This is a genomic window from Roseitalea porphyridii, from assembly GCF_004331955.1.
In the GTDB taxonomy this organism is placed as follows: domain Bacteria; phylum Pseudomonadota; class Alphaproteobacteria; order Rhizobiales; family Rhizobiaceae; genus Roseitalea; species Roseitalea porphyridii.
Map to the genome: position 1 here is coordinate 2,244,797 of NZ_CP036532.1, position 113,543 is coordinate 2,358,339.

Consider the following 113,543-nt stretch of genomic DNA (forward strand, 5'->3'; position numbering starts at 1 on the left):
GCCGTGCATCCTCGTCTGCTCGATCGACATGGCGACCGGCTATTGTCACGGCTGCGGGCGCACGCGCGACGAGATCGGTGCGTGGACGGTTCTGTCGCCCACCGACCGCCGGGCGATCATGGAGACGCTGCCCGCGAGGCTTGAGACGATCGATAAGAAGCCGCGCCGCGAGACAAGGCGCCAGCGCATCGCGCGGCTCAAGGCGCAGGGCGGAACCTGACCGGCCATGTTCTTCGTCGTTCTGAGCATCATCGCCGCCGCGCTCGTCATCCTGTTCCTCGCCGGCGACACGACGGCGATTGCCGGCATGAGCGGGGACCAGCTCGCCAGCGTCGTATTCCTTGGCCTGATCGGCACGACACTGGCCGCGAGCATTCTCGCCGGCCGGCAGCGGATCGGCAGTCTCCTGCAGCAGATCGCCCTGTGGGTGGCGATCATTCTCGCGCTCGTCGTCGGCTATGAATACCGGTTCGAACTGCAGGAGATGGCGAGCCGCGTCTCCTCCGGCGTCGTGCCCGGCGCGCCGGTCTCGGCGACCGACGACAATGGCCGGCAGACCGTCTCGATCACCCGCAACAGGCGCCATTTCGCGACCCAGGCCGAGGTCAACGGCACGCCGCTGCGCTTCATCATCGACACCGGCGCATCCTCGGTCGTGCTCACGCACGAGGCGGCCGAACGGATCGGCATCGATATGGACGGTCTGACGTTCCGCGTGCCGGTGATGACGGCGAACGGCATGGCGAGCGCCGCGCCTGTACGGCTCGACGAGATGCGCGTCGGCGGCATCGTGCGCGGCGACATTTCGGCCCTGGTCGCCGAGGAAGGCCAGCTCTTCGAGAACCTGCTCGGCATGAACTTCCTCGACACGCTCAGCGGCTTCGAGGTGACCGGCAACCGGCTGATCCTGCGCGAATGACGCTCACCCGACCCAGACGCTGAGCGCAAAGCGCAGCGCGACCACCAGCATGAAGACGCCGAACGCCAGTTCGAGCTGGCGCTTTTCGAGCCGGTGCGCGATGCGCACGCCCAGTGGAGCCACGGACAGCGTCACCGGGATGATGATCGCGACCGCGATCCAGTTGACGTAACCCGTCGAGAGCACCGGAAGCCCACCGGCGCCCCAGCCCGCCCAGATCGCGCCGAGGACGCCCGGAACCGAGATCAGGACGCCGACGCCCGCCGATGTCGCCACCGCCTGGTGGATCGGCCGCCCGTAGAGCGTCATGAACGTGTTGTTGAGCACGCCGCCGCCGATGCCCATCAGCGTCGAAAGGAAGCCGATGACGCTGCCGGCAGTGAAGCGCCCTGCAACCCCCGGCAGATCGGCGCCGATCTGCCAGTCCTTCCGGCCAAAGATCAGCTTGAGCCCGACGAGCACGGCCAGCGCCGCAAAGACGATGCGCAGCCCGGCGCTGGAGATCGACGCGAACACCAGCGCGGCGATCAGCACGCCGGCGGGCACGGCGATCAGGTATGTGCGCAAAAGGTCCATGTCCACCGCGCCGCGCGCCCGGTGCGAGGCGAACGAGCGCAGCGAGGTCGGCACGATCACCGCCAGTGAGGTCCCGACCGACAGGTGCATCCGGACGGCCTCGTCGACGCCCAGAAGGCCGAAGACCTGAAAGAAGACCGGCACGAGGACCGCGCCCCCGCCGATGCCGAAGATGCCGGCCAGAAGTCCGGCGACCGCGCCGGCCGCGGCGAGCGCGACGGCAAGGATGGCGATGTCGGCGATTTCGGGCACGGCGGCATGCTCCGGCGGTCGATGATGCCACCTATTGGGGCCGGTCGGTTGTCTTCCACAAGCCGATATACGGCGCGAACGGTTCGGTGTGACCGTCTTCTAGGCGGCCGCAAGCGCCCCTTCGCCGGCGACCAGCTTGAGCCCCTCGCGAAGCACCGCGCCGGTCGCGCCCGGCCTGACCGCCTGTTCGGACAGGTGCCGCCGCCAGGCCCGCGCGCCGGGCCGGCCATGAAACAGGCCGACCATGTGGCGCGTGAGGTGGCTGGCGCGCCCGCCTTCGGCGACGTGCCGGTCGACATGGTCCGCCATCGTCTCGACCACTTGGGCCAGATCGGGCGATGGAAATCGCTCGCCATGAACGCGCCCGTCGACATCGGCGAGAACGCCCGGCGTCTGGTAGGCGGCGCGGCCCAGCATGACCCCGTCCATCACGTCAAGATGCTCGGCCGCCTGATCGAGGTCGGCAATGCCGCCATTGATGCCGATGAAACGGTCGGGATGGTCCGCCTTGAGCGCGTGCACGAGCGGATAGTCGAGCGGGGGCACGTCGCGGTTCTCCTTCGGGCTCAACCCTTCGAGCCAGGCCTTGCGGGCATGCACCCAGAGCGCGTCCGCGCCCGCATCGATCGCCTGCTCCGCGAGCGCCCACAGCGCTTGGCGCGGCTCCTGATCGTCGACGCCGATCCGGCACTTGACGGTGACCGGAACGGCGCCGGCGGACTTCTTCATCGCCGCGACGCAGCGCGCCACCAGATCGGGCTGCCGCATCAGGCAGGCGCCGAACGTGCCAGACTGGACCCGGTCGGAAGGGCAGCCGACATTGAGGTTGATCTCATCGAAACCGTGATCGGCGCAGATGCGCGTCGCTTCGGCCAGCTTTTCGGGATCGCTGCCGCCAAGCTGCACGGCGAGCGGATGCTCCGCGGGATCGAAGCGCAACAGGCGCGCGCGATTGCCGTGGATCACCGCGTCGGCGACGACCATCTCCGTGTAAAGCAAAGCACGGCGCGAAAGCTGCCGGTGGAACAGCCGGCAATGCCGGTCCGTCCAGTCCATCATCGGCGCGACGGCGAGTATCTTGTCGTTGTCATACACTGGCTTGCGGCGCATCTGGCGTGCCCTGCCCCGGCTGTGGGTGGCCGAGGCAGAACGCGGAACGGAGATTTTCGACCGCATGCGGCGCGAACGCGGCGGCGATCGTTTCGATCTATCTAATGGCGATGGCGTCCACCGTCAAAACGGCGTGCCTCAAACCCCGCCCAGGCAGACATATTTCATCTCCAGATAGTCGTCGGCGCCGTATCGGGAGCCTTCGCGGCCAAGGCCGGACTGCTTGACCCCGCCGAACGGCGCGCCCTCGTTCGAAATGATGCCCGTATTGACGCCGATCATGCCGTATTCGAGCGCCTCGGCGACCCGCCAGACGCACGACAGGTCACGGGCGTAGAAATAGGCGGCCAGACCATAATCGGTCGCGTTGGCCTGCTCGATCACCTCCTCGACGGTCTCGAACCGGAACAGCGGCGCGACCGGCCCGAACGTCTCCTCGCGCGCGAGCTTCATGTCGGCGGTCACGTTGCGCAGCACGGTCGGCTCGTAGAACAGCGCGCCGGCGTTCGAGCGGCTGCCGCCGGCGACCAGTTCGGCGCCCTTCGACAGCGCGTCGGCGACGTGGTCCTCGACCTTGGCGAGCCCGTCCGCATCGATCAGCGGGCCCATGTCGACGCCGTCGACGAACCCGTCGCCGGGCCTGAGCGTGCGCGCCGCTTCGGCGAACTTGTCGGCGAACGCGTCATAGATCCCGTCCTGCACATAGATGCGGTTGGCGCAAACGCAGGTCTGGCCCGCATTGCGGTATTTGGACAGGATCGCCCCCTTGGCCGCCGCGTCGAGATCGGCATCATCGAAGACGATGAACGGGGCGTTGCCGCCCAGTTCCAGGCTGAGCTTGAGGATGTGGTCGGCGCCCTGCCGCATCAGGATGCGGCCAACCTCGGTGGACCCCGTGAAGGACAGCTTGCGCAGCCGGGTGTCGGCGCACATCGCCTTGCCGATCGCCGGCCCGTCCATGCCGACGATCAGGTTGAACAGCCCGGCGGGCAGGCCCGCCCTCTCGCAAAGCCGCGCCAGCGCGATCGCCGAAAGCGGCGTCTGCTCGGCCGGCTTGGCGACGACGGCGCAACCGACGCCCAGCGCCGGCGCCATCTTGCGCGCCAGCATCGCGCTCGGAAAGTTCCACGGGGTGATCATCCCGACCACGCCGATCGGCTGCTTGAGCACGAGCACCCGCTTGTCGCCCTGCTGGCCCGGCAACACGTCGCCCTGAACGCGCCTCGCCTCCTCGGCGAACCATTCCAGATAGGCCGCCCCATAGCGCACCTCGCCCTTGGCCTCGCCGAACGGTTTGCCCATCTCCATCGTCAGGATCGTTCCCAGATCGTCGACATGGGCGAGGATCAGATCGTGCAGCTTGCGCAGCGCCGCCGAACGCTCCTTTGCCGTCCTGGCGGCCCACGCCTTCTGGGCACGATAGGCCGCCCCGATGGCTTCGGCGGTTTCCGCCGCGCCCATGTCGGGCAGCGTGGCGATCTCCTCGCCGTTCGCCGGGTTGGTCACCGCAAAGGTCGCGCCGCCGGGGACCTGCTCGATCCAGCGCCCGTCGACCAGCCCGGCCGCGGGCAGCAGGTCCGGATCGGCGAGCCTCGAAAGCAGTGCGTCGGAAATGGCCATCTTCGTCTCCAGCATATCGGTCCGATGCCGGCGGCCACCGCACGCCCTCTCCTTGGCGGTGGGCGCGGGGCCTGCCAGCGGCGACCGGCATAGCCACGCAGACAGTCGGCGATCAAGCGCGGACATGTGTCGATTGAACCCGCCCGCCCGAGGCGCGGCCTCGCCGCTGCGCGCTGTTGCGCCTTGACCGCCAACCGCATTTCGCCGTAGCACTATCTCCGTCGCGTTGGGAGAATCCGGCTCTGCCGGTGCCGAAGGAGCAACCGCCCCGGTAAACTCTCAGGCCCAGGGACCATCGCGACGCTGAACTCTGGAGAGTGGCCAAGGCTTTCGCCGGCGGCCCGCCGACGGGATAACGATCTCAGGCACAAGGACAGAGGGGGCATCATCGGGCGCGTCCGTGCCCAATCGATGATGCCGGATCGCCGGCACGACCTGGGAAGACGCATGCCGGAGCTTGAACGCACACCCCTTTACGATCTGCATGCAGAACTTGGCGCCAAGTTCGTGCCGTTCGCCGGATACGAGATGCCGGTCCAGTATCGCCTCGGCGTCATGAAGGAACATCTGCACACTCGGACGAAGGCCGGCCTGTTCGATGTCAGCCACATGGGCCAGGTGATCCTGCGCGGCGACGATGCGGCGGCACAGCTCGAAATGCTGGTCCCGGCGAGCATCGTCGGCCTCAAGGAAGGCCGTCAGCGCTATGGCCTTTTCACCAACGAGGCCGGTGGCATCGAGGACGATCTGATGATCGCCCATCGAGGCGACCACCTTTTCCTGGTCGTCAACGCGGCCCGCAAGCAGGCCGACATCGCCCACATGAAGCGCCATCTCGGCTGTTCGGTGGAGCCCGTCGACAACCGCGCGCTGCTCGCGCTGCAAGGCCCGGCCGCCGAAGCGGTGCTCGCGGCGATCGCGCCTGCCGCGGCCGACATGCGCTTCATGGACGTGATCGTCACGGACACCGACCATGGCGAACTGTGGATTTCCCGCTCGGGCTATACCGGCGAGGACGGCTTCGAGATCTCGGTCTCCGAAGACGGTGCCGAGGCCCTCGCCCGCGCGCTTGTCGCCGACGACCGGGTCGAGCCGATCGGCCTTGGCGCCCGCGACAGCCTGCGGCTCGAGGCCGGGCTGTGTCTTTACGGCAACGACATCGATGCGGCGACGAGCCCGGTCGAAGCAGGTCTTGAATGGGCGATCCAGAAGGTCAGGCGCACGGACGGCGAACGCACCGGCGGCTTTCCGGGCGCCGATCGCATCCTCGCCGAACTGGAGAACGGCGCCGACCGCCGGCGTGTCGGGCTGCTGCCCGAGGGCCGCGCACCGATGCGCGAGGGCACGCAGCTGTTCGAGACCGAAGAGGCGGCCGGGCCGGTCGGACACGTCACCTCCGGCGCCTTCGGCCCGTCGGTCGGACGCCCCGTTTCCATGGGCTATGTTCCGACCGGACTGGCACGAACCGGCACGCGCCTGTTCGGCGAGGTGCGCGGCAAACGCCTGCCGGTGACAATCGCCGACATGCCCTTCAGACCATCCACCTACAAGCGTTGAGCACAGGGACACCGAACGATGAAATTCACCGAAGACCATGAGTGGCTGCGCGCCGAAGGCGATCTGTTCGTCGTGGGCGTGACCGAGTACGCGGCCGAGCAGTTGGGCGACGTCGTCTTCGTCGAACTCCCCGAGGAAGGCCGGACGGTCAAGAAGGACGAGGAGATCGTCGTCATCGAGAGCGTCAAGGTCGCCTCCGACATCAAGGCGCCGCTCGACGGCACCATCGTCGCCGTCAACGAGAAGCTCGCCGACGCGCCGGCCTTCGTCAACGAGGACCCGCTGGGCGACGGCTGGTTCTTCAAGCTGCGCGTCGACGACCCGTCCGCCGTCGAGGCCTTCATGGACGAAGACGCCTACAAGGCGATGATCGCCTGACCACAGTCTCAACCACGGGAACCGCACCGATGCCGTTCAGCCCGACCGACTACGAGCCCTATGATTTCGCCAACCGCCGCCATATCGGCCCCTCGCCCGAGGAAATGGCCGAAATGCTTGCCGTCGTCGGCGCGGACAGCTTGGACGCACTGATCGATGAAACGGTGCCCGCCTCGATCCGCCAGGACGACCCGCTCGACTTCGGGCCGGCCCTGTCCGAGCACGAGCTTCTGTGGACGATGCGGCAGATCGCCCGCAAGAACCGGCTCGTCACGTCGATGATCGGCCAAGGCTATCACGGCACGGTCACGCCGCCGGCCATCCAGCGCAACATCCTCGAAAATCCGGCCTGGTACACGGCCTACACGCCCTATCAGCCCGAGATCAGCCAGGGCCGGCTGGAAGCGCTGCTCAATTTCCAGACCATGGTCTCCGATCTGACCGGCCTGCCGGTCGCCAACGCCTCGCTGCTCGATGAGGCAACGGCGGCGGCCGAAGCCATGGCGATGGCGCTGCGCACGGCCAAGTCGAAGGCCAGGCGCTTCTTCGTCGACGAGAACTGCCATCCGCAGAACATCAACGTCATGCGCACAAGGGCCGAACCGCTCGGCATCGAAATCGTCAAGGGCGCGCCCGAAGACCTCGATCCGGGAACCGTGTTCGGCGCGATCTTCCAGTACCCCGGCACCCATGGCGACCTGCGCGATTTCTCGGCGCAGATGACCGCGCTGCACGAGAACGGCGCGATCGGCACGGTCATCGCCGACCCGATGGCGCTTCTGCTGCTGAAGGAACCCGGCGCGATGGGCGCCGACATCGCGGTGGGTTCCACGCAGCGTTTCGGCGTGCCGATGGGTTTCGGTGGGCCGCATGCCGCCTACATCGCCTGCTCGGACGCGCTCAAGCGCGCCCTGCCCGGCCGGCTCGTCGGCGTCTCCATCGACAGCCACGGCAGCAAGGCGTATCGGCTCTCCCTGCAGACGCGCGAGCAGCATATCCGCCGCGAAAAGGCGACCTCGAACGTGTGCACCGCCCAGGCGCTGCTCGCTGTGATGGCGGGCTTCTATGCCGTCTTCCACGGGCCCAAGGGCCTCAAGGCAATCGCGCAGCGCATCCACGGCCGTATGGTTCAGGTCGCCGAAACGCTGCGCGCGGCAGGATTTGACGTCGAGCAGGAACGCTATTTCGACACGATCACCGTCCGTGTGGGCGCCATGCAGCCCGTGCTGATGCAGGCCGCGCTCGACCGGCGCATCAATCTGCGCCGCCTCGGCGATGACAGGATCGGCATCACGCTCGACGAGACCACCCGCGCAGAAACGATCGAGCGGCTGCTGAGCGCGTTCGGGCTTTCGGCCGACGCCGCCGCCGCTAACGACGGGTTTCGCCTGCCCGACGACCTCGCACGCCGGAGCGACTATCTCACCCACCCGATCTTTCATCTGAACCGGGCGGAAACCGAGATGGTGCGCTACATGCGCCGGCTCGCCGACCGCGATCTTGCGCTCGATCGGGCGATGATTCCGCTCGGTTCGTGCACGATGAAGCTCAATTCGGCTGCCGAGATGATGCCGATCACCTGGCCGGAGTTCGCCAACATCCACCCCTATGCGCCGGTCGACCAGACCGAGGGCTATCGCGAATTGATTTCGGATCTGTGCGACAAGCTGTGCGCGATCACCGGCTACGACGCCATGTCGATGCAGCCCAATTCGGGCGCGCAGGGCGAGTATGCCGGCCTGATGACGATCCGCGCCTGGCACAAGGCGCAAGGCCAGGACCACCGCGACATCTGCCTGATCCCGATCTCGGCGCACGGCACCAATCCCGCCTCGGCGCACATGGCGGGCATGGAGGTGGTCGTGGTCGCCTCGTCCGAGAACGGCGACATCGACCTCGACGATTTCCGCGCCAAGGCCGAAGCGGCCGGCGACCGGCTCGCCGCCTGCATGGTCACCTATCCGTCGACCCATGGCGTGTTCGAGGAAACGATCCGCGAGGTCTGCGCCATCACCCACGAACATGGCGGCCAGGTCTATCTGGACGGCGCCAACCTCAATGCCATGGTCGGCCTGTCAAAGCCCGGCGAGATCGGCGCCGATGTCAGCCATCTGAACCTGCACAAGACCTTCTGCATCCCCCATGGCGGCGGCGGTCCGGGGATGGGACCAATCGGCGTGAAGGCCCATCTGGCGCCGCACCTGCCCGGCGATCCGGTCACCGGCGAAGGCGCGGTCAACGCCGCCCCGTTCGGCTCGGCCTCGATCCTGCCGATCTCCTGGGCCTACATCCAGATGATGGGTGGCGACGGGCTGACCCAGGCGACCAAGGTGGCGATCCTGAACGCCAACTACATCGCCAAACGGCTCGAAAGCGCCTATGGCGTGCTCTTCAAGGGGCAGAACGGCCGCATCGCCCACGAATGCATCCTCGACACCCGCCCCTTCCAGAAGAGCGCCCAGGTGAGCGTCGACGACATCGCCAAGCGGCTGATCGACAACGGCTTTCACGCACCCACGATGAGCTGGCCGGTGGCAGGAACGCTGATGGTCGAGCCCACCGAAAGCGAGACCAAGGCCGAGCTGGACCGGTTCTGCGAGGCGATGCTGTCGATCCGCGCCGAGATCGCCGAGATCGAAGACGGCGCAATGGATGCGGCCAACAACCCGCTGAAGAACGCCCCGCACACGACGGCCGACCTGATCGCCGAGTGGGACCGGCCGTACAGCCGCGAACAGGGCTGCTTTCCGCCCGGCGCCTTCCGCGTGGACAAGTACTGGCCGCCGGTCGGACGCATCGACAACGCCTATGGCGACCGCAACCTGGTCTGCACGTGCCCGCCGGTCGAAGAGTACCGGGAGGCGGCCGAATAGCGCCGCCGCCCGGTTTCGTTACATCATCGGCGCGGTGAAGCGGCGCAGCCGCAGCGCGTTGCCCAGAACGAAGATGCTGGAAAAGGCCATCGCGCCGGCCGCGAAGATCGGCGACAGCAGCACGCCGAACGCCGGATAGAGCACGCCTGCGGCCACCGGGATCAGCGCCGTGTTGTAGGCGAACGCCCAGAACAGGTTCTGGCGAATGTTGGCAAGCGTTGCCCGCGACAGCGCGATCGCATTCGGCACACCCTTCAGGCTGCCCGACATCAGCACCACGTCTGCCGCCTCTATGGCGATGTCGGTGCCTGTGCCGATGGCGATGCCGATATCGGCCTCGGCCAGCGCCGGTGCGTCGTTGATGCCGTCGCCAACGAAGGCCAGCATGCCATGTTCGCTCTTCAGGCGCTTGACCGCGTCGACCTTGCCGTCGGGCCGCACCTCGGCGATCACCTCGTCGATGCCGAGCTGGCCGGCGATCGCCTCGGCCGTGCGCTTGTTGTCACCGGTGATCATCGCGACCTTCAGACCCAGATTATGCAGCGCCGCGATCGCCTCGGGTGTGGTTTCCTTGATCGGATCGGCGACCGTCACGATCGCGGCGATCTTGCCGCCGATCGCGGCATAGAGCGGCGTCTTGCCCTCGCCGGCGAGCCGGTGCGCGGTCTGCGAGAACGCTGCCGCATCAAGGCCCAGTTCGGCCATGTAGCGGTCCGCGCCGATCTGAACGGTCTTTCCCTCGACCTCGGCGAACACGCCCGATCCGGTCACTGAGTCGAAACCGGTCGCTTGTGGTACGTCGATCTTCTCGGCCTCGGCCGCCTCGACGATGGCGCGCGCGATCGGGTGTTCGGACTTCGCCTCGACGGCCGCGATCGCGGCCAGCACGCCGGCGCGCTCAAAGCCCTCGGCGGTCTCGAGATCGGTCAGAGCCGGCCGGCCCTCGGTCAAGGTGCCGGTCTTGTCGAGCGCGACGACGCGCGCTTCCTTCAGGCTCTGCAATGCATCGCCCTTGCGGAAGAGGACGCCCATCTCCGCGCCCCGGCCCGTGCCGACCATGATCGAGGTCGGCGTCGCCAGCCCCATCGCGCACGGGCACGCGATGATCAGGACGGCCACCGCATTGACGAGGCCGAAGGTCAGAGCCGGTTCTGGCCCGAACACGAGCCAGACCAGGAACGTCAGCGCCGCGACGACCATCACCGCCGGCACGAACCACATGGTGACCTTGTCGACCAGCGCCTGCACCGGCAGCTTGGACCCCTGCGCCTGTTCGACCATGCGGATGATCTGCGACAGCACCGTGTCGGCGCCCACGGCCGTCGCCCGGAAGGCGAGCGCACCGGTCTGGTTGACCGTGCCGCCGACCAGTTCGGCCCCATCCGACTTGGCCACCGGCACCGGCTCGCCGGTGATCATCGATTCGTCGACATAGCTTTCGCCCTCGGTCACCGTGCCGTCGACCGGCACGCGCTCACCGGGCCGGACCTCGATCACGTCGCCGGGCACCACGTCGCCGATGGCGACGTCCTCGGTGCCGCCGTCGCGCCGTACGCGGGCGGTCTTGGCCTGAAGGCCGACGAGCCGCTTGATGGCCTCGGAGGTGCGTCCGCGCGCCTTGGCTTCCAGGTAGCGACCGAACAGGATCAGCGTGACGATCACCGCCGCCGCCTCGTAATAGACATTGACCGTCCCTTCGGGCAGCACCTGCGGCAAGAAGGTGGCGACGACCGAATAGGCGAACGCCGCCGACGTGCCCACCGCAACCAGCGCGTTCATCTCGGGTGCGCCGCGCAACAGCGCCGGAAAGCCGTGCACGTAGAAGCGCCGGCCCGGGACGGCGAGCACGATCGTGGTCAGCACGAACTGGATCAGCCAGCTCGCCTGCATGCCGATCGTTGTCATGATCAGATCGTGCACGCCGGGCACCAGATGGCTGCCCATCTCCAGCGCGAACACCGGCGCGGTCAGCACTGCCGCCAGGATCGTGTCGCGCTTCAGCCGCGCCGCCTCGTCGCCGCCGCCATGGTCGTGGTCATGGCCGGCCGAACTCGGGGCGTTTGCGGCCCTGGCCTCATAGCCCGCTGACGCGACCGCTTCGGTCAGCGCATCGACGTCGGCCGTGCCCGTCACGGTTGCGCGCTCGGAAGCGAAATTCACATTGGCCTCGCGCACGCCGGGCACCGCGCGCAGCGCCTTTTCGACGCGGCCCACGCAGGACGCGCAGCTCATGCCCTCGATCGCCAGTTCGGTGGTCGCCTCGCGCACGCCATAACCGGCGTTTTCGACGGCCCGCGCCAGATCGGCGCGCTCAACCGGTTCGGCCAGTGCGACCTCGGCGGTATTGGTGGCGAAGTTGACCGACGCGCCGGCGACGCCGGGCACCCCGTTCAACGCCTTCTCGACGCGACCGACGCACGAGGCGCAGTTCATGCCCTCGATCGGCAGCGTCACGGTTTCGCTCGGATGGCTCTTGTGCGGCGCGTTCACGATGCGCTCCTTTCATTGTCCTGAAGCGCAAGATGGGCCTTCCAGTCTCTGGAAGGTCAAGGGGGCGACGCCAACCTACCGCTCTGGTCCGCCTGCAGGGCTGCCGCGACCGCCCTGCCGAACAGCTGCACCGAGGGTGGGCGTTCCTCGTCGGCGCGCACCATCAGCCCGACCGGGCCAGCGGTGAGCGTCGTGTCGACAGGCAGACGGACCAGCCGGCCCGCCTCGAGATCCTGTGCGACCACGCCGGACGAGATGATCCACACCGCATCGGACTGCATCACGAGACTGCGCCCGAACGCGCCCGAGACCGATTCGATCGCCCGGGGCGGCTCGGCCATGCCGTTGGCGATCATCAGCCGGTCGACAAGCGGCCGGATCGCCGCGCTGGTCGGCGGATAGATCACCGGAAAGGCGGCGATCCGCGTTAGGTCCGCGCTGCCGGCCAGCGGATGGCCCGGCCGCACGACGAGCGCCACATGCTCAAGATAGAGCTGCGTGAACGTCAGCGACGCCATCGTCTCGGGCGGTCCGAGCCGGCCCACCACGACATCCAGATCGCCGCGCCGCAGACGGTCGACCAGGAACTCGTGCGGCCCGTCCTGGACGGTCACGGCAACCCCCGGCGCGAGTTCGGCAAAGCTCCGTACCGCCCGCGGCAGCAGCGCCGCCGCGACGCTCGGCAGCGCCCCGATCCGAATGCCGGCCGGCTCGCCTGTCTTCATGCGATCAAGCCGCGCCATGCCCTGCTGGATCGCGTTGAGCCCCATCTGCGCGAAATGCAGAAACACCTCGCCCTCCGCCGTCAGCGCCACCCCGCCCCGGTTGCGCGTCAGAAGCGGCGCGCCGACCATTTGCTCGAGCTCGGCCATCGTGCGCGAGATCGCCGGCTGGGTCAGCGCGAGCGCGTCCGCCGCCTGCTTGAAGCTGCCCAGCCGGACGATTTCGCAGAAGCTCTTCAGATGGCGGAGCTTGATGCGCCTGTGGCCTTCCATATCGTTTCCGATATCCAAACTGCCCGCTTATTCATTTTACATACCGATATTGGGCATGCAACGTCGTTCAGTGGGGAGGAGCGTAATGCGCACACAAGTCTGCATCATCGGTGGCGGCCCGTCGGGTCTGCTCTTGTCACAGCTTCTCCACAAGCGCGGCATCGACTCGGTCATCCTCGAACGTCAGACGCGCGACTATGTGCTCGGGCGCATTCGCGCCGGCGTTCTCGAACAGGGGCTGTTGCGGCTGATGGACGAGGCCGGGGTCGGCGGTCGCATGCGCCGCGAGGGCTTCGAGCATGCGGGCACGCTGATCGCCTATGGCGAGGAGATGTTCCGGATCGACTTCGTCGAGCACACCGGCACGCCGGTCATGGTCTACGGGCAGACCGAGGTGACGCGCGATCTCTACGAGGCGCGCGAAGCCGCCGGCGGCATCATCGAATTCGAGGTCGAGGGGGTCACGATTCATGACGCGGACCGAGACGCGCCTTACGTGACCTGGCGCCAGGGCGGCGCCGAAAAGCGCATTGATTGCGACTTCGTCGCCGGCTGCGACGGCTTTCACGGCGTCAGCCGCCGCTCGATCCCGGAAGATGCCCGTCGCGAATACGAAAAGGTCTACCCGTTCGGCTGGCTCGGCATCCTGTCGGAGACGCCGCCGGTCAATCACGAACTGATCTACGCCAACTCGCCGCGCGGCTTCGCCCTCTGCTCGATGCGCAACGAGAACCTGTCACGCTACTACGTGCAGTGTTCGGCACACGACAAGGTCGAGAATTGGTCGGATGACGAGTTCTGGGCGGAACTGAAGCGCCGCATTCCCGGTCACGTGGCGGAAGGCGTCGTCACGGGCCCCTCGATCGAGAAATCGATCGCGCCGCTGCGCTCGTTCGTCACCGAACCGATGCGCTGGGGCCGGCTGTTCCTGTGCGGCGATGCCGCCCACATCGTGCCACCGACCGGCGCCAAGGGGCTGAACACGGCCGCCTCTGACGTCCATTACCTGTTCAGCGGCCTGACGCAGTTCTACGAGCTGAACGATGCGGAAGGCCTTGATCTTTATTCCGAGCGGGCGCTTGCGCGCATCTGGAAGGCCGAGCGGTTCTCTTGGTGGTTCTCCCAGCTCATGCACCGCTTCGAGGACCAGACCGAGTTTGACCGCAAGATGCAGATCGCCGAAATGGAACTTCTGCGCTCAAGCGAGGCCGCGCAGAAGGCGATGGCCGAGAACTATGTCGGCCTGCCCTACTGAGAGGACGGCCCGCAAGGCCGATGCGCGATGAACGAGCGGCTTGAAAACGGCATGCGGGTGCGCAGGCAGGTGCTCGGCGACGCTCATGTCGACCGTGCCGAGGCCGAAAAGACCGACTTCGACGCGCCCTTTCAGACCCTGATCACGGAGACCGCGTGGGGCAATCTGTGGGCGCGCGACACGATCACCCGGCGCGAACGCTCCATCCTGACGCTGGCGCTGCTTGCCGCCACCGGCAATTTCGACGAGATCCCGATGCATGTGCGCGCCTGCGAACGCACCGGCGCCTCAAGGAGCGACGTGATGGAAGCGTTCATGCACGTGGCGGTCTATGCCGGCGTGCCGCGCGCCAACCATGCCATCAAGCTCGCCAAGGCGACATGGCGCGAGATGGAAGACGAAGGAACCGTGACATGAAGAACACGCCAAGCGCGCACGCCGGCTTCATGGCCCGAGACAGGGCCTGGCATCCGCCGGCCCTGCACGCGCCCTACAAGACCTCGGTCCTGCGCTCGCCGAACGCGCCGCTGCTGTCGCTGCCGACATCGCTCGGAGAAGAGACGGGGCCCGTGTTCGGCCCGGCCATGCTCGGCGAACTCGATCACGACCTCATCCACAATTATGCCGAACCCGGCGAGAGCGCCGTCGGCCCGCGCATCATCGTCCACGGCCGCGTCATCGACGAGACCGGCCGCCCGGTGCCGAACACGCTCGTCGAGGTCTGGCAGGCGAACGCCGGCGGCCGCTACCGCCACAAGAAGGAAGGCTATCTCGCCCCGCTCGATCCCAATTTCGGCGGCTGCGGCCGCGTGCTGACCGACGAGAACGGCGCCTACGAGTTCCGCACGATCCAGCCCGGGCCCTACCCCTGGGCCAATGGCGGCAATGACTGGCGCCCCGCTCACATCCATTTCTCGATCTTCGGGTCGGGTTTCGCGCAAAGGCTGATCACGCAGATGTATTTCGAGGGCGATCCGCTGATCGCGCAATGCCCGATCGTCGGTGCGATCCCCGACCGGGCGGCCGTCGAGACGCTCGTCGCCGAACTGGACATGACCCGCACCGTGCCCATGGATGCCTGCGCCTGGCGGTTCGACATCGTGCTGCGCGGCCGTCGCCAGACCATATTCGAGAACCGGCTGGAGGGCCTCTGAGATGATCCGTCCCACCCACGCCTTCAAGGAAACCCCGTCGCAGACGGCCGGTCCCTACGTGCATATAGGCCTGAACCCCAACGTCACCGGCATTCACGGCGTCTACGAGACCGACCTCGGTCACGACATGAAGACCGGCGCGGTCAGCGGCGAGGAAATCATCGTCACGGGCACCGTCTTCGACGGGCTCGGCGCGCCCGTCCGCGACGTCGTTCTGGAGATCTGGCAGGCCGACGCGGACGGCCTTTTCAACTCGCCCGTCGAGACGCGCGGAAAGGCCGATCCCAATTTCACCGGCTGGGGCCGCGCCGCCGCCGACCTTCAGACCGGCCAGTTCCGCTTCGACACGGTCAAACCGGGGCGCGTGCCCTGGCGCGATGGCCGGCTGCAGGCGCCGCACATTTCGGTGTGGATCGTGGCGCGCGGCATCAACATCGGCCTTCACACGCGCCTTTATTTCGCCGATGAAGCCGAGGCCAATGCGGAAGATCCGATCCTGACCCGCATCGAGCATCAACACCGGCTGCCAACCCTGCTCGCCGAAAGGACCGGCGAAGGCGAATACCGGTTCGATATCCGTCTGCAGGGCGAGGGCGAAACCATCTTCTTTGACATGTGAGTGCCGATGACCGACGCCCAGAACAAACCCTGCATCATCTGCGTCGCCATCACCGGCTCGCTGCCGACCAAGGCGAACAATCCCGCCGTTCCGATCAGCATCGAAGAACAGCTCGAATCGACCCATGAGGCCTTCGAGGCCGGCGCGTCGATCGTTCATGCGCACGTGCGCAACCCCGACCAGACCCCGACATCCGATCCCGACAAGTTCGCCCGGCTCAAGGAGGGGCTCGAAAAGCACTGCCCCGGCATGATCATCCAGTTCTCGACGGGCGGCCGTTCCGGCGCGGGCAAGGCGCGTGGCGGCATGCTGCCGCTTGCGCCCGACATGGCCTCGCTGTCGGTGGGCTCGAACAATTTTCCAACGCGCGTCTACGAGAATCCGCCCGATCTGATCGACTGGCTCGCCGGCGAAATGCGGACCTACGGCGTCAAGCCGGAAGTGGAAGCGTTCGACCTGTCGCACATCTTCCAGGCGGTCGCCATGTGGCGGGACGGGCGCATTCCCGACACGCCCTACATCCAGTTCGTCATGGGCGTGAAGAACGCCATGCCGGTCGACAAGCCGGCCTTCGACTTCTACGTCGAGACGGTCCGTCGGCTGGTCCCCGGGGGCGAATGGTGCGCCGCCGGCATCGGTGCCGGACAGTTGACCGTGAACGAATGGTCGGTGGCGGCCGGCGGCCATGCACGCACCGGGCTCGAGGACAATGTGCGCCTCGACCGTGATACGCTCGCCCCGTCCAATGCCGCGCTCGTCGGCCGCGTCGTCGAGATCTGCGAGCGCAACGAGCGGCCGGTCGCGACTTGGCAGCAGGCACGCCGGATGCTCGGCCTGCGCGAGGTCGCGCAGGCGGCCTGATCAGTCCGCTTCGCCCAACCGTGTCACCGAGCCGAGCATGGCGTGCGCGTCCGCAAGCGCCCGCCCCGTCGCGATCACCATCTGTGGCAGGATCATCCATTCGAGCATCCAGGCACTGCCGGATCGCTCCTGCTCGTGCACCATCGCCTGCTGCAGGCCGCCGATCTGGGCCGCGTTGAAGCGGGCGATCGCTACCAGCTTCTCGGCGAGCACGGGGTTTTGCTTGTGGGCCATGGCAGAACTGGTCCCGCCGCCGGTGAGCGCGATTTCGTCGATCCCCTGCTGCGCCATCAGCGCGACGTCCTGGCCCATCTTGCCGAGCGTGCCCGTCACCAGCGTCAGCCAGTGGGCGTAGCCGAGCAGCGCGCTCCGGTCCGTATGCCAGGGACGGTCCGGCACGCCGAGCCCGAGTTCGGCCGCAAGGCTCTCGGCGACGCGGGGCCCCTTGCCGCCAAGCGCCGGGGGGCCTTGCCCGACCGGCCCGCCGAACTGGAGAATGCCTGCCTCGGCGGCAACCGGATCGAGCCGGTGCAGATGGCGCCTGAGCGGCTCGGACCATCCGGCCAGGCGAGCGCCGACCGTGACCGGCAGGGCCGCCTGCATCCGCGTCCGGCCCATCAAGGGCCGCCGTCCGAACCGCGCCGCGAGCCCGTCGAGCGCCTCGAGGACGGCCGCAAGGCGCGCCCGCAGCACAGGCTCGGCCTCCTTCAGGGCAAGCACCGTCGCCGTATCGACCAGGTCCTGGCTCGTCGCACCGACATGGATGGCGACGGCGGCATCGCCAGCCGCCGCCTTGAGCTGGCGCACGAAGGCCGGGACCTGCACCCCATCCTCGCATAGGCCCGCCCGGATCGCGGCGATATCGGGCTCGAGCGCGGCGATCGCCGCCAACGCTCGTTCGGCCATCGCCGCCTCGACAAGACCATGGTCACGAAGCGCCGCCGTGAGCGCCCGCTCGAACCGGGCGAACCGGTCGAGAAAGGCGATCTCGGAAAACAGCGGCGCCAGCGCCTCGTCGCCGAAAAGCGAACCATGCCAGACAGATGCGTTCGTCGCCTGAATCATCGTTCGAATATTCCCGCCCCGGAGGTTCAGGGCAAGCCCGTCCGTAACGCGCGTGCGGAATTCGTCGACCGAATTCATTGACTGACCGGTCGGTTTATGGTTGTGTCGATCACCATCGCAGGGCTCGTTCGGGCCTGTCAGGGAGGACATCCGCATGGCGCAAGACGCCACGGTGCTGACCGATCTTTCGGACGGCATGCTGCTGGTCACGCTCAACCGGCCCGACAAGCTCAACGCGTTCAACGAGGACATGCATCTCGCCCTGCGCGCCGCCATCCAGCGCGCCCACGACGAGGACGAGATACGGTGCGTGCTGATCACCGGCGCCGGCCGCGCCTTCTGCGCCGGCCAGGATCTCGGCGATCGCGACCCGCGAAAGATGGACGGCCCGCCCGATCTGGGTGAAACGCTCGCCACCTTCTACAACCCGACCCTGCGTCTGATCAGGTCGCTCGAAAAGCCGATCGTCGTCGCCGTCAACGGCGTCGCCGCAGGCGCGGGCGCCAACATCGCGCTCGCCTGCGACATCGTGTTGGCCGCGAGATCGGCCAGGTTCATCCAGGCCTTCTCGAAGATCGGCCTGACGCCCGACGCCGGCGGCAGCTTCATGCTGACACGGCTTCTGGGCGAGGCGCGCGCTAAGGGCCTGGCGCTCACCGGCGAACCGCTCACCGCGGAACAGGCCGCCGACTGGGGCCTGATCTGGAAGGCGGTCGATGACGCGGCGCTGATGGACGAAGCGACCGCCCTCGCCCACCGTTTCGCCAGCGGGCCGACGCGCGGTTTCGGACTGACGAAGCAGTCGATCCAGGCGGCCAGCACCAACGGTTTCGACGCGCAGCTCGACCATGAGCGCGACACGCAGCGCATGGCCGGCCGGACCGCCGACTATGCCGAGGGCGTCTCGGCCTTTCTCGACAAGCGCGCGCCGGTCTTCAGGGGGCAGTGATGACACCGGACCAACTCGCTCAGGCCTGCGCCGACGCCATGTGGCGCGAGGATCAGGCCAGCCAGCATCTGGGCATGACAATCGAGCGCGTCGCGCCGGGCGAAGCGACGCTCGCCATGACCATCGGCCCGCAGATGGTCAACGGGCACAAGACCTGCCACGGCGGCTACATCTTCACGCTGGCCGACAGCGCGTTCGCCTTTGCCTGCAACGCCTACAACCAGCGCTGCGTCGCCCAGCACACGTCGATCACCTTCATTCGCCCTGCCCGCCAGGGCGACCGGCTCACCGCCACGGGCCGCGAGGTCTCGCGCACCGGCAAGTCGGGCATCTACGACATTTCCGTCACCAACCAGGACGGGGCGCTGATCGCCGAGTTCCGCGGCCATTCGCGCGCCATCCCCGGCACCATCCTTGACGACGCCTGAGGAGACCCATGGAAGATCTCTCTCCCCGCCCCGGCGACCTTGAGCCGATCGAGACCGCCTCGCGCGACGAGATCGCGGCGCTGCAGCTCGAACGCATGCGATGGTCGCTGCGCCATGCCTACGAGAACGCGCCCTTCTACCGGCAGCGGTTCGACGAGGCCGGCGTCCATCCGGACGATCTGAAGACGCTCGCCGATCTGGCGAAGTTCCCCTTCACGACGAAGGCGGACCTGCGCGACCATTACCCGTTCGGCATGTTCGCCGTGCCGCGCGAGAAGATCGTTCGCCTGCACGCCTCCTCCGGCACGACGGGCAAGCCGACCGTGGTCGGCTACACCGAAAACGACATCTCCATGTGGGCGGAAATGGTTGCCCGTTCGATCCGGGCATCGGGCGGCCGGCGCGGAGATGCGGTCCATGTCGCCTACGGCTATGGCCTGTTCACCGGCGGGCTGGGCGCCCATTACGGCGCCGAACGGCTCGGCTGCACGGTCATCCCGGTCTCCGGCGGCATGACCGAGCGCCAGGTGATGCTGATCGAGGACTTCAAGCCGCGCGTGATCATGGTCACGCCGTCCTACATGCTCTCGATCCTCGACGAGTTCCGCCGCCAGGGCAAGGACCCGCGCGCCTGCTCGCTGGCCGTCGGCATCTTCGGCGCCGAGCCCTGGACCAACGCTATGCGCGGCGAGATCGAGCAGGCCTTCGACATGCACGCGGTCGACATTTACGGCCTGTCGGAAGTGATGGGCCCGGGCGTCGCCAACGAGTGCGTCGAGACCAAGGACGGCCTGCATATCTGGGAGGACCATTTCTATCCCGAGATCATCGACCCGGAGACCGGTGAGCCGGTGCCGGACGGAGAGATGGGCGAACTGGTCTTCACCACGCTGACCAAGGAAGGCCTGCCGATCGTCCGCTACCGCACGCGCGACCTGACCCGGCTGCTGCCGGGCACGGCGCGCTCGATGCGCCGGATGGACAAGATCACCGGCCGGTCCGACGACATGATCATCCTGCGCGGCGTCAACGTCTTCCCCACCCAGGTCGAGGAGCAGATCCTCAAATGCGCCGGGCTCGCTCCGCATTTCCAGATCGAACTGAACCGGCAGGGCCGCATGGACACGATGACGGTGCATCTGGAAGCGCTCGATCACGCCGCCAGCGAGGACGCCCGCAAGGCGAGCGCCGCCGAGCTCGCCCATCACATCAAGTCCGTGATCGGCGTGACCGCGAAGATCAATGTCGGTGAGCCTGGCTCCGCGCCGCGTTCGGAAGGCAAGGCAAAGCGCGTCGTCGACAACAGGCCCAAGGGCTAGAAGGAGAGGCCCGATGGCCCGCCCCCGCGCCGCCGACTTCGAGGAAAAGCAGGCGCATATCCTCGACAGCGCCGCCGCCGTCTTCGCCGAACTGGGCATGGACAAGGCGTCGATGTCCCAGATCGCGCGCGAGTGCGGCGTCTCCAAGGCCCTGCTCTATCACTATTACCCGTCCAAGGACGCGCTGATCTTCGCCATCATCGACACCCATGTCAGCCATCTCGACGATGCCGTGATCGCCGCCGACGATCCGGACCTGCCGCCCGGCGAACGGCTCGAACGACTGGTGCGGGCCGTGCTGGAGACCTATCGCGGGGCCGACAACGCCCACAAGGTGCAGCTCAACGCGTTCGGCGTCTTGTCCGAGGCGCAGCGCGCGCAACTGCGCGACACCGAAAAGCGGATCGTCGCCCGGTTCTCCAGCGTGCTCAAGGAACTCAACCCGCAACTGGGCGAGCCGGGCACGCACCTGCTGACGCCGGTGACCATGAGCCTGTTCGGCATGCTCAACTGGGTCTACACCTGGTTCAAGGAGGACGGTCCGATCACCCGCGAGGACTATGCGCGCGTGGCGACGAAGATCATTCTCGACGGCGTCGGCGGCGTGAACGGACGCCACTGATCTGGCTTGATCAGCGATCAGCCCTCAGCCGGCAGAGGCCATTGCTTGGCGACCATGGTCAGCACGTCGTACTGCGCGACGACATCGCCATCCTGGTTGGTGACCTGCGCGTCCCAGCGCACCTCGCCATGATCGGCCGTGGCGCGCGGATTGATCTCCTTGGCCGTCAGCCGGACCTTGAGCACATCGCCCGGATAGACCGGCGTCAGAAAGCGCAGATTGTCGACGCCGTAATTGGCGAGCACCGGGCCCGGCGCGGGATCGACGAACAGGCCCGCCGCGAACGATACGATCAGATAGCCATGCGCCACGCGCCCGTCGAAGAACGGGTTGGCCCTGGCGGCGTCCTCGTCCATGTGCGCATAGAAGGTGTCGCCGGTGAATTCGGCAAAATGCTCGATGTCGGCGAGCGTGACCTCGCGCGGTTCGGTCACCACCTGATCGCCGATCTTCAACTCAGCGAGGGACTTGCGGAACGGATGCACGCTCGTGTCGCCCGCATCCGCCCCTTCCATCCAGCGGCCCGTGACCGGCGCCAGAAGGCGCGGCGTGCCCTGCACCGCCGTGCGCTGCATGAAGTGCTTGACGCCGCGTATGCCGCCCAGTTCCTCGCCGCCGCCGGCGCGGCCCGGCCCGCCATGGACGAGGCCCGGCATGGGCGAACCGTGCCCGGTCGATGATCTGGCGCTGTCGCGATTGCCGATCAGGATGCGGCCGTGGAACGGCGCCATGCCGATGACGATCCGCTCGGCGATCTCGGGGTCGTTGGTGAAGACCGACGCGGCGAGCGAGCCCTTGCCCTTCTGCGCGAGCGCGACCGCTTCCTCGGCATCGTCATAGGGCATGACGGTCGCCACCGGCCCGAACGCCTCGACATCATGGACGTGTTGGGCCCCGTGCGGGTTGGCGCAATGCAGCAGAACCGGGTTGAGGAACGCACCAGCCTGCGCATCGCCCGACGACAGCACCGGATTGTCCGGATCGCCGGCGACGATCTCGCCGTCGGCGGCAAGCTCGGCGATCCGCGCGCGCACCTCGTCGCGCTGGTCCTGGCTGGCGAGAGCGCCCATGCGCGTGCCCTCTTCCGCCGGCAGGCCGACGGCGGTCTTGCCGAGCCGCGCCCGCAGCGCCTCGATGACCGCATCGACTTGGCCGCGCGGCACGAAGGCGCGGCGGATCGCGGTGCATTTCTGGCCCGCCTTCGCCGTCATCTCGCGCGCCACTTCCTTGACGAACAGGTCGAATTCGGGCGTATCCGGCCCGGCATCGGCGCCCAGGATGGAACTGTTGAGGCTGTCGGCCTCCATCGAAAAGCGCGTCGAATTGTCGACGATCGCCTTGTGCGTGCGCAGCATCCGGCCGGTGCTCGCCGAACCGGTGAAGGTGACGACATCCTGACCGGTCACATGGTCGAGCATGTCGCCGGCCGAGCCCGCCACCAACTGCAGCGCGCCTTCGGGCAGGATGCCGCTGTCGATGATCCGGCGCACCATCATCTCGGTCAGATAGGCGGTCTGGCTGGCCGGCTTGACGATCGCGGGCATGCCCGCAAGCAGCGTCGGCGCGAGCTTTTCCAGCATGCCCCAGCAGGGGAAATTGAAGGCATTGATGTGGATCGCAATGCCTTCGAGCGGCGTCAGAATGTGCTGGGCCGAAAAGGTCTGGTCCTTCGACAGCGGCTCGACATCGCCGTCGAGCAGCACCCGCGTGTTGGGCAGTTCGCGCCGGCCCTTGGACGCGTAGACGAAAAACGTGCCGATGCCGCCATCGATGTCGATCATCGAATCGGCCTTCGTGGCGCCGGTGCGATAGCTCTCGGCGTAGAACGCTTCGCGCGCCTCGTTGAGCATCAGCGCGATCGACTTGAGCATCAGCGCGCGCTCGTGAAAGCTCATCGCGCGCAGCGCCGGTCCGCCCTTTTCGCGGCCATAGGCGAGCGCGCCGGCGAAATCGAGGCCCGAGGAACCGATCACCGCGACGGGCTCGCCCGTGCCCGCATCGGTCAGCAGCGTGCCGTCGCCCGCACCGGTGACCCATTGCCCCTTCACATAGCTCTCAAGCCGGCGCGTCGTCGCGGTGGCAACGTTCATCGAAACTCTCCCAATGAGTTCTTGTGGTCAGACGTCGTAGGTGACGCTGATCGTGTCCGTTGTCGGCACGGTCTGGCAGCTCAGCGTGAAGCCGTCGCGCACCTCGTGATCCTCGAGCGCGTTGTTGGACAGCATCTCGCCGGCGCCCTCGGTGATCCTGCACATGCAGGTCGAGCACACGCCCGCCTTGCAGGCGTAGGGCACGTTCAGGCCCGCATCGAGCGCCGCGTCGAGCAACGTCGTGCCGTCCTTCGGGATCGCGATGGTCCGGTTGACGCCTTCGAGGAACAGCGTCGCCTTGACGGTGTCGACCGTTTCGCCGGCCGCATGGCCGTTCGCCTTCTTCGGCAACCGGCCGGGCTGCGCGCTCTTGAAAAGCTCGAACTTGATCCGGTCCTCGGCGATACCGCGCGCCTTCAGCCCGTCGGCGATGGTCAGCATCATCGGCTCAGGACCGCAGATGAAGGCGTAGTCGACCGACGATGCATCGATCCAGTGGCTGAACAGCGCATCGAGCTTGTCCGCATCGACACGGCCGGTGAACAGGTCGATCTCCTGCGCATCATTCTCGAGGATATGCAGGACCGTGAAACGGCCCAGATAGAGGTTCTTGAGGTCTTCAAGCTCCTCGCGGAACATGATCGTGTTTACCGCGCGGTTGGCATAGACCAGCGTGAAGCGCGAATGCGGCTCGCGCGCCAGCACCGTCTTGATCAGCGACAGGACCGGCGTGATGCCTGATCCGCCGGCAAAGCCGAGATAATGGCGCTCGGCATCGGCATCGAGCGGCACGAAGAAATTGCCCATCGGCGGCATGGCTTCCATCACGTCGCCGGGCTTGAGATTGTCCTTGGCCCAGGACGAGAACGCCCCACCATCGACGCGCTTGATGCCCACGCGCAGCACGCCGTCATCCTTGCCCGCGCAGATCGAATAGCAGCGCCGCACCTCGGTGCCGTCGAAATCGCGCCGGAACGTCAGATATTGTCCTTGCGTGAAGTCGAACGCCGGGCGGTCTTCTTCGCTGGGCGCCAGCGTGACGACCACGGCGTCGCGCGTGTCGTGGTTCACATCGGTCACGGTCAGGGGATGAAACTGCGCCATCGGTCGGCCCTCAGATGCACTTGAAATAGTCGAACGGTTCCAGACAGTCGTTGCAGCGCCAGGCCGCCTTGCACGGCGTCGAGCCGAACCGGCTGACCTCCGCCGTATTGGCCGAGCCGCAGCGCGGGCATTCCACCTTCGCGTTGCCCTCGCCCAGAAGCCGCGCCACGCGCTTGCCGTCGGCGGCGGTGCCGTCGATCGGCGGCGCGATGCCGTACTGGCGCAGCTTTTCGCGTGCGGCCGGCCCGATCCAGTCGGTCGACCAGGGCGGCGAAAGCTGGTTCTCGAGCCTGAGTTTCTCGACGCCGCGCCTGCGGATCGCCGTCTCGATCTCGAACGCGATCACGGACGTTGCCGGACAGCCCGAATAGGTCGGCGTGATGGTGACGACCAGCGTGTCGTCCTCGAACGCCACATCGCGGACGATGCCCAGATCGACCACCGACACGACCGGGATTTCCGGGTCCGGCACCTCGGCAAGCCAGCCCATCACATCGTCGCGGCTCGGCAGCGTCTCACCAGCTTGCATCGGGATAGGCTCGCGGCAGGAACTGCATGGCGGCGAGGATATGGCCCAGATGCTCGGTGTGCTGGCCCTTGCGCCCGCCCTTGTGAACGAAGTCGCTCTCCGGGATCGCCAGCGTCGCCTCGGCCAGAACCTCGCCGACGAGCGCGTCCCAGCCCGGCTTCATCGCCGCCGGATCGGGCGCGATGCCCGCCTCGGCCAGTTCGTCGTCGACCGCATCGGCCACGAACATCTCGCCCGTATAAGTCCAGTGATGGCCAAGCGCGTCCTGCATCCGCCGGTGGCTTTCGTCGGTGCCGTCACCCAGCCGGATCACCAGATCGGACGAGCGTTCCAGATGATAGGCCGCCTCGCGCTCGGCCTTGCGGGCGATCTCGGCGACGCGCCCCTCGGTCGAGTTTTCCGAAAGCCATTTGAGCATCAGGTGATGCCAGGCATCGAACAGGAACTGGCGCATCAGCGTCTGGCCGAAATCGCCGTTCGGACGCTCGACCAGCAGCACATTGCGGAAATCGAAGGCATCGCGCCTGTAGGCGAGATCATCGGCCGTCCGGCCTTCGCCCTCGATCTCGCCGGCAAGACCGAGCCACATCTGCGTCTGGCCGATCAGGTCGAGCGCGGTGTTGGCGAGCGCGATGTCCTCTTCCAGCACCGGCGCATGGCCGCACCATTCGGACACGCGATGCCCCAGGATCAGCGTGTTGTCGCCCATGCGCAGCGCGAATTCGACAAGCGCGCTCATCACATGTGCCCCACTTCGTCCGGGATGTCGTAGAAGGTCGGGTGCCGGTAGATCTTCGACTTGGACGGCTCGAACATCGGGCCCTTGTCGGACGGCACGCTCGCGGTGATCTGGCTCGACGGCACCACCCAGATGCTCACCCCCTCATTGCGGCGGGTGTAGACGTCGCGGGCGTTCTTGATCGCCATCTCGGCATCGGGCGCGTGCAGCGAGCCGACATGGCGGTGGTTCAGGCCGTGCTGGCCGCGAATGAAGATTTCCCAGAGGGGCCATTGAGAGGACATCGCGATTACTCCGCTGCCATGCGCTGTGCGGCGCGCTTGTTTGCATGGGCGACCAGACCGTCACGGAACCAGGCGCCGTCTTCCCAGGCGGTGCGGCGCGCGGCCATGCGGTCGGCATTGCACGGGCCGTTGCCGGCGAGAACGTCATAGAACTCCTGCCAGTCCGGCTCGGAGAAGTCGTAGCCGCCCTTCTCCTCGTTCCATGTCAGGTTCTCGTCGGGCACGGTCAGGCCCAGATATTCGGCCTGCGGCACCGTCTGGTCGACGAATTTCTGGCGCAGCTCGTCATTGGTGCTGACCTTGATCTTCCAGGCCATGGACTGGGCCGAGTGGACACTGTCCTTGTCGGAGGGGCCGAACATCATCAGCGAAGGATACCAGAAGCGGTCGAGCGCATCCTGGGCCATGCGGCGCTGCTCGGGCGTGCCGGACGCCATCTTCATCATGATCGAGTAGCCCTGGCGCTGATGGAAGCTCTCTTCCTTGCAGATGCGCACCATGGCCCGCGAATAGGGTCCGTAGGAGGTCCGCTGCAGCGCCACCTGGTTCATGATCGCCGCGCCGTCGACCAGCCAGCCGACCGCGCCGATATCGGCCCAGGTCAGCGTCGGATAGTTGAAGATGGAGGAGTATTTCGCCTTGCCGGCGTGAAGCTGCTCGGTCATCTCGTCGCGGCTGATGCCCAGCGTCTCGGCCGCGCAATAAAGGTAGAGGCCGTGGCCGGCCTCGTCCTGCACCTTGGCGAGCAGGATCGCCTTGCGCTCAAGGGTCGGCGCGCGGGTGATCCAGTTGCCCTCGGGCAATTGCCCGACGATCTCCGAGTGCGCGTGCTGGCCGATCTGGCGGATCAGGGTCTTGCGGTAGCCCTCGGGCATCCAGTCCTGAGGTTCGATCTTCTCGCCGCGATCGATCCGGTCCTGAAAGGCCCGCTCCTGCTCGTCCATCTCCTCGCGGGTCTTCATCGTCCCGGTGGACTTCACCATCTGGGCATACATGCGCCATCTCCTCCACTTCGGCTCCACCGGCGTGCACATCCGGTGGAATTAATTAACCGATCGGTCGGTTTATAAACCATTCGCGCCGATTTGCAAAGCCCCCCGCAACTCATCCCTGTGGCTAACTGCCGGGCCGGTATTCGGCGAACCCGATGCCCCGCTCCGCGCAGGCGACGATCGCCGCGCTCGGACGCCAGACGATCGGGTCCTCCGTTTCAAGAGCGCGCAGATCGGCCAGGATCGCATCAACGGCGAGCGTGTCGGCATGGTGCATCAGCCCGCCGCGCCAGCGCGGAAAGCCGTAACCGAACACCGTCACCAGATCGATGTCGGCGGCCGACTGCGCGATCCCCTCGGCCAGAATGTCGGCCGCTTCGTTGATCATCGCCAGCAAAAGGCGCCGCTCGATGTCCTCGCTGGTGAAGTCGCGCCGGGCGACCTTGGCGAAATGGGCTTCCTCGGCGACAAGATCCTCGACCAGCGGGTCTTCCACCTTGCCGCCGCCGCCCGGATAGCGATACCAGCCGACGCCGGTCTTCTTGCCAAGGCGACCTTCATGCACCATGCGGTCGGCGATCGGAATATAGCGCCGGTTCGGATCGCGCGTTTCGGCCTGGCGCTTGCGGTTGGCATAGGCGATGTCGAGCCCGGACAGATCCTGTGCCTCGTAGGGCCCCATCGCATAGCCGAACGCGACCATCGCCTCGTCGATCTGCCACGGGGTCGCCCCGTCCATCAGCAAGGTATCGGCGGCCTCGCGGTAGCGCGCGAGAATCCGGTTGCCAATGAACCCGTCGCAGACGCCCGAGAGCACCGGCACCTTGCGCAGCCTCCTAGCCAGATCGAACCCGGTGGCGAGCGCGGCATGCGAGGTCGCCGCGCCTTGCACGATTTCCAGAAGCTTCATGATGTGGGCGGGTGCGAAGAAGTGCAGGCCCACCAGCCGCGACGGCGACTTCAGCGTCGCGGCGATCTCGTCCAGGTCCAGATAGGAGGTGTTGGTGGCGAGCACCGCGTGGGTCGGCAGCGCCTCTTCCAGCGCGGAAAAGACCACCTTCTTGACCTCCATGCTCTCGAACGCCGCCTCGATGGCGAGATCGGCCGACGCGCCGTCGGCATAGTCGGTCGAAATGGTCAGCGCCGCCTCGATCCGGGCGCGCTTGTCCTCGCCCAGAAGCCCGCGCGCCGCGCTCGCCTCCATGATACTTGCGACGTGGGCGCGGGCGCGCTCGGCCCCGTCCGCGTCGGTCTCGATAACCGTCACCGCGATTCCGGCCAAAAGCAGCGCATAGGCGATGCCCGCGCCCATCGTGCCACCGCCGACGACTATCGCGCTTTCGATGCGTTGTGCTTCGGCGTCGAGCCAGTCGGGCGCCTTGGCGGCCCGTTCGGCAAAGAAGATGTGGCGCAGCGCGCGCGCCTGATCGGTCGTCCGCAGCGCGATGAAGGTCTCACGCTCCTGTCGCAGCGCCCCGGCGAACGGTTCGGAGACCGAAAGGGCCACCAGATCGATCGCCTTTTCCGGCGCGACCTGGCCGCGCATGCGCCTGGCGACGCTGGCGCGCGCCTTGTCGATGGCCATCTCGTCGGGTTCGGGCCCGTCCAGCGAGGACAGTGCGGACCGGGCGGCCAGTTCGGCCGCGTCGAGCGCCAGCGCGTGAGCGACCGGATCGTCGGCGACCGCGTCCACGAGACCCATCTCGTAGGCATCGTCGGCGGTCACCGGCTTGCCGGTCGCGATCATGTCGACCGCCGCGGCAAGCCCGACAAGGCGCGGCAGGCGCTGGGTGCCGCCCGCGCCCGGCACGACGCCCAGCGTCACTTCTGGCAGGCCGATGCGCGTGCCCGGGGCGGCGATGCGGTACCGGCAGGCGAGCATCAGTTCGGCGCCGCCTCCGAGCGCCACGCCATGCGCCGCCGCAATCCACGGTACCGGGCACGCCTCGATCGCATCGAGCACGTCCGGAAGATGCGGCGGCACCGGCTCGCCGTCGAATTCCCTTGCATCGCCCCCGGCCGCGAAGGCCCGCCCCTGCCCCGACACGACGATCCGGTCGAGCCCGGCCTCGGCTTCGGCCCAACGGACCGCCTCGAGCAATCCGCGGCGCACCGCCAGCCCCATCGCATTGACCGGTGGATTGGCGAGTTCGACCAATCCGGCGTTTCCTTCACGCCTGAACGTAACCGTCATTGTTCTTTCCTTGTCGATCCGCGGCCCGGACAGGCCGCCGACTATTGCAGGAACCCGCGCTCCCTGATCACGGCGACCAGTTCGTCATGGGTCTCGGCGAGCGACTTGCCACTGGTGTCGATGTGGGACAAGGCCCGCCCGTAGAGCGTTTCCCGGCTCGTCAGGATCGACTTGAGCTGATCCATCGCCTCCGGATTGCCGGCCATCGGCCGCGTGTCGCCCTGGGCGAGCACGCGTTCCATGTGATCCTCGGGCGTCGCCTTCAGCCAGACCGTGTGGAAATGGTTGAGCAGCATCGCATAGGTCTGCGGATCGGACACGATGCCGCCCGCAACCGCCAGGATCATCGCGTCATGGGTTGCAACGACCCGTTCGAGCGCCTGCGATTCGAGCTTGCGATAGCCCTCCTGGCCGTAGAAGGCGACAAGCTCGTTGATCGGCATTCCGCTCTGCTCCTCGATCTCGCGGTTGAGTTCAACGAACGGCACGCCCAGCGTCGCCCCGGCCATGGCGCCGAGGGTCGACTTGCCAGCCCCGCGCATCCCGATCAGACAGACGCGCTGCGCCCGCATGTCCGCCTCGGTATCGGGGGCGAGCAGGTCAAGAACCTCCTGGCGCGTCTGGTAGCCGGCCCTGCGGAACAGGTTGGTGACGCGCATCGTGTCCGACGACCAGGGATCCTCGGCGCACACGAACCATTCGATCCGGTAGTCGAGCGCGATCGCCACTTTCTGGAGAAGGCCGATGGAGATGTTGCCCTCGCCCGATTCGAGCTGCGCCAGATAGCGCGGCGAGACGCCGGAAATGTCCGACAGCACGCGGCGCGGAATGCCCTTGAGCTCGCGTGCCCTGCGCACCCGCTCACCCACCCGCTTCATCAGGGCGCCGACCATGATCTCGGTCTGGCTTTCGCCGCCGGTCTGCTGGGCCACGCCCTTGAAGTTCGTTATTTCGCTCACTGCGGGCATCACCCGATCGCAATGTGTACAATAGTGCACAACATAACCGAGCCGAACCATTTCGCAATGGCCGCCGGAGCGGGCAGGCGCAAGACGGTTACTCGGCCGCCACCGGCCTGAGATGCGCTTCAACGAGCGCCCGTATGTCCTTGGGCGGCGGCGATTTTCGGAACTGGTCGGCAACGATGAACACGCACACGAAATCGCCCGAGAAGGACGGCTTGCCGCCCTGGCTCGCCTCGACGCGGAACCCGATCGAGGTTTCGCCAAGCCTGGTCGGCCAGACCCGGCAAATCAGCCGGTGGCGCGGCGTCACCGGCGAGCGGAAATCGAGCGCCATGTGCACGAACGGCGTGCCGACGTTCCGGTCGATCTCCATCTGGTACCAGCCATCGCCCAGATGATGCTCCCACCAGGCGTTGATGGCGTCGAGCGCGAACATGGGCAGCCGGCCCGTATAGGCGATCCGCGCCGGATCGCAGTCGCCCCACGTCACCCTGATCTCGTGCTCGAATACCGCACCGGCCATGCCGCAACCCCTCGTTCGTCACTGTTGCGGCGTTCATGCCCTAATAGGTTTCGACATGATAGCGGCCATCTTCGCGCATGGTGTCGCGGACGTTGGTCCATACGAGTCCGGACCCGCGCGCAATGTCCGACAGCGCCTCCTCGACGCCGTGCTCCATCGCCTTGAGCCCGCAGACATAGATGTAGCCGTTCGGGTTCTGCATGAGCGCGGCGACCTCGCCGGCGTTCTCGCGCAGCTTGTCCTGCACATAGTTCTTGGACTGATCGGCGACGCGCGAGAAGGCGAACACCTTCTTCATGAAGGTCTCGGGCACCTTCTTGAGCGGACCGAAATAGGGCAGATCGTCGGCGCTGCGCGCGCCGAAATAGAGCGACAGCGAGCCCTTCAGCGTCGGATAGGCGCGCTGGCGGCGCATGGTGAAGGCACGGAACGGCGCAGAACCGGTTCCGGTGCAGATCATCATCAGATGCGCGTTCGGGTCGGACGGCAAAAGGAAGGTCGAGCCGAACGGCCCGGTCACCCTTACCTTATCGCCGGGTTTGAGATCGCAGACATAGTTCGAGCAGATCCCGTTCGGCTCGCGCTTCACGGTCAGCGACAGATTGTTGTAGTTGGGCCGCTCGCCGTCGCGCGGGCTCGAGACAGAGTAGAGCCGCGGCAGATGCGCCTCGCCCTTGTCGGTCTCGCCCGGCGCGATGATGCCGATCGACTGGCCTTCCAGCACGGGAAAAGGCGTGCCGCCGAAGTCGAGGATGATGTGGCGCACATCGCTGTCGCCGTCCTCGCTGGTCAGCCGGAAATTGCCGGTGACGGTGGCCTCGGCCGGTTTGGCGAGATTATAGAGGTTCACAGAGGGTTTGGCCGCGCTTGCGGGCGCCTTGGCCTTGCCGCCGGCACCCTGGTGCGCCTCGGCGAGCAGCGCGGCGATCGCATCGTCGAACGCCTCGATCGCGGTGTCCGCGCCGTTGCCGTCGGCCGGTATGTCTTCCTGTTCGGGCAGTTCGGACCAGCCGAACTGTTCCTCCAGCGAATAGGGCGTGGTGACCACCCGCCATTCGTCGATCGAGCCTGTCGGGCACACCGGGATGCAGTCCATGCAGAAATTGCACTGGGCGGCGTCGACGACGACATTGTTGTCGTCATGGGTGATCGCGCCGATCGGGCACGTCATCTCGCAGGTATAGCACCGGATGCAGATTTCCGGATCGATCAGGTGCTGCTTGATCGGTGTGTTCATGCCGCCAGTCCATGGCCCTGTTCGATCAGCGCGAGCCTGCCGTAGAGTTCGGCATACAACAGGCACGGGCCGTTGCAGTCCTTGCAGCCAAGGCACCCCTTGATGACTGCTCCGCAGCGCTCGGCGGTCTCGGGCTTCCTGGCACTCCTGCTGATATCCATCGATGCCTCCCGTTCTGAGCGAGAAGGCCGGGGCCGCCAATGGCCCGCCGGCCGATCCCGGTCGATCCGGTCAAGCCATGTGCAGCTTGACGTACTCGAAGTCGCCCGGTTTGTTGTCGATGCCCACCTTGGGCGGCGCGATCCAACTTGCGAACTTGCCCGGCTCGTAGACCGGCACCATCAGCGACTGGATGAAGTCGCCGTCGGCCTTGGTCGGCAGCCAGTTGGGTATGCCCGCATCATATTCGGCGCCCGAGACGAGTTTGCCATCGGGATCGAACAGCTTGTCGGCGAACACCCCGATCTTCCGGTTGAACGCCTCGTGCGGCAGCTTCATCTGGAAATCGATGCCGGCCTTCTCGATGATCTTGTTCCAGCGGCCGACGCCGCCCGACGCATCGCGCGTGTAGTCGTCGCGCAGGCGCATGTTGATCGCCTGCAGCGCCGGCACATCCTTGCGCACGAGCTTGCCGTCCTCGAAGTCCCAGACCTCGTAGGTCTCGCCGTGAAGCTTGTGGTCGTCCTCGAGCCGGTGCTCCATGTACCGGCCCTTGATGCCGGCGTTGAAGGCGTTGGCCGCATTGGTCGACACTTCCTGTCCGAACAGGTCCAGCGAAAGCGTATAGTGCAGGTTCAGCTTCTTCTGGATCGTCGGCAGGTCGATCACGCCGAGCGCCCGGATCGCGTCCGTATCGTAGGGGTCCTCGATGCCGGCCTTGTTCATCGCCTCGCAGGTCGCCTGGATCGTCCGGCCGACGCCGGTCTCGCCGACGAACATGTGGTGGGCTTCCTCGGTCAGCATGAAGCGGCAGGTCCGCGACAGCGGGTCGAAGCCCGACTGCGCCAGCGATTCAAGCTGCATCTTGCCGTCGCGATCGGTGAAGTAGGTGAACATGAAGAAGGAAAGCCAGTCCGGCGTTTCCTCGTTGAAGGCGCCCAGCATGCGCGGCGCTTCCTCCGAGCCCGACGAGCGGCGCAGCAGGTCGTCGGCTTCCTCGCGACCGTCGCGGCCGAAATACTTGTGCAGCAGATAGACCATCGCCCATAAATGACGGCCCTCCTCGACATTGACCTGGAACAGGTTGCGCATGTCGTAGAGCGAGGGCGCGGTCTTGCCCAGGAACCGTTGCTGCTCGACCGAGGCCGGCTCGGTGTCGCCCTGGATGACGATAAGCCGCCGCAGCATGGCGCGGTATTCGCCCGGCACTTCCTGCCAGGCCGCCTCGCCCGCATGTTCGCCGCACGGGATCGTGCGGTCCTCGACCTGCGGCGCCAAAAGCACGCCCCAGCGATATTCGGGCATCTTCACATAGTCGAACTTTGCCCAGCCCTTCGGATCGACCGAGACCGCGGTGCGCAGATAGACCAGCGACTGCTGGAAATTGTCCGGGATCAGATCGTTCCACCAGTTGATGTAGCCCGGATGCCATTTCTCCAGCGCCTTGAGCACGCGCTTGTCGGACGAAAGGCCGACATTGTTGGGGATTTGCGTGTCATAGCTGACATTGATCAGATCGAGCATGTGCCTGTTTCCTCCGGGTTGCGCCTTGGCGCCGATGATCGCGCGTCAGACGCGCTGCATGTTGTATTGCCCGCGCACGCCGGTTCCGTAGCGTTGCAGGGCGCCGTCCTCGCCGACGGCATTGGGCCGCTGGAAGATCCAGTTCTGCCAGGCGGTGAGCCGGCCGAAGATACGCGTTTCCATGGTCTCGGGGCCGGCAAAGCGCAGATTGGCCTCCATGCCGGTCAGCGCGTCGGGCGAGAAGCTGGCGCGTTCCTCAAGGAAGATGCGCACCTCGTCCTCCCAGTCGACATCGTCGAATGCGTAGGTGATCAGGCCCAGTTCGTTGGCGTCGAACGCCTCCAGCGTCTCGCCGATCTGCTCACGCGCCGCCTCGACCCGCTCGGGCTCGCCCAGAAAGCGTGTTTCCAACCGCGTCAGATCGTTCGCCATCGGGAACGGGCCGAAATTGGCCGGCGACAGGGTGATCGCCGCGACAGGCCGGTTGTCGCCCTCGAAATCGCCTTCCATCATGTAGGTCCGGTCGACCGCGAACAGCACCTCGGCCAGCATGCCGGCAAAGCACGAGCCGTTCTCGACGAAGGCGACCAGCGAGCGCGACGTCACGTCGATGCGCTTCATCACCCGCTTCCAGTACTGGACGATCTCGTTGGCGAGCCAGTGATCGGCATTGTCGAAAAGCACCCGCTCCTCGGCCAGGACCTTTTCGGCGTCGCCCTGGCTGCGGAAGACGAGAAGACCGAGCTTCATCTCGTTGAGCCGCAGATGCAGGATCGCATCGTCCAGTTCGCGCGCAAGGCGCAGGAAGTAGCTCTGGTCGCCGAGCGCTGTCAGCGCGTCCGCGTCGGCCGGTGCCTCGCCGTCCGGCCCGTGAATGGTGATCGTCGCCCGGCCCCCGTCGCGCTCGACGGCGACCTCGACCAGCGAATAGGTGACCGAACCGTCCTCGGCGATGGTCCGGGAAAGTGGATTGAGCGCGATGCCCTTTTCGGGGGCGTTCTTGGTCGAGGCGTCGGCGAACTCGCGCGCGCGCTGCTGCACCGTGTCGGCGAACTTCGAGTTCGGCACGACCTCGTCGACCAGGCGCCATTCGGTGGCGCGTCGGCCCTTCACGCCCTCCTCGATCGAGCAGAACACATCGGCCAGATCGCGGCGCACCTTCCGCTTGTCGGTCACGCGCGTCAGCCCGCCCGTGCCCGGCAGGACGGCGAGCAGCGGCACCTCGGGCAGCGCCACCGACGAGGTGGAATCGTCGGTCAGCATGATGTGGTTGCAGGCAAGCGCCAGCTCGTAGCCGCCGCCGGCGCAGGCGCCCTTCACCGCAGCGATGTATTTCTGGCCGGAGTCCGCCTCGGCCGCCTCGAACGTGTTGCGCGTCTCGTTGGTGAACTTGCAGAAGTTGACCTTGTGGGCGTGCTCGGCACCGCCCAGCATGCGGATGTTTGCGCCGGCGCAGAACACATTGTCCTTGCCCGACTGCATGACGACGACCTTCACCTCGGGGTGCTCGAAGCGCATCCGCTGGACGACGTCGGCCAGTTCGATGTCGACGCCAAGATCGTAGGAATTGAGCTTGAGCTGATAGCCGTCGAACAGCCCGCCATCCTCGTCGACATCCATGTAGAGGTTCGCGATGTCGCCGTCATACTCGACCCGCCAGTGACGGTATCGGGACGGATCGGTCCGGAAATCGATGATGTCGGCCACATCAGCCTCCCACATGCGTTATGATGCGTCTTATCGCCAGTTCAGTGGACTGTAAACTCGGAAAATGCATAATAATGCAGATATCTTTCGTCTATACGATCAAAATCTTGCATTATAATGCATTTTCACGGAGCTTCGTGATCCGGCAGCGGCACGCGCCCAGCCGGTCGCCAACCCATGCGACACGTACTCCGCAAAGGTTGGCCGCGCCGCCGCTGGCGGCCTCGTCCAGATGCGCCGCCGCGATCGCGCACAGCCGCAGAGCGGCGCGCGGCTTTTCCATCGCCAGCTTGAGTTCTGCGTTGGCAAGCTGGATCAGCGCCTGCACGAAGCGGTGCTCGGCAGAGTTGGGCGGACACGCCATCCAGACGGCCTCCCAGACCTCGTGCGCCTCCCAGAAATAGCCGTTCTCGAAGAAGGCCATGCCGGCGGTGAATGCCGGCGATGCGGCCAGTTCATCGGCGTCCATGCCTAGCTTGACCGTCGCCCGCACCTCGTCCCAGCGGCCCTCGTCATGCCGCGGCGTTCGTCCGGGCACATAGGCGTAGGGCGGCAGCGGCACCCGCATCAGGCGGCCTCGACCTCGGCCGCCTCGATCCGCTCGAGCCGGGCGGCGAACTCGGCGATCGCGGCGAGCGTCGCGTCCGGCTGGTCCTGATGCGGCGCGTGCCGGCAATCGTCGAGGATCACCGTGTCGACCGGCGAATAGGCGCGGCTTTCCAGCTCCTCGATCTGGGCGAGCGTGCCGTACTGGTCCTGCCGCCCCTGGATGGCGAGCGCCGGAATGCGCAGATAGTCGATCACCTCGGCGACGTTCCAGGCCGCAAAGGCCGGATCGAGCCAGGCATCGTTCCAGCCCCTGAACGTATGGTCGGGATCGCGGTGGTGCCGGGCCATCCGTTCGCGCAGATCGCCCGTCTCGTAGAGGTCCTTCGCCCGCGCGATCTCGGCCAGCCCCATATCCTCGGTGAAGAAATGCGGCGCCATCAGGACGATGCCGCGCACCCGGAAATCCTCGACGCCGCCGGCATAGATGGCGGCGATCGTCGCCCCGTCCGAATGGCCCAGCAGGATGCCGCGCCGGAAGCCGATCGCATCGAGCACCTGCGGCAGGACGTCGACCGCCTCGCGCGTCATGTAGTCGAGCGGACGCGGCAGATCGGCCGGATCGGACTGGCCGTAGCCGGCGCGCGAAGAGGCGAAAACGCCCATGCCCGTCGCCTCGGCGATCTTTTCCGGAAAGTCGCGCCACAGCCCGGCGCTGCCCAGCCCCTCGTGCAGCATCACGATCGTCGGCGCCTCGGTCGGCGCCGGTCCGAAACAGCGATATTCGAGCCGCTTGCCGCCTGCCGTCAGAAAGCCTTCGGCCTGCCAGTGGGCCATCACGCCACCTCCCTGAGCTTGAACCGCTGAATCTTGCCGGTCGCGGTCTTGGGCAGATCGTCGACCATCTCGATCCAGCGCGGATATTTCCACTTGCCGATCTTGTCCTGGACGAAGGTCTTCAGTTCCTCGGGATCGCAGCCGGCCTGCGCCGACTTCAGGACGATGAAGGCCTTGGGCTTTTCCAGCCCGTCCGCGTCACGCTTGGCGACCACGGCGGCTTCCAGCACGGCGGGGTGGGAGACGAGCGCCTGCTCCACCTCGAACGGCGACACCCAGATGCCCGAGACCTTGAACATGTCGTCGGTGCGCCCGCAATAGACGTAGCGCCCCTCGGCGGTCAGCTCGTACTTGTCGCCGGTGCGCGTCCAGTGACCCTCGAAGGTCGACCGCGTCTTGTCGCGCTGGTTCCAGTAGCCGTCCGCGGACGAGGCGCCGCGCACAAGCAGTTCGCCGACCGCGCCGACCCCGACATCGGCGCCATGCTCGTCGACCAGCCGCACCTCGTAGCCCGGCACCGGCACGCCCGACGTGCCGTAGACGACGTCGCCCGGACGATTGGACAGGAAGATGTGCAGCATCTCGGTCGAACCGACCCCGTCCATGATGTCGACACCCCAGATCGCCCGCCACTTGCGCCCGACCTCCTCGGGCAGCGCCTCGCCCGCCGAGATGCAGGTCGAAAGCGGCGCGTCGGGATGGGCGCCCTCGCTCTCCCATTTGTGCACCAGCGCCGCATAAAGCGTCGGCACCCCGCAGAAAACGGTCGGCCTCTGGTCGGCGAGAATCTGCGTGACGCTGTCGGGCGTCGGCCGGCCATTGTAGAGCAGCGTCGTCGCGCCCACGGCCATCGGAAAGGTCATCGCGTTGCCGAGCCCATAGGCAAAGAACATCTTGGCGACCGAATAGACGCTGTCATCCTCGCGCACGCCCAGCACCTGGGCGCCATAGGTGTCGGCCGTCGCCTTCAGGCTCGCATGAACGTGGCGCACGCCTTTGGGCTGGCCGGTCGAGCCGGACGAATAGAGCCAGAAGGCGATCTCGTCGTCGCAGACGGTCACCGGTTCGGACGGTTCGGCGCCTTCCATGAACGCGTCGAACGTGCGCGCGCCCTCGGGCGCGGTGTCGCCGATGACGATCACCTCGCGGATGAACGGGTTGAGCGGCAGCGCCGGGGCGATGGTCTCGTAGAGTTCACTGGCAACGAAAAGCGCCGAAGCGCGGCTGTCATGGAAGATCGCGTCATAGACCGAGGTCGACAGGAGCGTGTTCAGCGGGATCGGCACGATGCCGGCCTTCAGTGCGCCCCAGAAAATGACCGGGAACTCGATCTGGTCGAGCACGAGCATGATGGCGCGTTCCTCGCGCCTGAGCCCGGCGTTCAGACATGCCGAGGCGAAGCGCGCCGAACGGTCGGACAGCTCGCCATAGCTGATCGCGCGCCCAGCGCCGAACGTCTCGCGGAAGGCTGTCTTGTCCGCCCTGCCCTCGGCGATGTGCCGGTCGACGAACCAGACGGCCGCATTGCCCGAACCGTCGTTGGCCGGCTCTGCATTGTCGTTGGCTGACATCGCGCTTCCTCCCTGCCCGATGATGGTCTTCTTTGTGGTCCGGCCCTTGACCTACGGCTTGCCGGTGAACTCGATCGCGCCGTCCGGCAGCAGGTAGAGCACATAGGCCTCGCCCCCGCTGACCGTCGGATGATGCTCGCTCCCCGGCCCGTAGACGTACCAGCCCGGGGGAAACTCATCGAAGCGCGGGCTTCCCTCGATCGGAAACACCGCGCCGATCTCGCCATTGGTGTGCACATGGTGCGGCCCGCGCACGTCCTTCATGCGCACGACGTCGACGCTGAACCGGCCCGCCTCGCCACCCGGCTTGACCGCGCGGCCGAACTTGATGCCGCCGGCCTCACGCGCCATCAGCCAGCCTTCCGCCTCGCCCTTGGCGCACAGATCGGCAAGACGCTTGAAGTCATCGCCATCGGCCGGGAAAACCGCGTTCAGATGGGCGGCCAGCGCATCGTCCAGGGGACGGTCGCCAATCGCGCCCGCGACCTTGCCCACAAGCTGGTTGAAGCTTTGTGCCGACATCAGCGCCTCCCCGAACGCACCGGCCTCGCTGCGCCGAAGATTTGCACAATAATGCACAACACGCAAGCCAATTTTGCACTTTGATGCATCAATGCGGGCATGCGCCAGCGCGCGGCAGAAGCCGCGCCGTCGTCAGCTGATCAGGAACAGCGTGATGGCCGGGAACGCCGCCAGAATGATCACCCGGACGATGTCGGACGCCACGAACCACATCACGGCCCGGTAGGTCGCGGTTATCGGCGTGCCCCGGTCCATCGAATTGATGATGAACAGGTTCATGCCGACAGGCGGCGTGATCAGCCCGACCTCGACGACGATCAGCACCATGATGCCGAACCAGATCGCCACCTGCTCCGGCGTCAGCCCGAAATCGAGGCCCGAGATCACCGGAAAGAAGATCGGGATGGTCAGCAGGATCATCGACAGGCTGTCCATGACGCAGCCGAACACCAGGTACAACGCCAGGATGATGGCGAGCACCAGCCAGGGCGAGAATCCCTGCTCGACGACGAACGCGGAAAGCTCCTGCGGCACCTGGGTCAGCGCGAGAAAACCGTTATAGAAGCCCGCGCCCAGAACGATGAAGAAGATCATCGCCGTCGACCGCCCGGTCGAAAGAAAGCTCGCCATCAGCGTCTTGCGCGTCAGCCCGCCGTTCCACCAGGCGATCAGCCCGGTGCCGAACGCGCCCACGGCCGCGCCCTCGGTCGGCGTGAAGATGCCTGCATAGATGCCGCCGACAACGGCGAGGAAGACCAGCAGCACCGGCCAGACGTTGAAGAGCGCCCGGAACCGCTCGCCATAGGAGACGCGTTCGCGCACCCCTCCGGCCTCGGGATTGAGCCGCACATAGATGGAGATCACCAGCACGTAGCCGAGCGCCGCCATGATGCCCGGAATGACCGCGGCCAGGAAAAGTTTGGCGATGTTCTGCTCGGTCAGGATCGCGTAGATGACAAGCACGATCGAGGGCGGGATCAGGATGCCGAGTGTGCCGCCGGCGGCGAGCGTCGCGGTCGAGAACCCGCCCGCATAGCCGTACTTGCGCAGTTCGGGCAGCGCGACCCGGCCCATCGTGGCGGCGGTGGCGAGCGAGGAACCGCAGATCGCGCCGAAACCGGCGCAGGCGCCGACCGCAGCCATGGCGATGCCGCCGCGCCTGTGGCCGATCCACGCCTCGGCCGCCTTGAAAAGGGCCTGCGACATGCCGCCGAGCGTCGCGAAATAGCCCATCAGCAGGAACATCGGCACGATCGAAAGCGAGTAGCTGGAGAACGTCGTGAACGTCTCGGTCTTCAGCCGCGCCATCGCCATGAAGGTGCTGCCGTTGATCAGCCACAGCCCGACGAATCCGGTCGTGAACATGGCCAGCCCGATCGGCACGCGCATGAAGATCAACGCCAGCAGCGCCGGAAAGGACAGGATCCCGATCTCGAAATTGCTCAATGCTCCGCCCCCATGTCATCGGCAATGAGCTCGCGGCCGGTGAAGGCTTCGGCGGTCCGGATCAGCGCCATGTAAACGGCCACCGCCGCCGCGATCGTGGCGCCGACGAGGCTGAGGGCGTAGGCCCACCAGATCGGGAACTGCAGAAGGAACGTCGTCTGGCCCGACCGGATGCGGCCGTCCATGCCCTCCTTGAGCTGGATCGCGATCACCACGAGGACCAGCGCGAACAGGATCTCGATGATCATGCGCAGCACCTGCTGGGCGCGCATCGGCATCCAGTCGGTGAAGATCGACACCACCGCGTGGCCCGAGGTGATCTGGCAGTAGGGAAGAAACGAGAAGATCGCGAAGGCGATGCCCGCCTCGACGAGTTCGAAGTCGCCGTTGACCGGACCGACGCCCAGATCGAGCAGCCAGTCGGCAAGGCCGGGGAGCGTCGACTGCATCATGTCCGCATGCAGGAAGCCGTTCAGCGCGCGGCCGGCGATCGAAACGCAGACCATCACGATCAGGGCCGACAGGACGATGCCGCCCACCACCGCCATCAGGCGGGAAAGGCCGAAGAAAAAGCGATACATGACCGACTGCCCCCGTGACGGCGAACGTGTGTGCCGCGGCGGTCGTCAGACCGCCGCGGCACGTTGTGCAGACTGTGTCAGTTGCTGCCTTCGTAGGCGTCCATCAGCGAGCGCGCCTGATCGATCAGGGCCTGACCGTCGATGCCCTTCTCGTTCATTTCGGAGACCCAGGCCTCGTAGATCGGCTCGGACCGTTCGCGCCAGACGCTGACCTGGTCTTCACCCACCGTGATGATGTTGTTGCCCAGGTCGACCGCCACCTGACGCGCCGGACCGTCGGCGTCGGCCTGCGTGCCGCCGGCGAAGACCGAGAAGTCGTGACCCGAATTCTCGTCGATCACCGCCTTCAGATCGTCGGGCAGGCTCTCGTAGCGGTCCTTGTTCATGGCCAGCACGAAGGTCACGTTGTAAAGGCCGGTGCCTTCGAACTCGGTGTGGTTCTCGACCAGTTCGGGCACGCGCAACGCCGTGGTGACTTCCCACGGAATGGTCGTGCCGTCGATCACGCCCTTCGACAGCGCTTCGGAAACCGCCGGCACCGGCATGCCGACCGGGGTCGCGCCGAGTTCTTCGAGCAGCGCGTTGACCTGACGGGTCGCGCCGCGGATGCGCATGCCCTGCAGATCGTCGGGCGTGCGGATCTCCTTGTTGGCGTGGAACATGCCCGGACCATGCACCCACGTGCCCAGAATGTGCACGTCGGAGAACTCGGTGTCCTTCATGTGCTCTTCGAACATCTGCCAGTAGGCGCTCGAGGCGGCACGCGCATCGGACACCATGAACGGAAGTTCGAACACCTCGGTCGAGGGGAAGCGGCCCGGCGTGTAGCCGACCACGGTCCACACCACGTCGGCGATGCCATCGATCGCCTGGTCGATCAGTTCTGGCGGCGTGCCGCCAAGCTGCATCGACGGATAGCGCTCGACCTTGATGCGGCCGTCCGATGCCTCTTCGACATTGTCGGCCCAGACATCGAGCACCAGCTTGGGCACGTTGGCCTGTGCCGGCAGGAACTGGTGCAGGCGGAGCGTGACCTCCTGCGCCATGGCCGCCGGCGCCGAAACGGCCAGCGTCGCTGCCGCCATCACGCCGGCCGCAAGTCCCAGTACAGTTCTGCGAGTTGTCATGTGGTTCCTCCCTTTCAGACACTCGAGGCGAACGGTCGCCTAAGGCAATATAGTGCCATTTATGATATATATTGCATCACAGCGCCAGCCCCATTTTTTGCACCCGTGGCCGTCCCGGCTCGCCGCCGGATGACCCCGGCCGCGCTCTCACCCTCCGCGCGGCCGTGCCGGAAACCGGTGCGAAAGCACGGCTCTGGCGCGCCTGCCATCGTTCCCGCTGGCGCGTCCGGAGCGATGGCGCAGCCGACGAAAGCATGATCGCGCGCCGATTGCAATTCATTCACCGACCGGTCGATAAACAAAATATCGCTTTCCGGCGCGGACCGTGCTAGCCCGCTTCCGACCATGGCGGGCGCCAGTCCGGCCGAGGCGCGAGATTTGACGATGCGATCCATACCGCTCACCGATCCGGACATGCGTGCGATGCGCCATGGGGCTGTCATCGACCGTCCATTTGTAACCATCAACGCCGGACTTTGACGCGACCGGCCTGACGATACGGCATATGGGGCATGAAACGCGGGGCCGAGGCAAGTCACATCGGCCGTTTCCCGCCCCGCCACGACCGCAAGGGGAGAGACCACAGACGATGGGAACGATCACCGAAGCCTTCATCTGCGCCTATGTCCGCACGCCGATCGGCCGCTATGGCGGCGCGCTGTCGCAGGTGCGCCCGGACGATCTGGGCGCCGTGCCGATCCGCGCCCTGGTCGAGCGCCACACCGGCGTGGACTGGCAGGCGGTCGACGATGTCATCTATGGCTGCGCCAACCAGGCCGGCGAGGACAACCGCAACGTGGCGCGCATGTCGGCGCTTCTGGCCGGCCTGCCCGAAACGGTGCCCGGAACGACCATGAACCGGCTGTGCGGGTCGGGCATGGACGCGGTGATCGCCGCCGCACGCGCGATCCGCGCCGGCGAAGGCGAACTCTTCATCGCAGGCGGCGTCGAATCGATGTCGCGCGCGCCCTTCGTCATGCCCAAGGCCGAAGCCGCGTTCTCGCGCGCCAATGCCGTCTACGACACCACGATCGGCTGGCGCTTCGTCAACAAGGTGCTCGAAGCGCAGTACGGCATCGATTCGATGCCCGAGACCGGTGAGAACGTTGCCGCCGAATTCGCGGTCAGCCGCGAGGAGCAGGACGCGTTCGCCCTGCGCAGCCAGAAGCGCGCAGCCGCGGCGATCGCCTCGGGCCGCTTCGCAAAGGAAATCGTCCCGGTCACCATCCCACAGCGCAAGGGCGACCCGGTCGTCGTCGACACCGACGAGCACCCGCGCGCGACGACGCTGGAAAAGCTCGCCGGCCTGCCGACGCCCTTCCGTCAGGGTGGATCGGTGACCGCCGGCAACGCCTCGGGCGTCAATGACGGCGCGGCCGCGCTGATCGTTGCTTCCGAAGCGGCGGCGGCCCGGCATGGACTGACCCCGATCGCGCGCGTCCTCGGCGGCGCCGCCGCCGGCGTTCCGCCGCGCATCATGGGCATCGGCCCCGCGCCGGCATCGCGCAAGCTGTGCGGCCGGCTGGGCATGGAGCCGTCCGAGTTCGATGTCGTCGAACTGAACGAGGCGTTCGCCTCCCAGGCGATCGCGGTGCTGCGGGAACTGTCGCTTCCGGTCGACGCGGCGCACGTCAATCCCAATGGCGGGGCGATCGCGCTCGGCCATCCGCTCGGCATGTCGGGTGCGCGCATCGCCGGCACGGCCGCGCTCGAACTCGCCGAACGCAAGGGCAACCGCGCGCTGGCCACCATGTGCATCGGCGTCGGCCAGGGCATCGCGGTCGCGCTCGAGCGGGTCTGACCTGCTTGGCGTGACGTCGGCCGGCCCTCGGTCAGGCCGGCTGCTTCACCAGTTCGGTGATCTCGGCGAACGTGTCGATCCGCGAGATGTCGAAGTCGGGATCGCTCAGGTCGAGCCCGAACACGCTTTCGAGTTCCATCAGCAGATTGACCGCGGACATCGAATCGAGCGCGCCGCTGTCGAACAGCGAATCGTCGTCGCCGAATTCGGCCGGCATGCCGCGCTTGACCAGCATCGCACCGATCGTCTGGCGCAGCGCGCCCAGTTTCGCATCATCCATCACATCACTCCGAATAGACCGACCAGAAAGCGAAGACGCTCCTCGATGGGGACGATCGCCGAGGAATCGTCGACCACCTGCAGCAAGGCGAAGAAGGTGATCACCTGCGCGCGTGGCACAACGTCGTAGCGGAACCAGCCCTGATCGGGGCTGGGCGGACGCTGGAACTGCTGCGACCAGATGATCCCGACCGTCAGGATGCCCGCATACACGCAGTAGGAATAAAAGCCCTGCCAGATACGGAGCGGGTCCTCGACCGCAAGCAGCGGCAGCGCATGGAAGAAGTCGAAGAACACATTGCCGATGAAGGCGGCGCAGAAGGTGGCGAACGCCATGCGCAGGCGCGGGTTCGACCTGAAGTAGCGCCGGAACGCCGGATAGAAGAACAGGTCGACCAGCATCTCCTTGAAATAGAACAGATACCGGCCCCAGAACTCGGCGATCGTTCGCGACGAGAGCGGCCGGACCATACCGCGCGGAATGGCAAATCCCGCAACGCGGATCGCCGCGACGATGGCATGCATCGCCGCGCCCATCAGGATCACCGTCGCCAGAAAGTCGAGCGCCACCGCACCCCAGCGCACGCCGAGATGAGCGCCTTCGCCCGCCGCGGTGGCCGCGATCAGGTCGTCCAGGCGCGGAAAGCCCAGTTGCCCGAAGATCAGGCGGTTGAAGCCCCATTCCCAGATCGCAAACAGGATCGAGGCCCAGACGATCAGCTTGAGCCCTTTCAGCCGTGCAACGGCCAGATCCACGTCAGACTTGGCGCTGAACTTGTTGAAATAGGCCGGTCCCTTGATCGGCGTCGAAAAGCCCGCCCAGAACGGACGCATGAAGCCGATCTTCAGATGGCCCGGTATCGGCGTCTTGCCGCGCATGTCGAGCAGCACGTAGCCCAGAAAGAAGAAGCTCTGCGTCAGGAAGGCGAGCGCCAGCCAGAACGGCAGGAAGGCCGCGTGGTCCTGCGGCACCGCCAGGGTCGCAACGGTCAGGACCGCGCCGAGCGCCGTCATGAACAGGAGCGGCCGGTCGCTGGCGAAACCGAACGCGCGCCGGCTCTGGTTCCACATCATCGCCGCGGCGAAACCGAGGAAGGCGATGCCGAGCGGCACCAGCATCACGTCGCCGGGAAGCCCCACGCCGGTCGCCATGGCGGCGAACCCGGTCTGATCGAAATAGTCGTAGATCGGGCCAAGCTTGAACGGCCGCAGCAGGAAGTACGCCGCCCCGGTCAACGCAACCACCTGCAGCCGGTGTCTCGGCAGCGCCCAGCACAGGACCAGCGACACCGCGATCAGCGCCACATGGCTCGTCCGCAGCACCGGCACCAGCGCCAGACAGCCGATCAGCACCAGATGGATCGCCGCCTGTCCGGGCAGCGTCTGCGCCCAGGCGATGGCGCTTTCGTTCTTGTCGATGCCGAGCCACCACCGGCGCCAGGCGAGCGGATTGGGAAGCGAGGAACCTGCGCCGCCGCGGCCCGGTGTGACGACAGTGCTCATCAGGCGACCGCCCGCTCGTCCGCGCGTTCGTCGAGCATCGCGACAAGCGCCTTGCGGTCGACCTTGCCGTTGCCGCTCAGCGGCATCTCGGCAAGGTTCTCGATGCGCTCGGGAACCATGTAGGCCGGCAGCACCGACCGCAGCTTCGCGCGCACATCTTCGGGATCGAGCCCGGGCACGGCGAAGAAGCCGGCCAGTCCCTTCACCGTGTCACCGTCCATCGGCCACGTTACCGTGCCGACCATGGCCGAGCCGGCGGCCTCGCGCAGGCGCGCATCGATCTCCTCGAGTTCGATCCGGTGGCCCTTGAACTTGATCTGGTTGTCGAGCCGGCCGAGATGGTGGAACACGCCGTCGGCGTCGCGATAGCCCCGGTCCCCGGTCAGGTAGGCGGAGGTTCCGTCAAACGAAACGAACCGCTCGGCGGTCAGTTCGGGCTTGCGGAAATAGCCGTCCGCGCACTGCGTTGCGACGAGCGCGATCTCGCCGGGCGTGCCGTCCGGAACGGGCCGGCGCTTGTCGTCGACGATCAGCGCCTCGACGCCATCGATGGGCGTTCCGATGGCCACGATGCCCCGCTCGGGCGTGATCGGGCCGTTGCCCTGCCAGCGCTGGCGCAGCACGGCCACGGTGATCTCGGTGGGTCCATAGAAATTCTCGATAACCGAATTGGGCGCCGCCATCGCCCAGTCGCGCACCGCCTGCTCGGACAGCGGCTCGCCGCAGAACCAGGTCAGGCGCAGCGACGGCAGGCTGCCCGCCGTGAGGTTGCCCGCCTGACGCATCAGAGTGATGATCGAGGGCACCGAGAGCCAGGTCGTGATCTCGTGGGAGCGGATGAAGCGCGCCGGCGCGACCAGATCGAGCGGCCGCATCATGTGCAGCGCCGCGCCGCCGCTCCAGGCGGTCATCATGTTGTGGATCGAAAGGTCGAAATTGGTCTCGCACGTCTCGGCGGCGCGATCGTCGGGTCCGAGCCTGTACCAAGGTTCGATCGCGTCGAGGTAAAGACCGATCGACCGCGAGTTCACCATCACGCCCTTGGGCATGCCCGTCGTGCCGGACGTGAAGATGATGTAGGCCAGATGCTCCGGCCCGACGGCTGCCGGCTCCGTCATCGGCACGGGCGCGGGCGCGCTTGCGAGCGGGGCGAACCGGCCCGCCGGCCCGTCCGGGACAAGAACGAGATCGGGTGCGGCGCGCCGCAGTTCGGGTGACAGGCGCTTGGCGCCGGTCCCGTCGACGATCAAAGCGTCCAGTTCAAGCTGTTCGAAAAGGGCGATGAGACGCGCCTCGGGCTGGTTGAGGCCGAGCGGAACATAGGTGCCCCCAGCCCAGGCCGTGCCCAGAAACGCCGCGCAGGCCTCGATGCTGCGCGAGCCGAGAACGCCGACGCGACGCCCTTCCCCGAGGGTGGGGCGGAGTTGGCCGGCGACGTGTCGCGCCCGTTCGGCGAGGTCCGCATAGCTCAGCGAGGTCTTGCCTTCGACGAGGGCGATGCGATCGCCGTGCTGTTCGACGCTGCGAGCAAAACGACGGACAAAGTTCCAGCTCATACGCACACTCCCGGTCTTTGAAGGTCGGGCTAGCCGTACGAGCAAGTATGGACAAGTATTACTGTTTGTTAGCTTTAACAGTTACAATTGTCGCGATCGGCCGGTGAGATCGCTGTGACCGCGTTCGTTTGCGGCCCGAAACGAACTATGCAACCGCGCCCGGCCGCGCCATAATCGCGCCATGCGGGGAGGAACGCACAACGGCGCGGTGCGCAACCACGCCATCATCTGGCTTGCCGGCATCATGGTGGTCGCCCTGGCGATCAGCATCGCCGCGCTGCCGCGCCTCGAACGCACCTTCATGCTGCAGGCCGGCGAGCGCAGCGAGGCGACGCTCCGCCTCGCCGTGCAGGGGCTCGAGGGCGCGTTGCGCCGCTACGAGCCGCTGCCCGCGCTGATCGCCGAACGGCCCGTCCTGCGCGATCTTCTGCGCGATCCCGACAATGCCGACCTGCGCACCCGCATCAACGAGGAACTGCGGCAGACGGCCGACGACGTCGCCGCATCGGATGTCTATCTGATGGACCGCAGCGGGCTGACGCTGGTCGCCAGCAACCATCACAAGGAGCTGTCCTTCGTCGGCCGCAGTTTCTACTACCGGCCCTATTTCACCGAAGCGCTGGCCGGCGGCATCGGCCGCTATTTCGCCCTTGGCACCACTTCTGGCGAGCGTGGCTATTTCTTCGCCACCCCGGTGTTCGAGGGGCAGACGGTCCTCGGCGTCGTCGCGGTCAAGTTCACCGTCGACGCCTTCGAGGACGCCTGGCGCGCCGGCGACACCGACATCATCGTCAGCGACGCCAACGACGTGATCTTCATGTCGAACCGCGCCGACTGGCATTTCCGCACCCTGTCACCCCTTTCGGACCGGGCCCTCGAAGAGATCACCACCAACCGGCAGTACCCGCTCGACGAACTGCATCCGCTCGATCTGGAGCGCACGCCGATCGCCGGCCGCATCTCCCACGTCGAGATCGCGACCGACGCGGGCGCCGAGAGCTTCGTCACCAGCGCCACCCCGATCGCCGAGACCGGCTGGAACGTCGCTATCCTGACGCCGACCGCGCCGGCGCGCGCGCAGGCGCTGGCGACACTCGCCGTGCTCGTCCTCGTCATCCTGTTCGCCGGACTGATCGCGGCCGTGTTCATCCAGCGTCGGGCCCGGCTCGTCGAACGGCTCGAAGCGCAGCGCGCCACCCAGGAACTGCTGGAACGGCGCGTTGCCGAGCGCACCGCCGACCTCAACACGGCCAACAGCAAGCTGCGCGGGGAGATCGAGGAACGCAAGGCGACCGAGCAGCGCCTGCGCGCCACCCAGGCCGAACTGGTCCAGGCCGGCAAGCTCGCCGCGCTCGGCCAGATGTCGGCCGCGCTCAGCCACGAGTTCAACCAGCCGCTCGCCGCGGTGAAGACCTATGCCGACAACGCCGCCGCCTTCCTCGATCGCGGCCGCACCGAGGACGCGCGCGACAATGTCGGACGCATCTCGCAGATGGCCGACCGCATGGCCGCCATTTCCCGGCACCTGCGCAATTTCGCCCGCCGCCCGCAGCAGAAGATCGGGCCGATCCCGCTTGTCGCCGTGATCGACGACGCGCTCGGGCTGATGGCCGCGCGACTGAAGGCAGCGCGCGCCGATGTCGCCGTCGACCGGCCGGCCGACGAGATCTGGGTGATGGGCGGCCATGTCCGCCTGCAGCAGGTGATCGTCAACCTGCTCGGCAACGCGCTCGACGCCATGGACCAGTCGGACGACCGGCGCATCGCGCTTGCGATCGAGGAAGAGGAAGGCCGCTGCCGGATCATGGTGCGCGACCACGGGCCGGGCCTCGACGCCGACCTGCACGAGAAGGTGTTCGATCCCTTCTTCACCACCAAGAGCCCGGGCAAGGGGCTGGGGCTGGGCCTTTCGATCTCCTACAACATCATTCGCGATTTCGGCGGCTCGCTGTCGGCGCGCAACCATCGCGAAGGCGGCGCGGTCTTCACCGTCGATCTTGCCCGCACCGCCGCGCCCGATCAGGCCGCGCACACGCTTCAGACGGTGGCCGCCGAATGACCGGCGAAACGGTTCTGTTCGTCGACGACGAGGAGCATCTGCGGCTTGCCGCCGCGCAGTCGCTGCAACTGGCCGACCTGGACGTGACCTGCCTCGATCAGGCCGACAAGGCGCTCGCGCTGGTCGGCCGCAGCTTTCCCGGCGTCCTGGTCACCGACATCCGCATGCCCGGCATGGACGGCATCGACCTGATGCGCCGGTCGCTGGAGATCGACCCGGAATTCCCGGTGATCCTGGTGACCGGCCACGGCGATGTCGAACTCGCCGTCCAGTGCATGCGCGAGGGCGCCTACGATTTCCTCGAAAAGCCCTATGCGCCAAGCCGGCTCGTGGACACGGTCAGGCGGGCGCTCGACAAGCGCCGGCTGACGCTTGAGAACCGCGCGCTGCGCTCGCAGGTCGGCGGCCGCGACGCGATCGAGGCGCGCCTGACCGGCCGCAGCGCACAGATGGTGGCGCTGCGCCACCGCATCCGCGCGATCGCCGAAACCGAGGCGGACGTGCTGATCGTCGGCGCCACCGGCACCGGCAAGGAAGTGGCCGCGCGCGCCCTGCACCGGGCCAGCAGCCGCAGCGAACGTCCTTTCGTGCACATCAATTGCGCCGCGCTGCCCGAGGCGCTGATCGAGAGCGAACTGTTCGGCCACGAGGCCGGCGCCTTCCCCGGCGCGACGCGGGCCCGGTATGGCAAGTTCGAGCACGGGCGCGGCGGCACCGTGTTCCTCGACGAGATCGAATCGATGCCCCAGCCGATGCAGGCGAAGCTGCTGCATGTGGTCCAGGATCGCGCCATCACGCGGCTGGGCTCCAACGATCCGGTCGAGCTCGATGTCCGTTTCATCGCTGCCAGCAAGACCGATCTCGAGGCCGCGGCCGCCGCCGGCCGGTTCCGCAGCGACCTGCTCTACCGGCTGAACGTCGTCACGCTGCGCGTGCCCGACCTCACCGAGCGCCGGGAGGACGTGCCGCGCCTGTTCGTCCAGCTCGTCAACGAAGCGGCCGCCCGCTACAAGCGCCCTGCCCCGGCCATTCCCGGCGCCGTGCTCAACGCGGTCGCCGCGCGCGACTGGCCCGGCAATGTGCGCGAGCTGCGCAACGCGGCGGACCGGTTCGCGCTCGGCCTCGATCTGGACATCGGCGTCAACGGCGTCGGCGCAGGACCCGGTACGGCGCCGGTCAGTCTCGCCGAGCAACTCGCCGAGCACGAGAAGGCCCTGATCGCGGCCAGCCTCACCGCCCACGCCGGCAGCCTCAAGGAGACCTACGAGGCGCTCGGCCTTTCGCGAAAGGCGCTCTACGAGAAGATGCAGAAATACGGCCTGTCGCGCGATGCCTTTACGACGGACGAGGCCGGCGCCTGACGGGGCGGCTGCCCGTGTGTCGATTTCCGCCCACTTTGGCGGGGCGCATGTGTCGTATTCCGCCCATCGGCGCGCGGTTTTCGCACTGGCGCCGGTTTTGCCGCCCGACCGCTGTTGCGTCGCGGTGGCGCCGGGCTCAAAGCGGCGCCCATGTCCGCGTTCCGGACACGGACGGGAGGAGGCCCGTCCGGCAAACGGCCGACGCCGCCATGCGGCGGGCCGCGTATCAACAGGAGGATCTCATGAAACTGTCTCAGATGATGTCGGCTGTCGCCCTCGTCGCGCTCACCGCCACGGCGGCTGGCGCGCAGGATCGCGAAGGCTGGCCGGAGAGCTTCACGGTCGGCACCGCCAGCCAGGGCGGCACCTATTTCGCCTACGGTTCGGGCTGGGCCAACCTGGTCGCCGAGGAACTGGGCCTTTCGGGCGGCGGCGAGGTGACCGGCGGACCGATGCAGAACATGGCGCTCGTACACACGGGCGAAGCCGCATTCGGCATGACCACGATGGGACCGGCCGCCGAATCGATCGCCGGCACGAACCCGATCGCGCCGGGTCTCGAAATGACCAATGCGTGCGCGATGTTCCCGATGTACCAGACGCCGTTCTCGGTGACCGCGCTGTCCTCGTCGGGCATCGGCTCGATCGCCGACATTCCCGCCGGCGCCAAGATCGGCTTCGGCCCGGCAGGCTCGACCTCGGACACCTACTTCCCGCGCATGATGGAAACGCTCGGCGTCGAATTCGAACGGCGCAACGGCGGCTGGTCCGACCTTGGCGGCCAGCTGCAGGACGGCCTGCTCGACGTGATCGCGTTCGCCGCCGGCGTGCCGGTTCCGGCGGTCAGCCAGCTCGAGGTGCAGACCGACATCAACATCATCGAGTTCACCGAGGAAGAGCAGGCGCAGATCATGGAGGCTTTCCCGGTCTCCGAGTTCACGATCGGCGCGGACACCTACACGACGCTCGAAAGCGACGCGCGCTCGGTGTCGATGTGGAACTTCGCGATCGCCAACTGCGAACTGCCCGAAAGCTTTGTCAACGCGGTCGTTGACGTCGTCATGTCGGACAATGAGCGCATGGTGAACATCCACCGCGCCGCCGCCTCGACCGTTCCGGAGAACTGGGACAAGAACAAGGTCATGAAGTGGCATCCCGGTGCCGCCAAATGGTTCATGGAAAATGCCGGCGCCGACATTCCCGCCGACATGATCCACGGCGGCTGACCGGCTTCGGTCAGACCAGTCACGAGTTGCCGCGCCCGGACGCCGGGCGTGGTCTTCGCGCGGGATCGTGGCACACTGGCGCCCTGCGCCGCATGCATGCCGCGACCGGGAGGGGATGATGAGCGAGAAAACCGCACAAACCGACGAGGTGGTCGTTGCCGATGGGGTCGACGAAGAGCCCGTCGAAAGCAACCGCCGCCTCTATGAGGGCCGCACCTATCTCGTGATCAGCTTGTTCGCCACCGTCTACGCGGCTTTCCACATGGCGGCGCTGAACGGCCTTTCGATCTCGGAGATGACCGGCGGCGCGGTCGTCATCCCCTTCCTTCCCACCTTCCCGATGGAGACCTGGAATTTCCGGATCGTCCATATCGCCGGCGCGCTGGCGCTCGGCTTCCTTCTGTTCGGCGGCACGCGCTTTGCTTCCGATCGCAGCGAAACCAACCCGCTGTTCACCTGGGCCGCGCTGGCGCTGATGGTCCCGGCGCTGTTCGCGCTGGGAACGGCCCTGTCGTTCGCCGTCGAGATCGCCGGCGGGGTGATGTGGAACGGCATGGATGCGGGCATCCGTTTCAACGAGACCTGGCTGTTCGGCGCCCCGCTGATGACCGCGACGGTCGGCGGCATCGTCCTGTCCTGGTTCGACCGGCGCGGACGCGGCGCGGTCAACCCGCTCGATCTGGTGCTGGCGGTCTGCGGCGTCGCGGTCGCCGCCTATCTGATCACCATCTATGGCACCCTGATGCGCAACTCGACCGGCACGCCGTTCGCGCCGATCGGCATCTCCATCTCCGCCGTCGCCGGCACGCTGCTGATCATGGAACTGACCCGCCGCGTCGCCGGCATGGCGCTGGTGGTGATCTCTGCGATTTTTCTGCTCTACGTCTTCACCGGCCACTATCTGCCCGGCTTTCTGAATTCGCCGGCCATTTCCTGGCAGCGCTTCTTCTCCCAGGTCTACACCGATGCCGGCATTCTCGGCCCGACCACCGCCGTCTCGTCGACCTACATCATCCTGTTCATCATCTTCGCCGCATTCCTGCAGGCGTCCAAGGTCGGCGACTATTTCGTCAACTTCGCCTTTGCCGCCGCCGGACGGGCGCGCGGCGGACCGGCCAAGGTGGCGATCTTCGCCTCGGGCCTGATGGGCATGATCAATGGCACCAGCGCCGGCAACGTCGTCGCCACCGGATCGCTGACCATCCCGCTTATGAAGAAGGTCGGCTATCACAAGAAGACCGCCGGCGCGATCGAGGCCGCCGCCTCCACCGGCGGGCAGATCATGCCGCCGATCATGGGCGCGGGCGCCTTCATCATGGCCGAGATCACCGGCATTCCCTACACCGAGATCGCCATTGCCGCGATCATCCCGGCGGTGCTCTACTTCATCTCGATCTTCTTCATGGTCGACTTCGAGGCTGCCAAGCTCGGCATGCGCGGCATGCGCGAGGACGAACTGCCCAAATTCGCCGACATGGCCCGCCGCGCCTTCCTGTTCATCCCGATCATCATCCTGATCTACGCGCTGTTCCAGGGCTATTCGGTGATCCGCGCGGGCACGCTGGCGACCGCCGCCGCCGCCGTCGTCAGCTGGCTGACCCCGCATCGGATGGGCCTGCGCTCGATCATCAAGGCCTTCAACATCGCCGGCGTCATGTCGATCCAGATCATCGCGGTGTGCGCCTGCGCCGGCATCATCGTCGGCGTGATCTCGCTGACCGGCGTCGGCGCCCGGTTTTCCAACCTGCTTCTGGGTCTCGCCGAAGCCTCCCAGCTGCTGGCCCTCATCTTCGCGATGTGCATCGCGATCCTGCTCGGCATGGGCATGCCGACGACGGCGGCCTACGCGGTCGCCGCATCGGTGGTTGCGCCCGGTCTCGTCGAACTCGGAATCCAGCCGCTGACGGCGCATTTCTTCGTGTTCTATTTCGCCGTCGTCTCGGCGATCACGCCGCCGGTGGCGCTCGCCTCCTACGCGGCCGCGGGCGTCTCCGGTGCAAACCCGATGGAGACCTCGGTCGCCTCGTTCAAGATCGGCATTGCCGCCTTCGTCGTCCCGTTCATGTTTTTCTACAATTCTGCGCTCCTGATGGATTCGCACACGATCGAGATCATACGCGCGGTCCTGACCGCGATGCTCGGCGTGTTCCTGCTGGCGGCCGGGGTTCAGGGCTGGTTCTTCGGCAAGAAGACGGTCTGGTTCCTGCGCGTCGCGCTGATCGGCACCGCGCTGGTGCTGATCGAGGGTTCGGTGATGACCGACATCATCGGGCTTGCCATGGCCGCGCTGGTCTTCTTCGTCCAGCGCGTCCTCAAGCCGCGCGAGGGGCTCAGCATCGGCGTGCGCGGCGCCGACTGAGCGGTCTCAGGCTACGTCGGGAAACCCGCCCGCCTTCATCACCTGCCCCGGCAGCGAATGGCCGAGCGCTTCCTCGAGCCACCGCGCGGCGCCGATACAGGCCTCGAGATCGAGCCCGGTCTCGATGCCGGCCCGATCGAGCATGTAGACAAGGTCCTCTGTCGCGATGTTGCCGGTCGCCGCCGGTGCGAACGGACAGCCGCCGACCCCGCCAAGGCTTGCATCGAGCGTCGCCGCTCCCGCCTCGATCGCCGCCCACGCATTGGCGATGCCGGTGTTGCGCGTGTTGTGGAAATGACAGCGGATCGGGATCTTCGGAAACCGCGCCCGCACCGCGCCGACCCGCCTCGCCACGTCGCGCGGCGTCGCGACGCCGATCGTGTCGGCGAGCGCGATCTCGCGCGGCGCGATGGCGGCGAGCGCATCGACGATCGAAAGCAGCCGGTCGACCGGTATCTCCCCCTCGAACGGACAGCCGAAGGCGGTGCCGACCGTGACGCCCACCGGCACGGCCCCCCTGGCGCGCGCGGCGATCGTCTCGAGCTGGCCGATCGTCTCGAACGCATCCGCGCCCTGGTTGCGCTGGTTGAAGGTATCGGAGGCCATGACCGCAAAATTGACCTCGTCGACACCGGCCTGAAGCGCCCGCGAGAAGCCGCGATCGTTCAGGGCCAGCCCCACATAGGTCACATCGGCACGCGCGGGCAGGCCGGACATCACCGCCTCGGCGTCCGCCATCTGCGGGACCTTCTTGGGATTGACGAAGCTCGCCACCTCCATCCGCCGCACGCCCGCCGCGATCGCCCGGTCGATCAGCGTCAGCTTGTCCGCGGTCGACAGCAGCGTCTTCTCGTTCTGCAGGCCGTCGCGCGGCGACACTTCGACGATCTCGATGGCGGCCATCATCCTTCTCCGGCTCGGGGTGTGAACCCTGCGTTGTCTTCGACATGCGACCCCAGCCGGGCCCTGTCAACAAGCGTCGCGAAACCACTTGATCGCGCGTTGAGAATACGTATTCTCAATGCAACAGGGAGTGCCCGTCATGCCGATCCGCCATCTGAAGACCGCAAAGCCCGAGACCGAACGCGCCGAGGAGGATTCCAGGGTTCGCGCCATCGTCGAGGAAACGCTCGCCGAGATCGAGGCACGGGGCGACTCGGCGGTGCGGGACCTGTCCGAGAAGTTCGACAATTATGCCCCGCCCGCCTTCAGGCTGACCGAAAGCGAGATCGAGGCCCTCATGGCAAGGGTCTCCGAGCGCGACATGGACGACATCCGCTTCGCCCAGGCACAGGTGCGCAACTTCGCACAGGCCCAGCGCGATTCCATGCTCGACATCGAAGTCGAGACGCTGCCCGGCGTCATCCTCGGCCACAAGAACATCCCGGTCCAGTCGGTCGGCTGCTACGTGCCCGGCGGCAAGTTCCCGATGGTCGCCTCGGCTCACATGTCCGTCGCGACCGCCTCGGTGGCCGGCGTGCCGCGCATCATCGCCGCCACTCCGCCCTTCAAGGGCGAGCCGAACCCGGCCGTCATCGCGGCCATGCATCTGGGCGGCGCGCACGAGATCTACGTGCTCGGCGGCATCCAGGCCGTCGGCGCCATGGCGCTCGGCACCGAGACGATCGAACCGGTGCACATGCTGGTCGGCCCCGGCAACGCCTTCGTCGCCGAGGCCAAGCGGCAGCTGTTCGGGCGCGTCGGCATCGACCTGTTCGCCGGCCCCACCGAAACCATGGTCATCGCCGACGAGACGGGCGCGGACGCCGAACTGTGCGCGACCGATCTGCTCGGCCAGGCCGAGCACGGCTACAATTCGCCCGCCGTCCTCGTCACAAATTCCGAAAAGCTCGCCTGCGACACGCTCGCCGAGATCGACCGGCTGCTGGCGATCCTGCCGACCGCCGAGACGGCATCGAAGAGCTGGGAGGATTATGGCGAGGTGATCGTCTGCGACAGTTATGACGAGATGCTCGCCGTCGCCGACGACATCGCCTCCGAGCACGTGCAGGTGATGACCGATCGCGACGACTGGTTCCTTGAACACATGACCTGCTACGGCGCACTGTTCCTTGGCGCCCGCACCAACGTCGCCAATGGCGACAAGGTGATCGGCACCAACCACACCCTGCCGACGAAGAAGGCGGGCCGCTATACGGGCGGGCTGTGGGTCGGCAAGTTCCTCAAGACCCATTCCTATCAGAAGGTGCTCACCGACGAGGCGGCCACCGAGATCGGCGAATACTGCTCGCGCCTGTGCATGCTGGAGGGCTTTGTCGGCCACGCCGAGCAGGCCAATGTGCGCGTGCGCCGCTATGGCGGCCGCAACGTGCCCTACGGCGCCGCCGCCGAGCCGAAGCTGGCGGCCGAGTGACGCCGATGCCGACCGACCGATCAGACCAGCCCAAGACGGCTCCGGCACGGGTGACCTCCCACGATGTCGCCGCGCGCGCCGGCGTCAGCCAGCCGACGGTCAGCCGCGTGTTCTCGGCCGACCCAAAGGTTTCGCCCGATCTGGCAAGGCGCGTGCGCCGCGCCGCCGCCGAACTGGGCTACCGTCCCAACCGCCTCGCCCGCTCGCTGACGACCGGCCAGTCGCGGACGATCGGGCTGGTGCTCGCCTATCTCGACAACCCCTTCTACGGCGAGGCGATCTCGCACCTGTCCGAGGCGCTCGAGGCGCGCGGCTATCACATCATGATCCGGATCGCCTCAAACCTTGCCGAGGAGGTCGACGGCGTCGTCGACGACATGGTCGACCATCAGGTCGACGGCATCATCCTCGCCTCGGTCTCCATGTCCAATGCGCTGACCGGGCGCCTGCGCGAGGCGAACATTCCCTTCGTCCTGTTCAACCGGGGCCAGGAAGACGCTTCGCTCGCCACCGTCACCTCGGCCAACTTCGACGGCGGCCGGCGCGCCGCGCACTTCCTCGCCGCCGGCGGGCACACGCGCATCGCCCATGTCTCCGGCTGGCAGAAATCGCTCAACGGCCGTGACCGGCAGGCCGGCTTTCTGAACGGTCTTGCCGAGAACGGTCTGGAACCGCTCGACATCATCGACAGCCATTACAGCCGCGACATCGCCGCCGCGGCCACGCGCGAGATGTTCAAGGGCGCGATCCGCCCCGACGCGATCTTTGCCGGCAACGACCACATGGCCTTCGCGGTGATCGAGACGCTGCGTTACGGCCTGGGCCTGAAGGTGCCGGGCGATGTCTCGGTGATCGGCTATGACGACGTCGCCATGGCCGCCTGGCCGAGCTTCGACCTGACCACGCTGCGCCAGCCCGCCCGGCGCATGGCCGAAGCGGCCTCGGCCCTGCTGCTCGACCTGATCGCCGGCCATGAGCCCGCGCGCGCCCGCGTCGAGATCGACAGCGAACTGATCGTGCGCGGCAGCGCGCGCATTCCGCCGGGCTGGAAACGCACGCCCGGAACCGGCTTTTCAAGACCCGGCGCGACGACGCCGGACGCCAGGAGGACGATATGACCCCGCAGGAACTCGACGCCCGCATCGTGCGCTATGGCGATCTGGTGCCGTGCAAGACCGCCTTCATCGACGCGCACACGCCAGGCTCCGACCAGAAGGAGAACTTCACCATCATCGGCGGCGGCGTGTCCGAGAGCCCGGACCAGCACGTGCACATCAAGGACACGCCCGGTTTCAACATCGGCGCGGCGGGCCAGCCGCCCAAGTGCCGCAACTCGCTGCATTCGCATCGAACCGCCGAGGTGTTCTTCGTGCTCAGGGGGCGCTGGCGCTTCTTCTGGGGCCGCTGGGGCACGGCGGGCGAGGTCGTGCTCGAGGAAGGCGACATCTTCAACATCCCGACCGGCATCTTCCGGGGGTTCGAGAACATCGGCACCGACTACGGTATGATCATGGCGATCCTGGGCGGTGACGATGCCGGCGGCGGCGTCATCTGGGCGCCGCAGGTGATCGAGGACGCCCGCGACCACGGCCTGGTGCTGGCCGAGACCGGCAAGCTCTACGACACCAGGAAGGGCCAGAGCCTGCCCGAGGGCGTCTCGCCCATGCCGCTCCTGACCGAAGAGGAACTGACCGCCTTCGCCGAACCGTCGGCCGCCGAAGTCGTGCCAGATTTCGTCGCCCGCTACTGGGACCTGATGGCGGTCGCGGCCGATGCGCCGGCCAGGGTGATCGGCCCCGACGCCCTTCTCACGGACCGGCCGGGCTTCGAAGTTGACTTCATCACGCGCGGCTCGATCGGCGAGGACGCGTACACCACCGACCGGCACGAAGTGCTGATGCCCGTCCGGGGTTACTGGCGTCTCGACGTCGACGGGACGCGCACCGTGCTCAATCCCGGCGACACCTGCGCCGTCCCGCCCGGCGCCAGGCGCAGTCTCGCCCCGGCGATGACCGGCGAGGCGAGCCTCTACCGCGTCCGCAACACCGACGACCCGGCCGGTCCGACCCGCGCCCACTGAGCCCGGACGGGATACGGTTCGGCACCGCGCGGCGCGATGCTCTTGCGCCGCGCGCACCGATGTCCGATGACCGCGCAATGGACACGATCGAGATCCTCGGCCGGCTGATCGCCTTCGACACGGTCAGCGACCGGCCCAACCTGCCGCTGATCACGTGGCTGCGCGACCTGCTCATGGACGCCGGCGCCGAGGTCCATCTGATCGGCGACGAGACGGGCACGAAGGCCAATCTCTATGCCACGATCGGCCCGACCGACCGGCCCGGCGTACTGCTGTCCGGCCACACCGATGTGGTGCCCGTCGAGGGTCAGGCCTGGACGGTGCCGCCCTTCAAGATGACCGAGCGCGACGGCAGGCTGCACGGACGCGGCACCGCCGACATGAAGGGCTTCGTCGCCGCCGCAACGGCCTGCGCACTGAAGGCGGCCAAACGCGACCTGACGACGCCGCTCCACCTTGCTTTTTCGCACGACGAGGAGATCGGCTGCATCGGCGTGCGCTCGCTGATCGCCATGCTCGACGACGCCCCCTTCGTGCCGCGCTTCTGCATCGTCGGCGAGCCGACCGAAATGAAGGTCGGCACCGGCCACAAGGGCAAGACGGCTCTGACCGCCATCTGTACCGGCCGCGAGGCCCATTCGGCGCTCGCCCCGACCGGCGTCAACGCGATCCACCTCGCTGCCGACCTCATTGCCCATCTGCGCGCCATTCAGGCGGACCTCGCCGAACACGGCGCTTCGGACGCCGCCTACGACGTGCCCTACACCACCGTTCATGCCGGCATGATCGAAGGCGGCGTCCAGCTCAACATCGTGCCCAACAGCTGCCGGCTCGACTTCGAGATCCGCAACCTCGCCGAGGACGACCCGGACGCCATGCTTGCCGACATCCGTGACGAGGCCGACCGGATTGCCGGTCGATATCACGACGTTGCGCCCGAAAGCGGAATCAGTATCGAAACCGCGTTCAGCTATCCCGGACTGGCGACGCCCGTCGATGCCGAGGTGATCGCGTTCGTCACGTCGCTGACCGGTGGCAACGAGACGATCAAGCTCGCCTATGGCACCGAGGGCGGCCTGTTCTCGCGCGATCTGGGCATCCAGACGGTGATCTGCGGGCCGGGCTCGATGGCGCAGGGCCACAAGCCGGACGAATACGTCACCGTCGAACAGGTGCGCCGCTGCGACGCCATGCTCGATGCCCTGCTCGACCGGCTGGCGACGGGCCTTTGAGCCAGGCCACCGATCCGGCGGTAATTCGCCCTTGAACCTCGAGGAGCTAGAGGGATTAGCTCAGGCGCAAAAGGAGCGCCGCGATGGGCCACCGTCATCATCATCACCACCATATCGACGCCGACGCCGGCGACCGCCGGGTCGGGTTCGCCATCGCCGTCAATTTTCTGCTGACGGCCGCGCAGATCGTCGGCGGCCTGATCTCGGGCAGCCTGGCGCTGATCGCCGACGCGCTGCACAATCTGTCTGACGCGATGTCGCTGGTGATCGCCTTTGCGGCGCGACGCATCGCCCGGCGCGGCGCCGACGACACGATGACCTTCGGCTATGACCGCATCGAGGTCGTCGCCGCGCTGATCAATTACACGACGCTCATCCTGCTCGGCCTTTACCTTGGCTATGAGGCGATCCTGCGTTTCCTCGATCCCCAGCCGGTCGACGGCTGGCTGGTGGTGATCATCGCCGGCCTGGCGCTGATCGTCGATCTGGCGACGGCCGCCCTGACCTGGGCGCTTTCCAAGCAGTCGGTCAACATTCGCGCCGCCTTCCTGCACAATCTGGCCGATGCGCTCGGTTCGGTCGCCGTGATCGTCGCGGGCACGCTGATCATCTTGTACGACTGGCGGCTGATCGACCCGGCCATCACGCTGCTGATCGCCGGCTACATCCTCTACATGTCGTTCGCCGAGATCGGCGGCGTCATCCGCATCCTGATGCTCGGCACCCCACCCGGCCTCGACCCCGAACAGGTCATGTCCGCCGTCGAGACGGTCCGCGGCGTCGCCGAGGTCCATCACGTCCATCTGTGGCAGATGGGCGAGCACCGCCATTCCTTCGACGCGCACCTGCGTATCGCCGAGGGGCAATGGGACAATGCCGACGCGGTCAAGGCTGAGGTCAAGGCTTTGCTCGCCGACCGGTTCGGCGTGACCCATTCGACGCTGGAGATGGAGTGCGCCCGCCACGGCTGCACCGATGCGCGGCGGCTCGGCCACGAAACCGCACAGGGTTAGGCGTCCGCGCCCTGCCCGTTCGCGACATGCACCGCCGTACCCCATCGGGCGCATGACCGCGCCAGCGCCGGCGGCAGCGCCCGGTCGGAAAAGACCGCATCCACATCGGCCATCGAGGCGATGCACACCGGCGCGGCGCGGTCGAACTTGGACGCATCGGCCACAAGGAACACCGCGCGCGCATTGGCGATGATCGCCCGGCTGACATGCACCTCGCGCAGGTCGAAATCGTAAAGATCGCCCGCCTCGTCGAGCGCCGAGGCGCCGATGATGGCGATGTCCACCTTGAACTGCCCGATCGTCTGGCTCGCCAGATCGCCGACCAGCCCGCCATCGGCGCGCCGCAGCACGCCGCCGGTGACGATGATCTCGCAACCCTCGTTCGGCGCCAGGATGGAGGCGACGTTGATGTTGTTGGTGACCACCGTCAGCGGACCGCGATCGACCAGATGGCGCGCGACCGCCTCGGTCGTCGTTCCGATATTGATGAACAGCGACGCATTGGCCGGCACGTGCCGGGCGACGAGCGCGCCGATCCGGTCCTTGGCGCCCGCGTTCAGCCCGCGCCGCTCCTCGTAGACGATGTTGGCGACGCCCGAGCGCAGCGCCGCCCCGCCATGGACCCGTTCGATGCGTCCGGCGGCGGCCAGTTCGGCCAGATCGCGTCGGATCGTCTGCTCGGTGACCGCAAACCGGCGCGCCAGTTCCTCGACCGTGGCCTGCCCGCTGCCGCGCAGAACCGAAAGAATGTCGTTGCGCCTTAGCCCGGACGCCATGGGCCAGCCTCCTGAATCATCATCGGCACGCATTGCTTCGATCACAATTGCGCCCTAAAATGAAAATAATCGAAAAGAACCGAACATACCAGCGCACACGGCGAAACCCTACCATGAGCACCGGAACCCAGCAGCAACCCGTCGACCTGTTCGTCATCGGCGGCGGCATCAATGGCTGCGGCATCGCCCGCGATGCGGCCGGCCGGGGGCTTTCGGTGGCGCTGGCCGAGATGAACGATCTGGCCTCGGCCACCTCGTCGGCCTCGACCAAGCTTTTCCATGGCGGACTGCGCTATCTTGAATATTTCGAGATCCGGCTGGTGCGCGAGGCGCTGATCGAGCGCGAGACGCTGCTGCGCGCCATGCCGCACATCTCCTGGCCGATGCGCTTCGTTCTGCCCTTCCACCCGGACATGCGTTTCGAGAGCACGACGCCCACCTCGCGGCTTCTGTCCTTCGTCATGCCCTGGATGAAGGGCCGCCGCCCGGCCTGGCTGATCCGGCTTGGCCTGTTCCTTTACGATCATCTGGGCGGCCGGAAGATCCTGCCCGCCACGCGCACGCTCGATCTGCGCGCCGATCCAGCCGGCGCTCCGCTGCAGGACCGCTTCGAGAAGGCGTTCGAATATTCCGACTGCTGGGTCGAGGATGCGCGCCTTGTCGTGCTCAACGCCCGCGACGCCGAGGACCGGGGCGCGCGCATCATGACACGGACCCGTGTCGTCACAGCCGAAAGGTCCGGCGACCTGTGGGCCGTCACGATGCGCCACGAGGCGACCGGCGAGACCGAGACGGTGCACGCGCGCGCGCTCGTCAATGCGGGCGGGCCATGGGTCGAGGACATCATCCGCAACACGGTGCGCCAGAACACGTCCGAGGGCGTGCGGCTGGTGCGCGGCAGCCATATCGTCACGCGCCGCCTGTTCGACCACGACAAATGCTATTTCTTCCAGGGCGAGGACGGGCGGCTCGTCTTCGCCATCCCCTACGAGACCGATTTCACGCTGATCGGCACCACCGACCGCGAGCACGAGGGCGCTCCCGGCGAGGCCGAATGCACCCCCGCCGAGCGCGACTATCTGCTTGCCTTTGCCTCGCATTATTTCAAGCGGCCCGTCACGGCCGACGACATCGTCTGGACCTATTCGGGCGTCCGGCCGCTCTATGATGACGGCGCGTCGTCGGCGACGGCGGCGACGCGCGACTATGTGCTCTCGCTCGACACCGCGCCGGGTGCGCCGCTTCTGAACGTGTTCGGCGGCAAGATCACCACATATCGGCGCCTCGCCGAAAGCGCGCTCGAAAAGCTCGGCGACCGCCTGCCTGACACCGGCCGGCCTTGGACCGCCGGCGCGCCCCTGCCCGGCGGCGACTTTCCCGTCGATGGCTTCGACGACCTCGTCGCGGACCTTGCGCGGGACTTCCCGTTTCTCGACCAGCGCTGGGCGCGGCGGCTGGTTCGCGCCTATGGCACCTGCGCCCGCGCCATGCTCGGCGATGCGCGCCGCATCGACGATCTGGGCGAGGCGTTCGGGGCGACGCTCACCGAACGCGAAGTCTGCTGGCTGATGGACAATGAATATGCCCTCACCGCAGAGGATGTCGTCTGGCGCCGCTCCAAGCTCGGCCTGCGCCTTGGCGCCGACCGGATCGCCGCCCTCGACGCCTTCATGGCCGCGCGCGCGGCCGGCGAGAAGCGCGACGCGGCCGAATAGGTCTCAACTCAGGCAAGGGGACGCGCGAGCCAGGCGGCAAGGGCCGCATTGACCGCGCCCGGCGCTTCGAGCGTGCTGATATGGCCGGCGCCCTCGATCACCGTCAGGTCCGCGTCTGGCAGCAACCGCGCCATCTGTTCATGGATCTTCGGCGGGCACATGCGATCCTCGACGCCGCATAGGACCAGCGCCGGGCCGGCGAAGCCGCGCAACGTCTCGGTCTGGTCGGGCCGGTCACGCAGCGCCTTCGACTGGCGAATGAACACGTCCGTCCCCAGCGCCATTGCCATGTCGAGGAAGAGCGCGTTCAGCCTCGTATCCCCGGCATTGGCCGCAGCCAGGTAATGCGGCTTCATCTCGGCGATGAAGACCGCCTCCAGCCCCTCCGCGCGAACCCGCGCGATCTGATCGTCGCGGATCGCCCGGCGGCGGTCACTGTCGGGGCCGAAGCTCGTATCGAGCAGCGCAAGGCGCATCACGCGGCCGGGCGCGCGGCGCACCATTTCCTGCGCGACGATACCGCCCATGGAAAGGCCGGCCAGGTTGAAGCGCTCGGGCAGCCGGCCGAGCAAGACGTCGGCCAGCGCGCCGATCGTGTCCGCGTCGGAGATGTCGCCGACCACGATGTCATACTCACCTTCAAGCGCGGCCATCTGCGGCGCGAACAGGCGTTCATCGCACATCATGCCCGGCAGCAGGCACAGCGTTTCCCGGTCCATGGCGGTCAGAGGCGGTCCGAGGCGAGCCGCGCACCCGCGGCCAGCGCGCCCAGCTTGGCATAGGCGATCTCGGGGTCGACCGCGCCGAACCCGGCGAACGTGCCGAAGCCGCAATCCGACCCGGCGATGACCCGTTCGGCGCCCACGATCCCCGTGAAGCGCTCGAGGCGTTGCGCCACCAGTTCTGGGTGCTCGACAAAGTTGGTGGTGGTGTCGACGACGCCCGGCACCAGCACCCGGTCGTCGGGGATCTCGGCCTTGCGGTCGCGGAACACGGTCCATTCATGGGCGTGGCGCGGATTGGAGGTTTCAAACAGAAGATATCGGGCCTTCGCCTTCATCAGGACCGGAAAGACCGCCGCCATGTCGATGTCGCACACGTGCGGGCCTTCGTAATTGCCCCAGCAGATGTGCACCCGCACACTGTCCTGCGGCACGTTCTCGAGCGCATGGTTGAGCGCTTCCACATGGCTCTCGGCGATACGGACGAACTCGGCGTCGGAAAGATCGGCGAACAGCATGTGCCGCGACAGCGCCAGGTCGGGGCAGTCGAGTTGCAGATCGAGCCCGGCGGCGACGATCGTCTCGTATTCGGCGCGCATCGCGTCGGCCAGCGCCGCCAGATAGGCCTCGCGCGAGGGGTAGTGCTGGTTCTGCAGAAACAGCGAGATCACGCCCGGCGACGCCGCGTTCATGAAGCCGCGCTCCGCCCCGTGCGCGGCCATGGCCACCTTGAGGTTGGCGATGTCCTTTTCAAGTTCCCCCTGCCCCTTCGACCGCACCTCGCCGGTGCACATGGGACGGGCATACTTCGGCGTGCCGCCTTCCCTGGCGAGCCGTTCGAGGAACGTCGGAAATTGCTTGAGGTCGGCCGGCGCGTTGCGCGGGCTGTCGCCGGAAAAGCCGGTGTAGCGGTCCTTGACGTAGGTGGCATAGGAGATCTTGGACGTCTCGCCGTCCGAGACGATGTCGACACCGGCCTCGACCTGACGGCGCACGGTCTCGTCCACAGCCTCCGTCATCGCCGCATCGAAGGCTGCGGTATCGTAATCCTCACCCCTTTCGCGCGCGAAGATGAAGTCGACGACCTTCTGCGTACGCGGCAGCGAGCCGACATGGGTCGTGGCGATTGTCGTCATCGTGAACTCTCCTGGCTTGGCATTGCGACTTTGCGCCGCTTGGCCGCCGCTCGCCGATTGACAGCGACGAGGCCGGCCCGCATGTGAGGGCCGACGACATGAACACCATGCTGACAACGATCCTCATCGTGCTCGCGGTCGCGTTGGCCGCGCTCGGCTTCTGGCTTTGGACGCCGGACCTTTCGCGCGACCGGCTGGAAGCGCGCTATTTCGCGCCGGACGGCGCCTATATCGATATCGACGGCGTGCGGCTGCACGTGCGCGACACCGGTCCGCGCGGGGCGCCGGCCATCATCATGCTGCACGGGCTCGGTTCGAGCCTTCACACATGGCAGGCCTGGGCCGACGCGCTCGACGACCGCTATCGCGTCATCCGGCTCGACCTGCCCGCGCACGGGCTGACCGGCGCCGACCCGACCGGCGACTACTCGATGGACCGCTGGGTCGCCCTGCTCGACGGGCTGATGGACGCACTCGAGATCGAAACGGCCGCGCTCGTCGGAAACTCGATGGGCGGCCGTCTTGCCTGGATGACGGCGGCCGAGCGACCCGCGCGCGTCTCCGCCCTCGTGCTCGTCTCGCCCGACGGGTTCGAGAGCCCAGGCTTCGAATATGGCAGGTCGCCTGACGTCCCCGCCCTGATGGGGCTGATGCGCTACACCCTGCCCGCCTTCATGCTGCGCTCCAATGTCGAGATCGCCTATGCGGAAAAGGACGCCCTCGCCGACAATGTGTTCCGGCGCTACCACGACATGATGCGCGCGCCGGGCAACCGCGCCGCGCTGATCGACATGATGGGCCAGGTCATGCTTGTCCCGCCCGAGCCGCTTCTGGCGCAGATCGAGGCGCCGACGCTGCTCGTCTGGGGCGAACGGGACCGGATGATCCCGGCCACCAACGCGCAGGACTATCTCGATGGGATCGACGGCGCCGAACTGGTCGCCTTCCCCGCTCTCGGACACGTTCCGCACGAGGAAGCGCCGGCCCGCTCGTTGCCGCCGGTCGCCGATTTCCTCGACCGGCACCTTGCCGAACGCCGCGATCTCGATTCCGGCTGAGGCCATCAGCCCGTCTGCATGACGATCTGCTTCCAGATCGCCGTCTCGTCGTAGAGCACGTAATCCCGCCGGAGACCGCGCGGGCCGTATTCGGCATGGCTGATGCCGAGCACATGCACCTCGGCCCCGGTCGGCCTGCCGAAGGCACCCCAGCCGTCATGCTTGCCGGTCAGCGACCAGCGCACCGCCGCGCGCGGGCTCATCATCGGGTCCTGATTGCCCATGGCGTGCTCGATCCTGAATGTCGCCGAGGGAAACGCGGCGCGCAGACCCATCCAGAACCGGTCGGCCGCCTCGCGTCCGTGCGCGGTCACGGCGCCGGGATGTTCGAGTTGGCAGGCGCGGTCATATTCAGTGCCGATCAGCGCCATCTCGGCGGTCATGATCCGCGTCAGCATGTCGGCGTAGCGCGCACCGAACTCGTCGTCGTTTCCGGTCCCCGTATAGGGGCCGGGGCGATCGGTGGCCGGCGTCAGCGGCTGCACGCATGCATCCGGACCGCCCTCCGCCTCGATCAGGCCGGCCGCATAGGCCTTGGGGTCCCAGCCCATCTGCCGGACGATGGCGCCCTGGTCCCGGATCAGCCATTCATCGTTGATCTGGTTGTCGATGGCGTGGCAGTCGGCAAGGATCCGGTACGTCAGTTTCGTGCCGGTCGCCGGCCCGTAGACGCCGTCGCCGGCGTGCGTCGCCGTCGAAACGATACGGTGCGAGGACAGCATGCCCGTTTCGGGCGTGCCGCACCAGATCACGTCCTCGCCCAGCAACTGCCGGTCCGGGAACTCGGACAGCGTCGCCATGGTCGCGGCGATCACGCCCTGATTGCCGACGACCACCGACGCCGGTGACCGCACGACGATGTCCTCGGCATAGTAGCGATGCAGCGTGTGGATGCCCCGGTCTTCCCAGATCTCCTTGGTGATGCCGAGTATGTAGTCGGGGAAGTCGGAAAACTTCGCGTCGAAACCCTTCATGTGTCCCAATCCTCGGGCAGGCGCGCGGAGCCGCGCACGATCAGCGGCGCAGGAAGAACATGCTGCTCGGCCGTTTCGCCTGGTCTTTCGATCATCTTCAGAAGCGTCGCCACGGTGCGCTCGACCATCAGGTTGGCGCGCTGGCGCACCGTCGTCAGGTCGTAGGCCGGCCACGCCGCCGGCGGTACGTCGTCAAAGCCGATCACCGAGACATCGCCCGGGACCGAAAGGCCCAGTTCGAAGCGCAACACGTCCATCGCGGCGAACGCCATGTGGTCGTTGGCGGCGAACAGCGCATCGGGGTGGTCGGAGCGGTCGAACATGCGCCGCGCGGCATCGCAGGCCTGCTCGTAGTGGAAGTTGCCGACCTGCCGCTCGTAGCCGTTGATGCCGAGCGCGCGCAGGCCTTCGAAGAACCCGCGCTCGCGGTCCCGCTGCGTCGAGGCGCCCTCCCAGCCCGCGATGTGGCCGAAGCGGCGGTGGCCGGCCGCGTGCAGGAACTGCGCGACCTGCCGGCCGCCTTCGAGATTGTCCGAGGTCACCGCCGACACTGCGGCATCGTCCTGCGAGCGGTTGAAGAGCAGGACGGGCACGCCCGCCGCCTGACAGCGCGCGGTCAGTTCCGATGACAGCGCCACCGACGCCATGATGATCCCGTCGACCTGGTAGTCGAGGATCTCGTCGAGCACCTGGTCGATATTGTCCGACGTCTGCGAGGCCATGAAGACGAGGACGTGGTAGCCCTCGGCCTGGAGCGCGTTCGACAGCTTCTCGAGCGCCTCGGGGTAGAAGTAGTTCTCCAGATAGGCGACGACGAGCCCGATCATGCGGCTGCGGCCGGTGATCAGCGAGCGGGCCAGCACGTTCGGCCGGTAGCCGAGCTTTTCGGCCGCTTCCCGCACCTTCTCGGCGGTCTTGGACGACACGCTCGCGCCCGGCGTGAAAACACGGCTGACGGCCGACCGGCTGACCCCGGCGAGCCGCGCCACGTCGCTCGATGTCACCTTCTCATGGCCCATCAGGGTTCTCCGACGGGAAACGGTATCGGCGCCATCGATCGGGCCTTGTTGAACTCGCGCAGCCGCGCGAACACGTCGACACCAAGCTGGCGGTAGGCGTCAAGCAGGTCCACCAGAACCCAGTTCTCGCGGATCAGCCCGTTCTCGATCCGCCAGAAATCGAGACTGCGCATGGTGATGCGCTTGCCCGACGGCGCGATCCCCATCCAGCCGTCATCGGTGACGGTCTGGATCATGTTCGGCCAGCCGGTCACGGCCACATAGTCACCGTCGCCGAAGAAGTGATAGACGATCTCGTCGACATACCGCCCCCGGTCGGGCATGCCGCGCAGGAACGGGATCTGGTGCCAGTTGCGAAAGCCGGCGATGCCGCGCCCGGTGCCGATCCCGGACGGGCCGTACCAGCTCATCTTCGCGTGCCAGAAGCGTTCCATCTCCATCACCTCGGGCCCGCCCTCGCCGGGATGGCGCTTCATCGCATCGAGCATGTCGACCACATGCCGGCAAGAGGCCGCGCTTGTGACGGCATCGTGCGGGCCCGGCACCAGCCCGTCCTGTGTCGCCGGCCCCGGCACGTGCCATTCGCGGCCGAGCGAGGGCGCCATCGGCCAGGCGCGGGCCTGCATCATCACTTCGGGAATGTCCCACAGCGCCTGCATCTCGGTGACACGGCCATCTTCGAAGCGGAAGAACTCGTGAAAGCGCATGGCGACCTGATGGCCGGTGGGCGGGATGTCGAGCCATGGCGCAACGAAGGTGCCCGTATAGTAGCCGCCGCAGCCGACCCAGTCCGCGCCCTGTTCGGTCGCACCGGCCATGACGATGTAGTCGCGCCGCTCGAGGTCCGGCCAGGCCGTGGCAAGCCGCGCGTAGGCCGTCTCGTAAAGGGCTTCGGGTCCTTCCATCTCGCCAAGCGGATGGGCCAGCCGCACCGGCGCATCGGGCGCGAACAGCGCCCCGAGCGCCGATCTCGCTTCGTTCGGCGTGAAATCGTAGAGCGCCGCCCGCAGCGGCGCCAGGGCCGCCTTGTGGGCGGTGTGGCGATCGGTATCGGCCTTCATGCCCCCGCTCCATGGTCGGGCTGCGGCGGGGTCTTCTCGCCGCGGTCAAACGCCTCCCAGCCCTCGCCGCCGAAGACATCGACGCCCAGTTGCGCCAGAACGTGCGGAAAATCGACCATCACCCAGTTGTCGACGATCTTTCCGTCGACGACCTTCCAGAAGTCCATGTAGCGGATCTCCACGCGCTTGCCCGTCGGTTCGAGCCCCATGAAGCGGCCCGAATGCGTCGCCTCCTGCCGGCCGAAGGCGGCGGCCCACTCGCCCATGAACAGCCGCGCCTCGTCGACGCAGACCTTGTCGGAAAACGCCGCCTGGAACGGGCGTTGCCAATTGTCCTGGAACTGCGGCAGACCGGTCTTGGTGCCGCAACCGCAATTGCCCATCCAGCGGAAGCTCTCTGCGAAGAACTCGCCCATGTCGGCGATGCGGTGATCGTTGAGACCGTCGACCATCGCCTCGATGACGCGGCGGGTCTCGCCGGTCTTGGACATGTCCGTATCGCGGCTGAGTGCGGCTTGTTGGGGTCGGGACCCTTTCATCCCTTGACGGCTCCTGCGGTCAGGCCGCTGACGATCTGGCGCTGGAAGATCATCACCAGAAGGAACAGCGGCGCGGTGATCGAGACGGCGGCGGCGATGGCCTCGACCTGGTCGGTCGTGGTCGTCTCGCGGTTGAAATAGCCGGCGATTGCCGGAACCATGGTCTGGTTCTGCGCATCGAGCAGCAGCGATGTCACCAGAAGATCATTGTAGGCCAGAAGGAACGAGAACAGGCCCGTCGTGATCACGCCCGGCCACATGACCGGCATGATCACCCAGCGAAAGGCCTGGAAATGCGTGCAGCCATCGACCCGGGCCGCCTCGTCAAGTTCGTTCGGGATGTTCTGGAAGAACGAGCGCAGCATCCAGATCGTGAACGGCTGGTTGATCGCCACCAGCACCGCGATGACGGCCAGCGGCTGGCCGTAAAGGGTCGGCGCGTTCTCGCCCAGGATCGGCCGCAGAATCTCGGCTGAATTGATGAACACCGGCAGATAACCCGCCACCAGCACCGAATGCGGCAGTGCGCGGAAGATCAGCGCGACGATCAGGATCCAGAAGGCAAGGCTCGAGCCCGACCGCGCAAGGCCATAGCCGGCCAGCGTGCCGACGGTAAGCGAAATCGTCACCACGCCGGCGGTGACGATCAGAGAGTTCTGGAAGTTGCGCCAGAACCCGTTCTCGATCCACACGGCATAGTAGTGCTCCGTCGTCAGACCCAGCACCGGGACGCCGAGCGGACCGGCGATCGGATTGAGCGCACCAAGCACGATCGGCAGGATACCGAAGAAGACGACCAGGAACGCGACCGCGTAGGCGGCCGCGCCGACCAGCCAGCCGATCACGGCCAATCCCTTCGGCGTCAGACGCTCGACCCATTTCGGCAGCCGCGAAAAGGCAAGGCGACCCGCGGCGATCAGAACGATCAGCCCTGTCACGATATCGAGGATCGAAAGCCCGTTGCCGTCCGCGCGCGTCGTCGGACCGAACACCACGTTCAGCGGGTTGGCCGAAAACGCGTCCACCGGCGACTTGAAGCTCATCACCGCGATCCAGACGATCGGAAAGGCGGCGATCACGCACCACAGGGTGAGGAAGGACGCGGATGTGAGCCGCAGCGAGAACGGTTGCTGGAGAGCCTTCGACGTTGCCATCAGTGCGCACTCCCCTTGTGGTCGCGCCAGGTGCGACGCAGCAGCGGGATCAGCAGGACGACGATGCCGATCATCGTCAGCATGGCGCTGGCCGAGGCGCGGCTGATGGCACGATTGCCCGCATCGTCCGGCGTCAGCAGGTCATAGGTCAGCCATTGCAGCGTGATGCGATGGGCCTGCGAGGAAAAGCCGACCACCTCCTCGAAGGCGCGGTAGGCATCCATCAGATGGATCAGCGCCACGAAGATGATCAGCGGCATCAGATGCGGCACGACGACATAGCGCAGCCGTTCGAACCGGCTCGCCCCGTCGATGATCGCGCTTTCCAGCGTGTCCTGGTTCACCGTCTGCAAGCCCGCGTAGAAGATCACGAAGGCGAACGGTGCCACGTGCCAGACGCGATAGAACATCATCAGCAGTTCGATCGCCCAGCCGTTCGCCGCAACCGAGATGTCGGTGGCGAACATGTCTTCCATCAGGGCGGTGATGATGCCGTCGCCATAGAACAGCCATCGGATCGAAAGCGCCCCGATCACCGGCGTGATGATGAACGGCAGCAGCGACACGAAGATGATCTGACCGCGGATCGACCGGGCCGCGTTGTTGACCGCGAGCGCGATCGCAAGACCAAGGCCGATGACGAGCGGCAGCGTGACGAGCGTGAATGTCAGCGTGAAACGCAGCGCCTTCCAGAAGTCGATGGCGAGAATCGAGTTCCAGGCTCCGCTGGCGATGGCCGAGCCCACCTGCTCGAGCTGCAGCACGCGCGCATAGCTCAAAAGGCCCACCCACTCGGTCGTCGTGAGCGGATTGCCGTTATCGTCGAGGACCGGGGTGGTCTTCGTTTCGGTCACGCAGGTCTGCCCCAGAAAGCCGGGCGTGCACGTCTCGACCTCGACCGTCTCGACGACCGGCTGCGTGATCTGGAAGCTCTGAAGGAAGACGCTGGCGAGCGGGAAGGCGATGAACAGCAGCATCATCACCACCGAAGGCCCGACGAACCACGCAAGTGTCCTGAACTTCATCGCCACCTCCCCCGATGGAAGGAACCGGGCTGCTCCGCGAACGGACGGGCCGTCCGCGGAGCGCCGCCCCGGTCCTTATTCGATCAGGCCGGCTTCCTTGGCGGCCGTGATGTAGGCTTCCTCGACTGCGGCAAGCGTCGCCTCGGCGTCCCGCTCACCCGTGAAGAAGGCGGGCAGTTCGTTGCCGAGGGCGGTGTGCATAAGGCCCATCTGGCTGGTCGAGGGGTACGATTGCGGTGCCGGATCGGCGCTGGCCGTGGCGATCGCGCCCTGTGCCAGCCGGTTCGGCTCATAGCCGGAGATCAGCCAGATTGCATCGTCGCTGTTGGCCTGGACCATTTCGGTGTCCAGCCCTTCCATGGCGACGCGGAAGGCCGCCTCGGCTTCTTCGTCGGGAATGTTCCTGGCGATGACGATGCCGTCCCACCACAGCGTCGTCGCCGGGGCTCCGCCTTCCATGGCGAGCGGCGCGGCAGCCGCATTGACCTTGCCGACCACCTGGCTTTCGGCCTCGTCATCCATGGCTGCGCCGCGGCTGGCCCACAGATTGGCCATGGCGATCTTGCCCTGCTGGAACTGCTGCTGGACGTAGGTCGAGTCCGAGACCAGATATTCGGGGTCCATGTACTCGGTCATGCGCTTCATCATGTCGAGCGCCTTCATGCCGGCTTCGGTGTTCACCGTCGGCATCGAGTCGGCGTCCGTGAACTGGCCGCCAAAGCCCAGGAACATGTTGTTGAAGTCCTGCGCCAGGTTCCAGCCCGACATCATCGTCGCGCCCAGCGGATAGTCGACCACATCCGCTTCCTCGATCCTGGCGGCCGCGTCGAGCACCTCGTCCCAGGTCGTCGGCACCTCGATGCCGAGTTCGTCGAAGATGTCCTGGCGATACATCAGGTGCTGCGTGTTCACCATCATCGCGATCGCCATCGTCTGGCCATCGACCTTGATGAGCTGGTTGGGCGCCAGATCCTGGCCGTACTCGGCGACGAGATCGTCGAGCGGGCGGATCGTGCCCTCGTTGAGAAGCGGCGTGACCGTGCCGTTGGAGACCCCGCCGATGTGATAGAGCGAGGGATTGGCGGCGAAGGCTGCCGGTTGCTTGGTGCGGAACTCCTGGTCCAGCTCCGCTTCCACATTGCCGCATTCGGCCATGGCGTCGGTAACGGCCTTCCAGGCCTCGAAACCGGCCGACAGCGACTTGATCGGAACGTCGTTCTCGAACGCGCAATCGGCCTGCGCGCCGGCCGTTGCCAGCAGCGAGACCGCGCCGGCCATCAACAAGGTCTTCAACTTCATGGTCTTCTCCCTTTCTCTGGCGGACGCGTTCATCGCGCTCGCCGAACCAACTGGCGGATCATTGAGCGTCGATGCGCTCACCGGTCTTGGCGTCGAACAAATGGCAGATCTCCGGCGGCACCGAGATGCTGACCGTATCGTCGATTTCGGCGCGATACTCCTTGCCGGCCTTCACCGAGACCATGGACCCGCCCGCGCGCACGGCGATCATCGTCGCATCGCCGAGCAGTTCGATCGTGTAGATTGGTGCCGTGATCTCGCCCTGTCCCTCGCCGACGCGCGCATCCTCGGCACGGAAGCCGAGTGTCGCCGGACCATCGGGTCCCGTGAGACCGGCGATGGAGACGTTGTGGCCGGTGAACGTACCGCCCTCGAGCACGCCTTCCATCAGGTTCATCGCGGGCGAGCCGATGAAGCCGGCAACGAACGTGTTGGCCGGCCGGTCGTAGATCTCGGTCGGCGTTCCCACCTGCTGCACGACGCCCTGCTTCATCACGACGACGCGGTCGGCGAGCGTCATCGCCTCGATCTGGTCGTGCGTGACGTAGATCGTCGTCACCTTCAGTTCGTGGCTGAGGTTCTTGATCTGAGCCCGCGTGGACACGCGCAGCTTCGCGTCGAGGTTCGACAGCGGCTCGTCCATGAGGAACACGTTCGGCTCGCGCACGATGGCGCGGGCGAGCGCCACGCGCTGGCGCTGGCCGCCGGACAGTTCGGCCGGCTTGCGGTGCATGAACGGTTCGAGTTCGACCATCGCCGCGGCGCGCTTGACGCGCTCGTCATGACTTGCCTGATCGACTTTTCGCACCTTCAGCGGAAAGCGGATGTTCTCGTAGACGTTCATGTTCGGATAGAGCCCGTAGCTCTGGAACACCATCGCGATGTCGCGGTCCTTGGGATCGAGATCGTTGACGACCCTGCCATCGATCGAGATCGTGCCCTCGGTGACATCCTCGAGGCCGGCGATCATGCGCATCGTGGTCGTCTTGCCACAGCCCGAGGGACCGAGCAGGACGAGAAACTCCTGGTCGGCGATCGTCAGGTTGAAGTCGTCGACGCCGACGAAACTGCCCCAACGCTTGGACACATTGCGAAGCTGGATCTCAGCCATTCGTACCTCCCCGTACGTGTTGGCCGCGCGCTTGCACACGATTGCAAAAAGCGTAGACTCCGTGCCACGAATTTGGCAAGCGATTTTTGCACACGAGTGCAAGGACAGCTTCGGCCAGAGGAACGCAACCGGCAATGAGCGACTGGCGTACCGACACACGCACCTTCCTGAACGCCTTGATTCGCGTACCGGATCTCGAACTCGAGCCATTCGCGCGCACCGCCATCGCCGACGACACGATCTGGGACATCGCCGCCCCGGTCGGCCGGCTCGAGGGCCGCGAGGCGGTGCTCGACGGTTTCGTCCGCCCCCTGCGACGGGCACTGCGGCGGGTGTACCGGCGCGACGAGATATTCTTCGGCGCCCGCAACCGGCGCGAGGCCGGCGGCGACTGGGTCTGCGCGGTCACCCATTATGTGGGCGTTTTCGACCGCGACCTGTTCGGCGTCCTGCCGGCCGGCCGGATGGCTTTCGCGCGCTCGGGCGAGTTCTACCGGATCGCGAACGGGATGATCGTCGAAGCGAAGATCATTCTCGACCTGATCGACCTGATGCGGCAGGCGGGACGCTTTCCCCTGCCCCGCATGCTCGGCACGGAAATGCTGTTTCCCGGCCCGGCCACCCATGACGGCATCCTGCCGAACGATCCGGCGCGCGGCGAGGCGTCCCTCGACATCGTCGAGGCGATGATCGGCGACCTGCAGGAGTTCGATCCCGAGACCTTCCACTCGGAATCCCAGACCGGCACGCACGGTCACTGGCACGAGGACATGATGTGGTACGGCCCCGGCGGCATCGGCTCGACCTTCGGCTGGGACGGCTTTGTCAGCCATCACCGCGCCGCCTTCCTGCGTGCCTTTCCCGATCGCAGGGGCGGCAACCATTTCTGCCGCATCGGCGATGGAGATTTCGCCGCCTTTTCGGGTTGGCCATCGATGACGATGACCCACAGGGGCGACTATCTGGGCGTGCCGGCCACCAACCGGGCGATGACGCTGAACGTGATGGACTTCTACCGGATCGCCGACGCCAAGATCATCGAGAACTGGGTGCTGCTCGACTATGTGTCCCTGTTCGACCAGATGGGTGTCGACGTGATCGCCCGTTCGGCGGCCATGGAGAGCCATTTCCTCTGAACCCTCGAACGTCTGGGCTTTCTTGCCGCCGTCCGCGCCCGCTATAGGTGCCCCGTCATCACGCCAGCACGGAGCAGCCCATGTTCGTCGCCATGAACCGGTTCAGGATCAACGAGGGTCAGGAAGAGGCGTTCGAGGAGGTCTGGCGCAACCGGCAGTCGCGGCTTGCCGACGTGCCCGGCTTCGAGAGCTTCCACCTGCTCAGGGGCGCCTTTGACGAGGAGAGCCGCACGACCCTCTACGCGTCGCACACGATCTGGCACAGCGAGGCCCATTTTGCCGACTGGACGCGCTCGGAGCATTTCCGCGCCGCTCACAGGAACGCCGGCGACAACCGCGGCATGTATGCGGGCCATCCGGTCTTCGAAGGCTTCACCGCCGTTCTCAGCGAATAGCGCCTACCGGCGGACGACGATCGACGTCGCAGCGCTGCCGTGCGCGACGACCATGTCGAAGAGCGTGCGGGCATGATCGGGGTGCAGCCGTACGCAGCCATGTGAAGCCGGCCGGCCGAGCGCGCCGATCTCGGTGGTCCCGTGGATCGCATAGCCGCCGTGAAAGAAGATCGAATGCGGCATGGGCGCCATGTCGTACTTGCGCGAATACCACATGCGCTCGAGCCGGATGGGCCGGTAGGTTCCGACCGGCGTACGGTAGCCCGATCGCGCCGTCGACACAGCCCAGCGATGCAGCACGCCATCGCCGGACCGCACGGTCATCTGCTGGTCCGAGAGGTCGATCGTCACCGTCAGCGAGGCGGCGGCCGCAATGCCGGCCCCGAGCAGATGCAGGGCGACGAAGGCGATCGCGGCCAGCCGCAGCATCGGCATTGCCGGTTTCATGACGAAGCCTTGCCATCGCCGTCGTCGGATGTCGCCGTTCCGCCGTCGCCGGCCTGCTGACCCGCCGACGCAGGGCCCGGTTCGCTGGGAGCCGCCGCAGCGACTGCCGTGCCGCGTCCGCCGAAACGGTCGACGATCATCAGCGCGATGGCCCCGAGGCCGAGCAGCACGACGATGAAGTTGATCAGCCAGCCCAGGAGCGGAATGAAGTTCAGCATCGCCATGACGACCAGCCCGACGAACAGTGCGAGCAGCTTGCGCGTGTTGTCGGCCGCGTCGAAGCCGAATGCGGAGCCGAGCCGCAACGCCACGCTGTAGGTGCCGAGCAGGTAGGCCAGCATCCAGCTTGCGACGATGAAGAGGATCACGACCGGGATCAGCGGAATGCCGATGATCGTCATGGCGCTCACCGGCACCAGGCCGAACAGCGTCGCCAGCGCCAGAAAGCCCAGCAGGATCGACGGTCCGGGCCGGTCGTGTGCCTTGCCGTAGCCTTCGGCGACCAGACGGGGCGCAAAGGCGATCAGGATCGCGCCGAGCGCGGTCAGGAACGCAAGCGAGACGATGAAACCCCAGAGCATCGCGAAGAAGGATGGCCAGAAGAGCTGACCGGGCTCCTGGAATGCCTCGCGCATCTCGCGCAGACCCTCGTCGGAAGCGAGCTGGATGAAGCGCACGCGTTCGGCCCCGATGACGCCCTCGGGGATGTCGATTTCCTCGGGGGCGGCATAGACCAGTTCGCCGTCGATCCGGGCGCCACCGCCGAAGCCGATATCGCCACCGGTCAGCCGGACATCGCCGGAGACGGGCGCGTTGAGCCGGATGCGGCCGCCCGCCGCCATCAGGCTTCCGGCGACCGGCGCATCGACCTCGATCCGGCCGGCGGTCAGCCGCGCATTGCCGCCCACATCGGCGCCGGGGCGCAGCCGCACCGAAAAGCCGGACGCGGTAACGTCCTCGCCAACCGGGGCCGCCACCGACACGAAACCGCCGACGGCGTAGAGGTCGGCGCCGATCGTCCCGCCTACATCGACGTCGAAACCCGCCGCATGGCCGTCGCCGGCCACATTGCCGTTGAGCGCGGCCGAAAATCCGCTGGCGAACGCGTCGCGGCCTGCCGCTTCATCGACGACCGCATCGGCGCCCGCCGCGAACACGTCGCCGCCGACTGTGACCGTCTCGGCGCGCACCGGCGCGGCCAGAAACAGCGCCAGGAACAGGAAAGTCGCAAAGCCCTTCGTGATGGTCATGGCCAGTCCTCCGTGAAAGGATCCGGCCCAATGCTATCGGCCGACGATGACGGTTCATTGATCCTAATCATCTCCGGTTCGAGCCGATGTCCCGGCACGTGCGAGGATGCGCATCACTTCGGCATCATCGACCTGGTCGAAATCGTCGTAAAAGGCGCCGACCGCATGAAACCGCTCCGGGCTGGCAAGGCAGATCGTTTCGTCGGCCAGTTCGCCGAGCGCTTCGAGCGTCGCCGGCGGCGCGACCGGCAGCGCCAGGATCAGCCGAGCGGGTCGCTGGCCGCGGACCAGTTGCAGGCCCGCCCGCGCCGTCGCGCCGGTTGCCACGCCGTCATCGACGAGGATCACGGTTCGACCGGCGAGCGGCACCGGCGCGTGATCGGCAAAATAGAGCGCGCGCCGCCGCTCGATCTCGGCGAGCTGCGGCTTGGCGAGCTCGCGCAGATCAGCCTCGGTCAGGCCCAGCGCCCCGGCGATTTCCTCGTTGACGGCAAGCTGCATGCCGTCACCGTCAGAAACCGCCGCGACCGCCAGTTCGGGCTGGTGCGGCGCGCCGACCTTGCGGATCAGCAGCACATCGAGCGGCGCGCCCAGCCGATCGGCGATCGGAGCGGCGACCGGCACGCCGCCGCGCGGCAGCGCGATGACGACCGGGTCTTCGACCGGCGGCAGCGCATCGGCCAGCTTTTCGCCGGCATGGGTGCGGTCACGGAAAAGACTCATGGCCAAAGGCTAGCGCATGCGCGCCATCGCGGCCAAGTCAGGCACCGGTCAGAACCACGATCGGTCGAGACCGGGTGCAATCAGCGCAGCGCCGCTTCGATGTTGCCGCCGTCGACCGTCAACACATGGGCCGTCGTCCGTTCGGCCCGTGCGAGCGCGACGAACGCATCCGCCACATGGCCCGCCTCCACTTCCGCCTTCAGCAGATTGCCGGCCATGTAGTCGGCGGCGCTCACCCCGCGCGCGTCGGCGCGGCTGGCGATGAAATCGTCGGTCAGAAGCCCCGAGCGGATACGGTCGGCATTGACACCGTTGACGCGGATGCCCTCCCCGCCGAGTTCGAGCGCCAGTTGCCGGACGAGGAAGAACGTCGCCGCCTTGGGCAGGCCGTAGGCGCCGAACCCCTTGCCCGGATTGACCGCCTGCTTGGAGACGTTGAACAGGAACTGCCCGCCCCGGCCCTGCGCCCGCATCACGCCGGCGGCGGCGCGCGCCAAGGCAAGATGCGAAAAGAAGTTCAACTCGAAACTCTTGCGGACCGTCGCGTCGGGCAGATCGAGCAGCATGCCCTGCATCGCCGCCCCGGCATTGGAGACGACGATGTCGATCCCGCCGAACCGGCCGCAGACGGCGTCCATCACCGTTTGCGCGGCGTCCGGCGCGGTCAGGTCGGCCTCGATGGTGAGCGCCTTGTCGCCGAGCGTCTCCTTTGCCGCTGCGAGCGCGTCGGCTGACAGATCGGCGATGGCGACGCTGGCGCCGAGCGCGGCGAACGCCTTCGCCGTCGCAAGGCCGATGGCGCCTGCCCCGCCCGTGACGAGCACGACGCGGCCGGCGAACTCCTTCGGCTTTGATTTCGCCAGCTTGGCCTGTTCGAGCGACCAGTGCTCCATGTCGAACAGATCCGCCTCGCCGATCGGCCGGAACCCGCCGGCCGCTTCACCGAGCGTCATCACTTCGATGGTCTGCTCGCCGATATCGGCCGCAGCCGCCGCCGCGCCGCTGTCCTTGCCGATGCCGACGAGCCCGACGCCCTCGATCCAGGCAAGCCCCGGCGTCGGTTCCAGCATCGTCTTGATGCCGCCGACGCGTTCATTGTTGGTCTCGAAATAGGTCCGGTACTCGTCCGCCCAGCGCTCGGCTGCGGCCCTGATCGCCGCTTCCCCGCCATCGACGTCGGCGCGGGTCAGATGCAGCGGAAAGCCCTTGGTGCGGATCACATGGTCGGGCGAGCCCACCCCGCGCCGCGACAGGCTTTCAAGATCGTCGCGCTCGAGGAACGCGGCGACCGCCGGCCCGCCGCGCACGTCGAAGACGGGCATCGGCATCGCGGCGCCGTGATGATCGCTGCGGATGGCGCCGAGCACGCCGCGCAGGATCGGCAAGACCTGCGCCGCGCGCGCCGGATCGGCCGGCACGCGCACGGTGTGAACGCTCGTGCCGAAAGTGCGGCCGCCGGCCCGCTCGGCCAGCCAAGTCTCGACCCGGTCGGTATGGTCGATGACGCGGTCATAGCTCTGCTTCGCCGTCTCGCCGAAGGTGAAATGGCCATGGTTGAGCAGCACCAGACCTTCGACCGAGGGATCGGCCTCGAAGATTTCGGCCGCCTTCTTCGCCAGCGCGAAGCCCGGCATGATGTAAGGCACGGCAGCCACCCGGTCGCCGAAGATCTCGGCGATCGCCGCCTCCGCCTGAGGCAGATTGGCGAGCGCCAGAAATGCCGTCGCATGGGTATGGTCGACGAAGGTGTGCGGCAGGAAGGCGTGCAGCAGCGTCTCCACCGACGGGTTGGGCGAGGACGATTGCAGAAGCGCCGCCCGCTGCGCGTCGACCATCGCCTCGTCGGACAGCGCGTCCAGCGACCGCAGCTTCAGCAGCGGGTCGAGCCAGACACCCGGAAGGCCCGGCCCCTCGATCGTGTCCAGATCCCAGCCGCTGCCCTTGATGTGCAGGACGCGCCGCTCTTCGCCATGCAGGTTCGGCCGGGTGACCTTGACCGAGGTGTTGCCGCCGCCATGCATGACCAGATCGGGGTCCGAGCCGATCAGCCGCGAGGTGTAGACCCGGTGACCGAGCGCCCGGTCGGCCTCGCTGTCGCCTTCGGCCGCGGCATAGGCCTCGGCCTTCTTGTCGTCCCAGCGATTGTCGCGCATGATCGTCTCCCGAGGCGGCCGCACCGCGCCTTCTTTGACAAATGTCAGATGATGATGTCAAATAGCTAAAAGTGGAAGTGGGGCGGATATGCCATCGGCTTCGGTTCGGCGCTCGGCCGGTCAGATCAGCGGCGAGGACATCGTGGTGGAGGCCGCCTGGCTCTACTACCATGACGGGCTGAACCAGAACGAGATTGCCGCCCGCCTCAAGGTCTCCCGCGCCACCGTGGTCAACTACCTTCAGGAAGCGCGCGAGCGCGGCTACATCAACATCACGCTGGCCGCCGAACCGTTCACCAATCACCGGATCGCGCACGAACTGTGCGGCATGTTCGAGCTGCGCGCGGCCTACGTGCTGCCGGACGGCGCCGGCGGCGAGCTGGAACAGTTCGAACGGGCGGTGCGGGGCGCGGCGAACTGGCTGCCGTCCCTGCTCGCCCCCGGCGACCGGCTCGGCGTCGCCTGGGGCAAGACCATCTACGACACGGCCGACCAGATCGAACCGGTCACGATCCCCGATCTGGAGGTGATCCAGCTCGTCGGCTCGATGGCGACCCCTTACGGCTTTTCCGCCGAGGTCTGCTCGTCCAACGTCGCCCGCAAGCTCGGTGCCAAATGCGTCAACCTGCATGTGCCGGCCCTCCTGTCGACCCCCCAGATCGCCGCGATGCTGCGCAAGGAGGCGATCATCGCCGCCCAACTCGAGGCGATCGACCGCTGCAACAAGACCCTGTTCGCGGTCGGCTCATGCGACCATGACAGCCACATCGTCACCTCGGGCATCGCCAGCCATGCCGATCTGGACTGGTACGTCGCCCACGGGGCCGCCGGCGTGCTGTGCGGGCGCTTCATCGATGCCGGCGGCGAGCCGGTGCGCGGCCCGCTGGACGAGCGGATGATCGGCGTCGAACCGACCGCCCTGCGCGGCAAGCAGACGGGGCTGCTGGTCTCGGTCGGCCAGGAAAAGACGGTCGCCATGCTCGCCGCCCTGCGCGGCGGCTACGCCACCCATCTGGTCACCAGCAGAACCACGGCAGAACATTTGCTGTCGCTGGCCGAACGCGCCGAAACGGCGGCCTGACGCGCCGGTCAGCGCTTCTTTTCCGGGAACAGCTTCAGCAGCCCCTCTTCGCTCGCCTCGGCGACGCCGCGCTCGGTGATCAGCCCGGTCACCAACCGTGCCGGCGTCACGTCGAAGGCCGGATTGGCGCCGGGCGTGCCATCGGGCGAAATCTGCACATGGGCCGTCGAGCCGTCGTCGAGCTTGCCGAACACACGCGTCACCTCGTCCTGGTTGCGCTCCTCGATCGGGATTTCGGCGAGCCCGTCATGGACGGTCCAGTCGATCGTGCTGGAGGGCAGCGCGACGTAGAACGGAATGTCGTTGTCGCGCGCGGCGAGCGCCTTCAGATAGGTGCCGATCTTGTTGCACACATCGCCCGACGCGGTCGTCCGGTCGGTGCCGACGATCACCACGTCGACATCGCCATGCTGCATCAGATGGCCGCCGGCATTGTCGACCACCAGATGATGGTCGATGCCGTGGCTGTTGAGCTCCCACGAGGTGAGCTGGGCGCCCTGATTGCGCGGCCGGGTCTCGTCGACCCAGACATGGACGTTCATGCCGTCCTCGACCGCCTGGTAGATCGGCGAAGTCGCCGTGCCCCAGTCGACGGTCGCGATCCAGCCCGCATTGCAATGGGTCAGAACGTTGACCGGCTCGCCCGGCCCTTTTTTCCGCGCGATCTCGCGCAGGATCTCCAGCCCGTGCAGACCGATCTGCCGGTTGGTCTCGACGTCCATGTCGCAGATTTCGGCCGCCCTGCGCATTGCCTCGTCGGCGCGCCGCTCGACCGGCGTGTTGCGCAGCATCGAACGCATGTCGTCGAGCGCCCAGCGCAGATTGATCGCCGTCGGCCGCGTCGCGTGGAGCACCTCCCAGGCATTGTCGAGCGCCGCGTCCGAGGCATCGCGCGCCATCTCGACGGCGACGCCGTAAGCGGCCGTCGCGCCGATAAGGGGCGCGCCGCGCACCCACATGTCGCGGATGGCTGTGGCGAAATCGTCGAGCCCGTCGAGACTGACGATCCGGAACTCGTGCGGCAGCCAGCGCTGATCGATGATCATCACCTTGCCGTCATCCTCGTTCCGCCAGATCGAGCGGTAGTGCGTGTCGCCAACCTTCATGCCGAAGCTCCCTTGTCCGCGCGGCGCGCCGCGGCGATCACCTGGTCGATGCCGGCGAAACCGGCACGGCCGAGCACCAGCGTGCGGCCCAGCCGGAGCGCCTTTTCCTCGAGCGGCGCGCGCTTCTCCGCATCCTCGATCGTGTCGAACTCGGCGATGTGCGCCAGCCCCAGAACGCGGCGGTGCATCTCGATTCCGGCGATCGCCAGCGCATCGATGAAGATCTCGCCGATCACCTCGCGCAGCGCGGCATCGGATGCGGGGTGGTGGCCCTGATCCTCATAAAGCGTCTTCGGATAGAGGATGCCGGTACGCTCGCTGTGCCACAGATTCTCAAACTCGGCGGCGAACACGGTCCACGTCTCGCCGATCACTTCCAGCAGCCAGTCCTGATAGGCGGCGCGCTCGGCCTCGTCGCCGATATGGCCGGGCATCGCCAGGAACGCCATCAGGTAGTTGCCCAGCAGCATGCCGATGTCGAACCCCATCGGTCCGTAGAAGGCGAACTCGGGGTCGATGATCTTCGCCTCATGGTCGGTGACCATGATCGAGCCGGTGTGCAGATCGCCATGGCACATCGTCTCGGCCTTGGCGGTGAAGGCGCGCTTGAAGTGCTGCGCGACGATCTTGAGCTGCTGGTCCTGACGCAGTTCGGCGACGACGCCGTCAAGCTGCGGGCTTGTGTGCCGGTTCATCTCCGCGTCGAAATAGGGATCGGTGAAGACCAGGTTCTCGGTGATGTCGCACAGATCGACATTGTCCGAAAACAGCGCCACGTCCGCCTTCTTCTGCCGCGTCTGCATGCAAAGGTCGGACCCGCGAAACGCGGTGCGCGCGCAGAATTCGCCCAGCGTGCGGCCGAGCCCCTCCACGCGCCGCCCCGCCATCATCTGTTGGCGCAGGATGATGTGCGGGTTCAGATACTCCATGACGATCAGCGCCTGCGCCTCGTCATAATGATAGATTTCCGGCACCCGGCCCGGATCGCGCGCGGCCTGGCGCGTCAGCGCGTGATATTCGAAGAAGGCGCGGTTGAGCGGCAGGGGCCAGCTCTCGCCGACCAGCCGCACATAGGGCAGTGCCTGCTTGACGATCGCGGTGCCCGCAGTACCCTCGACGATGAAGACCAGATTGAGGTTGCCGTCGCCCACCTCGCGCACCGTCCAGGCCGTCGCGTCGGGCCCGATCCGGCGCGTCAGCGCGTCGATGCCGCCCAGCCTCTGGCCCAGCGTTTCCGGCGTCAGCGCTTCATATGTGTCGCTCAAGCCGCTCCTCCCTCGTGCCAGCCATGCCATCGACCGTAGGAGCCATTTCAATCAGTTGTCAATATGCGTTGACTTTTGTCATGTGAGTTGGTTTGCTTCGGTTCGGGAGGAGTTCCATGACCGATCTGGCATGCCGCATTTCTGGCATCGACAAGGCGTTCGGTGAAAACCGCGTTCTCCGCAAGCTCAGCCTCGATCTGCCCGCCGGCACCGTCACCGCGCTGATGGGCGCCAACGGCGCGGGCAAGTCGACGCTCGTCAAGATTCTCAGCGGCGTGCATGCCCGCGACGCCGGCACCATCACGCTGATGGGCGAGCCCTTCGCTCCCGCGACGCCATCCCGGGCGATTCGCGCCGGTGTCGTCACCGTCCACCAGAACATCAATGACGGCGTCATTCCCGATCTCGACGTCGCCTCGAACCTTCTGATCGACCGTCTGGCCGAGGCCAATTACGGCTTCATGCTGCGCCGGCGGCGCATGCTGGAAGATGCGCGCGCCATCGCCGCGGGCATGGACCTTGCGATCGACGTGCGCACGCCGGTCGCCCAGCTCGGGGTCGCCGACCGCCAGCTCATCGCCATCGCCCGCGCCATGGCGCACGAGCCCAAGCTGCTGATCCTCGACGAACCCACCTCGTCGCTGTCGGCGGCCGAGGCCGAGCGGCTGTTCCGGCTGATCGAGAAGCTGCAGTCGCAGGGCGTTGCCGTGCTCTACATCTCGCACCGCATGTCCGACATCCGCCGCATCGCCGACCGCGTGGTCTCGATGCGCGACGGCGAGATTTCAGGCGTGTTCGAGGGTCCCGGCATCGATTACGAGGGCGCGGTCAACGCCATGCTCGGCCACCGCATGACCGAGGTCGACTTCACCGTGCCCGACGCCGGCGCACCCGTGGTCGCGCTGCGCGACGTCCAGCTCCGGCCCGACACGGCACCCTTCTCGCTCGATCTGCACGACAACGAGATCGTGGTCGTCACCGGCCTGCTCGGCTCGGGCAAGACCATGCTCGCCCAGGCCCTGTTCGGAATGGCCGCGCCACACGCCGGCACGATCACGCTCGACGGCAAGCCGTTCGCGCCAAAAAGCCCCGGCCAGGCGATCGCCCGCGGCGTCTTCATGTCGCCCAAGGACCGCGCCAGCAACGCGGTCGTCCACGACTTCAACCTGACCCGGAACATGACCGTGCCGTTCCTGTCGCGCTTCGGCCGGCTGTCCTTCGTCGACCGCGGCCGCGAGCGCGCGACGGCGCGCCAGATGATCGACGATCTGTCGATCGTCTGCCAGTCCGAGACCGACGGGATCGGCACGCTTTCGGGCGGCAACCAGCAGAAGGTCATGCTGGCGCGCTGGCTGTCGCAGCCCAGCCGCCTCTTGATCCTCGACGAGCCGTTCCAGGGCGTCGACATCCGCGCCCGCCGCGACATCGGCCACAAGATCCGCGCCACCGCCGGCGACCGCGCCACGCTTGTCCTCGTCGCCGAACTGGACGAGGCCTTCGAGATCGCCGACCGCATCGTCGTCTTCCACGACCACACGGTGAGCGCGCAGTTCCGCAACGAGAACATCGACGTCAACGCCGTGCTCGCCGCCGTCACCGGCGCGACGGGCACCGAACGGCAGACCGCATGAGATGAGCTTGGACTCCACACCCGACCAGCAGGCCGAAAAAGCCGCCCCGATGAGCGAACACGATCGCCAGAGCCGCGGCGTGATGATCGACCTTGCGATCCGCTATGGCTTTCTGTGCCTGCTGCTCGGCATGATCGTCTTCTTCTCGATCTTCGCCGACGGTTTCGCAGGGCCACGCTCGGCCGTCTTCATCTTCCAGTCGGTCGCCATCACCGGCATTCTGGCGCTCGGCGTCACCTGCACGCTGGTCGTCGGCGGGTTCGATCTTTCGATCGGCTCGGTCGCGACATCGTCGATGATGCTGTCGGCCTACATGATGGTGATTCTCGAACAATCGGCCTTCGTCACCATTGTTGCCTGCCTGCTGATGGGTGCCTTCATCGGCCTCGTGAACGGGCTGATGATCGTCAAGACCAAGGTGCCCGACCTTCTGGCGACGCTCGGCATGATGTTCCTGCTGCTCGGCCTGCAGCGCATTCCGACCGAAGGCCGGTCGATCGCCACCGGCATGACGCTGCCCGACGGCTCGACCGCCGAGGGCACCTTCTCGTCCTTCTTCCTGTCGATGGGCCGGCACCGGTTCGACTTCGTTCTGGACGATCTGATCCCGGTCTCGGTGGTCTTCCTGATCGTCATCGGCATCCTCGTCTGGGTGTTCCTCGAACTGACCCGGCACGGACGGCTGATGTACGCGATCGGCTCGAACGAACGCGCCGCCAGTCTGACCGGCACTAACGTGAACCGCTACAAGATCATGGCCTACATGATCTCCGGCACGCTCGCCTCGGTGGGGGGCCTGCTGCTCGCCGCACGCCTCGGCCGTGGCGACATCGCCTCGGGCACCAACCTGCTGCTGGACGCGGTCGCCGCCGCGCTGATCGGCTTCGCCGTGCTCGGCGCGGCCAAGCCGAACGCGTTCGGCACCGCGATGGGCGCGCTGTTCGTCGGCATCCTGCTTCAGGGCCTGACGATGATGAACGCGCCCTACTACACCCAGGATTTCATCAAGGGCTTCGTCCTCGTGATCGCCCTTGTCTTCACCTTCTCGCTTTCCGCCCGAAGGGCCGGAAGCCACTGAAAATGCTCACGTAACAGGAGGAGAGAGCATGAAGATCCTACGCAGAACGGCACTGGCCATGGTTGCCAGCCTGGCCGCGTCCGCAACGCTGGCAACCGGCGGCGCGGCGCAGGCCCAGGACATGCCGGCACCTTTCGACAACCCCGAAGACGTCACCATCGCACTGGTGCGCTACCTGTCGACGGGCGACTTCTTCCAGTCCTATCTGGCCGGCGTGGAAGCCCAGGCCGAGGCGCTCGGCGTCGACCTGCGCGTCTTCGACAGCCGCCAGGATGCGGCGCTTCAGGCCGACATGGTCGACCAGGCGATCGCGCTCGGCGTCGACGGCATCATCATCCAGCACGGGCTGACCGAGTCCATGCAGGAAGCGGCCCAGCGGGCCGTGGACGCGGGCATCAAGGTCGTCGCCTTCGACGTCAATGTCGAGAACGATGCGATACCGCAGATCGAGCAGTCCGACCGTGACCTCGCCCGTCTGGTTCTGGAACAGGCGATCAAGGACAATGGCGAGGAGTGGAAGGCCGGCTATGTCTACGTGCCCGGCATCGCTCCGCTCGACCGGCGCGACGAGACCTGGCGCGAGTTCAAGGAGCGCTATCCGGGCATCGACGAGGTCGCCCAGTTCGGCACCCTCGACAATCCGATCGCCAACTCCAACGCCAACCAGGCCCGCTCGGTGCTCCAGGCCAACCCGGACATCGAGGTCGTGTTCGCGCCCTATAACGAGTTCGCGCGCGGCGTGAAGATCGCCGTGGACGAGGCCGGCCTTTCGTCGGACATCGACATCTATTCGGCCGACGTGTCGACCTCCGACATCGTCGCCATGCGTGAGCCGGACAGCGCCTGGGCGGCAACGGCTGCAACCAACCCGGCCGTGGTCGGCGAGGTCTCGGTGCGCGCGCTGGCGATCATGCTGGCCGGCGGCGATCCGGGCTCCAGCGTGATCATCCCGCCGACCCTGATCACCCAGGACATGCTCAACGAGATGGACATCTCGAACATGGAGGAACTGTCGTCGAACCTGGCCCAGTTCGCCCATGCCGATGTCGCCATGACCGACTGGATGCCTCTGCCGCCACGCTGAGCCATTCCGTTCCCGAAGGGGCCGCCGCGCGCGGCCCCTTTCTTCTTTGGGGAGACCCGCACATGCTCAAGGGCATCGACGCGCGCGTGACGCCGGACCTGATGGACGCGCTGATGCGCATGGGCCATGGCGACGAGATCGTCATCGCCGACGCGAACTTTCCCGCCCACGCGACCGCCGCGCACTGCCATGTGCCCGAGCCCATCCACCTGCCGGCAATGGACGCGGTCGAGGCGGCCGAACTGATCTGCACGCTGCTGCCGCTCGAGGCGTTCTTCGACTATTGCGCGCTGCGCATGCAGATCGACGGCGCGCCCGACGAGATGGGCGAAGTCCATACGCAGGTCTTCGCCGTGCTCGAACGCCAGAAGCCCGACGGCGCCGTCCTGTCGAGCCTTGAGCGACAGGACTTCTACGCGCAGGCGAAACAGGCCTTTGCCGTGGTCGCCACCAACGAGGCGCGCCCCTTCGGCTGCTTCATCCTGCGCAAGGGCGTGATTTTCTAGGCGGTCTCGCGCTCGGCGCGGGCCGCATCGACCGCCCTGCGCATCGCCGTCACCGCCTCGCCGATCTTGTCGCCGGCCCGCAGCAGGCTGCCGCCGAGCAGATAGACGACATCGTCGCCATACATGCGCACCATGTCGGCGGCGCGCTCGACACTCATGCCGCCGCCCGGCGACGGCAGCATCGGCCTGCCATGCCCGTGCGGATCCCGGCAGGCCTCGGCGATCGACAGGCATTCCTCGGCCGAAAAGCCGAACCGCCCGCCGACATTGGGAAAGACCGAGATGTCCGAACCGGCGAGCCGCTGCAGCACGCCATACATCATCGCGTGGGTGAAGCCGGTGTCGGGCGACAGCACGAACGGGCCGGTGAAGCTCGGATGGGTCATGATCGGCAGGTCGAACGCGGGGTCACAGGCCAGCTGGTGGACGATCTCGAAGCCGAGCAGGCCCGGCATCAGCAGCACCCCGCCCGAGCCCGCCGTCTTGGCGAAGAAGGCACGCTCGACGAGCTGGTCCGGCCGGCCGGTGATGTTGGCAAAATGCAGCGCCGAGGTGCCGAATTCGGCATTGGCGCGCGCCACCGCGGCGGCGACCTTTTCGGTGCGCTCCTCGAACGGGGACATCGGCTGGTCGGCGAGGCCGTGATCGTCCTTGATGATGTCGGCGCCGCCGGCAACGCAGCGCCAGGCGATCTCCGCAAGCTGGTCGGACGTCGAGCCCTGCGGCTTGATCACCGGCGAAATCAGCCCGCCTTCCGGCCGGCCGGCGCGCTGACGCACGCCCGCGATGCCGAAACGCGGACCGGCGAACCGTTCGGCGATCACCGGGCCGGGGTCGACGCCGACGACCTTGATGCCCTGCTGGATCGACGAATTGCCGAACATGACATTCAGGAGTTGCACCAGTTCGGTACCGGCGCTGTCGGGCGAATAGGAGATCGTCACGTCGAACACGCCCCGCCTCGCCATCACCGCGCGACCGACCTGTCCGACGATCTCGTCGGCGATGAAGCCTTCGGGCACGATGTCGCCGGGGATCTCGACGGTCTGCTCGAGCGCCACGTCATGGGCGCGGCGCATTGCCGCCGACGCGCTCTCGGCGAGGATCCGGTAGGTGACGGTGAACCGTTCGGCCTCCGCCGCCATCACAGCGCCTCGGCCTTGACGGCCGAATGCACCGCATCGACGCGCGCGGCCGAAAGCTGCTCCTCGGTGATGCCGGTCTTCTGCCCGATCAGCGTCTCGATGCCGGCAACGAGCGCCGAGGCGTCGAGCCCGTAATGCTTCATCAGATAGCCGCGCGAGCCGCCATGGGCATAGGTGTCCTTGAGGCCGAGCCGCACCAGCCGCTTGCCGACGCCATTGTCGGCCATGATCTCGGCGACCAGCGAGCCGACACCGCCCTCGGTAACGTGGTTTTCGAGCACCACGACGCCCTTGGACACCGATGCGATGTGATCGAGCAGCGGTTTCTCGTCGAACGGCTTGATCGTGTTGATGTGCAGATGACGGACCGAGACGCCGGCCTTTTCGAGCGCCTCGCGCGCCCGCAGCGCCTCTTCGGTGGCGATGCCCGAGGTGACGACCAGAACGTCCTCGCCGAGCGCCAGTTCGCGCATCTGGCCGACCACGATGGGCGTATCGAAAAGGCGCGGCACCGAGCCGCGCAGCACCCGGCAATAGACCGGCCCGTCGATCGAATCGGCGGCCTCGCAGATGCTCTCGACCTCGGTCGCATCGCCCGTCTCGAGCACCGTCATGTTGGGGATCGAGCGCATCACGGCGACATCTTCGATCGCCTGGTGGGTCATGCCGCCGGGCGTCGTCACGCCGGGCAGGAAGCCCATCAGCCGCACCTTGCGGCGCGGATAGGCGACCGATGCCATCAGCTGGTCGTAGGGCCGCCGGTACAGGAACACGCCGAACGAGTGCAGGAACGGCCGGAACCCGGCAAGCCCGAGCCCGCCGGCAAAGCTCATCATGTTCTGCTCGGCCATGCCCAGAGAGACGAACTGGTCCGGATGCCGGTCGCGGAACCCGTCGATCTCGCACGACGAGGTCAGATCGGCCGAAAGGCACAGAACGTCGGGATCGGCGGTGGCGAACTTTTCGAAGGCGGCCGCATAGGGCCGTGTGACCATCTCGACCATCAGTGCGCTCCCTCGGCGATATCGACCGGCTCGACACCGAGCTCCTCGGCGATCGCCTTGTTCATCTCGTCGCGCTCCTCGGGCGTCTTGAATCGCACATAGTGAAGGCGCGGGAACCGGCGCTGCAGGAAGCTCATCCCGTGCGTCGGCGAGGACCGCGCCAGGATGATCAGCGGCCGGTCCTCGTGCGGCTCGGCCTTTGCCTGGCGCATCGCATCGAGATCGTGCGCGTCGATCTCGACGCAGACGGCGCCGAACGCGCGGAACTTTTCGGCGATGTCGCGCACTTCCATCACCGAACTCATCGCGCCGTCGCACTGCTGGTCGTTGACGTCCATCAGCGCCCACAGATTGTCGATGCGGTGATGGGCGGCCGCCTGCACCGCCTCCCAGGTCTGGCCCTCCTGGACCTCGCCGTCGGACATGAAGACGCACACCTGCCCCTCCTCGCCGCGCCGCTTGCGGCCGAAGGCGAGGCCCGCGCCGGTCGAAAGGCCGATGCCGAGCGTGCCGTTGTGCACTTCCATGCCCGGCGAGTGCTCGGCGCCGATCATCTCGACCGACGATCCGTCCTTATTGAACATCTCGAGCCCTTCGGGCGCCATGCGGCCGGTCTCGATCAGCGTGGCATAGGCGACCAGCGCATAGTGGGCCGGCGCGATGAAGAGCCGGTCATAGCGCGGCTCGAACGGGCCGTTATAGCCCGCCCCCGTCACGTAGTCCGGATTGTCCGCCGACGGTACGCCGCCGAAGGGTCTTGGCACCGCCGGCAGGGTCGGCTCGCCCAGATTGAGCGCCTCGTTGTAGAGAAAAGCGAGCTGTTCGGCGGCCGAGCATGCCTGGCTGAGATAGCCGCCATTGTTGCGCATGCAGTGCTCGAACACGCGCCGCCTGATGCCCAGCGCCACCTCTTCGGTCGACTTGCGGTTTTTCACGTCCCAACCTCGTTTTGGAGCGGACTCTACGGCCCACTATACAAATGTCAAGGCTATCTGGCTTTTGTGAAATCCGTACGAAACGAGTGATCAGTACGGCGTGTCGCCGCCGTCGATCGTGATCGCCTGGCCGCGGATGATCTGCGCCGCATCACCCAGAAGGAACGCGATCACTCGGCCCACTTCGACCGGCTCGATATGCCGACCCAGCTGCGCCGGCACCATCGAGCCGAACAATTCGTTCCGGTCGGTGCCGCTCTTTTCGGAAATGAAATCGGCGACCGCGCCAAGCATGTCGGTCGCCACCCCGCCCGGACACACCGCATTGACGTTGATCCTGTCGGCCGCCCATTCGAGCGACAGCGAGCGCGTCAGGTTGATCACGGCAGCCTTCGACGCGTTGTAGCCGGCCATGTTCGGATAGCCGACCTTGCCGGCGTTCGAGGCGACGTTGACGATCGCCCCGCCCTTGCCCGCCATCAGCGCGGCGGCCGCCTGCGCGGCGACCAGCACGCCCTTGACGTTGACGGCATACTCGGCGTCGAAATCGGCCGGCTTCATCTCGGTCGCCGGCCCGAGCCGCACGATGCCGGCATTGTTGACCAGCCCGTCGAACCGCCCGAAGCGGTCTCGAAGCGCGCCGAGCGCGGCATCCATCGACGCGCGGTCGGTGACGTCGGCGGCGAGGCCGATGACCGTTTCGCCCGATGGATCAAGCGTTTGCGCGGCTTTTTCGACTCGGTTTCCATCGAGGTCGATCAGCCCCGCCCTGCCGCCGGCCTCGACGATCGCCCGCGCGATCCCCTGCCCGATGCCGCCGGCCCCGCCGGTGACCGCGATCACCCTTCCGTCCAGACGTCCCGTCATGGCGCTCTCCTGTTCTTGTTATGATGTCTTCTCACCAGGTCGGATGGGCGGTCACGCCGCCATCGACGACCAGATTGGCGCCTGTGATCCAGCGCGCCGCGTCGGAGGCAAGGAACAGCGCCGCATCGGCAATGTCCTCGGGCCGGCCGAGCCGTTCGAGCGGCGCCGCCGCCTTCCACCGTTCCACGCCCTCGGGCCAGCCTTCCTCGATCCCGTCGCGATGGATCAGCCCCGGCGAGACGGCGTTGACGCGCAGGCCGACCGGCCCCAGTTCGAGCGCCGCCGCCCGCGTCAGCATGATCAGCGCCGCCTTGGAGGCGGCATAATGGCTGTGGCCCGGCGCCGGGTTCAGCCCCTCGATCGAGGCGATGTTGACCGCCGCGCCCTTCGTCGTGCCGGTCTCGCGCATGTGCGCCGCGAGCGCCCGGATCAGCCCGAACGGGCCGGTCACGTTCGCCGCCATCATCGCCGCCATGTCGTCGGCGCCGATCTCGTCGAACATGGCGACGGGCTGGATGCCGGCATTGTTGACGACGATGTCGACGCCGCCGAACACCGTGGCGACGCGCGAGAGAAGTTCGGCGCAGTCGGCCTCGGCGGTCAGGTCCGCGCCGACGGCCAGCGCCTCGCCGCCCGCTTCGCGGATCGCACCGACGAGCGCGTCGGCCGCCGCCTCGTTGGTCCTGTAATGGACGGCGACGTTGGCGCCCGCCTCGGCGAAACGCCGCGCAATGCCCGCGCCGATGCCGCCGCTGGCGCCGGTGACGATGGCGGTGCGGCCGGAAAGGTCCAGCAATTGCCCGACGGGCGGATAGGTCGGTTCGGCCATGATCGTTTTCCTCAGTCCAGCGTGGGCAGCAATTGTTTCAGGACGGCGGCGATCCGGCCGCCGCAGATCTCGGCATGGGCGAGCACGTCCTCGATCGTGTCGGGCTTCTGGTCGGGTCCGCCGGTCGCCTTGTTGGTGATGCCCGAAAGGCCGAGCACCGGCAGACCGCAATGGGCCGCAGCGATCACCTCCATGACGGTCGACATGCCGACCGCATCGGCGCCGGTCGAGGCGAAGTAACGCCGTTCGGCGGCGGTCTCCAGCGATGGCCCCGCTATGCCCATATAGATGCCCCGGCGCAGCGCCACGCCCGCCTTGTCGGCCACCGCGAGCGTCGCTTCGCGCAACGCCGGATCATAGGCATGCAGAAGGTCCGGAAAGCGCGGGCCGATCGCCTCGTCGTTCGCCCCGGTCAGCGGGTTGTGTCCGGTGAAGTTCATGTGATCGTCGATCAGCATGACCTCGCCCGCGTCGAAGTACGGATTGAGCCCGCCCGCCGCATTGGTGACGATCAGCCGTTTCGCGCCCAGGCCCTTGAGCACGTAGACGGCGAGCGCGATATCGCGCGCCGGCCAGCCCTCGTACAGATGGAACCGGCCCTGCATGACGACCGCGTCCGTGCCGTGCAGCCGGCCGAACACGAAGCGCCCCGCATGGCCCGGCGCCGTCGAATGGGGAAATCCGTCGATCTCCGTATAGGGCACGTGCACCGGATCGGCGACTTCGGCCGCAAGCCCGCCGAGCCCGGTGCCGAGGATCAGCGCGGTGTCGACGGGACGGTCAGTCCTGGCGCGAATGGAGGCGAGCGCCGCGTCAAGGCGCGCGAGCTGGCTTTGCTGGGACATGGGCTACTCCGGTGGGATTCAGGCGATGGAAGCGGCGATCTGCGGCGCCATGGCCTGCACTTCGGCGATGGGGCCCGCCAGATCGAGCCGGGTCAGCTGGCCGTCGCGCACCACCTGCTCGCCGGCGAGGAAGACATGGGCGATGTCGGACTTGTTGGTCGAATAGACCAGATGCGTGACCGGCTCGAACAGGGGCACGGCATGGGCGCGCTGCACATCGACCAGCACCATGTCGGCGAATTTGCCGGGCTCGAGCGTGCCGATCCGGTCGCCCGCCTGCAGCGCCGTCGCGCCATCGCGCGTCGCCATGGCGAGCGCCTGCGCCGTGGTCACCGCCTCGGCATCCATTGTCGCGCCCTTGTGCAGCATGGCCGCCAGCCGCAGCGCCAGCCACATGTCCAGATCGTTGCCGCTGATCGCCCCGTCCGTGCCCAGCGTCACGCGCACGCCGGCGTCCAAAAGATCGGGCACGCGGGCGATGCCGGAGCCGAGTTTGAGGTTGGAGACCGGATTGTGAACGGCGCTCGCGCCCGTCCGGGCAAGGATGTCGATCTCCTCGTCGTCGAGATGGACGCAATGGGCGAGCACCGTGCGCTCGTCGAGCAGGCCCAGATGATCGAGATGCCGGATCACCGAACGGCCGTAGCGGTTCTGGACGTCGGCCTGCTCGGCCCGCGTCTCGGCGGCATGGACGTGGTAGAGCGCGCCATGCGCCTCGGCGATGTCCTTGGCAAGGCGCAGATTGTCCGGCGAGACGGTGTAGGCGCCGTGCGGCATGGTCGCCACGAACACATCGTCCGCCTCGGCGAAGTCGGCAATGAAGCGTTCCGCGTCGTTCGGCCGGGTCTCGGCTGTCTTCTTGTCCATGCCCGGCGGGTCGAAGAAGATGCCGCCCGTTGCGACGCGAAGGCCGACCATGCGCGCCGCCTCGACGGTCTGCCGCGGATACCAGAACATGTCCATGACCGTGGTGACGCCCGAAAGGAGCTGCTCGGCGAAACCGACAACCGAGCCCAGCCGGGTCGTTTCGGGATCGAGGATGGCCGCCTCGGCCTTCCACACGGTCTGCAGCCAGGCTTCGAGCGGCAAATTCTCGACCAGCCCCCGGAACAGGCTGTCGCCGGCATGGCAGTGCGTGTTGATCAGGCCCGGCATGAGAATGTGGCCGCTGCCGTCGACCACCCTGCCCGCGCGGTCCTTCATCGCTTCGAGCGCGTTTTGGTCGAGGACATGCGCGATGCGCCCGTTCGAGACCGTCACCCCGCCCTTTTCGATGACGCGATTGTCCGCGTCGGCGGTGACGACGATGGCGTTCTCGATGATCAGGTCGAATTCGGACATGGCGTTTCCTCACGCGTTGCGGCGCATGCGCCACCAGGACAGGACCACCAGCACGACGAGCGTCGCCACATAGGGCATCATGTCGGTGAACTGCTGCGGCCAGCCAAGGCCCTGCACCCGGAACGACAGGCTGTCAACGAAGCCGAACAGGCACACGATCGCCAGAAGCGGCAGCGGCCGCCCGCGCGTCAGAAGCACGGCGACGACGGCGATCCAGCCGCGCCCGGCACTCATGTTTTCGACGAACAGGTTGACGTTGGCGATGGAAAGCTGCGCGCCGGCCAGCCCGCACAGCGCGCCGCACGCAACCAGCGCATAAAGCCGCACCCGTTCGGGGCTGACGCCACCGGCGGTCAGCGCGGCCGGGTTCTCGCCGGCGGCGCGGATGCGCAGGCCGAGCCGGTGCCGCAGGAAGAAAAGGTGCAGACCGACGGCGATGGCGATCGCCAGATAGAACAGCGGCGACTGGCCCGACAGCACCGGACCGACAAGCGGCACATCCTCGATCAGCGGCAGCCGGACGCCGTCGAAGCCGACGATGGCCGGATCGCGGAACGCGCCGGCGACGCCGAAGATGGTCCGCAGCAGATAGGTCGTCAGGCCCGCCGCAAGCAGGTTGAGGGCGATCGACACGACGATCGGATCGCCCGGCCGGCGCAGATGGAACTCGGCGAACAGAAGCCCCATCAGCACGCCCGCGAAGATCGCCGCCGTCGCGCCCATCAGCGCCGAGCCGAAGAAGAACGCGCCGCACACGGCCGCGAACGCGCCCACCAGGATGAACCCTTCGAGCGCGATGTTGAACACGCCCGCACGCTCGCAGATGGCCCCGCCGAGCGCGGCCAGCAGGATCGGCGTGATGAAGCGGGGCAGCGAGCCGGCGAAGGCCGGATCGAACAGGGCCTCAAGTCCCATCGCCGCCCTCCGTTTCGGTGCGCGTGCCCTCGAAGGTGAGGTTCGAGAAGCGGCTTGCGACGAACAGGATGATCACCGCCTGCATGGTGATCGCCAGTTCCTTGGGCACGCCGGCGGTGCGCTCCATGCCGGCCGCGCCGGTCTGCAGCGCGGCGAAGAAGAAGCCCGACAGCGGCACAGCCCAGGGCACCATCTGCACCAGCAGCACCGCGACGATGCCGGTCCAGGCGTAAAGCGGCTGCACCAGCATGCCGTCGGCGTAGCGATAGTGGATGCCGAACACGGCGATCGCGCCGACGAGCCCGGCGATCGCCCCGCTCATGGCGAGCGTCTGCAGCGCGAGCCACCTGACCGGCAGGCCCGAGGCCTGCGCGAACGGCATCGAATAGCCGGTCATGCGCGTGCGATAGCCGTGCACGGTCATCGAGGTGTAGACGATGGCGATCACGGCCGTCGCGATGATGAACAAGATGCCGATATCGAGCCGCGTGCCCGGAAAGAAGGGCAGCCAGGACGCGTTGTCGATCAGATGCGTCTGCGGCAGGCCGGACTGGACGTCGCGGAACGGATGGCCGACCAAGTAGGAGGTGATGTAGCGCGCCGGATAGTTCAGCAGGAGCGAACCGACCAGCAGCGGCACGCCGACATAGAGGTAGAGCACGCCGGCCAGCATCGCCCACAGCGCGCCGGCGGCCATGCCCGCCGCGATGCCTGCGGCGGTCACGAGCAACGGCGGGCCGGGCATGGCGATGCCGACCAGCGCCGCGGTGAACCCGCCGATGACCAGTTGGCCCTCCCCGCCGATGTTGAACAGGCCGGCGCGGAACGACAGCATCACCGACAGCGCCATGCCGATGATCAGCGCCGACCGCGACAGCGTCGTCATCAGATAGGCATAGCGTCGGCCGCCGAAGGCGCCGTTCAGGAACCCTTCGAGCGCCCCCCCGAACGAGGCGCCGGCGATCAGCATCAGCACGAACAGGATGCCGAGGATCCAGGCCAGCACCCATATCCAGGGCGTCAGCTCGCGCATCGGCGACAGGCGGTCCGGCACGCCGCTCATGCGGCCGCCGCCCCGGCCGATGCGTCCTCGCCGTGCGAGAGCATGAAGGCGCCGATCCGTTCACGGTCGGCGTCGGCGCGGTCCATCTGCCCAGAGACGCGGCCGCCATACATGACGACGATCCGGTCCGACAGCGCCATGATCTCGTCCAGCTCGCTGGAGATCAGAAGGATCGCGTGCCCCGCATCGCGCATCTTCAGAAGTTCGCCGTGGATGAAATCGATCGCGCCGATATCGACGCCCCAGGTCGGGTTCTCGGCGATGATCAGCGGCGTACCGCGCGACAGTTCGCGCGCGACGACCAGCTTCTGCTTGTTGCCGCCGGACATGGTGCCGGCCCGGGCGCGCGGCCCGGCCACCTTGATGCGATAGCGCGCGATCAGATCGGCGGCAAACCGGTTCATCGCCTCGGTGACCGCGAACGGGCCGCGCCGGAAGCCGTCTTCGTCCATCCGTCCGATCGACGCGTTCTCGCTGACCCGGCCGGGAAGCGCCAGGCCGACGCGCTGGCGATCCTCGGGAATGTAGGCCATGCCCGCCGCGCGCCGCGCCGCGACGTCCAGCCCGGCAACGTCCCGGTCCATGATCCTTACCGCGCCGGCATCGGGTTTGCGCAGGCCGGTCAGGGCGTGGACGAGTTCGGCCTGCCCGTTGCCGCTGACGCCGGCGATGCCGAGGATTTCGCCCTCGCGCACATCGAGCGAAATCGGCCCGACCGCCCGCGCGCCGCGGCCGATGACGAGATCGCGGACCGAAAGCACAGCCCGTCCCGGCGCGCCGTCGGCGCGCGCCGGATTGTCGTGCAGCGCCCCGCCGACGATGTCGCGGGCGATCTGCTCCTTCGATGTCGAGCCGATCGGGCCGGAAAAGACCAGCTTGCCGGCCCGCATGACCGACACCGCGTCGGCCATCGCCATCACCTCGTCGAGCTTGTGGGTGATCAGCACGATCGCCTTGCCCGCCTCCCGGAAGCTACGCAGCACGGCGAACAGCCGATCCGTCTCGGCCGGCGTCAGCACGGCCGTCGGCTCATCGAGGATGAGCATGTCGGCCTGCAGGTACAGAAGCTTCAGGATCTCGACGATCTGCCGCTGACCGAGCGACAGCGTTGCGACGCGCGCATCAAGATCGATCTCGATGCCGTAATCCGCCGCGACTTCGGCCAGCGCCCGGCGCGCCTCACCGAAGCGGACGAAGCCGGCCGGCCCGGCCGGTTCGTTGCAAAGAACGACATTCTCGAGGACCGTCATGTCCTCCTGCAACATGAAATGCTGATGGACCATGCCGAGCCCGGCGCGGATCGCGTGCTGCGGGCTCTTCCAGCGCACGGCCTTGCCGTCGAGCGTGACCGAACCCTCCTGCATCGGCACCAGGCCGAACAGCGCGTTCATCACCGTCGACTTGCCCGCGCCGTTCTCGCCGACGATCGCGTGCACGCTGCCCGAAGCGAACGACAGCGACACGTGGTCGACCGCCGTCAGCGGACCGAAGCGGACCACGATATCGCGCATGTCCACCTGCATGGGTGCGGACCTCGAAAGGGCTGGAAGGAGGGGCGCGCCGCCGGCTCCGGCGGCGCGCGGAAGTGCTTACTGCGCGAACATCGGGTCTTCGAGTTCAAGTTCGCCCGACGTGATCATCTCAGCCGCGTCGGTGATCGCCTCGACCAGTTCGGGGCGCTCGGTGACCAGGCACTCGCTGTCTGCCCAGCTTTCCTCCTCGAGCGCGACCAGCGACATGCCGCCTTCAGCAAGGCCGAGCGACATGGTGACCTGTTCGTCGCCCTCGATGATCTGCTCGATCGCCTGCACGATGGCGTTGTCGACGCGCTTGAGCGTGGAATCGACCAGAAGGCCGGGGGCTTCCGCGCACCAGTCGACATCGACCGAAAACGCCTTGAAGTCGTTCTCGCGGGCCGCCTCGAACACGCCGAAATCACCGCCCGCGGTGGCCGTGAAGATGACATCGGCGCCGGCGCCGTGGATCGCCACGGCCTGCTCCTTGGCGCGCACCGGATCGGCGAACGGGTTCTCGCCGCCCACCCAGCGCACATCGACCTCGATGTCCTCATTGACGGACTTTGCGCCCTGGGCATAGCCGTCCGTGTAGCGGTGCAGGAACGGGATATCGAGCGCGCCGACCACGCCGACCCGGTCGTTCTCGGTCAGCATGCCGGCGGCGACGCCGACCAGATAGCTCGCCTCATATTCGCGGAAGACCGCGCAATGGACGTTGTCGGGCCGGTTCTCGATGCACTGGTCGACGATCAGATAGTCGATGTCGGGTGTCGTCGGGGCGAGCTGGGCGACGATGTCGTTGAACTCGAAGCCGAGCAGCACGATGATGTCGGCGCCCTCGTTGACCGCCGCATTGACATTGTCGAGACGGGCGGCGGCGGTGGAGCTCTCGAACGTCTGAACCTCGGCGCCGAACATCTCGCCGGCGCGCTCGGTGCCCGTCTGGCCGAGCTGCAGGAACGCGTTCACGCCGATCGGATCGGGCGAGACGTAGATGAACAGCTGGTCGTCCTGGGCATGGGCGACACCGGTGGCGGCGAGCGCCGCGACACCGGCGGCGGAAATCATGGAACGCAACGTCTTCATGGGCGGGGCCTCTCTGTTGAATGTTCTCGTCCGGCACGCCGGCTTGCCGCGATATTGGGCAGCAACGGCGCCCTCCGTCCAGCCGGACTTTCTTGCGGGGCGGGCGGGCGGCGGTCTTGCGGCGAGCGGCAGCGGGGCGCGCCCGGCAGGCTCGCGGCGCGAAGGGGGCCGGTCCGAAGCCTGTGTGCATTGCGGATTGTCTTCATTTCAGACAATTATTAACCCACCGTGACAATTGTCAATCCGCCCCCGGCATCGATCCCGGACGGCGGCGCAAGAGGAGCAAGTATGGTGCCAGACTGGTTCGTGCGCGCCGGGGACAGGCCGGAATTCTGGACCGGCGAGCGCTGCTTCATCACCGAACTGATGAACCATCCGGCCGAGCCGGCGGTGTCGCTGGCCGTCGCCCGCGTCGAGCCGGGCGTGACCACCCAGCTTCACCGGCTCGACGGCGTCACCGAGCGCTATGTGGTGCGCAAGGGGCGCGGCATCGTCGAGGTCGACGGCATCCAGCAGCGCCTTGAAACGGGCGATCAGGCCTTGATACCGGCGGGCGCCGCCCAGCGCATCGAGAACGACGGCGACACCGATCTCGAGTTCTACTGCGTGTGCACGCCGCGCTTCTTTCCCGAAAGCTACATCGATCTGGAAACGCCCGGCGACGCGAGCGCCTGAGCCGGTCACGCCGTAGTCTGGTCTGCTCAGACCCAGGGCAGACGGTCCAGATCGACATTGCCGCCGGTGACGATCACGCCGACGCGCTTGCCGGCAAACGTCCCGCGATTGTTGAGGATCGCCGCCAGCGCCACCGCGCTCGACGGTTCGATCACGATCTTCATGCGCGTCCAGACCAGACGCATCGCCGCCACGATCTCCGCTTCCGAGGCGGTCAGGATGTCGGCCACATGGCGCGACACGAAGTGCCAGGTCAGCGGCTTGAGCGGCGCGCGGAGCCCGTCGGCGATGGTCTGCGGCGCATCGTCGGCGATCAGGTGCCCGGCCCGCAGCGAGCGCAACGCGTCGTCGGCCTGTTCGGGTTCGGCGCCGAAGACCTTGACCTGGGGCGCCTCGGCCGCGAGCGCCAGACAGGTGCCCGAGATCAGCCCACCGCCGCCGATCGGCGCGATCACCGCGGCGAGGTCCGGGATTTGGTCGATCAGTTCGCGCGCGCAGGTCGCCTGTCCGGCGATCACGCGGGCGTCGTTATAGGGGTGGACGATCCCGGCGCCGGTGCGGTCGACCAGTTCGGCCAGCGCCGCCTCGCGCGCCGAGGTCGACGGCACGCATTCGACGATCTCGCCGCCATAAGAGCGGACGGCGGCCTTCTTGGCTTCCGACGCCGTCGACGGCATGACCACATGGCAGGCGATGCCCCGCCGGCCGGCCGCAAAGGCGAGCGCGGCGCCGTGATTGCCGGAGGAATGGGTGGCGACGCCGGCCCTCGCCTGTTCCTCATCGAGCCCGAACACGGCATTGGAGGCTCCGCGCGCCTTGAACGCGCCGGTCTTCTGCAGGTTCTCGCATTTGAAGAACAGCGACGCGCCGGTCAGCCCGTCGATGAAGGTCGAGGTCAGAACGGGCGTCCGGTGCAGGTGCGGCGCGATGCGCTCGTGCGCCTTTGCGACATCGGCAGGGCCCGGAAGCGCGGTCGCGTCCTCGGTGTCGGTCATATCGTCGTCTCCCGTCCCTTTCGGCCATCCTGCGCCGCCGGACCCTTGACCGGTATCAACGCGCGCGAGTTTCGTCCATGCCATCCCGTTCGCATGGAGCATCCCGGAACCAGCAACACGAGCGCGACAAGACCGGCCGGCCTGACCGCCGCCGAAGCGGCAGAGCGACTTGCACGGTTCGGCCCCAACGAGATCGCCGATCCCGGAAAACGGACCATCGTGTCGACGCTGCGCGAGGTGCTGACCGAGCCGATGCTGCTGCTGCTCGTGGTGGCGGCGCTGATCTATCTGGTCATCGGCGACGTCGCCGAGGGGCTCCTGCTCTCGGTGTTCGCACTGCTGTCGATCGTGCTGCTCGTCTATCAGGAACGACGCAGCGAGAACGCCCTGGCGGCGCTGCGCGCCATGGCCGCCCCGCAGGCGCACGTGATCCGCGACGGCGCGCCCGCCACCATCCCCGCGCGCGAGGTCGTGCCCGGCGATCTGCTGGCGATCGACGAGGGCGAGCGGATCGCCGCCGATGCGCTGCTGCTGACCACCGAGGCGCTGCAGGTCGACGAATCGCTCCTGACCGGCGAGAGCGTGCCGGTGCGCAAGCGGCCCGCCGCGCCCGGCGAGACGGCCGACACCGATGCGAGACCGGGCGGCGAGGACGAACCATCGGTCTACTCGGGGACCCTTGCCGTCGCCGGCCATGGCCTCGCGCGGGTGACCGCGACCGGCGCGGCGACCAGAACCGGCGCCATCGGCCTGTCGCTGTCGACGATCGAGGTCGGCCGGACCACGCTGCAGCAATCGACGGCGAAGATCGTGCGCCTGTTCGGGCTGATCGCCCTCGTCGTGTGCTCGGCGCTGGTGATCTGGTACGGCCTTGCCTTCGGCGACTGGATCGAGGGCGTCCTGTCGGGCATCGCCATCGCGATGTCGCTGCTGCCCGAGGAATTCCCGGTCGCGATGGCGGTGTTCCTTGCGATCGGGGCCTGGCGCCTGTCGCAGATCAAGGTCCTGGCGCGCCGGCCCGCCATCATCGAAACACTCGGCGCGACGACCGTGCTGTGCGTCGACAAGACCGGAACGCTGACGCGGAACCGCATGCGCGTGGCGCGCGTGTCGGTCGATCGCCACTGGGTCGAGGCCGAGCGGGATGCGGTCGCCGCCGACGCGCGGGCCGGGGACCTTCTGAGGACCGCATGGTTCGCGTCACGGCACGGCTCGTTCGATCCGATGGATTTGGCCGTCGAGGCGGCATGCGAGCGCACGGGCGCGGTGACGACGGACCAGCATGCGGACTGGCCGCTCCTGCGCGAATACCCGCTGAACCCGGACCTTCTGGCCTTCACGCAGGTCTGGCGCGAACCCGATGGCGACCGGCGCGTCGCCACCAAGGGCGCGCCGGAGGCGATCGCCCGCCTGTGCGGTCTCGACGAGGAAGAGCGCACCGCGCTGATGGCCGAGGTCGAGGCGATGGCGACGCAGGGGCTGCGGGTGCTCGCCGTCGCCGGCGCCCACCCGCCCGGCGATTCGCTGCCCGACGATCCGACCGGTTTCCGATTCGAATTCAAGGGCCTGCTGGGCTTTGAGGATCCGTTGCGCGAGACGGTGCCGCAGGCCATGCGCGAGGCGATGGCGGGCGGCATCGCGGTCAAGATGATCACCGGCGACTATGCGGCCACGGCGACCGCCATGGCGCGCCACGCCGGCATCGCCAACCCCGACCACGTATTGACCGGCGCGCAACTCGAACGGCTCGGCGACGACGAAACCGGCCGCGCCGTGGCCGAGACCAACGTCTTCGCCCGCATGATGCCGGCCCAGAAACTGCGGCTCGTCGGCGCCCTCAGGGACGATGGCGAGATCGTCGCGATGACCGGCGACGGCGTCAACGACGCGCCGGCGCTGAAGGCGGCCAACATCGGCATCGCCATGGGACAGCACGGCACCGATGTGGCGCGCGCTGCGGCGGGAATCGTGCTGCTCAACGAGGATTTCGGCACCATCGTCAGCGGCGTGCGCATGGGCCGGCGCATCTTCGAGAATTTGCGCAAGGTGATGATCTACATCGCCGCCATCCACGTGCCGATCGCCGGGCTCGCCCTCTTTCCCCTGCTGATGGGCCTGCCGCCGGTGCTGATGCCCATGCATGTCGTGCTCATCGAGATGATCATCGATCCGATGTGCACGATCGCCTTTGAATCGACGCCCGAGGAAAGCGACATCATGGAGCATCCGCCAAGGCCGATCGACGACCCGCTGATCGGCGGCCGGCAATTGCTCCTCGGCCTGGCCCAGGGCGCGCTGCTGCTGGTGGCGTGCCTGGGCGGCTACATGGCGCTGATCGCATCGGGCAAGAACGCCGACGTGGCCCGCACGATGGCCTTCATCGCGCTGACGGCGGGCAACACCGGCCTCGCCCGTGTCAACGCCAGCCGTGCCCTGACGATCGGCACGCTGTTCGCACGCGGCTACCGCATGTTCGGTGCGATCGCCCTTCTGGCGGCCACCGTCGTGACCGCGTGCATCGTGGTGCCCGCGCTGCGGGACCTGTTCGCCTTCGCCGTGCCCGCGCCGCAGGAGATCGCGCTCGCGGTCGGCGTCGGGATCGCGGCGGTCGTGATCGTCGACTTCTTCAAGCTGCTGCCCGGCGTTCGCAGGATCATGGGGCGGGTGGAACGGGCCCCGACCGTGCGCGCCCGCGCGGTTTGATGCCGATCAAGCCACCCGCCGCCGCGCCGGTGCATGCTGTTGCGGCATTTTCCGGAGGACAAGCCATGACCCCCAAGACTATCCTCTATCCGCTGGGTATGGACCAGCCGCTCGACGAACTGCGCCCGGCGATCGAACTGTGCCGGGCCCGCGAGGCGCATCTGACCGTGTTGCTGATCGCGCTCGCCCCACCCCCGCCGATCGCCGTCGACACCGTGATCCTGTCCGATGCCTGGGCTTCGCAGGCAGAGGAGATCAAGAAGGAGTTGCACGCCCATGGCGAGCGCGCACGCGACCTGATCGCCGAAAGCGGCATCTCCTGCGAGATCAAGCGCTCGCTGATGGTCGACAGCTCGATCGAACTGGCCGTCGCCGAACACGCCTTCTTCGCCGATGTGACGCTGATCTCGAGAACGCTGCCCGAGAAGTCGGGCTTTGCCGATCACGTGGCGAGCGGCGTCCTGTTCGGTGCCGGCAAGCCCGTGCTCGTCGGCGCGCCTGCGCAGTTCGAAACCCTCGACTGGAAGACCGTGCTGATCGCCTGGGACAACGAAAAGCCAGCGGTGCGCGCCATCGCAGAGGCGCTGCCCATCCTGCGCGCCGCCGAGGCCGTGCACATCCTGTCGATCGACCCCGATGCGAGCCGCACCGGCGACGGCGAGGCGCCCGGCTGGGATCTGGCGGCCTACCTGTCGCGGCATGGCGTCAGCCTGACGGTCCACACCCAGCCCAGCGGACAGTTGGCGGTCTCCCGGGTGATCGTCGAGTTCGCCGACGATATCGGCGCGGACGGCATCGTCATGGGCGCGTTCGGCCATTCGCGCCTGCGCCAGCGCCTGCTCGGCGGCACGACCCGGTCGATGATGGACGATTGCCCACTGCCGGTGCTGATGGCGCACTGACCGGGACCGGAAGTCTTCCGGCTCGGCTCGCTCAGTTCCGGTCGCCGGCCGGCGCGGCCCGGTCGGCGATCAGGCGCCCGTCACGCAGGAGGTCGCTCGGATAGAGGATGACCCGCTCTCCCGGCGCCAGCCCCGCCGCCACCTCGGCGACCGTGTCGTTCATCCGGCCCAGTTCGACCGTCCGCACCCGCGCGACCCCGTCCTCGGCGACGAAGACCGCCCAGTCGCCATCGTCGCGATAGAGCGCGCTGATCGGCGCCCTGACGACGTCGTCGGCCCGCCAGACCGTCAGCCGCGCGACCACGCGATAGCCGTGGCCGAGCCCTTCGGGCACCTCCTCCAGATCGAGCACCGCATTGACGCGCTGCTCCTCGATGCCGAGCGCCGAGACCTTGGTGAAGGCGGCCGGCTCGACCTTGCGCACCGTGGCGCCCAGATCACGGTCGCCGCCCCAGTCCGAGATCGTCGCCGTCGTGCCCGGACCGATCCGCACCGCGTCCGACGACAGAAGATCGACGGCGACCTCCAGATCGTCCGGCCGGCCCATTTCGGCGACCACCGTGCCCACATTGACCGCCTGCTCGGAGCGCACCTTCACGCCGAGCACGATGCCGTCGATCGGCGCGCGCAGCGTGACGCAGCATTCGCCGTTGCCATTGCCGGGTTCGTCGCCGGGCTGCGCCAGCCGCGCCTCCACGCTCGCCAGTTCCGCAAGGCGCAGATTGATGTTGGCGAGCGCGCTTTCCACCTGCGCCTGCTTGAGCTGCAGATCGCCGAAGGCGCGTTCGAGTTCGCTGTCGGAGACGATGTTGGTCTTGGCCAGTTCCGAGGCGCGCTCATAGGCCGATCGGGCGAGGTTCAACGCCGTCTGTGCCCGCGCATGCTCGACATTGGCAAGCGCGACCGCAGCGCGCGCCGCCTCGGCCGCCGCCTGCAGCTCGGTCCGCGTGCGCAGGTCGAGAAAGGGCGGATCGAGCGGGTGGATCGTGGCGATCACATCGCCCCGGCTGACCGTATCGCCCTCTTCCAGCGCGATCCGGTCGATGCGGCCGGCCAGCGTCGAGGAGACCGCATAGACGTCGCGCACCCGCGTCATGCCCTCCTCGTCGATCGCGACCGCCATGGCGCCGCGCGAGACCGTGCCCAGATCGACGAGCACCGGCTGCTCGCGCAGCGAGACATGGATGCCGTAGCCGACCACCGCCACGGCGATCAGCCCGACGATCCATTTTGCCCATGCGCCCTTCATCGTCTCATTCCCTTGTCTTGAGGACCTCGATCAGGTCGAGCCTGTTGATGCGCCGGCGCACAATCAGCGCCGAGACCAGTGCCGCGGCGACCACCACCAGGCTCGCCGTCGAGAATGTCGACTGATCGACCACCAGCGGGATTCGGTACAGGTCGCTCTCGAACCCCTGCGAAACCGACCAGGCGAAGCCGTAGCCCAGAAGCCACCCGAGCGGCTGCGCGATCAGTACGATCGCCCCCAGTTCGATCATCAGGATCGAGGCGACCTCGGCCCGCGTGAAGCCGAACACGCGCAGGCTCGCCAGTTCGCGCGCCCGCTCGGAAAGCTGGATGCGCGCCGAATTGTAGATCACGCCGAACGTGATGATCACCGCCAGGATCACGTAAATCGTCACCGAGATGGCGATGTTCTCCTCGATCGTGGCGCGGAAATTCTCGCGCGACAGGCTCAAAAGCGCGATCGAGGCGATGCCGGGCGTCTGCTTGACCGCCGCGTAGGTTTGGTCGAGCAGGCGCGCGTCGATGCGCACCCGGGCGCCCGAAATGCGCTCGCCGTCGCGCATCATCCGGTTCATCGCGCCCAGCTCCATGTAGGCGGTCAGGCCCACGAAGCCCTGCACGACGCCGACGACCGGCACGCGGGCTTCGCGGTCGTCGCGCTGCATGAAGTCGACATGGGCCAGATCGCCGACCCGCAGCGCGAGCTGTTCGGCGACGCGCTCGGACAGGATCAGCCCGTTGCTCGGCAGCGCGACCGGCGCCTGGTCGAGATCGAGCACCCGCGTCAGATCGGTTCGCGCCGGCAGGCCCTCGATCACCATGCGTTTTTCGATGTGCCGGTTCGACAGCGTCACCGCGACCTGGCGGAACGGTTCGGCTTTCATGACGCCCGGAAGGTTCGCGATGGCGCGAAGCGCGTCGGGGTGACGCTCGCCGGCGAAGGTGATCGCCGCATCCTCGCGCGCAGTCTGGAAGAAGATCTGATCGATCATGTGATCGATCGAATCGAACGAGAACATCGCGGTCACGAGCAACGCCACCGAAAACGATGTGCCGATCGCGGTCAGACCGGTTCGGACCGGATGCCGCCACAGATGCCGGAACGCCATGGTTGTCAGCTGCGAGAAGACGCGGTGCATCAGCCCCTGGCCGATGCCGAGACTGCGATAGCGCGTCGGCGCGGGCGGGCGCATCGCCACCGCCGGCGGCAAAGCGACGACGGTGCGGATCGCGCTTGCGGCTCCGGCCAACGCCGCGCCCACCGAGACGAGCGCGGCGATCACGTAAAGGTCGGTGCTCTGCGCGAAGACGAGGAACGGAAACGAGAAGAACTGGCCGTAGAGCTCGGCCATCGCCCCGCCCAGCCACGCGCCGGCGATGCCGCCCACCGCAAGCCCGACGAACGAGATGGCGATGACGAACTTGGCGTAATGCCAGGCGACGCCCGCGCTGGAATAGCCGTTCGCCTTCAAGAGCCCGATCTGCTCGCGCTCGAGCGCAATCATCCGCGACAGGATCATGTTGACGAGGAACGCCGACACGAACAGGAAGATCGGCGGGATCACGCCGGACATGGCATTGAGCTGTTGGAGTTCGGCGTCCAGGAACGCGTGCGAGGTCTGGTCCTCGCGCCCGAACGCGCCGGTGCCGCCATAGTGCTCGAGCAGCGCGTCGACCGTCTCGATGATCGCGTCGATGTCGGCGTCGCGCAGGGTCGTCAGCACGACATCGTTGAACAAGCCGGTCATGTCGAAGGCGGCCGCCAGCGCCCGGCGCGGCATGAACACGATCCCGTAGCGGCGCTGGTCGGGCACCATGTCGCCCGGCCCGATCGCATAGATGTATTCGGGCGACAGGACGATGCCCGTGATCGTTAGTTCGCGCTTCTTGCCGTTGATCAGCGTGCCGAACGTGTCGCCCGGCGCAAAGCCGTGTGCCTGCGCGAACGTCTCGACGACGGCCACCTCGTTGGCCCGCGTGGGAACCGGCAGCCGCCCCGAACGCATATAGAGCCGGTTGACGGCCGGATCGCCGAAATCGGGCAGCGACACGGCGATCCCGGCGGCCGGTTCGACCATCCCCTCGATGTCGAGGATCAGCGTCTTGACGATGCGCGTTTCCACCGCCGCCACGCCCTCGATCGCCGCGAGCGCGCCGCGCAGCCTTTCGGGCGCGCGGTTGGCCGAGGCGAAGACGCTGGCGAACAGGTAGCGCTCGTAGAACGCGGCGCGGGTCTCCTCGAGCGTCCGGTTGGCGCCGATGAAGACGACGATCGTCATCACGCCGCACGCCATCACCAGCGCCACCGCCAGCACCTGGGCCCACAGCCGTCCCAGATCGCGCAACAGCTTCCTGTCGAGCGCGCCGATCATCACCAGACCACCTCGGCCGGCGCGATCCGCTCGGCATTGACCTCCATCGCGGCGATCTCGCCATCGAGGAAGTGGAAGACGCGATGGGCGATCTTCCGGATACCGGCATTGTGCGTGATGATCGCGGTCGTGGTTCCGAACTCGGCGTTGATCCGGGCGAGCGCCTCCAGCACGATCACGCCGGTCTTGGAATCAAGCGCGCCGGTCGGCTCGTCGCACAGCAGCACGTCCGGGCGCTTGGCGATCGCCCGCGCGATCGCGACGCGCTGCTGTTCCCCGCCCGAAAGCTGGGCGGGGAAATGGCTCATCCGGTCGCCGAGATCGACCATGGCGAGCGCCTCCTCCGGCTTCATCGGATCGCGCGCCACTTCGGTGACGAGCGAGACGTTCTCCCACGCCGTCAGCGAGGGGATCAGATTGTAGAACTGGAAGACGAAGCCGATATGGTTGCGCCGGTAGCGGGTGAGCTGCCGGTCGGTGTAGGCGGTCAGATCCTGTCCCTCGAACAGCACCGTGCCGCTGCTCGCCCGGTCGAGCCCGCCGATGATGTTGAGAAGGGTCGACTTCCCGCTCCCCGAAGGACCCAGCAGGACCGCCATCTCGCCCTCGTGCAGCGTCATGTCGATACCGGCGAGCGCGCGCACCTCCACCTCGCCCGAGGTGTAGACCTTGGTCAGATCGTCGACGTCGAACACCGCCGGTGCGGCGCCGTTGGGCTGATCGCGCATGCACGGACCCTACACGGGCATGCCGATCCGCCATTGACGCGAATCAAGAAGGACCCGGGTCCGGCGACTACTCCGGCGCCAGAACCGCGCACGCCGAACCTCGATCGGATTGCGAAGCGCCCGAATCGATCGCTGAGGCAAAGACCGCAAGCCCATGAATCGGCGCACACTTTCGACTTCCACGACGAAGGCAGGCGGTTGGCGCTTGCCTTCGGGCGTCCGACCGGCCAGTTGAAGGGCGGCGGAGAGATCCATGGGTTCGTTTTTCGACTTCAACCATCCCTTCTTCAGACCGCTCTGGCGGCGAATCGCCGTCGTCGGCGTCTGCGCGACATGGGGCGCGTTCGAGATCTGGATGGGCGCGACGGGTTGGGGCGTCCTCTTTCTGGGGCTCGCCGCGCTCTGCTTCTGGGGCCTGTTCATCCGCTTCAATCCGCGGACACAAGGGGAGGAAGGCGACAAGGACAGGCGCTGACCCCTATGGCGCGAGTGCCGCACTCACCCCCTTGCGGTCGAGCATGACCACGGCCTCGGCGACGGCATCGGCGAAGGCGATATCCTCGGCGAGCGCGCCGAACACGGCCTTTTCGCGGACCATCTGCCGCGCGAACCCGGCCATGTCCGGCAGGACCGAGGCGGCAAGATCGGTGAACCGGTCAGCCATCGGATCATCCACCTTGCCACCCGCGTGGCCCACGTAGGCGATCCACGCCCCGACCGCCCTTGTCAGCGCCGTGTGCGCGAGCCCCCGCCCCCGCCGGTCGGCGATCGTCGCCAGCAGGCGCTGCGGCACCTTCTGGCTGCCGTCCATGGCGATCTGCGCGGTCCTGTGGCGCAGCGCCGGGTTGAGGAACCGCGCGGTGAGCGCATCGCAATAGCCGGTCAGCTCGTTCCGGCCCATGGCGAGCGTCGGCATGACTTCGTCCCACAGCGCGGCGACGAACCGCGCCAGCGCCGGATCGCCCATCGCATCGGACACGGTCTCATGGCCGGCGAGCTGTCCGAAATAGGCGAGCGCCGAGTGAGCGCCGTTGAGCATGCGCAGCTTCATCGTCTCGAACGGGGCGACATCGGCGACCATCTGCGCCCCGGCCGCCGCGAAGTCGGGCCGATCGGCGGAGAACGCGTCCTCGATCACCCACTGGCTGAACGGCTCGGTGATGACCGGCCATGCGTCCTCAAGCCCGGTCAGCGCGGCGATCTCGGCCCGGTCGTCATCGGTCGTTGCCGGGACGATCCGGTCGACCATCGTTTCGGGAAACGCCACCTCGCTCTCGATGAACGCGGCAAGCGCCTCCTCGCGTGCTGCGGCGAACTGTGCGACGACGCGCCGGACGGTCCGCCCGTTCGATGGAAGATTGTCGCAGCTGAGCACGGTGAAGGGCGCCACGCCGGCCGCGCGTCGCGCCCTGAACGCCTCGGCCAGAAGGCCCGGCACTGTCGACGGCGTTCCGGGCGCGGCCAGATCGGCGCGGATGCCGGCATGGGCCGTGTCGAGATCACCGGTCGCCGGGCTCCGGCAATAGCCCTTTTCGGTGACGGTCAGCGACACGATCCGGATCGCCGGGTCACACATGCGGGTCAGCAGTTCGGCCGTGCCCTTGTCCGAATAGACCACTTCGCACAGCGATCCGATGATGCGCGCCCGTGTCGTGTCACCGTCCCGCACCGCCAGCGTGTAAAGCCCGTCCTGTGGCGCCAGCGCATCGCGCATGTCGGGCCGCCTCAGACTGGCGCCAACGATCCCCCAGCCCGGGTCCGCCGCGAGGCAGTCGTCGACATAGACGGCCTGGTGGGCGCGGTGAAAGTTGCCGATCCCCAGATGCACGATACCCGGGGTTACCCGCGCGCGATCATAGCCGGGCTGCTCGACATCCTGGCGGGCACGGGCAAGCGTTCTGGCCGACAGGCGCGGCACGTCGTTCATGGCTGGTCCTTCGGGGTCCGCCGGTCCGGGTCAGGCCCGCTTCTTCTTGCGGCCGTAGAGTTCGAGCTTGTGGTAGACGATGTCGTAGCCAAGCTCTGCGGCGATCTCGGCCTGGAGCCGCTCGATCTTCTCGGAGCGGAACTCGATCACGTCGCCGGTCTCCAGATCGATCATGTGGTCGTGATGGGGCGAATCGGCGGTCTCGAACCGCGCCGGCGCGCCCTCGAAGCTCAGGCGCAGGATCACGCCCTTGTCCTCGAGCACGCTCAGCGTCCGGTAGACGGTCGACAGCGACACGGTCGGCTCGATCTCGCTGGCCCTCTGGAACAGTTCGTTCGCATCGGGATGATCGTCCGCATCGGCGAGCGTGCGCAGGATCGCGCTGCGCTGCCGTGTGATCCGCACGCCCGCATCGCGCAACGCGTCCTCAAGTTCGCCGGCGCTCATCGGCTTGGAACTGATGGGATCGGCGCTGACGGTCCTGGATTCGATCATGGTCCGAGCCTCGCCCAGTTGCGAAGCATGTGCAAGTCCCAGTTGGGAATCATCAGGCCGCGCAGTCCGCGCAAACCCCCCGCATCTCGACCACCGATGCGCGAAGCTGGAATGCCGCCTCGGCAGCCAGGCGGTTGAGTTCATCGCCCATCGTGCCGTCTTCCAGCTCGCGCACATCCCCGCAGCGGTCGCAGATGGCGAACGCGATCGTCTCGTGCGCTTCACCGTGTCCGTGGCGGCAGGCGACATAGGCGTTCAGGCTCTCGAGACGGTGCACCAGCCCCTCGCCGACCAGTTTCTCGAGCGCACGGTAGACCTGAAGCGGCGCGCGGAAGCCATCATCGCGCAGCGCGTCGAGGATCGCATAGGCGCTCAGCGGACCCTGCGCGCTGGTCAGCGTGTCCAGCACCAGCCCCTGATTGCGCGTCAGCGGCGGGCCATCGCCAGCGGGTCTGGTTTCAGCGCTCATCGACGGACCTCCGGGCTCTGGCGATACGACCGAACGGCAGCAGGCTTACGGCGAAAAGCGTGACCGCCGCAACCACGATGGACGGGCCCGAGGGCGTGTCGAACTCGAGCGAGCCGAAAAGACCGAGCACCACCCCGGCAACGCCGACCGCCGCGGCGATCAGCGCCATCTGCTCGGGTCCGGTCGAAAAGCGCCGTGCGGTCGCGGCCGGAATCAGCAGCATGGCCGTGATCAGGAGCGCGCCGACGATCTTCATGGCGATCGCCACCGTGACGGCCAGCAGCACCATCAGCGCAAGATCCGCCCGCCCCGGATCCATCTGCTCGGCCCGGGCGAGGTCGGGGCTGATGGTTGCGGCAAACAGCGACCGCCACGTCATCAGCAGTCCGGCCAGAACGGCCGCGCCGCCCAGATAGATCACCGCGATATCGGTGCGCGAAACGGCGAGGATGTCGCCGAACAACAGCGCCATCAGGTCGACCCGCACCCAGGTCATGAAGGCGAGCACGACCAGCCCGATGGCGAGCGTTGAATGCGCCAGCAGGCCGAGCAGCGCGTCCGAGGACAGGCTGCGCCGCCGCTGCAGCGCCAGCAGAGACAGCGACACGCCGAGCGCCATCGCGAAGACGCCGAAGGTCGTGTTCAGTTCGAACAGGATCGCGAGCGCCACGCCGAGCAGCGCGGCGTGCGAGAGCGTGTCGCCGAAATAGGCCATGCGCCGCCAGACGATGAAACAGCCCAGCGGGCCGGCGACGAGGGCGACGCCGACGCCGGCGACCAGCGCCCGCACGAAGAAGTCATCGAGCATGGCCGCCCTCTCCGTGTTCCGCGCCGCGGTCCTCGCCGGCGTCGTGATGATGGCCATCGTCGGGATGGCAATGGTCGGTGATGGTCCCGTCGGCATGGCGCACGCGCCCGTCGGGCAGATGCGTGTGATCGTGATGATGCTTGTAGACGGCCAGCGCCTCGTCGGCGCGCGGGCCGAACAGGCGCCTGTATTCCTCGCTCGCGGCCACCGCCACCGGCGTGCCCTCGCAGCAAACATGGCCGTTGAGGCAGATCACCCGGTCGGTCGCCGCCATCACGACGTGCAGATCGTGCGATATCAGCAAGATGCCGCAATGCCAGTCGTCGCGGATGCGTGCGATCAGTTCGTAAAGGGCGATCTCGCCGGTGAAGTCGACCCCCTGCACCGGTTCGTCCAGGACAAGCAGATCGGGCTTTCGGGCGAGCGCCCGCGCCAGCATGACGCGCTGGAACTCGCCGCCCGAGAGCGTCTGCAACTGCGCCCGGCGCAGCCCGGCGCTTCCCGTCGCTTCCAGCGCGGCCTCGATTTCGTGTTCGGACGGGCGCGCCGTCAGCGTCATGAACCGCTCGACGGTCAGCGGAACCGTCCAGTCGAGCGCCAGCGTCTGCGGCACGTAGCCGACCGTCAGCCCGGGCTTGCGGGTGGCGGTGCCCGCATCGGGTCTGATC

The 113,543-nt window shown here is 67.1% G+C and carries 105 protein-coding genes and 1 riboswitch (2 of these 106 running past the window's edge); of the genes, 37 read left to right on the forward strand and 68 right to left on the reverse strand.

Going from position 1 to position 113,543, the window contains the following annotated elements; genetic code table 11:
* Positions 1-220 carry the 3' portion of a DUF1289 domain-containing protein gene (locus tag E0E05_RS10990; protein WP_131618003.1) on the forward strand. The gene continues 8 nt to the left of window position 1, outside the view, so only the last 220 of its 228 coding nucleotides appear in the window; its start codon lies off the left edge, out of view; the stop codon is at positions 218-220.
* Between the two features lie 6 nt (positions 221-226).
* Positions 227-919 (forward strand): TIGR02281 family clan AA aspartic protease, encoded by a 693-nt coding sequence (locus E0E05_RS10995; protein WP_131616750.1) that lies wholly within the window; start codon positions 227-229, stop codon positions 917-919.
* A 3-nt stretch (positions 920-922) separates the two neighbouring features.
* Here E0E05_RS10995 and E0E05_RS11000 read toward each other — a convergent pair whose 3' ends face one another.
* The 3 genes from E0E05_RS11000 to E0E05_RS11010 all read right to left on the reverse strand — a co-directional run bounded on the left by E0E05_RS11000 (position 923) and on the right by E0E05_RS11010 (position 4,477).
* On the reverse strand, positions 923-1,747 hold the full coding sequence (locus E0E05_RS11000) for a sulfite exporter TauE/SafE family protein (protein ID WP_131616751.1): 825 nt from the start codon (positions 1,745-1,747) through the stop codon (positions 923-925).
* 99 nt (positions 1,748-1,846) lie between these two features.
* Positions 1,847-2,857 carry a tRNA dihydrouridine(20/20a) synthase DusA gene (gene dusA / locus E0E05_RS11005; RefSeq protein ID WP_131616752.1) on the reverse strand — a complete coding sequence of 337 codons (1,011 nt, stop codon included), beginning with the start codon at positions 2,855-2,857 and terminating at the stop codon, positions 1,847-1,849.
* A gap of 138 nt (positions 2,858-2,995) precedes the next feature.
* Positions 2,996-4,477: an NAD-dependent succinate-semialdehyde dehydrogenase gene (locus E0E05_RS11010; RefSeq protein WP_131616753.1), complete on the reverse strand. Its 1,482-nt coding sequence runs from the start codon at positions 4,475-4,477 to the stop codon at positions 2,996-2,998.
* A gap of 217 nt (positions 4,478-4,694) precedes the next feature.
* A riboswitch (glycine riboswitch) is annotated at positions 4,695-4,782 on the forward strand.
* Positions 4,783-4,924: 142 nt separating this feature from the next.
* On the opposite strand from E0E05_RS11010, the gene gcvT reads away from it, so the two are divergent.
* Genes gcvT through gcvP form a run of 3 tightly spaced genes read left to right on the forward strand, consistent with a single transcriptional unit; the run spans position 4,925 to position 9,285 of the window.
* A complete protein-coding gene (gcvT, locus tag E0E05_RS11015) occupies positions 4,925-6,034 on the forward strand; it encodes a glycine cleavage system aminomethyltransferase GcvT (protein WP_131616754.1) in 1,110 nt (369 codons plus the stop codon).
* Between the two features lie 18 nt (positions 6,035-6,052).
* On the forward strand, positions 6,053-6,412 hold the full coding sequence (gene gcvH / locus E0E05_RS11020) for a glycine cleavage system protein GcvH (protein WP_131616755.1): 360 nt from the start codon (positions 6,053-6,055) through the stop codon (positions 6,410-6,412).
* A 29-nt stretch (positions 6,413-6,441) separates the two neighbouring features.
* A complete protein-coding gene (gene gcvP, locus E0E05_RS11025; protein WP_131616756.1) occupies positions 6,442-9,285 on the forward strand; it encodes an aminomethyl-transferring glycine dehydrogenase in 2,844 nt (947 codons plus the stop codon).
* 18 nt (positions 9,286-9,303) lie between these two features.
* Here gcvP and E0E05_RS11030 read toward each other — a convergent pair whose 3' ends face one another.
* Both E0E05_RS11030 and pcaQ read right to left on the reverse strand, forming a co-directional pair.
* Positions 9,304-11,718 carry a heavy metal translocating P-type ATPase gene (locus E0E05_RS11030; RefSeq protein ID WP_244598071.1) on the reverse strand — a complete coding sequence of 805 codons (2,415 nt, stop codon included), beginning with the start codon at positions 11,716-11,718 and terminating at the stop codon, positions 9,304-9,306.
* 113 nt (positions 11,719-11,831) lie between these two features.
* Positions 11,832-12,770: a pca operon transcription factor PcaQ gene (gene pcaQ / locus E0E05_RS11035; protein WP_131616758.1), complete on the reverse strand. Its 939-nt coding sequence runs from the start codon at positions 12,768-12,770 to the stop codon at positions 11,832-11,834.
* An 85-nt stretch (positions 12,771-12,855) separates the two neighbouring features.
* Here pcaQ and pobA point away from each other — a divergent pair, with 85 nt between their 5' ends.
* Genes pobA through E0E05_RS11060 form a run of 5 tightly spaced genes read left to right on the forward strand, consistent with a single transcriptional unit; the run spans position 12,856 to position 16,659 of the window.
* Complete coding sequence (gene pobA, locus E0E05_RS11040; protein WP_131616759.1) at positions 12,856-14,025, forward strand: 4-hydroxybenzoate 3-monooxygenase; 1,170 nt, start codon at positions 12,856-12,858, stop codon at positions 14,023-14,025.
* 27 nt (positions 14,026-14,052) lie between these two features.
* Positions 14,053-14,442: a 4-carboxymuconolactone decarboxylase gene (gene pcaC, locus E0E05_RS11045; RefSeq protein ID WP_039723999.1), complete on the forward strand. Its 390-nt coding sequence runs from the start codon at positions 14,053-14,055 to the stop codon at positions 14,440-14,442.
* Complete coding sequence (gene pcaH, locus E0E05_RS11050; protein WP_192900401.1) at positions 14,439-15,179, forward strand: protocatechuate 3,4-dioxygenase subunit beta; 741 nt, start codon at positions 14,439-14,441, stop codon at positions 15,177-15,179. The genes pcaC and pcaH overlap by 4 nt, the downstream gene beginning before the upstream one ends.
* Position 15,180: 1 nt before the next feature.
* Positions 15,181-15,798, forward strand: coding sequence for a protocatechuate 3,4-dioxygenase subunit alpha (gene pcaG, locus E0E05_RS11055; RefSeq protein ID WP_131616761.1), 618 nt, complete (start codon positions 15,181-15,183; stop codon positions 15,796-15,798).
* Positions 15,799-15,804: 6 nt separating this feature from the next.
* Positions 15,805-16,659 (forward strand): 3-oxoadipate:acetyl-CoA acetyltransferase, encoded by an 855-nt coding sequence (locus E0E05_RS11060; RefSeq protein WP_039723996.1) that lies wholly within the window; start codon positions 15,805-15,807, stop codon positions 16,657-16,659.
* Here E0E05_RS11060 and E0E05_RS11065 read toward each other — a convergent pair whose 3' ends face one another.
* Complete coding sequence (locus E0E05_RS11065) at positions 16,660-17,724, reverse strand: 3-carboxy-cis,cis-muconate cycloisomerase (RefSeq protein ID WP_131616762.1); 1,065 nt, start codon at positions 17,722-17,724, stop codon at positions 16,660-16,662.
* 154 nt (positions 17,725-17,878) lie between these two features.
* Between E0E05_RS11065 and paaG the strand changes: the two genes are divergently transcribed.
* From paaG to E0E05_RS11085, 4 genes are read left to right on the forward strand one after another with little or no spacing between them, the layout of a single operon-like run.
* Positions 17,879-18,673, forward strand: a complete 795-nt coding sequence (gene paaG, locus E0E05_RS11070) for a 2-(1,2-epoxy-1,2-dihydrophenyl)acetyl-CoA isomerase PaaG (RefSeq protein WP_131616763.1) — start codon at positions 17,879-17,881, stop codon at positions 18,671-18,673.
* Positions 18,673-19,101, forward strand: coding sequence for a hydroxyphenylacetyl-CoA thioesterase PaaI (gene paaI, locus E0E05_RS11075; protein WP_131616764.1), 429 nt, complete (start codon positions 18,673-18,675; stop codon positions 19,099-19,101). The genes paaG and paaI overlap by 1 nt, the downstream gene beginning before the upstream one ends.
* Positions 19,102-19,109: 8 nt before the next feature.
* On the forward strand, positions 19,110-20,420 hold the full coding sequence (paaK, locus tag E0E05_RS11080) for a phenylacetate--CoA ligase PaaK (protein WP_131616765.1): 1,311 nt from the start codon (positions 19,110-19,112) through the stop codon (positions 20,418-20,420).
* 13 nt (positions 20,421-20,433) lie between these two features.
* Positions 20,434-21,042 carry a TetR/AcrR family transcriptional regulator gene (locus tag E0E05_RS11085; RefSeq protein ID WP_131616766.1) on the forward strand — a complete coding sequence of 203 codons (609 nt, stop codon included), beginning with the start codon at positions 20,434-20,436 and terminating at the stop codon, positions 21,040-21,042.
* A gap of 17 nt (positions 21,043-21,059) precedes the next feature.
* On the opposite strand, the gene paaZ is transcribed toward E0E05_RS11085, so the two are convergent.
* The 21 genes from paaZ to E0E05_RS11185 all read right to left on the reverse strand — a co-directional run bounded on the left by paaZ (position 21,060) and on the right by E0E05_RS11185 (position 42,114).
* A complete protein-coding gene (gene paaZ, locus E0E05_RS11090) occupies positions 21,060-23,132 on the reverse strand; it encodes a phenylacetic acid degradation bifunctional protein PaaZ (protein WP_131616767.1) in 2,073 nt (690 codons plus the stop codon).
* Positions 23,133-23,159: 27 nt separating this feature from the next.
* On the reverse strand, positions 23,160-24,236 hold the full coding sequence (locus tag E0E05_RS11095) for a ferredoxin--NADP reductase (protein WP_131616768.1): 1,077 nt from the start codon (positions 24,234-24,236) through the stop codon (positions 23,160-23,162).
* A 10-nt stretch (positions 24,237-24,246) separates the two neighbouring features.
* Positions 24,247-24,765: a 1,2-phenylacetyl-CoA epoxidase subunit PaaD gene (paaD, locus tag E0E05_RS11100; RefSeq protein WP_131616769.1), complete on the reverse strand. Its 519-nt coding sequence runs from the start codon at positions 24,763-24,765 to the stop codon at positions 24,247-24,249.
* Positions 24,752-25,504 (reverse strand): 1,2-phenylacetyl-CoA epoxidase subunit PaaC, encoded by a 753-nt coding sequence (gene paaC / locus E0E05_RS11105; RefSeq protein ID WP_131616770.1) that lies wholly within the window; start codon positions 25,502-25,504, stop codon positions 24,752-24,754. The genes paaD and paaC overlap by 14 nt, the downstream gene beginning before the upstream one ends.
* Entirely contained in the window at positions 25,504-25,788 is a 285-nt protein-coding gene (gene paaB, locus E0E05_RS11110) for a 1,2-phenylacetyl-CoA epoxidase subunit PaaB (RefSeq protein ID WP_131616771.1), read from the reverse strand. The genes paaC and paaB overlap by 1 nt, the downstream gene beginning before the upstream one ends.
* Positions 25,789-25,793: 5 nt before the next feature.
* On the reverse strand, positions 25,794-26,783 hold the full coding sequence (paaA, locus tag E0E05_RS11115; RefSeq protein WP_131616772.1) for a 1,2-phenylacetyl-CoA epoxidase subunit PaaA: 990 nt from the start codon (positions 26,781-26,783) through the stop codon (positions 25,794-25,796).
* Between the two features lie 121 nt (positions 26,784-26,904).
* On the reverse strand, positions 26,905-28,974 hold the full coding sequence (locus tag E0E05_RS11120; RefSeq protein WP_131616773.1) for a 3-hydroxyacyl-CoA dehydrogenase NAD-binding domain-containing protein: 2,070 nt from the start codon (positions 28,972-28,974) through the stop codon (positions 26,905-26,907).
* Between the two features lie 41 nt (positions 28,975-29,015).
* The gene (locus tag E0E05_RS11125; protein WP_244597694.1) at positions 29,016-29,933 is read right to left on the reverse strand and encodes a helix-turn-helix transcriptional regulator; all 918 of its coding nucleotides are present in this window, start codon (positions 29,931-29,933) and stop codon (positions 29,016-29,018) included.
* A 97-nt stretch (positions 29,934-30,030) separates the two neighbouring features.
* The gene (locus tag E0E05_RS11130; RefSeq protein ID WP_131616775.1) at positions 30,031-30,462 is read right to left on the reverse strand and encodes an acyl-CoA thioesterase; all 432 of its coding nucleotides are present in this window, start codon (positions 30,460-30,462) and stop codon (positions 30,031-30,033) included.
* 40 nt (positions 30,463-30,502) lie between these two features.
* On the reverse strand, positions 30,503-31,699 hold the full coding sequence (gene boxA, locus E0E05_RS11135) for a benzoyl-CoA 2,3-epoxidase subunit BoxA (RefSeq protein WP_131616776.1): 1,197 nt from the start codon (positions 31,697-31,699) through the stop codon (positions 30,503-30,505).
* On the reverse strand, positions 31,696-31,860 hold the full coding sequence (locus E0E05_RS17365; protein WP_158629349.1) for a hypothetical protein: 165 nt from the start codon (positions 31,858-31,860) through the stop codon (positions 31,696-31,698). Before E0E05_RS17365 ends, boxA begins: the two co-directional genes overlap by 4 nt.
* Before the next feature lie 70 nt (positions 31,861-31,930).
* On the reverse strand, positions 31,931-33,382 hold the full coding sequence (gene boxB, locus E0E05_RS11140; RefSeq protein WP_131616777.1) for a benzoyl-CoA 2,3-epoxidase subunit BoxB: 1,452 nt from the start codon (positions 33,380-33,382) through the stop codon (positions 31,931-31,933).
* 45 nt (positions 33,383-33,427) lie between these two features.
* Complete coding sequence (gene boxC, locus E0E05_RS11145; RefSeq protein ID WP_131616778.1) at positions 33,428-35,104, reverse strand: 2,3-epoxybenzoyl-CoA dihydrolase; 1,677 nt, start codon at positions 35,102-35,104, stop codon at positions 33,428-33,430.
* A gap of 97 nt (positions 35,105-35,201) precedes the next feature.
* Positions 35,202-35,657 (reverse strand): DUF309 domain-containing protein, encoded by a 456-nt coding sequence (locus tag E0E05_RS11150; RefSeq protein WP_131616779.1) that lies wholly within the window; start codon positions 35,655-35,657, stop codon positions 35,202-35,204.
* Positions 35,657-36,472: an alpha/beta fold hydrolase gene (locus tag E0E05_RS11155; protein ID WP_131616780.1), complete on the reverse strand. Its 816-nt coding sequence runs from the start codon at positions 36,470-36,472 to the stop codon at positions 35,657-35,659. The genes E0E05_RS11150 and E0E05_RS11155 overlap by 1 nt, the downstream gene beginning before the upstream one ends.
* The gene (locus E0E05_RS11160; protein WP_131616781.1) at positions 36,472-38,043 is read right to left on the reverse strand and encodes a benzoate-CoA ligase family protein; all 1,572 of its coding nucleotides are present in this window, start codon (positions 38,041-38,043) and stop codon (positions 36,472-36,474) included. Before E0E05_RS11160 ends, E0E05_RS11155 begins: the two co-directional genes overlap by 1 nt.
* A 51-nt stretch (positions 38,044-38,094) precedes the next feature.
* Complete coding sequence (locus E0E05_RS11165) at positions 38,095-38,565, reverse strand: 4-hydroxylaminobenzoate lyase (protein ID WP_131616782.1); 471 nt, start codon at positions 38,563-38,565, stop codon at positions 38,095-38,097.
* 132 nt (positions 38,566-38,697) lie between these two features.
* Positions 38,698-40,011: a TRAP transporter large permease gene (locus E0E05_RS11170; RefSeq protein WP_131616783.1), complete on the reverse strand. Its 1,314-nt coding sequence runs from the start codon at positions 40,009-40,011 to the stop codon at positions 38,698-38,700.
* A complete protein-coding gene (locus tag E0E05_RS11175; protein WP_131616784.1) occupies positions 40,008-40,592 on the reverse strand; it encodes a TRAP transporter small permease in 585 nt (194 codons plus the stop codon). The genes E0E05_RS11170 and E0E05_RS11175 overlap by 4 nt, the downstream gene beginning before the upstream one ends.
* A 77-nt stretch (positions 40,593-40,669) precedes the next feature.
* The gene (locus E0E05_RS11180; protein WP_131616785.1) at positions 40,670-41,719 is read right to left on the reverse strand and encodes a TRAP transporter substrate-binding protein; all 1,050 of its coding nucleotides are present in this window, start codon (positions 41,717-41,719) and stop codon (positions 40,670-40,672) included.
* Between the two features lie 59 nt (positions 41,720-41,778).
* Positions 41,779-42,114, reverse strand: coding sequence for a hypothetical protein (locus tag E0E05_RS11185; RefSeq protein WP_131616786.1), 336 nt, complete (start codon positions 42,112-42,114; stop codon positions 41,779-41,781).
* Between the two features lie 203 nt (positions 42,115-42,317).
* On the opposite strand from E0E05_RS11185, the gene pcaF reads away from it, so the two are divergent.
* Complete coding sequence (gene pcaF, locus E0E05_RS11190) at positions 42,318-43,520, forward strand: 3-oxoadipyl-CoA thiolase (RefSeq protein ID WP_131618004.1); 1,203 nt, start codon at positions 42,318-42,320, stop codon at positions 43,518-43,520.
* Positions 43,521-43,551: 31 nt separating this feature from the next.
* Here pcaF and E0E05_RS17370 read toward each other — a convergent pair whose 3' ends face one another.
* Genes E0E05_RS17370 through E0E05_RS11200 form a run of 3 tightly spaced genes read right to left on the reverse strand, consistent with a single transcriptional unit; the run spans position 43,552 to position 46,858 of the window.
* Positions 43,552-43,800 (reverse strand): phosphopantetheine-binding protein, encoded by a 249-nt coding sequence (locus E0E05_RS17370; protein WP_158629350.1) that lies wholly within the window; start codon positions 43,798-43,800, stop codon positions 43,552-43,554.
* Positions 43,800-45,302 carry a hypothetical protein gene (locus E0E05_RS17375; protein WP_158629351.1) on the reverse strand — a complete coding sequence of 501 codons (1,503 nt, stop codon included), beginning with the start codon at positions 45,300-45,302 and terminating at the stop codon, positions 43,800-43,802. The genes E0E05_RS17370 and E0E05_RS17375 overlap by 1 nt, the downstream gene beginning before the upstream one ends.
* Positions 45,302-46,858: an AMP-binding protein gene (locus tag E0E05_RS11200; RefSeq protein ID WP_131616787.1), complete on the reverse strand. Its 1,557-nt coding sequence runs from the start codon at positions 46,856-46,858 to the stop codon at positions 45,302-45,304. Before E0E05_RS11200 ends, E0E05_RS17375 begins: the two co-directional genes overlap by 1 nt.
* Positions 46,859-47,039: 181 nt before the next feature.
* Between E0E05_RS11200 and E0E05_RS11205 the strand changes: the two genes are divergently transcribed.
* The 4 genes from E0E05_RS11205 (at position 47,040) to E0E05_RS11220 (ending at position 53,863) form a co-directional block, all read left to right on the forward strand.
* Positions 47,040-48,917, forward strand: a complete 1,878-nt coding sequence (locus E0E05_RS11205) for an ATP-binding protein (RefSeq protein ID WP_131616788.1) — start codon at positions 47,040-47,042, stop codon at positions 48,915-48,917.
* Positions 48,914-50,278: a sigma-54-dependent transcriptional regulator gene (locus tag E0E05_RS11210; protein WP_131616789.1), complete on the forward strand. Its 1,365-nt coding sequence runs from the start codon at positions 48,914-48,916 to the stop codon at positions 50,276-50,278. The genes E0E05_RS11205 and E0E05_RS11210 overlap by 4 nt, the downstream gene beginning before the upstream one ends.
* Before the next feature lie 242 nt (positions 50,279-50,520).
* A complete protein-coding gene (locus tag E0E05_RS11215; RefSeq protein WP_131616790.1) occupies positions 50,521-51,504 on the forward strand; it encodes a TAXI family TRAP transporter solute-binding subunit in 984 nt (327 codons plus the stop codon).
* A 118-nt stretch (positions 51,505-51,622) separates the two neighbouring features.
* On the forward strand, positions 51,623-53,863 hold the full coding sequence (locus E0E05_RS11220; protein WP_131616791.1) for a TRAP transporter permease: 2,241 nt from the start codon (positions 51,623-51,625) through the stop codon (positions 53,861-53,863).
* Positions 53,864-53,869: 6 nt separating this feature from the next.
* Here the strand turns inward: E0E05_RS11220 and E0E05_RS11225 are convergent, their stop codons facing one another.
* Positions 53,870-54,766: a hydroxymethylglutaryl-CoA lyase gene (locus tag E0E05_RS11225; protein ID WP_131616793.1), complete on the reverse strand. Its 897-nt coding sequence runs from the start codon at positions 54,764-54,766 to the stop codon at positions 53,870-53,872.
* A gap of 139 nt (positions 54,767-54,905) precedes the next feature.
* Between E0E05_RS11225 and hisD the strand changes: the two genes are divergently transcribed.
* The 5 genes from hisD (at position 54,906) to E0E05_RS11250 (ending at position 60,562) form a co-directional block, all read left to right on the forward strand.
* On the forward strand, positions 54,906-56,237 hold the full coding sequence (hisD, locus tag E0E05_RS11230; RefSeq protein ID WP_131616794.1) for a histidinol dehydrogenase: 1,332 nt from the start codon (positions 54,906-54,908) through the stop codon (positions 56,235-56,237).
* Between the two features lie 5 nt (positions 56,238-56,242).
* Complete coding sequence (locus tag E0E05_RS11235) at positions 56,243-57,355, forward strand: LacI family DNA-binding transcriptional regulator (protein WP_131616795.1); 1,113 nt, start codon at positions 56,243-56,245, stop codon at positions 57,353-57,355.
* A complete protein-coding gene (locus E0E05_RS11240) occupies positions 57,352-58,317 on the forward strand; it encodes a cupin domain-containing protein (protein WP_131616796.1) in 966 nt (321 codons plus the stop codon). The genes E0E05_RS11235 and E0E05_RS11240 overlap by 4 nt, the downstream gene beginning before the upstream one ends.
* Before the next feature lie 59 nt (positions 58,318-58,376).
* Complete coding sequence (gene argE / locus E0E05_RS11245; protein WP_342212083.1) at positions 58,377-59,549, forward strand: acetylornithine deacetylase; 1,173 nt, start codon at positions 58,377-58,379, stop codon at positions 59,547-59,549.
* 83 nt (positions 59,550-59,632) lie between these two features.
* Positions 59,633-60,562 carry a cation diffusion facilitator family transporter gene (locus tag E0E05_RS11250; RefSeq protein ID WP_131616797.1) on the forward strand — a complete coding sequence of 310 codons (930 nt, stop codon included), beginning with the start codon at positions 59,633-59,635 and terminating at the stop codon, positions 60,560-60,562.
* Here the strand turns inward: E0E05_RS11250 and E0E05_RS11255 are convergent.
* Positions 60,559-61,338, reverse strand: a complete 780-nt coding sequence (locus tag E0E05_RS11255) for a DeoR/GlpR family DNA-binding transcription regulator (protein ID WP_131616798.1) — start codon at positions 61,336-61,338, stop codon at positions 60,559-60,561. The two genes, E0E05_RS11250 and E0E05_RS11255, sit on opposite strands and share 4 nt — an antisense overlap.
* A 113-nt stretch (positions 61,339-61,451) precedes the next feature.
* Here E0E05_RS11255 and glpD point away from each other — a divergent pair, with 113 nt between their 5' ends.
* On the forward strand, positions 61,452-63,053 hold the full coding sequence (gene glpD / locus E0E05_RS11260) for a glycerol-3-phosphate dehydrogenase (RefSeq protein ID WP_131616799.1): 1,602 nt from the start codon (positions 61,452-61,454) through the stop codon (positions 63,051-63,053).
* Between the two features lie 8 nt (positions 63,054-63,061).
* On the opposite strand, the gene E0E05_RS11265 is transcribed toward glpD, so the two are convergent.
* Complete coding sequence (locus E0E05_RS11265) at positions 63,062-63,772, reverse strand: alpha/beta fold hydrolase (RefSeq protein WP_210215701.1); 711 nt, start codon at positions 63,770-63,772, stop codon at positions 63,062-63,064.
* A gap of 5 nt (positions 63,773-63,777) precedes the next feature.
* On the reverse strand, positions 63,778-64,911 hold the full coding sequence (locus E0E05_RS11270; protein ID WP_131616800.1) for a cobalamin-independent methionine synthase II family protein: 1,134 nt from the start codon (positions 64,909-64,911) through the stop codon (positions 63,778-63,780).
* 98 nt (positions 64,912-65,009) lie between these two features.
* Here E0E05_RS11270 and E0E05_RS11275 point away from each other — a divergent pair, with 98 nt between their 5' ends.
* Positions 65,010-65,969: an alpha/beta fold hydrolase gene (locus E0E05_RS11275; protein ID WP_131616801.1), complete on the forward strand. Its 960-nt coding sequence runs from the start codon at positions 65,010-65,012 to the stop codon at positions 65,967-65,969.
* A 5-nt stretch (positions 65,970-65,974) separates the two neighbouring features.
* Here the strand turns inward: E0E05_RS11275 and E0E05_RS11280 are convergent, their stop codons facing one another.
* From E0E05_RS11280 to E0E05_RS11315, 8 genes are all read right to left on the reverse strand, one after another.
* A complete protein-coding gene (locus tag E0E05_RS11280) occupies positions 65,975-66,943 on the reverse strand; it encodes a nuclear transport factor 2 family protein (protein WP_131616802.1) in 969 nt (322 codons plus the stop codon).
* Positions 66,940-67,962 carry a LacI family DNA-binding transcriptional regulator gene (locus E0E05_RS11285; RefSeq protein WP_131616803.1) on the reverse strand — a complete coding sequence of 341 codons (1,023 nt, stop codon included), beginning with the start codon at positions 67,960-67,962 and terminating at the stop codon, positions 66,940-66,942. The genes E0E05_RS11280 and E0E05_RS11285 overlap by 4 nt, the downstream gene beginning before the upstream one ends.
* A complete protein-coding gene (locus E0E05_RS11290) occupies positions 67,962-69,023 on the reverse strand; it encodes an ester cyclase (protein ID WP_131616804.1) in 1,062 nt (353 codons plus the stop codon). The genes E0E05_RS11285 and E0E05_RS11290 overlap by 1 nt, the downstream gene beginning before the upstream one ends.
* Positions 69,020-69,514 (reverse strand): ester cyclase, encoded by a 495-nt coding sequence (locus E0E05_RS11295; RefSeq protein WP_244597695.1) that lies wholly within the window; start codon positions 69,512-69,514, stop codon positions 69,020-69,022. The genes E0E05_RS11290 and E0E05_RS11295 overlap by 4 nt, the downstream gene beginning before the upstream one ends.
* A 44-nt stretch (positions 69,515-69,558) precedes the next feature.
* The gene (locus tag E0E05_RS11300; RefSeq protein ID WP_131616806.1) at positions 69,559-70,716 is read right to left on the reverse strand and encodes a carbohydrate ABC transporter permease; all 1,158 of its coding nucleotides are present in this window, start codon (positions 70,714-70,716) and stop codon (positions 69,559-69,561) included.
* Positions 70,716-71,741: a carbohydrate ABC transporter permease gene (locus E0E05_RS11305; RefSeq protein ID WP_131616807.1), complete on the reverse strand. Its 1,026-nt coding sequence runs from the start codon at positions 71,739-71,741 to the stop codon at positions 70,716-70,718. The genes E0E05_RS11300 and E0E05_RS11305 overlap by 1 nt, the downstream gene beginning before the upstream one ends.
* A 75-nt stretch (positions 71,742-71,816) precedes the next feature.
* Positions 71,817-73,040, reverse strand: a complete 1,224-nt coding sequence (locus E0E05_RS11310; RefSeq protein WP_131616808.1) for an ABC transporter substrate-binding protein — start codon at positions 73,038-73,040, stop codon at positions 71,817-71,819.
* A 58-nt stretch (positions 73,041-73,098) separates the two neighbouring features.
* The gene (locus tag E0E05_RS11315) at positions 73,099-74,151 is read right to left on the reverse strand and encodes an ABC transporter ATP-binding protein (RefSeq protein ID WP_131616809.1); all 1,053 of its coding nucleotides are present in this window, start codon (positions 74,149-74,151) and stop codon (positions 73,099-73,101) included.
* Between the two features lie 134 nt (positions 74,152-74,285).
* Between E0E05_RS11315 and E0E05_RS11320 the strand changes: the two genes are divergently transcribed.
* Both E0E05_RS11320 and hmuQ read left to right on the forward strand, forming a co-directional pair.
* Complete coding sequence (locus tag E0E05_RS11320) at positions 74,286-75,287, forward strand: ester cyclase (protein ID WP_131616810.1); 1,002 nt, start codon at positions 74,286-74,288, stop codon at positions 75,285-75,287.
* Positions 75,288-75,367: 80 nt separating this feature from the next.
* Positions 75,368-75,682, forward strand: coding sequence for a heme-degrading protein HmuQ (gene hmuQ, locus E0E05_RS11325; protein WP_131616811.1), 315 nt, complete (start codon positions 75,368-75,370; stop codon positions 75,680-75,682).
* A gap of 3 nt (positions 75,683-75,685) precedes the next feature.
* Here hmuQ and E0E05_RS11330 read toward each other — a convergent pair whose 3' ends face one another.
* The 4 genes from E0E05_RS11330 to E0E05_RS11345 form a co-directional block, all read right to left on the reverse strand.
* Positions 75,686-76,129 carry a L,D-transpeptidase gene (locus E0E05_RS11330; protein WP_244597696.1) on the reverse strand — a complete coding sequence of 148 codons (444 nt, stop codon included), beginning with the start codon at positions 76,127-76,129 and terminating at the stop codon, positions 75,686-75,688.
* Entirely contained in the window at positions 76,126-77,379 is a 1,254-nt protein-coding gene (locus E0E05_RS11335; protein ID WP_131616812.1) for an EI24 domain-containing protein, read from the reverse strand. Before E0E05_RS11335 ends, E0E05_RS11330 begins: the two co-directional genes overlap by 4 nt.
* A gap of 63 nt (positions 77,380-77,442) precedes the next feature.
* Positions 77,443-78,102: a phosphoribosyltransferase gene (locus E0E05_RS11340; RefSeq protein ID WP_131616813.1), complete on the reverse strand. Its 660-nt coding sequence runs from the start codon at positions 78,100-78,102 to the stop codon at positions 77,443-77,445.
* Positions 78,103-78,182: 80 nt separating this feature from the next.
* A complete protein-coding gene (locus E0E05_RS11345) occupies positions 78,183-80,255 on the reverse strand; it encodes a bifunctional aldolase/short-chain dehydrogenase (protein ID WP_131616814.1) in 2,073 nt (690 codons plus the stop codon).
* 88 nt (positions 80,256-80,343) lie between these two features.
* Here E0E05_RS11345 and E0E05_RS11350 point away from each other — a divergent pair, with 88 nt between their 5' ends.
* On the forward strand, positions 80,344-81,336 hold the full coding sequence (locus E0E05_RS11350) for a sugar-binding transcriptional regulator (protein ID WP_131616815.1): 993 nt from the start codon (positions 80,344-80,346) through the stop codon (positions 81,334-81,336).
* A gap of 8 nt (positions 81,337-81,344) precedes the next feature.
* On the opposite strand, the gene mtnA is transcribed toward E0E05_RS11350, so the two are convergent.
* Entirely contained in the window at positions 81,345-82,442 is a 1,098-nt protein-coding gene (mtnA, locus tag E0E05_RS11355; RefSeq protein ID WP_131616816.1) for an S-methyl-5-thioribose-1-phosphate isomerase, read from the reverse strand.
* Positions 82,439-83,707 (reverse strand): S-methyl-5-thioribose kinase, encoded by a 1,269-nt coding sequence (gene mtnK / locus E0E05_RS11360; RefSeq protein WP_131616817.1) that lies wholly within the window; start codon positions 83,705-83,707, stop codon positions 82,439-82,441. Before mtnK ends, mtnA begins: the two co-directional genes overlap by 4 nt.
* Before the next feature lie 116 nt (positions 83,708-83,823).
* Between mtnK and E0E05_RS11365 the strand changes: the two genes are divergently transcribed.
* The 4 genes from E0E05_RS11365 to E0E05_RS11380 all read left to right on the forward strand — a co-directional run bounded on the left by E0E05_RS11365 (position 83,824) and on the right by E0E05_RS11380 (position 88,006).
* Positions 83,824-85,338, forward strand: a complete 1,515-nt coding sequence (locus E0E05_RS11365; protein WP_131616818.1) for a sugar ABC transporter ATP-binding protein — start codon at positions 83,824-83,826, stop codon at positions 85,336-85,338.
* Between the two features lie 49 nt (positions 85,339-85,387).
* Positions 85,388-86,416 (forward strand): ABC transporter permease, encoded by a 1,029-nt coding sequence (locus tag E0E05_RS11370; RefSeq protein WP_210215807.1) that lies wholly within the window; start codon positions 85,388-85,390, stop codon positions 86,414-86,416.
* A 28-nt stretch (positions 86,417-86,444) separates the two neighbouring features.
* Positions 86,445-87,500: a substrate-binding domain-containing protein gene (locus E0E05_RS11375; RefSeq protein ID WP_131616819.1), complete on the forward strand. Its 1,056-nt coding sequence runs from the start codon at positions 86,445-86,447 to the stop codon at positions 87,498-87,500.
* 62 nt (positions 87,501-87,562) lie between these two features.
* Entirely contained in the window at positions 87,563-88,006 is a 444-nt protein-coding gene (locus E0E05_RS11380) for an RbsD/FucU family protein (protein WP_131616820.1), read from the forward strand.
* Here the strand turns inward: E0E05_RS11380 and E0E05_RS11385 are convergent.
* The 11 genes from E0E05_RS11385 to E0E05_RS11435 form a co-directional block, all read right to left on the reverse strand.
* Complete coding sequence (locus E0E05_RS11385; RefSeq protein WP_131616821.1) at positions 88,003-89,151, reverse strand: RuBisCO large subunit C-terminal-like domain-containing protein; 1,149 nt, start codon at positions 89,149-89,151, stop codon at positions 88,003-88,005. The genes E0E05_RS11380 and E0E05_RS11385 overlap by 4 nt on opposite strands.
* Complete coding sequence (locus E0E05_RS11390) at positions 89,151-90,155, reverse strand: transketolase family protein (protein ID WP_131616822.1); 1,005 nt, start codon at positions 90,153-90,155, stop codon at positions 89,151-89,153. Before E0E05_RS11390 ends, E0E05_RS11385 begins: the two co-directional genes overlap by 1 nt.
* Positions 90,155-91,090, reverse strand: a complete 936-nt coding sequence (locus E0E05_RS11395) for a transketolase (RefSeq protein WP_131616823.1) — start codon at positions 91,088-91,090, stop codon at positions 90,155-90,157. The genes E0E05_RS11390 and E0E05_RS11395 overlap by 1 nt, the downstream gene beginning before the upstream one ends.
* 90 nt (positions 91,091-91,180) lie before the next feature.
* On the reverse strand, positions 91,181-91,957 hold the full coding sequence (locus E0E05_RS11400; RefSeq protein WP_131616824.1) for an SDR family NAD(P)-dependent oxidoreductase: 777 nt from the start codon (positions 91,955-91,957) through the stop codon (positions 91,181-91,183).
* A gap of 31 nt (positions 91,958-91,988) precedes the next feature.
* Complete coding sequence (locus tag E0E05_RS11405; protein WP_192900403.1) at positions 91,989-92,786, reverse strand: SDR family NAD(P)-dependent oxidoreductase; 798 nt, start codon at positions 92,784-92,786, stop codon at positions 91,989-91,991.
* Positions 92,787-92,797: 11 nt separating this feature from the next.
* Positions 92,798-93,631, reverse strand: a complete 834-nt coding sequence (locus E0E05_RS11410; RefSeq protein ID WP_131616825.1) for a purine-nucleoside phosphorylase — start codon at positions 93,629-93,631, stop codon at positions 92,798-92,800.
* Positions 93,632-93,649: 18 nt separating this feature from the next.
* The gene (locus E0E05_RS11415) at positions 93,650-94,972 is read right to left on the reverse strand and encodes an amidohydrolase family protein (RefSeq protein ID WP_131616826.1); all 1,323 of its coding nucleotides are present in this window, start codon (positions 94,970-94,972) and stop codon (positions 93,650-93,652) included.
* A 9-nt stretch (positions 94,973-94,981) separates the two neighbouring features.
* A complete protein-coding gene (locus E0E05_RS11420; RefSeq protein ID WP_131616827.1) occupies positions 94,982-95,887 on the reverse strand; it encodes an ABC transporter permease in 906 nt (301 codons plus the stop codon).
* Positions 95,877-96,950 carry an ABC transporter permease gene (locus E0E05_RS11425; protein WP_244597697.1) on the reverse strand — a complete coding sequence of 358 codons (1,074 nt, stop codon included), beginning with the start codon at positions 96,948-96,950 and terminating at the stop codon, positions 95,877-95,879. The genes E0E05_RS11420 and E0E05_RS11425 overlap by 11 nt, the downstream gene beginning before the upstream one ends.
* A complete protein-coding gene (locus E0E05_RS11430; RefSeq protein WP_244597698.1) occupies positions 96,947-98,461 on the reverse strand; it encodes an ABC transporter ATP-binding protein in 1,515 nt (504 codons plus the stop codon). The genes E0E05_RS11425 and E0E05_RS11430 overlap by 4 nt, the downstream gene beginning before the upstream one ends.
* 78 nt (positions 98,462-98,539) lie before the next feature.
* Positions 98,540-99,553 carry a BMP family ABC transporter substrate-binding protein gene (locus tag E0E05_RS11435; RefSeq protein WP_131616829.1) on the reverse strand — a complete coding sequence of 338 codons (1,014 nt, stop codon included), beginning with the start codon at positions 99,551-99,553 and terminating at the stop codon, positions 98,540-98,542.
* A gap of 288 nt (positions 99,554-99,841) precedes the next feature.
* Here E0E05_RS11435 and E0E05_RS11440 point away from each other — a divergent pair, with 288 nt between their 5' ends.
* Positions 99,842-100,228 carry a cupin domain-containing protein gene (locus tag E0E05_RS11440; RefSeq protein ID WP_131616830.1) on the forward strand — a complete coding sequence of 129 codons (387 nt, stop codon included), beginning with the start codon at positions 99,842-99,844 and terminating at the stop codon, positions 100,226-100,228.
* 26 nt (positions 100,229-100,254) lie between these two features.
* Here E0E05_RS11440 and bhcB read toward each other — a convergent pair whose 3' ends face one another.
* Positions 100,255-101,223, reverse strand: a complete 969-nt coding sequence (bhcB, locus tag E0E05_RS11445) for a beta-hydroxyaspartate dehydratase BhcB (RefSeq protein ID WP_131616831.1) — start codon at positions 101,221-101,223, stop codon at positions 100,255-100,257.
* Between the two features lie 93 nt (positions 101,224-101,316).
* On the opposite strand from bhcB, the gene E0E05_RS11450 reads away from it, so the two are divergent.
* Positions 101,317-103,926, forward strand: coding sequence for a cation-translocating P-type ATPase (locus E0E05_RS11450; RefSeq protein WP_131616832.1), 2,610 nt, complete (start codon positions 101,317-101,319; stop codon positions 103,924-103,926).
* Between the two features lie 65 nt (positions 103,927-103,991).
* On the forward strand, positions 103,992-104,828 hold the full coding sequence (locus E0E05_RS11455; RefSeq protein WP_158629352.1) for a universal stress protein: 837 nt from the start codon (positions 103,992-103,994) through the stop codon (positions 104,826-104,828).
* Positions 104,829-104,859: 31 nt separating this feature from the next.
* Here E0E05_RS11455 and E0E05_RS11460 read toward each other — a convergent pair whose 3' ends face one another.
* From E0E05_RS11460 to E0E05_RS11470, 3 genes are read right to left on the reverse strand one after another with little or no spacing between them, the layout of a single operon-like run.
* Positions 104,860-106,077 (reverse strand): efflux RND transporter periplasmic adaptor subunit, encoded by a 1,218-nt coding sequence (locus tag E0E05_RS11460; protein ID WP_131616834.1) that lies wholly within the window; start codon positions 106,075-106,077, stop codon positions 104,860-104,862.
* 4 nt (positions 106,078-106,081) lie between these two features.
* Positions 106,082-108,448: an ABC transporter permease gene (locus E0E05_RS11465; RefSeq protein WP_192900404.1), complete on the reverse strand. Its 2,367-nt coding sequence runs from the start codon at positions 108,446-108,448 to the stop codon at positions 106,082-106,084.
* A complete protein-coding gene (locus E0E05_RS11470) occupies positions 108,448-109,176 on the reverse strand; it encodes an ABC transporter ATP-binding protein (RefSeq protein ID WP_192900405.1) in 729 nt (242 codons plus the stop codon). Before E0E05_RS11470 ends, E0E05_RS11465 begins: the two co-directional genes overlap by 1 nt.
* A 253-nt stretch (positions 109,177-109,429) precedes the next feature.
* Here E0E05_RS11470 and E0E05_RS11475 point away from each other — a divergent pair, with 253 nt between their 5' ends.
* Positions 109,430-109,651, forward strand: coding sequence for a DUF3329 domain-containing protein (locus E0E05_RS11475; protein WP_131616836.1), 222 nt, complete (start codon positions 109,430-109,432; stop codon positions 109,649-109,651).
* Between the two features lie 3 nt (positions 109,652-109,654).
* Here E0E05_RS11475 and E0E05_RS11480 read toward each other — a convergent pair whose 3' ends face one another.
* The 5 genes in view from E0E05_RS11480 to E0E05_RS11500 are tightly spaced (at most 52 nt apart) and all read right to left on the reverse strand, a layout consistent with a single transcriptional unit that may run on beyond the window.
* Entirely contained in the window at positions 109,655-111,103 is a 1,449-nt protein-coding gene (locus E0E05_RS11480) for a mannitol dehydrogenase family protein (protein WP_131616837.1), read from the reverse strand.
* 30 nt (positions 111,104-111,133) lie between these two features.
* The gene (locus E0E05_RS11485; protein ID WP_374729320.1) at positions 111,134-111,598 is read right to left on the reverse strand and encodes a Fur family transcriptional regulator; all 465 of its coding nucleotides are present in this window, start codon (positions 111,596-111,598) and stop codon (positions 111,134-111,136) included.
* Between the two features lie 52 nt (positions 111,599-111,650).
* The gene (locus E0E05_RS11490; RefSeq protein WP_131616838.1) at positions 111,651-112,067 is read right to left on the reverse strand and encodes a Fur family transcriptional regulator; all 417 of its coding nucleotides are present in this window, start codon (positions 112,065-112,067) and stop codon (positions 111,651-111,653) included.
* The gene (locus E0E05_RS11495) at positions 112,057-112,875 is read right to left on the reverse strand and encodes a metal ABC transporter permease (RefSeq protein ID WP_131616839.1); all 819 of its coding nucleotides are present in this window, start codon (positions 112,873-112,875) and stop codon (positions 112,057-112,059) included. The genes E0E05_RS11490 and E0E05_RS11495 overlap by 11 nt, the downstream gene beginning before the upstream one ends.
* Positions 112,865-113,543 carry the 3' portion of an ATP-binding cassette domain-containing protein gene (locus E0E05_RS11500; RefSeq protein ID WP_131616840.1) on the reverse strand. The gene runs 170 nt beyond the window's last position, so the window shows 679 of its 849 coding nt (coding positions 171-849); the start codon falls outside the window, past its right edge; its stop codon occupies positions 112,865-112,867. Before E0E05_RS11500 ends, E0E05_RS11495 begins: the two co-directional genes overlap by 11 nt.

Bases quoted from the DNA above. Each gene is read 5' to 3' on its own strand.
- E0E05_RS10995 (WP_131616750.1), top strand. From the start codon at position 227: ATGTTCTTCGTCGTTCTGAGCATCATCGCCGCCGCGCTCGTCATCCTG.
- dusA (WP_131616752.1), bottom strand. From the start codon at position 2,857: ATGCGCCGCAAGCCAGTGTATGACAACGACAAGATACTCGCCGTCGCG.
- E0E05_RS11010 (WP_131616753.1), bottom strand. From the start codon at position 4,477: ATGGCCATTTCCGACGCACTGCTTTCGAGGCTCGCCGATCCGGACCTG.
- gcvT (WP_131616754.1), top strand. From the start codon at position 4,925: ATGCCGGAGCTTGAACGCACACCCCTTTACGATCTGCATGCAGAACTT.
- gcvH (WP_131616755.1), top strand. From the start codon at position 6,053: ATGAAATTCACCGAAGACCATGAGTGGCTGCGCGCCGAAGGCGATCTG.
- gcvP (WP_131616756.1), top strand. From the start codon at position 6,442: ATGCCGTTCAGCCCGACCGACTACGAGCCCTATGATTTCGCCAACCGC.
- E0E05_RS11030 (WP_244598071.1), bottom strand. From the start codon at position 11,718: ATGAACTGCGCCTCGTGCGTCGGTCGCGTCGAGAAGGCGTTGAACGGG.
- pcaQ (WP_131616758.1), bottom strand. From the start codon at position 12,770: ATGGAAGGCCACAGGCGCATCAAGCTCCGCCATCTGAAGAGCTTCTGC.
- pobA (WP_131616759.1), top strand. From the start codon at position 12,856: ATGCGCACACAAGTCTGCATCATCGGTGGCGGCCCGTCGGGTCTGCTC.
- pcaC (WP_039723999.1), top strand. From the start codon at position 14,053: ATGAACGAGCGGCTTGAAAACGGCATGCGGGTGCGCAGGCAGGTGCTC.
- pcaH (WP_192900401.1), top strand. From the start codon at position 14,439: ATGAAGAACACGCCAAGCGCGCACGCCGGCTTCATGGCCCGAGACAGG.
- pcaG (WP_131616761.1), top strand. From the start codon at position 15,181: ATGATCCGTCCCACCCACGCCTTCAAGGAAACCCCGTCGCAGACGGCC.
- E0E05_RS11060 (WP_039723996.1), top strand. From the start codon at position 15,805: ATGACCGACGCCCAGAACAAACCCTGCATCATCTGCGTCGCCATCACC.
- E0E05_RS11065 (WP_131616762.1), bottom strand. From the start codon at position 17,724: ATGATTCAGGCGACGAACGCATCTGTCTGGCATGGTTCGCTTTTCGGC.
- paaG (WP_131616763.1), top strand. From the start codon at position 17,879: ATGGCGCAAGACGCCACGGTGCTGACCGATCTTTCGGACGGCATGCTG.
- paaI (WP_131616764.1), top strand. From the start codon at position 18,673: ATGACACCGGACCAACTCGCTCAGGCCTGCGCCGACGCCATGTGGCGC.
- paaK (WP_131616765.1), top strand. From the start codon at position 19,110: ATGGAAGATCTCTCTCCCCGCCCCGGCGACCTTGAGCCGATCGAGACC.
- E0E05_RS11085 (WP_131616766.1), top strand. From the start codon at position 20,434: ATGGCCCGCCCCCGCGCCGCCGACTTCGAGGAAAAGCAGGCGCATATC.
- paaZ (WP_131616767.1), bottom strand. From the start codon at position 23,132: ATGAACGTTGCCACCGCGACGACGCGCCGGCTTGAGAGCTATGTGAAG.
- E0E05_RS11095 (WP_131616768.1), bottom strand. From the start codon at position 24,236: ATGGCGCAGTTTCATCCCCTGACCGTGACCGATGTGAACCACGACACG.
- paaD (WP_131616769.1), bottom strand. From the start codon at position 24,765: ATGCAAGCTGGTGAGACGCTGCCGAGCCGCGACGATGTGATGGGCTGG.
- paaC (WP_131616770.1), bottom strand. From the start codon at position 25,504: ATGAGCGCGCTTGTCGAATTCGCGCTGCGCATGGGCGACAACACGCTG.
- paaB (WP_131616771.1), bottom strand. From the start codon at position 25,788: ATGTCCTCTCAATGGCCCCTCTGGGAAATCTTCATTCGCGGCCAGCAC.
- paaA (WP_131616772.1), bottom strand. From the start codon at position 26,783: ATGTATGCCCAGATGGTGAAGTCCACCGGGACGATGAAGACCCGCGAG.
- E0E05_RS11120 (WP_131616773.1), bottom strand. From the start codon at position 28,974: ATGACGGTTACGTTCAGGCGTGAAGGAAACGCCGGATTGGTCGAACTC.
- E0E05_RS11130 (WP_131616775.1), bottom strand. From the start codon at position 30,462: ATGGCCGGTGCGGTATTCGAGCACGAGATCAGGGTGACGTGGGGCGAC.
- boxA (WP_131616776.1), bottom strand. From the start codon at position 31,699: ATGAACACACCGATCAAGCAGCACCTGATCGATCCGGAAATCTGCATC.
- E0E05_RS17365 (WP_158629349.1), bottom strand. From the start codon at position 31,860: ATGGATATCAGCAGGAGTGCCAGGAAGCCCGAGACCGCCGAGCGCTGC.
- boxB (WP_131616777.1), bottom strand. From the start codon at position 33,382: ATGCTCGATCTGATCAATGTCAGCTATGACACGCAAATCCCCAACAAT.
- boxC (WP_131616778.1), bottom strand. From the start codon at position 35,104: ATGTGGGAGGCTGATGTGGCCGACATCATCGATTTCCGGACCGATCCG.
- E0E05_RS11150 (WP_131616779.1), bottom strand. From the start codon at position 35,657: ATGCGGGTGCCGCTGCCGCCCTACGCCTATGTGCCCGGACGAACGCCG.
- E0E05_RS11155 (WP_131616780.1), bottom strand. From the start codon at position 36,472: ATGGCCCACTGGCAGGCCGAAGGCTTTCTGACGGCAGGCGGCAAGCGG.
- E0E05_RS11160 (WP_131616781.1), bottom strand. From the start codon at position 38,043: ATGTCAGCCAACGACAATGCAGAGCCGGCCAACGACGGTTCGGGCAAT.
- E0E05_RS11165 (WP_131616782.1), bottom strand. From the start codon at position 38,565: ATGTCGGCACAAAGCTTCAACCAGCTTGTGGGCAAGGTCGCGGGCGCG.
- E0E05_RS11175 (WP_131616784.1), bottom strand. From the start codon at position 40,592: ATGTATCGCTTTTTCTTCGGCCTTTCCCGCCTGATGGCGGTGGTGGGC.
- E0E05_RS11180 (WP_131616785.1), bottom strand. From the start codon at position 41,719: ATGACAACTCGCAGAACTGTACTGGGACTTGCGGCCGGCGTGATGGCG.
- E0E05_RS11185 (WP_131616786.1), bottom strand. From the start codon at position 42,114: ATGGATCGCATCGTCAAATCTCGCGCCTCGGCCGGACTGGCGCCCGCC.
- E0E05_RS17370 (WP_158629350.1), bottom strand. From the start codon at position 43,800: ATGGATGATGCGAAACTGGGCGCGCTGCGCCAGACGATCGGTGCGATG.
- E0E05_RS17375 (WP_158629351.1), bottom strand. From the start codon at position 45,302: ATGAGCACTGTCGTCACACCGGGCCGCGGCGGCGCAGGTTCCTCGCTT.
- E0E05_RS11200 (WP_131616787.1), bottom strand. From the start codon at position 46,858: ATGAGCTGGAACTTTGTCCGTCGTTTTGCTCGCAGCGTCGAACAGCAC.
- E0E05_RS11205 (WP_131616788.1), top strand. From the start codon at position 47,040: ATGCGGGGAGGAACGCACAACGGCGCGGTGCGCAACCACGCCATCATC.
- E0E05_RS11210 (WP_131616789.1), top strand. From the start codon at position 48,914: ATGACCGGCGAAACGGTTCTGTTCGTCGACGACGAGGAGCATCTGCGG.
- E0E05_RS11215 (WP_131616790.1), top strand. From the start codon at position 50,521: ATGAAACTGTCTCAGATGATGTCGGCTGTCGCCCTCGTCGCGCTCACC.
- E0E05_RS11220 (WP_131616791.1), top strand. From the start codon at position 51,623: ATGAGCGAGAAAACCGCACAAACCGACGAGGTGGTCGTTGCCGATGGG.
- E0E05_RS11225 (WP_131616793.1), bottom strand. From the start codon at position 54,766: ATGGCCGCCATCGAGATCGTCGAAGTGTCGCCGCGCGACGGCCTGCAG.
- hisD (WP_131616794.1), top strand. From the start codon at position 54,906: ATGCCGATCCGCCATCTGAAGACCGCAAAGCCCGAGACCGAACGCGCC.
- E0E05_RS11235 (WP_131616795.1), top strand. From the start codon at position 56,243: ATGCCGACCGACCGATCAGACCAGCCCAAGACGGCTCCGGCACGGGTG.
- E0E05_RS11240 (WP_131616796.1), top strand. From the start codon at position 57,352: ATGACCCCGCAGGAACTCGACGCCCGCATCGTGCGCTATGGCGATCTG.
- argE (WP_342212083.1), top strand. From the start codon at position 58,377: ATGTCCGATGACCGCGCAATGGACACGATCGAGATCCTCGGCCGGCTG.
- E0E05_RS11250 (WP_131616797.1), top strand. From the start codon at position 59,633: ATGGGCCACCGTCATCATCATCACCACCATATCGACGCCGACGCCGGC.
- E0E05_RS11255 (WP_131616798.1), bottom strand. From the start codon at position 61,338: ATGGCGTCCGGGCTAAGGCGCAACGACATTCTTTCGGTTCTGCGCGGC.
- glpD (WP_131616799.1), top strand. From the start codon at position 61,452: ATGAGCACCGGAACCCAGCAGCAACCCGTCGACCTGTTCGTCATCGGC.
- E0E05_RS11265 (WP_210215701.1), bottom strand. From the start codon at position 63,772: ATGGACCGGGAAACGCTGTGCCTGCTGCCGGGCATGATGTGCGATGAA.
- E0E05_RS11270 (WP_131616800.1), bottom strand. From the start codon at position 64,911: ATGACGACAATCGCCACGACCCATGTCGGCTCGCTGCCGCGTACGCAG.
- E0E05_RS11275 (WP_131616801.1), top strand. From the start codon at position 65,010: ATGAACACCATGCTGACAACGATCCTCATCGTGCTCGCGGTCGCGTTG.
- E0E05_RS11280 (WP_131616802.1), bottom strand. From the start codon at position 66,943: ATGAAGGGTTTCGACGCGAAGTTTTCCGACTTCCCCGACTACATACTC.
- E0E05_RS11285 (WP_131616803.1), bottom strand. From the start codon at position 67,962: ATGGGCCATGAGAAGGTGACATCGAGCGACGTGGCGCGGCTCGCCGGG.
- E0E05_RS11290 (WP_131616804.1), bottom strand. From the start codon at position 69,023: ATGAAGGCCGATACCGATCGCCACACCGCCCACAAGGCGGCCCTGGCG.
- E0E05_RS11295 (WP_244597695.1), bottom strand. From the start codon at position 69,514: ATGTCCAAGACCGGCGAGACCCGCCGCGTCATCGAGGCGATGGTCGAC.
- E0E05_RS11300 (WP_131616806.1), bottom strand. From the start codon at position 70,716: ATGGCAACGTCGAAGGCTCTCCAGCAACCGTTCTCGCTGCGGCTCACA.
- E0E05_RS11305 (WP_131616807.1), bottom strand. From the start codon at position 71,741: ATGAAGTTCAGGACACTTGCGTGGTTCGTCGGGCCTTCGGTGGTGATG.
- E0E05_RS11310 (WP_131616808.1), bottom strand. From the start codon at position 73,040: ATGAAGTTGAAGACCTTGTTGATGGCCGGCGCGGTCTCGCTGCTGGCA.
- E0E05_RS11315 (WP_131616809.1), bottom strand. From the start codon at position 74,151: ATGGCTGAGATCCAGCTTCGCAATGTGTCCAAGCGTTGGGGCAGTTTC.
- E0E05_RS11320 (WP_131616810.1), top strand. From the start codon at position 74,286: ATGAGCGACTGGCGTACCGACACACGCACCTTCCTGAACGCCTTGATT.
- hmuQ (WP_131616811.1), top strand. From the start codon at position 75,368: ATGTTCGTCGCCATGAACCGGTTCAGGATCAACGAGGGTCAGGAAGAG.
- E0E05_RS11330 (WP_244597696.1), bottom strand. From the start codon at position 76,129: ATGAAACCGGCAATGCCGATGCTGCGGCTGGCCGCGATCGCCTTCGTC.
- E0E05_RS11335 (WP_131616812.1), bottom strand. From the start codon at position 77,379: ATGACCATCACGAAGGGCTTTGCGACTTTCCTGTTCCTGGCGCTGTTT.
- E0E05_RS11340 (WP_131616813.1), bottom strand. From the start codon at position 78,102: ATGAGTCTTTTCCGTGACCGCACCCATGCCGGCGAAAAGCTGGCCGAT.
- E0E05_RS11345 (WP_131616814.1), bottom strand. From the start codon at position 80,255: ATGCGCGACAATCGCTGGGACGACAAGAAGGCCGAGGCCTATGCCGCG.
- E0E05_RS11350 (WP_131616815.1), top strand. From the start codon at position 80,344: ATGCCATCGGCTTCGGTTCGGCGCTCGGCCGGTCAGATCAGCGGCGAG.
- mtnA (WP_131616816.1), bottom strand. From the start codon at position 82,442: ATGAAGGTTGGCGACACGCACTACCGCTCGATCTGGCGGAACGAGGAT.
- E0E05_RS11365 (WP_131616818.1), top strand. From the start codon at position 83,824: ATGACCGATCTGGCATGCCGCATTTCTGGCATCGACAAGGCGTTCGGT.
- E0E05_RS11370 (WP_210215807.1), top strand. From the start codon at position 85,388: ATGAGCGAACACGATCGCCAGAGCCGCGGCGTGATGATCGACCTTGCG.
- E0E05_RS11375 (WP_131616819.1), top strand. From the start codon at position 86,445: ATGAAGATCCTACGCAGAACGGCACTGGCCATGGTTGCCAGCCTGGCC.
- E0E05_RS11380 (WP_131616820.1), top strand. From the start codon at position 87,563: ATGCTCAAGGGCATCGACGCGCGCGTGACGCCGGACCTGATGGACGCG.
- E0E05_RS11385 (WP_131616821.1), bottom strand. From the start codon at position 89,151: ATGGCGGCGGAGGCCGAACGGTTCACCGTCACCTACCGGATCCTCGCC.
- E0E05_RS11390 (WP_131616822.1), bottom strand. From the start codon at position 90,155: ATGGTCGAGATGGTCACACGGCCCTATGCGGCCGCCTTCGAAAAGTTC.
- E0E05_RS11400 (WP_131616824.1), bottom strand. From the start codon at position 91,957: ATGACGGGACGTCTGGACGGAAGGGTGATCGCGGTCACCGGCGGGGCC.
- E0E05_RS11405 (WP_192900403.1), bottom strand. From the start codon at position 92,786: ATGGCCGAACCGACCTATCCGCCCGTCGGGCAATTGCTGGACCTTTCC.
- E0E05_RS11410 (WP_131616825.1), bottom strand. From the start codon at position 93,631: ATGTCCCAGCAAAGCCAGCTCGCGCGCCTTGACGCGGCGCTCGCCTCC.
- E0E05_RS11415 (WP_131616826.1), bottom strand. From the start codon at position 94,972: ATGTCCGAATTCGACCTGATCATCGAGAACGCCATCGTCGTCACCGCC.
- E0E05_RS11420 (WP_131616827.1), bottom strand. From the start codon at position 95,887: ATGGGACTTGAGGCCCTGTTCGATCCGGCCTTCGCCGGCTCGCTGCCC.
- E0E05_RS11425 (WP_244597697.1), bottom strand. From the start codon at position 96,950: ATGAGCGGCGTGCCGGACCGCCTGTCGCCGATGCGCGAGCTGACGCCC.
- E0E05_RS11430 (WP_244597698.1), bottom strand. From the start codon at position 98,461: ATGCGCGATATCGTGGTCCGCTTCGGTCCGCTGACGGCGGTCGACCAC.
- E0E05_RS11435 (WP_131616829.1), bottom strand. From the start codon at position 99,553: ATGAAGACGTTGCGTTCCATGATTTCCGCCGCCGGTGTCGCGGCGCTC.
- E0E05_RS11440 (WP_131616830.1), top strand. From the start codon at position 99,842: ATGGTGCCAGACTGGTTCGTGCGCGCCGGGGACAGGCCGGAATTCTGG.
- bhcB (WP_131616831.1), bottom strand. From the start codon at position 101,223: ATGACCGACACCGAGGACGCGACCGCGCTTCCGGGCCCTGCCGATGTC.
- E0E05_RS11450 (WP_131616832.1), top strand. From the start codon at position 101,317: ATGGAGCATCCCGGAACCAGCAACACGAGCGCGACAAGACCGGCCGGC.
- E0E05_RS11455 (WP_158629352.1), top strand. From the start codon at position 103,992: ATGACCCCCAAGACTATCCTCTATCCGCTGGGTATGGACCAGCCGCTC.
- E0E05_RS11460 (WP_131616834.1), bottom strand. From the start codon at position 106,077: ATGAAGGGCGCATGGGCAAAATGGATCGTCGGGCTGATCGCCGTGGCG.
- E0E05_RS11465 (WP_192900404.1), bottom strand. From the start codon at position 108,448: ATGATCGGCGCGCTCGACAGGAAGCTGTTGCGCGATCTGGGACGGCTG.
- E0E05_RS11470 (WP_192900405.1), bottom strand. From the start codon at position 109,176: ATGCGCGATCAGCCCAACGGCGCCGCACCGGCGGTGTTCGACGTCGAC.
- E0E05_RS11475 (WP_131616836.1), top strand. From the start codon at position 109,430: ATGGGTTCGTTTTTCGACTTCAACCATCCCTTCTTCAGACCGCTCTGG.
- E0E05_RS11480 (WP_131616837.1), bottom strand. From the start codon at position 111,103: ATGAACGACGTGCCGCGCCTGTCGGCCAGAACGCTTGCCCGTGCCCGC.
- E0E05_RS11485 (WP_374729320.1), bottom strand. From the start codon at position 111,598: ATGATCGAATCCAGGACCGTCAGCGCCGATCCCATCAGTTCCAAGCCG.
- E0E05_RS11490 (WP_131616838.1), bottom strand. From the start codon at position 112,067: ATGAGCGCTGAAACCAGACCCGCTGGCGATGGCCCGCCGCTGACGCGC.
- E0E05_RS11495 (WP_131616839.1), bottom strand. From the start codon at position 112,875: ATGCTCGATGACTTCTTCGTGCGGGCGCTGGTCGCCGGCGTCGGCGTC.